The 111,617-nt window shown below is 59.6% G+C and carries 109 protein-coding genes and 2 pseudogenes (2 of these 111 running past the window's edge); 60 read left to right on the plus strand and 51 right to left on the minus strand.

What is annotated here, in order from left to right:
* The 3 genes from L8H52_RS02810 to L8H52_RS02820 all read right to left on the minus strand — a co-directional run.
* Positions 1-2, minus strand: partial view of a ligase-associated DNA damage response exonuclease gene (locus tag L8H52_RS02810; RefSeq protein WP_242204770.1) — a 2-nt sliver only. 1,033 nt of this gene lie to the left of the window's left edge; only 2 of the gene's 1,035 nt are visible here; the start codon is cut by the window's left edge — 2 of its three bases fall inside, at positions 1-2; the stop codon falls past the left edge of the window.
* A gap of 301 nt (positions 3-303) precedes the next feature.
* Entirely contained in the window at positions 304-2,754 is a 2,451-nt protein-coding gene (locus tag L8H52_RS02815) for a penicillin acylase family protein (RefSeq protein ID WP_242204768.1), read from the minus strand.
* Positions 2,755-2,889: 135 nt separating this feature from the next.
* A complete protein-coding gene (locus tag L8H52_RS02820; RefSeq protein ID WP_242204767.1) occupies positions 2,890-3,534 on the minus strand; it encodes a glutathione binding-like protein in 645 nt (214 codons plus the stop codon).
* A 146-nt stretch (positions 3,535-3,680) separates the two neighbouring features.
* On the opposite strand from L8H52_RS02820, the gene L8H52_RS02825 reads away from it, so the two are divergent.
* On the plus strand, positions 3,681-4,238 hold the full coding sequence (locus L8H52_RS02825; RefSeq protein ID WP_242205516.1) for a cysteine hydrolase family protein: 558 nt from the start codon (positions 3,681-3,683) through the stop codon (positions 4,236-4,238).
* 156 nt (positions 4,239-4,394) lie between these two features.
* Here the strand turns inward: L8H52_RS02825 and L8H52_RS02830 are convergent, their stop codons facing one another.
* Genes L8H52_RS02830 through L8H52_RS02845 form a run of 4 tightly spaced genes read right to left on the minus strand, consistent with a single transcriptional unit; the run spans position 4,395 to position 6,110 of the window.
* Positions 4,395-4,598: an SEC-C metal-binding domain-containing protein gene (locus L8H52_RS02830; RefSeq protein WP_034154967.1), complete on the minus strand. Its 204-nt coding sequence runs from the start codon at positions 4,596-4,598 to the stop codon at positions 4,395-4,397.
* Positions 4,595-5,089, minus strand: a complete 495-nt coding sequence (locus L8H52_RS02835) for an LEA type 2 family protein (protein ID WP_242204765.1) — start codon at positions 5,087-5,089, stop codon at positions 4,595-4,597. Before L8H52_RS02835 ends, L8H52_RS02830 begins: the two co-directional genes overlap by 4 nt.
* Positions 5,090-5,131: 42 nt before the next feature.
* Positions 5,132-5,608, minus strand: coding sequence for a YchJ family protein (locus L8H52_RS02840; protein ID WP_242204763.1), 477 nt, complete (start codon positions 5,606-5,608; stop codon positions 5,132-5,134).
* Between the two features lie 4 nt (positions 5,609-5,612).
* Complete coding sequence (locus L8H52_RS02845; protein ID WP_242204761.1) at positions 5,613-6,110, minus strand: DUF6231 family protein; 498 nt, start codon at positions 6,108-6,110, stop codon at positions 5,613-5,615.
* Positions 6,111-6,309: 199 nt separating this feature from the next.
* Here L8H52_RS02845 and L8H52_RS02850 point away from each other — a divergent pair, with 199 nt between their 5' ends.
* The 4 genes from L8H52_RS02850 to L8H52_RS02865 all read left to right on the plus strand — a co-directional run bounded on the left by L8H52_RS02850 (position 6,310) and on the right by L8H52_RS02865 (position 9,013).
* Entirely contained in the window at positions 6,310-7,005 is a 696-nt protein-coding gene (locus L8H52_RS02850; protein WP_064120833.1) for an OmpA family protein, read from the plus strand.
* Between the two features lie 89 nt (positions 7,006-7,094).
* Positions 7,095-7,817, plus strand: coding sequence for an OmpA family protein (locus tag L8H52_RS02855; RefSeq protein ID WP_242204759.1), 723 nt, complete (start codon positions 7,095-7,097; stop codon positions 7,815-7,817).
* 163 nt (positions 7,818-7,980) lie between these two features.
* Positions 7,981-8,262 (plus strand): DUF1145 domain-containing protein, encoded by a 282-nt coding sequence (locus L8H52_RS02860; RefSeq protein ID WP_038358130.1) that lies wholly within the window; start codon positions 7,981-7,983, stop codon positions 8,260-8,262.
* Positions 8,255-9,013 carry a collagen-like protein gene (locus tag L8H52_RS02865; protein WP_242204757.1) on the plus strand — a complete coding sequence of 253 codons (759 nt, stop codon included), beginning with the start codon at positions 8,255-8,257 and terminating at the stop codon, positions 9,011-9,013. Before L8H52_RS02860 ends, L8H52_RS02865 begins: the two co-directional genes overlap by 8 nt.
* 206 nt (positions 9,014-9,219) lie before the next feature.
* Here the strand turns inward: L8H52_RS02865 and L8H52_RS02870 are convergent, their stop codons facing one another.
* Positions 9,220-9,684, minus strand: coding sequence for a DUF2269 family protein (locus L8H52_RS02870; RefSeq protein ID WP_242204755.1), 465 nt, complete (start codon positions 9,682-9,684; stop codon positions 9,220-9,222).
* A gap of 99 nt (positions 9,685-9,783) precedes the next feature.
* Between L8H52_RS02870 and dinG the strand changes: the two genes are divergently transcribed.
* From dinG to pdxH, 5 genes are all read left to right on the plus strand, one after another.
* Positions 9,784-11,928 (plus strand): ATP-dependent DNA helicase DinG, encoded by a 2,145-nt coding sequence (gene dinG / locus L8H52_RS02875; RefSeq protein ID WP_034154974.1) that lies wholly within the window; start codon positions 9,784-9,786, stop codon positions 11,926-11,928.
* A 95-nt stretch (positions 11,929-12,023) separates the two neighbouring features.
* Positions 12,024-14,504: a beta-galactosidase gene (locus tag L8H52_RS02880; protein WP_242204753.1), complete on the plus strand. Its 2,481-nt coding sequence runs from the start codon at positions 12,024-12,026 to the stop codon at positions 14,502-14,504.
* A 221-nt stretch (positions 14,505-14,725) separates the two neighbouring features.
* Positions 14,726-15,871: a serine hydrolase domain-containing protein gene (locus L8H52_RS02885; protein ID WP_242204752.1), complete on the plus strand. Its 1,146-nt coding sequence runs from the start codon at positions 14,726-14,728 to the stop codon at positions 15,869-15,871.
* 113 nt (positions 15,872-15,984) lie between these two features.
* Positions 15,985-17,085 (plus strand): OmpA family protein, encoded by a 1,101-nt coding sequence (locus L8H52_RS02890; RefSeq protein ID WP_242204750.1) that lies wholly within the window; start codon positions 15,985-15,987, stop codon positions 17,083-17,085.
* A 24-nt stretch (positions 17,086-17,109) separates the two neighbouring features.
* Positions 17,110-17,757: a pyridoxamine 5'-phosphate oxidase gene (gene pdxH / locus L8H52_RS02895; RefSeq protein ID WP_242204747.1), complete on the plus strand. Its 648-nt coding sequence runs from the start codon at positions 17,110-17,112 to the stop codon at positions 17,755-17,757.
* Between the two features lie 5 nt (positions 17,758-17,762).
* Here the strand turns inward: pdxH and L8H52_RS02900 are convergent, their stop codons facing one another.
* A complete protein-coding gene (locus L8H52_RS02900) occupies positions 17,763-17,999 on the minus strand; it encodes a hypothetical protein (RefSeq protein WP_093438753.1) in 237 nt (78 codons plus the stop codon).
* Positions 18,000-18,167: 168 nt separating this feature from the next.
* Here L8H52_RS02900 and L8H52_RS02905 point away from each other — a divergent pair, with 168 nt between their 5' ends.
* Entirely contained in the window at positions 18,168-18,632 is a 465-nt protein-coding gene (locus tag L8H52_RS02905) for a glycine zipper 2TM domain-containing protein (RefSeq protein WP_007969461.1), read from the plus strand.
* Positions 18,633-18,695: 63 nt separating this feature from the next.
* Here L8H52_RS02905 and L8H52_RS02910 read toward each other — a convergent pair whose 3' ends face one another.
* From L8H52_RS02910 to nhaA, 7 genes and pseudogenes are all read right to left on the minus strand, one after another.
* Positions 18,696-18,929, minus strand: a complete 234-nt coding sequence (locus L8H52_RS02910; RefSeq protein WP_242204746.1) for a hypothetical protein — start codon at positions 18,927-18,929, stop codon at positions 18,696-18,698.
* 9 nt (positions 18,930-18,938) lie between these two features.
* Positions 18,939-19,193 (minus strand): colicin E3-like toxin immunity protein, encoded by a 255-nt coding sequence (locus tag L8H52_RS02915; RefSeq protein WP_242204744.1) that lies wholly within the window; start codon positions 19,191-19,193, stop codon positions 18,939-18,941.
* An 8-nt stretch (positions 19,194-19,201) separates the two neighbouring features.
* Positions 19,202-19,333: pseudogene (locus L8H52_RS02920) on the minus strand (colicin E3/pyocin S6 family cytotoxin); the annotation flags it as partial.
* 128 nt (positions 19,334-19,461) lie between these two features.
* The gene (locus tag L8H52_RS02925; RefSeq protein ID WP_242204741.1) at positions 19,462-19,713 is read right to left on the minus strand and encodes a pyocin S6 family toxin immunity protein; all 252 of its coding nucleotides are present in this window, start codon (positions 19,711-19,713) and stop codon (positions 19,462-19,464) included.
* 10 nt (positions 19,714-19,723) lie between these two features.
* Complete coding sequence (locus tag L8H52_RS02930) at positions 19,724-20,917, minus strand: S-type pyocin domain-containing protein (RefSeq protein WP_242204739.1); 1,194 nt, start codon at positions 20,915-20,917, stop codon at positions 19,724-19,726.
* A gap of 209 nt (positions 20,918-21,126) precedes the next feature.
* Complete coding sequence (locus tag L8H52_RS02935) at positions 21,127-21,396, minus strand: hypothetical protein (RefSeq protein ID WP_242204737.1); 270 nt, start codon at positions 21,394-21,396, stop codon at positions 21,127-21,129.
* 81 nt (positions 21,397-21,477) lie between these two features.
* A complete protein-coding gene (gene nhaA, locus L8H52_RS02940) occupies positions 21,478-22,665 on the minus strand; it encodes a Na+/H+ antiporter NhaA (protein ID WP_242204736.1) in 1,188 nt (395 codons plus the stop codon).
* A 251-nt stretch (positions 22,666-22,916) separates the two neighbouring features.
* On the opposite strand from nhaA, the gene L8H52_RS02945 reads away from it, so the two are divergent.
* Positions 22,917-24,011 (plus strand): PLP-dependent cysteine synthase family protein, encoded by a 1,095-nt coding sequence (locus tag L8H52_RS02945; protein WP_242204734.1) that lies wholly within the window; start codon positions 22,917-22,919, stop codon positions 24,009-24,011.
* Between the two features lie 131 nt (positions 24,012-24,142).
* Here L8H52_RS02945 and L8H52_RS02950 read toward each other — a convergent pair whose 3' ends face one another.
* The 3 genes from L8H52_RS02950 to L8H52_RS02960 all read right to left on the minus strand — a co-directional run bounded on the left by L8H52_RS02950 (position 24,143) and on the right by L8H52_RS02960 (position 27,166).
* Positions 24,143-25,756, minus strand: a complete 1,614-nt coding sequence (locus L8H52_RS02950; protein ID WP_242204732.1) for an NAD(P)/FAD-dependent oxidoreductase — start codon at positions 25,754-25,756, stop codon at positions 24,143-24,145.
* A gap of 97 nt (positions 25,757-25,853) precedes the next feature.
* Positions 25,854-26,507 (minus strand): hypothetical protein, encoded by a 654-nt coding sequence (locus L8H52_RS02955; RefSeq protein ID WP_242204730.1) that lies wholly within the window; start codon positions 26,505-26,507, stop codon positions 25,854-25,856.
* A 59-nt stretch (positions 26,508-26,566) separates the two neighbouring features.
* Complete coding sequence (locus tag L8H52_RS02960) at positions 26,567-27,166, minus strand: short chain dehydrogenase (RefSeq protein WP_242204728.1); 600 nt, start codon at positions 27,164-27,166, stop codon at positions 26,567-26,569.
* A 104-nt stretch (positions 27,167-27,270) separates the two neighbouring features.
* On the opposite strand from L8H52_RS02960, the gene L8H52_RS02965 reads away from it, so the two are divergent.
* On the plus strand, positions 27,271-28,185 hold the full coding sequence (locus tag L8H52_RS02965) for a LysR family transcriptional regulator (RefSeq protein ID WP_242204725.1): 915 nt from the start codon (positions 27,271-27,273) through the stop codon (positions 28,183-28,185).
* A 111-nt stretch (positions 28,186-28,296) separates the two neighbouring features.
* Here the strand turns inward: L8H52_RS02965 and L8H52_RS02970 are convergent, their stop codons facing one another.
* From L8H52_RS02970 to L8H52_RS02985, 4 genes are read right to left on the minus strand one after another with little or no spacing between them, the layout of a single operon-like run.
* Positions 28,297-28,773: a DoxX family protein gene (locus L8H52_RS02970; protein ID WP_242204723.1), complete on the minus strand. Its 477-nt coding sequence runs from the start codon at positions 28,771-28,773 to the stop codon at positions 28,297-28,299.
* Positions 28,770-29,528 carry a DNA-binding domain-containing protein gene (locus L8H52_RS02975; RefSeq protein WP_242204721.1) on the minus strand — a complete coding sequence of 253 codons (759 nt, stop codon included), beginning with the start codon at positions 29,526-29,528 and terminating at the stop codon, positions 28,770-28,772. The genes L8H52_RS02970 and L8H52_RS02975 overlap by 4 nt, the downstream gene beginning before the upstream one ends.
* Positions 29,525-30,412 (minus strand): DUF692 domain-containing protein, encoded by an 888-nt coding sequence (locus L8H52_RS02980; protein ID WP_242204719.1) that lies wholly within the window; start codon positions 30,410-30,412, stop codon positions 29,525-29,527. Before L8H52_RS02980 ends, L8H52_RS02975 begins: the two co-directional genes overlap by 4 nt.
* Positions 30,413-30,437: 25 nt before the next feature.
* The gene (locus L8H52_RS02985; protein WP_242204717.1) at positions 30,438-30,743 is read right to left on the minus strand and encodes a DUF2282 domain-containing protein; all 306 of its coding nucleotides are present in this window, start codon (positions 30,741-30,743) and stop codon (positions 30,438-30,440) included.
* Between the two features lie 214 nt (positions 30,744-30,957).
* Between L8H52_RS02985 and L8H52_RS02990 the strand changes: the two genes are divergently transcribed.
* Complete coding sequence (locus L8H52_RS02990; RefSeq protein WP_277930213.1) at positions 30,958-32,349, plus strand: DUF2599 domain-containing protein; 1,392 nt, start codon at positions 30,958-30,960, stop codon at positions 32,347-32,349.
* 33 nt (positions 32,350-32,382) lie between these two features.
* A complete protein-coding gene (locus tag L8H52_RS02995) occupies positions 32,383-33,621 on the plus strand; it encodes a DUF2599 domain-containing protein (RefSeq protein WP_242204712.1) in 1,239 nt (412 codons plus the stop codon).
* Positions 33,622-33,809: 188 nt separating this feature from the next.
* On the opposite strand, the gene L8H52_RS03000 is transcribed toward L8H52_RS02995, so the two are convergent.
* From L8H52_RS03000 to L8H52_RS03020, 5 genes are all read right to left on the minus strand, one after another.
* Entirely contained in the window at positions 33,810-34,511 is a 702-nt protein-coding gene (locus L8H52_RS03000) for an ABC transporter ATP-binding protein (protein ID WP_096819507.1), read from the minus strand.
* Entirely contained in the window at positions 34,512-35,279 is a 768-nt protein-coding gene (gene livG, locus L8H52_RS03005; protein ID WP_041478028.1) for a high-affinity branched-chain amino acid ABC transporter ATP-binding protein LivG, read from the minus strand.
* Positions 35,276-36,532 (minus strand): high-affinity branched-chain amino acid ABC transporter permease LivM, encoded by a 1,257-nt coding sequence (locus tag L8H52_RS03010; protein ID WP_242204710.1) that lies wholly within the window; start codon positions 36,530-36,532, stop codon positions 35,276-35,278. The genes livG and L8H52_RS03010 overlap by 4 nt, the downstream gene beginning before the upstream one ends.
* Complete coding sequence (gene livH / locus L8H52_RS03015; protein ID WP_034154997.1) at positions 36,529-37,452, minus strand: high-affinity branched-chain amino acid ABC transporter permease LivH; 924 nt, start codon at positions 37,450-37,452, stop codon at positions 36,529-36,531. The genes L8H52_RS03010 and livH overlap by 4 nt, the downstream gene beginning before the upstream one ends.
* Positions 37,453-37,682: 230 nt before the next feature.
* The gene (locus tag L8H52_RS03020) at positions 37,683-38,810 is read right to left on the minus strand and encodes a branched-chain amino acid ABC transporter substrate-binding protein (RefSeq protein WP_034154998.1); all 1,128 of its coding nucleotides are present in this window, start codon (positions 38,808-38,810) and stop codon (positions 37,683-37,685) included.
* 352 nt (positions 38,811-39,162) lie between these two features.
* On the opposite strand from L8H52_RS03020, the gene L8H52_RS03025 reads away from it, so the two are divergent.
* Positions 39,163-39,483: a DUF2288 domain-containing protein gene (locus L8H52_RS03025; RefSeq protein ID WP_242204708.1), complete on the plus strand. Its 321-nt coding sequence runs from the start codon at positions 39,163-39,165 to the stop codon at positions 39,481-39,483.
* A 281-nt stretch (positions 39,484-39,764) separates the two neighbouring features.
* Here L8H52_RS03025 and L8H52_RS03030 read toward each other — a convergent pair whose 3' ends face one another.
* Positions 39,765-41,963, minus strand: coding sequence for a hypothetical protein (locus L8H52_RS03030; protein WP_242204706.1), 2,199 nt, complete (start codon positions 41,961-41,963; stop codon positions 39,765-39,767).
* 197 nt (positions 41,964-42,160) lie between these two features.
* Here L8H52_RS03030 and L8H52_RS03035 point away from each other — a divergent pair, with 197 nt between their 5' ends.
* Entirely contained in the window at positions 42,161-43,057 is an 897-nt protein-coding gene (locus tag L8H52_RS03035; RefSeq protein WP_242204704.1) for an NAD(P)-dependent oxidoreductase, read from the plus strand.
* On the opposite strand, the gene L8H52_RS03040 is transcribed toward L8H52_RS03035, so the two are convergent.
* A complete protein-coding gene (locus L8H52_RS03040) occupies positions 42,948-45,230 on the minus strand; it encodes a bifunctional diguanylate cyclase/phosphodiesterase (RefSeq protein WP_242204701.1) in 2,283 nt (760 codons plus the stop codon). The two genes, L8H52_RS03035 and L8H52_RS03040, sit on opposite strands and share 110 nt — an antisense overlap.
* 149 nt (positions 45,231-45,379) lie before the next feature.
* Positions 45,380-45,748 carry a YkgJ family cysteine cluster protein gene (locus tag L8H52_RS03045; RefSeq protein WP_053117848.1) on the minus strand — a complete coding sequence of 123 codons (369 nt, stop codon included), beginning with the start codon at positions 45,746-45,748 and terminating at the stop codon, positions 45,380-45,382.
* A 301-nt stretch (positions 45,749-46,049) separates the two neighbouring features.
* Between L8H52_RS03045 and L8H52_RS03050 the strand changes: the two genes are divergently transcribed.
* Complete coding sequence (locus L8H52_RS03050) at positions 46,050-47,399, plus strand: MFS transporter (protein ID WP_242204699.1); 1,350 nt, start codon at positions 46,050-46,052, stop codon at positions 47,397-47,399.
* Between the two features lie 181 nt (positions 47,400-47,580).
* On the opposite strand, the gene rapA is transcribed toward L8H52_RS03050, so the two are convergent.
* Positions 47,581-50,427, minus strand: a complete 2,847-nt coding sequence (gene rapA, locus L8H52_RS03055; protein ID WP_242204697.1) for an RNA polymerase-associated protein RapA — start codon at positions 50,425-50,427, stop codon at positions 47,581-47,583.
* A gap of 252 nt (positions 50,428-50,679) precedes the next feature.
* Between rapA and L8H52_RS03060 the strand changes: the two genes are divergently transcribed.
* The 3 genes from L8H52_RS03060 to ccoM all read left to right on the plus strand — a co-directional run bounded on the left by L8H52_RS03060 (position 50,680) and on the right by ccoM (position 51,539).
* Complete coding sequence (locus L8H52_RS03060) at positions 50,680-51,021, plus strand: hypothetical protein (protein WP_003222394.1); 342 nt, start codon at positions 50,680-50,682, stop codon at positions 51,019-51,021.
* A 97-nt stretch (positions 51,022-51,118) separates the two neighbouring features.
* Positions 51,119-51,280: a hypothetical protein gene (locus L8H52_RS03065; protein ID WP_242204695.1), complete on the plus strand. Its 162-nt coding sequence runs from the start codon at positions 51,119-51,121 to the stop codon at positions 51,278-51,280.
* Positions 51,281-51,425: 145 nt separating this feature from the next.
* Positions 51,426-51,539 (plus strand): cytochrome c oxidase subunit CcoM, encoded by a 114-nt coding sequence (gene ccoM / locus L8H52_RS30410; protein WP_003222396.1) that lies wholly within the window; start codon positions 51,426-51,428, stop codon positions 51,537-51,539.
* Positions 51,540-52,541: 1,002 nt separating this feature from the next.
* Here the strand turns inward: ccoM and L8H52_RS03070 are convergent.
* Both L8H52_RS03070 and L8H52_RS03075 read right to left on the minus strand, forming a co-directional pair.
* Positions 52,542-54,017 carry an inorganic phosphate transporter gene (locus tag L8H52_RS03070; protein ID WP_242204693.1) on the minus strand — a complete coding sequence of 492 codons (1,476 nt, stop codon included), beginning with the start codon at positions 54,015-54,017 and terminating at the stop codon, positions 52,542-52,544.
* A gap of 373 nt (positions 54,018-54,390) precedes the next feature.
* Positions 54,391-54,591, minus strand: a complete 201-nt coding sequence (locus L8H52_RS03075; RefSeq protein ID WP_034153068.1) for a hypothetical protein — start codon at positions 54,589-54,591, stop codon at positions 54,391-54,393.
* A gap of 652 nt (positions 54,592-55,243) precedes the next feature.
* On the opposite strand from L8H52_RS03075, the gene pcaR reads away from it, so the two are divergent.
* The 11 genes from pcaR to pcaC all read left to right on the plus strand — a co-directional run bounded on the left by pcaR (position 55,244) and on the right by pcaC (position 66,271).
* Positions 55,244-56,086, plus strand: a complete 843-nt coding sequence (gene pcaR, locus L8H52_RS03080; protein ID WP_007917109.1) for a pca regulon transcriptional regulator PcaR — start codon at positions 55,244-55,246, stop codon at positions 56,084-56,086.
* A 294-nt stretch (positions 56,087-56,380) separates the two neighbouring features.
* Complete coding sequence (locus L8H52_RS03085; protein ID WP_242204689.1) at positions 56,381-57,727, plus strand: MFS transporter; 1,347 nt, start codon at positions 56,381-56,383, stop codon at positions 57,725-57,727.
* 286 nt (positions 57,728-58,013) lie between these two features.
* The gene (locus L8H52_RS03090) at positions 58,014-58,871 is read left to right on the plus strand and encodes a CoA transferase subunit A (protein ID WP_016982818.1); all 858 of its coding nucleotides are present in this window, start codon (positions 58,014-58,016) and stop codon (positions 58,869-58,871) included.
* Positions 58,871-59,650: a CoA-transferase subunit beta gene (locus tag L8H52_RS03095; RefSeq protein ID WP_242204686.1), complete on the plus strand. Its 780-nt coding sequence runs from the start codon at positions 58,871-58,873 to the stop codon at positions 59,648-59,650. Before L8H52_RS03090 ends, L8H52_RS03095 begins: the two co-directional genes overlap by 1 nt.
* Positions 59,647-60,852 (plus strand): 3-oxoadipyl-CoA thiolase, encoded by a 1,206-nt coding sequence (pcaF, locus tag L8H52_RS03100; protein ID WP_242204684.1) that lies wholly within the window; start codon positions 59,647-59,649, stop codon positions 60,850-60,852. The genes L8H52_RS03095 and pcaF overlap by 4 nt, the downstream gene beginning before the upstream one ends.
* 36 nt (positions 60,853-60,888) lie before the next feature.
* Positions 60,889-61,593: a protocatechuate 3,4-dioxygenase subunit beta gene (gene pcaH, locus L8H52_RS03105; protein ID WP_034153073.1), complete on the plus strand. Its 705-nt coding sequence runs from the start codon at positions 60,889-60,891 to the stop codon at positions 61,591-61,593.
* Position 61,594: 1 nt separating this feature from the next.
* Positions 61,595-62,161, plus strand: coding sequence for a protocatechuate 3,4-dioxygenase subunit alpha (gene pcaG / locus L8H52_RS03110; protein WP_242204682.1), 567 nt, complete (start codon positions 61,595-61,597; stop codon positions 62,159-62,161).
* A 196-nt stretch (positions 62,162-62,357) separates the two neighbouring features.
* Positions 62,358-63,653, plus strand: coding sequence for an MFS family transporter (locus L8H52_RS03115; protein ID WP_242204679.1), 1,296 nt, complete (start codon positions 62,358-62,360; stop codon positions 63,651-63,653).
* Positions 63,654-63,699: 46 nt separating this feature from the next.
* Positions 63,700-65,064: a 3-carboxy-cis,cis-muconate cycloisomerase gene (locus tag L8H52_RS03120; protein WP_242204677.1), complete on the plus strand. Its 1,365-nt coding sequence runs from the start codon at positions 63,700-63,702 to the stop codon at positions 65,062-65,064.
* A gap of 12 nt (positions 65,065-65,076) precedes the next feature.
* Positions 65,077-65,865 carry a 3-oxoadipate enol-lactonase gene (pcaD, locus tag L8H52_RS03125; protein WP_242204675.1) on the plus strand — a complete coding sequence of 263 codons (789 nt, stop codon included), beginning with the start codon at positions 65,077-65,079 and terminating at the stop codon, positions 65,863-65,865.
* Between the two features lie 13 nt (positions 65,866-65,878).
* On the plus strand, positions 65,879-66,271 hold the full coding sequence (gene pcaC, locus L8H52_RS03130; RefSeq protein WP_024011942.1) for a 4-carboxymuconolactone decarboxylase: 393 nt from the start codon (positions 65,879-65,881) through the stop codon (positions 66,269-66,271).
* A 123-nt stretch (positions 66,272-66,394) separates the two neighbouring features.
* On the opposite strand, the gene L8H52_RS03135 is transcribed toward pcaC, so the two are convergent.
* The 5 genes from L8H52_RS03135 to L8H52_RS03155 all read right to left on the minus strand — a co-directional run bounded on the left by L8H52_RS03135 (position 66,395) and on the right by L8H52_RS03155 (position 74,916).
* Positions 66,395-67,198, minus strand: coding sequence for a methyltransferase domain-containing protein (locus tag L8H52_RS03135; protein WP_242204673.1), 804 nt, complete (start codon positions 67,196-67,198; stop codon positions 66,395-66,397).
* A gap of 277 nt (positions 67,199-67,475) precedes the next feature.
* Positions 67,476-68,735: an OprD family porin gene (locus tag L8H52_RS03140; RefSeq protein WP_242204672.1), complete on the minus strand. Its 1,260-nt coding sequence runs from the start codon at positions 68,733-68,735 to the stop codon at positions 67,476-67,478.
* 413 nt (positions 68,736-69,148) lie between these two features.
* Positions 69,149-70,609, minus strand: a complete 1,461-nt coding sequence (gene emhC, locus L8H52_RS03145) for an efflux RND transporter outer membrane subunit EmhC (RefSeq protein ID WP_242204670.1) — start codon at positions 70,607-70,609, stop codon at positions 69,149-69,151.
* Complete coding sequence (emhB, locus tag L8H52_RS03150; protein WP_242204668.1) at positions 70,606-73,755, minus strand: efflux RND transporter permease subunit EmhB; 3,150 nt, start codon at positions 73,753-73,755, stop codon at positions 70,606-70,608. Before emhB ends, emhC begins: the two co-directional genes overlap by 4 nt.
* A gap of 3 nt (positions 73,756-73,758) precedes the next feature.
* Positions 73,759-74,916, minus strand: coding sequence for an efflux RND transporter periplasmic adaptor subunit (locus L8H52_RS03155; protein ID WP_242204666.1), 1,158 nt, complete (start codon positions 74,914-74,916; stop codon positions 73,759-73,761).
* A gap of 266 nt (positions 74,917-75,182) precedes the next feature.
* On the opposite strand from L8H52_RS03155, the gene emhR reads away from it, so the two are divergent.
* Positions 75,183-75,815 carry an efflux system transcriptional repressor EmhR gene (gene emhR, locus L8H52_RS03160; protein ID WP_242204664.1) on the plus strand — a complete coding sequence of 211 codons (633 nt, stop codon included), beginning with the start codon at positions 75,183-75,185 and terminating at the stop codon, positions 75,813-75,815.
* 380 nt (positions 75,816-76,195) lie between these two features.
* Here emhR and L8H52_RS03165 read toward each other — a convergent pair whose 3' ends face one another.
* Genes L8H52_RS03165 through L8H52_RS03175 form a run of 3 tightly spaced genes read right to left on the minus strand, consistent with a single transcriptional unit; the run spans position 76,196 to position 78,777 of the window.
* A complete protein-coding gene (locus tag L8H52_RS03165) occupies positions 76,196-77,245 on the minus strand; it encodes an alkene reductase (RefSeq protein WP_141129405.1) in 1,050 nt (349 codons plus the stop codon).
* A 28-nt stretch (positions 77,246-77,273) separates the two neighbouring features.
* Positions 77,274-78,440: an MFS transporter gene (locus tag L8H52_RS03170; protein WP_242204662.1), complete on the minus strand. Its 1,167-nt coding sequence runs from the start codon at positions 78,438-78,440 to the stop codon at positions 77,274-77,276.
* Between the two features lie 34 nt (positions 78,441-78,474).
* Entirely contained in the window at positions 78,475-78,777 is a 303-nt protein-coding gene (locus tag L8H52_RS03175; protein ID WP_007917068.1) for a metalloregulator ArsR/SmtB family transcription factor, read from the minus strand.
* 170 nt (positions 78,778-78,947) lie between these two features.
* Between L8H52_RS03175 and L8H52_RS03180 the strand changes: the two genes are divergently transcribed.
* Positions 78,948-79,532 (plus strand): ACP phosphodiesterase, encoded by a 585-nt coding sequence (locus tag L8H52_RS03180; RefSeq protein ID WP_242204660.1) that lies wholly within the window; start codon positions 78,948-78,950, stop codon positions 79,530-79,532.
* 106 nt (positions 79,533-79,638) lie between these two features.
* On the opposite strand, the gene L8H52_RS03185 is transcribed toward L8H52_RS03180, so the two are convergent.
* Entirely contained in the window at positions 79,639-80,433 is a 795-nt protein-coding gene (locus tag L8H52_RS03185) for a lysophospholipid acyltransferase family protein (RefSeq protein ID WP_242204658.1), read from the minus strand.
* Entirely contained in the window at positions 80,433-81,188 is a 756-nt protein-coding gene (gene olsB, locus L8H52_RS03190; protein ID WP_007916280.1) for an L-ornithine N(alpha)-acyltransferase, read from the minus strand. The genes L8H52_RS03185 and olsB overlap by 1 nt, the downstream gene beginning before the upstream one ends.
* Positions 81,189-81,341: 153 nt before the next feature.
* Here olsB and L8H52_RS03195 point away from each other — a divergent pair, with 153 nt between their 5' ends.
* The 5 genes from L8H52_RS03195 (at position 81,342) to L8H52_RS03215 (ending at position 85,689) form a co-directional block, all read left to right on the plus strand.
* Complete coding sequence (locus L8H52_RS03195; RefSeq protein WP_242204656.1) at positions 81,342-82,220, plus strand: acyl-CoA dehydrogenase family protein; 879 nt, start codon at positions 81,342-81,344, stop codon at positions 82,218-82,220.
* A 167-nt stretch (positions 82,221-82,387) separates the two neighbouring features.
* Positions 82,388-83,461 (plus strand): serine hydrolase, encoded by a 1,074-nt coding sequence (locus L8H52_RS03200; protein WP_242204654.1) that lies wholly within the window; start codon positions 82,388-82,390, stop codon positions 83,459-83,461.
* On the plus strand, positions 83,458-83,754 hold the full coding sequence (locus L8H52_RS03205) for an amidase (protein WP_180699780.1): 297 nt from the start codon (positions 83,458-83,460) through the stop codon (positions 83,752-83,754). Before L8H52_RS03200 ends, L8H52_RS03205 begins: the two co-directional genes overlap by 4 nt.
* Positions 83,755-83,939: 185 nt before the next feature.
* Positions 83,940-84,530, plus strand: a complete 591-nt coding sequence (locus L8H52_RS03210; protein ID WP_242204652.1) for a YceI family protein — start codon at positions 83,940-83,942, stop codon at positions 84,528-84,530.
* A gap of 1 nt (position 84,531) precedes the next feature.
* Positions 84,532-85,689 carry a phosphatidylserine/phosphatidylglycerophosphate/cardiolipin synthase family protein gene (locus tag L8H52_RS03215; RefSeq protein ID WP_242204650.1) on the plus strand — a complete coding sequence of 386 codons (1,158 nt, stop codon included), beginning with the start codon at positions 84,532-84,534 and terminating at the stop codon, positions 85,687-85,689.
* A gap of 124 nt (positions 85,690-85,813) precedes the next feature.
* On the opposite strand, the gene bglX is transcribed toward L8H52_RS03215, so the two are convergent.
* On the minus strand, positions 85,814-88,105 hold the full coding sequence (gene bglX, locus L8H52_RS03220) for a beta-glucosidase BglX (protein ID WP_242204648.1): 2,292 nt from the start codon (positions 88,103-88,105) through the stop codon (positions 85,814-85,816).
* Positions 88,106-88,367: 262 nt separating this feature from the next.
* Here bglX and L8H52_RS03225 point away from each other — a divergent pair, with 262 nt between their 5' ends.
* The 4 genes from L8H52_RS03225 (at position 88,368) to L8H52_RS03240 (ending at position 91,949) form a co-directional block, all read left to right on the plus strand.
* The gene (locus tag L8H52_RS03225; protein ID WP_093438567.1) at positions 88,368-88,976 is read left to right on the plus strand and encodes a LemA family protein; all 609 of its coding nucleotides are present in this window, start codon (positions 88,368-88,370) and stop codon (positions 88,974-88,976) included.
* Positions 88,977-88,989: 13 nt separating this feature from the next.
* Positions 88,990-89,745: a TPM domain-containing protein gene (locus L8H52_RS03230; protein WP_242204646.1), complete on the plus strand. Its 756-nt coding sequence runs from the start codon at positions 88,990-88,992 to the stop codon at positions 89,743-89,745.
* A 33-nt stretch (positions 89,746-89,778) separates the two neighbouring features.
* Entirely contained in the window at positions 89,779-90,396 is a 618-nt protein-coding gene (locus tag L8H52_RS03235; protein WP_242204644.1) for a TPM domain-containing protein, read from the plus strand.
* 335 nt (positions 90,397-90,731) lie between these two features.
* The gene (locus tag L8H52_RS03240) at positions 90,732-91,949 is read left to right on the plus strand and encodes an SAM-dependent methyltransferase (protein WP_242204642.1); all 1,218 of its coding nucleotides are present in this window, start codon (positions 90,732-90,734) and stop codon (positions 91,947-91,949) included.
* Between the two features lie 66 nt (positions 91,950-92,015).
* On the opposite strand, the gene L8H52_RS03245 is transcribed toward L8H52_RS03240, so the two are convergent.
* A complete protein-coding gene (locus tag L8H52_RS03245; protein ID WP_242204640.1) occupies positions 92,016-92,921 on the minus strand; it encodes a DMT family transporter in 906 nt (301 codons plus the stop codon).
* Between the two features lie 278 nt (positions 92,922-93,199).
* Between L8H52_RS03245 and L8H52_RS03250 the strand changes: the two genes are divergently transcribed.
* The 3 genes from L8H52_RS03250 to L8H52_RS03260 all read left to right on the plus strand — a co-directional run bounded on the left by L8H52_RS03250 (position 93,200) and on the right by L8H52_RS03260 (position 94,617).
* On the plus strand, positions 93,200-93,781 hold the full coding sequence (locus tag L8H52_RS03250) for a DJ-1/PfpI family protein (RefSeq protein WP_242204638.1): 582 nt from the start codon (positions 93,200-93,202) through the stop codon (positions 93,779-93,781).
* Between the two features lie 13 nt (positions 93,782-93,794).
* A complete protein-coding gene (locus tag L8H52_RS03255; protein WP_016982789.1) occupies positions 93,795-94,100 on the plus strand; it encodes a ribbon-helix-helix domain-containing protein in 306 nt (101 codons plus the stop codon).
* A gap of 172 nt (positions 94,101-94,272) precedes the next feature.
* Positions 94,273-94,617 (plus strand): YegP family protein, encoded by a 345-nt coding sequence (locus L8H52_RS03260; protein WP_242204636.1) that lies wholly within the window; start codon positions 94,273-94,275, stop codon positions 94,615-94,617.
* A 142-nt stretch (positions 94,618-94,759) separates the two neighbouring features.
* On the opposite strand, the gene L8H52_RS03265 is transcribed toward L8H52_RS03260, so the two are convergent.
* Positions 94,760-95,641 carry a dihydrodipicolinate synthase family protein gene (locus L8H52_RS03265; protein ID WP_242204634.1) on the minus strand — a complete coding sequence of 294 codons (882 nt, stop codon included), beginning with the start codon at positions 95,639-95,641 and terminating at the stop codon, positions 94,760-94,762.
* A gap of 22 nt (positions 95,642-95,663) precedes the next feature.
* The gene (locus tag L8H52_RS03270) at positions 95,664-96,446 is read right to left on the minus strand and encodes an aldolase (protein WP_242204632.1); all 783 of its coding nucleotides are present in this window, start codon (positions 96,444-96,446) and stop codon (positions 95,664-95,666) included.
* Positions 96,447-96,552: 106 nt separating this feature from the next.
* Here L8H52_RS03270 and L8H52_RS03275 point away from each other — a divergent pair, with 106 nt between their 5' ends.
* Positions 96,553-97,095 carry an XRE family transcriptional regulator gene (locus L8H52_RS03275; RefSeq protein WP_150706184.1) on the plus strand — a complete coding sequence of 181 codons (543 nt, stop codon included), beginning with the start codon at positions 96,553-96,555 and terminating at the stop codon, positions 97,093-97,095.
* Positions 97,096-97,195: 100 nt separating this feature from the next.
* On the opposite strand, the gene L8H52_RS03280 is transcribed toward L8H52_RS03275, so the two are convergent.
* On the minus strand, positions 97,196-98,215 hold the full coding sequence (locus L8H52_RS03280) for a DUF4917 family protein (protein ID WP_242204630.1): 1,020 nt from the start codon (positions 98,213-98,215) through the stop codon (positions 97,196-97,198).
* A 157-nt stretch (positions 98,216-98,372) separates the two neighbouring features.
* On the opposite strand from L8H52_RS03280, the gene yiaY reads away from it, so the two are divergent.
* Entirely contained in the window at positions 98,373-99,521 is a 1,149-nt protein-coding gene (gene yiaY / locus L8H52_RS03285) for an L-threonine dehydrogenase (RefSeq protein WP_242204628.1), read from the plus strand.
* A 48-nt stretch (positions 99,522-99,569) separates the two neighbouring features.
* On the opposite strand, the gene L8H52_RS03290 is transcribed toward yiaY, so the two are convergent.
* Complete coding sequence (locus tag L8H52_RS03290) at positions 99,570-100,163, minus strand: hypothetical protein (protein WP_242204626.1); 594 nt, start codon at positions 100,161-100,163, stop codon at positions 99,570-99,572.
* Positions 100,164-100,382: 219 nt separating this feature from the next.
* Here L8H52_RS03290 and L8H52_RS03295 point away from each other — a divergent pair, with 219 nt between their 5' ends.
* The 6 genes from L8H52_RS03295 to L8H52_RS03320 all read left to right on the plus strand — a co-directional run bounded on the left by L8H52_RS03295 (position 100,383) and on the right by L8H52_RS03320 (position 106,570).
* Positions 100,383-101,129 carry a hypothetical protein gene (locus L8H52_RS03295; RefSeq protein WP_242204624.1) on the plus strand — a complete coding sequence of 249 codons (747 nt, stop codon included), beginning with the start codon at positions 100,383-100,385 and terminating at the stop codon, positions 101,127-101,129.
* Positions 101,130-101,138: 9 nt separating this feature from the next.
* Positions 101,139-101,711 (plus strand): hypothetical protein, encoded by a 573-nt coding sequence (locus tag L8H52_RS03300; protein WP_242204622.1) that lies wholly within the window; start codon positions 101,139-101,141, stop codon positions 101,709-101,711.
* Positions 101,712-101,774: 63 nt separating this feature from the next.
* Positions 101,775-102,686 (plus strand): LysR family transcriptional regulator, encoded by a 912-nt coding sequence (locus tag L8H52_RS03305; RefSeq protein ID WP_242204620.1) that lies wholly within the window; start codon positions 101,775-101,777, stop codon positions 102,684-102,686.
* A 249-nt stretch (positions 102,687-102,935) separates the two neighbouring features.
* Entirely contained in the window at positions 102,936-104,129 is a 1,194-nt protein-coding gene (locus L8H52_RS03310) for a CaiB/BaiF CoA-transferase family protein (RefSeq protein WP_242204618.1), read from the plus strand.
* Complete coding sequence (locus L8H52_RS03315) at positions 104,126-105,052, plus strand: hydroxymethylglutaryl-CoA lyase (RefSeq protein WP_242204616.1); 927 nt, start codon at positions 104,126-104,128, stop codon at positions 105,050-105,052. Before L8H52_RS03310 ends, L8H52_RS03315 begins: the two co-directional genes overlap by 4 nt.
* Positions 105,053-105,238: 186 nt before the next feature.
* Entirely contained in the window at positions 105,239-106,570 is a 1,332-nt protein-coding gene (locus L8H52_RS03320) for an MFS transporter (RefSeq protein WP_242204615.1), read from the plus strand.
* Positions 106,571-106,699: 129 nt separating this feature from the next.
* Here the strand turns inward: L8H52_RS03320 and L8H52_RS03325 are convergent, their stop codons facing one another.
* Positions 106,700-107,188, minus strand: coding sequence for a DMT family transporter (locus tag L8H52_RS03325; protein ID WP_242204613.1), 489 nt, complete (start codon positions 107,186-107,188; stop codon positions 106,700-106,702).
* A gap of 77 nt (positions 107,189-107,265) precedes the next feature.
* Between L8H52_RS03325 and L8H52_RS03330 the strand changes: the two genes are divergently transcribed.
* From L8H52_RS03330 to L8H52_RS03355, 6 genes and pseudogenes are all read left to right on the plus strand, one after another.
* Positions 107,266-108,177 carry a LysR substrate-binding domain-containing protein gene (locus L8H52_RS03330; RefSeq protein ID WP_242204611.1) on the plus strand — a complete coding sequence of 304 codons (912 nt, stop codon included), beginning with the start codon at positions 107,266-107,268 and terminating at the stop codon, positions 108,175-108,177.
* 21 nt (positions 108,178-108,198) lie between these two features.
* A complete protein-coding gene (locus L8H52_RS03335; RefSeq protein ID WP_242204609.1) occupies positions 108,199-108,933 on the plus strand; it encodes a hypothetical protein in 735 nt (244 codons plus the stop codon).
* A gap of 37 nt (positions 108,934-108,970) precedes the next feature.
* Positions 108,971-109,687: a hypothetical protein gene (locus tag L8H52_RS03340; protein ID WP_242204608.1), complete on the plus strand. Its 717-nt coding sequence runs from the start codon at positions 108,971-108,973 to the stop codon at positions 109,685-109,687.
* A 4-nt stretch (positions 109,688-109,691) separates the two neighbouring features.
* Positions 109,692-110,107, plus strand: a pseudogene (gene fos / locus L8H52_RS03345) (fosfomycin resistance glutathione transferase).
* A 59-nt stretch (positions 110,108-110,166) separates the two neighbouring features.
* On the plus strand, positions 110,167-110,805 hold the full coding sequence (locus L8H52_RS03350; protein ID WP_242204606.1) for a LysE family translocator: 639 nt from the start codon (positions 110,167-110,169) through the stop codon (positions 110,803-110,805).
* 76 nt (positions 110,806-110,881) lie between these two features.
* Positions 110,882-111,617, plus strand: partial view of a diguanylate cyclase gene (locus L8H52_RS03355; protein ID WP_242204604.1) — the 5' portion only. Its footprint extends 614 nt past the window's final position; the window shows 736 of its 1,350 coding nt (coding positions 1-736); the start codon lies at positions 110,882-110,884; its stop codon lies beyond the right edge, outside the window.

Below are 111,617 nucleotides of genomic sequence, written 5' to 3' on the forward strand. Positions count from 1 at the left end.
ATGTCGTTACCAGGAATGGGGGGCTTGTTAGCTATGAGGCTGGCGCGTGTCTGGAAGTTCTATCGACTTTGAAAAGCCACCCTCACCCCAGCCCTCTCCCGGAGGGAGAGGGAGCCGACCGAGGTGTCTGGCGAGTGACATCGACCTGAAAAACCGAGTCGATTATGGATTTGGCAGAGCACCAACCGAGTTAACTCCGGATTCGGTACAACACCTTCAGGTCGGCGTAGATCTGCAGCTACCCCCAATCAGTCCCCTCTCCCTCCGGGAGAGGGTTAGGGTGAGGGGCTTTTGATGTTTGCCTTATTTGCCGGGAGTAAGAGTCAGACGGGTCTTGCCATACACCCGATCAAAGTTCTGCGGCTGCATCGGCAAGCCGATGTACTGCCCCTTCAGCCACGCATCAATCCCGTTGAGGTAATTCGGACTCACCGGATTCCCCGATTGCCCCGTACCGTTCTGCCCCATCAGTGGCTCAGCCTGGCCGAAGTCGACGATGAAGCGCATCGACGGCGCGCGCGAGGTTGTGAAGTCCTGACCCCAAGGGAACGCTGCAGTGTTCAACGTCGTGTGATCACCACCCGCTGCCAGTGGGCCGCGCACGGTCTGGCCATTGCTATTCTTCCAGGCATAGCTGTGCAACTTGCCCCATTGCCAGGCCCGGTGGTCAGCGCCCAACTGACTGTCGCCAGCGCTGATCGCTGCGGCAAAGCTGCGGGCGAGAATCACCGCTTTGTCCTCTTTCGACGGCGTGCGGATGTCATCCCAAAACGGACTGTCTTCACGTCCCAACAGATGATCGGCCTGCGCCGCATAGGACAAATCCCCGTTAGCAATAAACGCTTTCCACGCCGGGCTCGATTCCGGGCCGAGTTCGTCGAGGAAGATCTGCTTCATGCTTTCTTGCAGGAACAGTTCGTAAATCGCCGCATCCGCCGAGGTCGGGCTGAGCTTGCCGTCGAATGCCATCAACCGCGTGAACGCTTCACGCGCCTTGCTGCGATCCGCTTCCGGCAGGGCATCGATAGCCTGTTTCAACGGTTGTTTCATGCCCGGCGCCTCGAAGACTTTTTTCAGCTTGGCGGCGAAGGTGGTGGTCTGGTCGTACTGCATGGCGATCACGCTGCGGCTGTCATGCTTGCCGCTGCCGGCCAGTTCCGCCAGACGCTCGCCACGCTCCGGCGCCGCCCATGAATTGGACAGTTGCATGCCATAACCGTGAGGAATCACGCGCTGGTTGGCGGTGCCGAGCCAGCCTTGTGCTGGATCCTGATCGTACGGATGCAGCATCGGGTCGGCGTAACCGTCCCAGTCGTAACGACCTTCCCAGCCCGGCGATGGCAGCAAACCTTCGCCTTCGCGGCGATTGGGGTAGCGCCCGGTGACTTGCCAGCCAATGTTGCTCGCATCGGCGAACACCAGATTCAGGGCGATGGCGCGGATTTCCCGGCTGGCGTCCGACGCTCGTTCCACGGTTTGCGCGCGGGTCAGGTCAAAAAACGCATCCAGCGACTTGTCGTCGGTGAAGCTCGGCGTTTGCAGGGCCAGGCCGAAACCGTTGCCTTGCGCCGCAGCTTGGGCACTGTTGAGCAGCGCGCCGTGGCGGGTTTCATAGACCGCTTCACGAATTGGTCGCTGGCCTTTGACGAAGTAGGTTTCGTTGCGCACGCCCAGCGGCTGCCATTTGCCGTTGACCTCGTAGGTCAAACTGCTGCCCTGGCGACGGATTTTTTCCAGGAACAGGTCCTGGTTGTCGCCGAGCACGCTGGTCATGCTCCACGCGACTTTGCCGTTAAAGCCACCGAGGACCAGCGGTAAACCGGCAACGGTTACGCCCGCCGCCTGATATTTCGGTGCGCGAATCTGCACGAAGCTCCACAACGATGGCGCGGCCAGCGGCCCATGGGCGTCGCTGGCCAACAAGCTCTTACCGCTGCGGCTGCGTTGCGGGGCGATCGCCCAGTTATTCGAAGACGTGGTGCCGAGCAAGTTAAGTGCCGACAGTTGCTGGCTGGCGCCGCTCAGTTCAGTCAGCCCGGGAATCTGCCCGTTGAGCTTGAGGCCTTGCAGTTTGTCGGCTTCGGCCAGCGGCAGGTTTTCGTCGGGCGCGGACGGCGTCAGCCAGGCGAGTTTGTCCGTGGTCACGGTTTGCGCGAGCACCAGCGAGGAAATTTCTTCCGGCAGGTTGGCTGACTGGCTGAAATTCAACAGGGCGAAAATCAGCGCCGAGTCTTCCGGTTTCCAGTATTCAGGCTTGTAACCGCTGGAGGCGAGATCACCCGGCAACTTGTCGGCATAGCGGAACAGGTAGGCGTTGACGCCCCGCGCATAGACTTCGAAGAAGCGCTTGAGGCGTGGCGACGAGGCCTTGTACAGCTCGCCGGCGCTTTTCTTCAGATTGACCGCGCGCATGTAGCGGTCGGCGTCGAGCATCGATGCGCCGGACATTTCCGCCAGACGGCCCTGAGCCAACAGGCGCAGGGTGACCATCTGGTTGATGCGGTCGCTGGCGTGCACATAGCCGAGGCTGAACAGCGCGTCGTGGAAGGTATTGCTCTCGATCAACGGCATGCCCATGGCATTGCGTCGCACCGACACGTTCTGCGCCAGGCCCTTGAGCGGCTGCACGCCGGAGGTCGGTGGGAGGGTGTCCTGAGCGTTCCAGGTCTGGCAACCGGACAGGCCCAAAACACCGGCCACTGTTGCGGCAACGCCGAACCGGGGAAGAAAATGTGTGAGGGCTGGCGAGGCCATGGCAAAGCTCCTGCGGGGGGTAGCGTCAGTAAAGGCGCTACGTTAGAGAGCAGGAGGTGGCCGCGCAAGCGGGGCGAGTGGTTATTTCTTGCCATTGATCGCTCCCACGCTTTGCATGGGAGCGATCCGCTCGGGTCAAGCCTTCGGTGGATTGATTTTCTGCACCAGTGCGTAGGCCTTCACCGTCGCCGGGCGATCCTTGATGTGGTTGAACCAGCGCTGCACATGCGGGAAGTCTTCAAGGTTCTGGCTTTGCCATTTGTGCGAGACGATCCATGGATAGATCGCCATGTCGGCAATGCTGTATTCGCTGCCGGCGACGAATTCGTTATCAGCCAGTTGCTTGTTCAACACGCCATACAAACGTGCGGTCTCGTCGATGTAGCGCTTGATTGCATAGGGGATTTTCTCCGGGGCGAACTGGCTGAAGTGGTGATTCTGTCCGGCCATTGGCCCCAGGCCGCCCATTTGCCAGAACAGCCATTGCAGCGCCGTTTGCCGACCGCGCAGGTCCTTGGGCAGAAACTTCCCGGTCTTCTCCGCCAGATACAAAAGAATCGCCCCGGACTCGAACAGCGACAACGGTTCGCCGCGATCGGCCGGTTCATGATCGACGATGGCCGGGATGCGGTTGTTCGGGGCGATTTTCAGAAAATGCGGCTGAAACTGCTCACCCTGACTGATGTTGATCGGGTGCACGTTGTACGGCAGGCCGGCTTCTTCGAGAAACAGGGAAATCTTGTGGCCGTTGGGGGTGGTCCAGTAATACAGGTCGATCATGGAAAACTCCAAAGCTGAAATGGACGTGCGTGCGGACAGCAAACGCCGGCGTCAGGTCGTCCCGTGTGCGTTCGATAGCTTGCCTAGAAGGAAGAGGTGATGCTGAACTGCGCAGAATTCAATGACCCTGCATGAGAAAAATCGCCATGGAGCTTCAGGCCAACGCTGCACTGATCATCATCGACCAGCAAAAAGGCATCCTGCAGCCGCGTTTGGGTCGAAGGAATAATCCTCTGGCGGAAGCGCGAATCCTTGATCTGCTGGGGCTGTGGCGGCGTAGCGCAAGGCCGGTGATTCATGTGCAGCATCTGTCGCGTGAACCGGATTCGGTGTTTTGGCCGGAGCAGGAAGGGGTGGAGTTTCAGGAGAGGTTTTTGCCGCAGGATGGCGAATGGCTGATTCAGAAACAGGTGCCGGATGCGTTTTGTACCACGGGATTAGAGGCGCGGTTGCGTGAGGCGGGCATCTGGCAATTGATCATTGTCGGTGTGGCGACGAACAACTCAGTGGAGTCAACGGCACGTACGGCGGGCAATCTAGGCTTTGCTGCGTGGGTGGCGGAGGATGCGTGCTTTACCTTCGACAAGGCCGATTATTTCGGCACGTTGCGCACGGCTGAAGAGGTGCACGGGATGTCGCTGGGGAATTTGCAGGGTGAGTATGCGACGGTGGTCAACTCTGCACAGATTTTGGCAGCAGGCTGAAAATGATTCTGTGAATGTGCCGGCCTCTTCGCGAGCAGGCTCGCTCCCACAAGGATCGCGGTGGGCACAAAAGCCCTGACCGGCGCAGATCAAATGTGGGAGCGAGCTTGCTCGCGAAAGCGGCAGGTCAAGCGAAGAGGGTCTTCGCCTAGAGCATCAAGCGCCGTGGCACTTCTTGAATTTCTTGCCGTTGCCGCATGGGCAAGGGTCGTTGCGGCCGACGTCTTTCAGGGCGTTGCGCACCGGTTCCTGGTGGGCGTGGCCGCAGTTCGGGCCGTGCACGTGGCCATGGTCATGCTCGTGATGATGGTCATGATCGTGGTTGCAGTCAGGGCCATGGACATGAGGTTGCTGGGTCATCGGTGTTGCTCCGGAATTAAATCGGCGGGGATTATCACGCCATTGCGCTCAAGGTGCACGTAGTGGGCGATGAATAAACCGGTTTCCATTTCGCCCTGCAAACGATAGGGAATCTGCTGGTTCGGATTTTTCAGCATTTTCACCACGTCTTTTACCTTCGGCCACAGGTTGGTGCGGATTGGTACTTTGAAGTAGGCACTGCGCTTGGGCCCCACGGTGAACCAGTGTTCATGCTCGCCTTCGGCCAGCAGCATGTCGGCCAGATGAATGCGGTATTCGAGGCCGCGCACGGTCAGGTCGCTGTCGTTGGGGTTGTCGATGCGAAAGTGCAGAATGAATTTCTGTTCGAGCAGTTTGGCGCGCACCACTTCGACTTTCACCAGATGCACGGCGGGGTCGACGCTGTCATCGCTGAACCACGACGCGCAGCCGCCGAGGTTCAGGATCAGCATCAGGGTGAAAACCTGGAATGTGCGCCATTGACTGAGCATCGAGTAAAACTCCCTTTGGTCCCAGTCTAGTTGCCGACGAATCTACGCGCCGAAATACCCCGCGCAGCATTTCTTGAACTTCTGCCCGCTGGCGCACGGGCAACTGTCGTTGCGCCCCAGCTTCAATTGCACCGTCGGATCAATGAAATACCAGCGTCCGCTGTTCTGCACGAACGAGGAGCGCTCGCGATGGCTGTGTTCACCCTGATCGTCGTGCCAGCGCGCGGTGAAGGTGACGAAGGCGTGTTCCGGCTGACCGCCGAAGACTTCCGAGCTTTCGACATCCAGGCCGAGCCAGGTGCTTTGCGCGCTCCAGTCGCTGATCGATTGACGATTCAGTCCCGCTTGCTGAGCAGGCAGGGTAGTCGCCACAAGGTAATCGATCAGACCCAGCACATACGCGCTGTAGCGCGAACGCATCAAGGCTTCGGCGCACGGCGCCGGATGGCCGTCGTGATAATGACCGCAGCAGGCATCCAGCAGATTGCCGCTGCCACATGGGCAAATGGCTGTACTCATTGCATTACCACCAGTATTTCCCGAAGTTTTCCGGATTGGCCCAGAATCGCGAGTTGAGCCAGTCGGGGACTTGTTTGTAGTCAAGCAGATCGTAGGTGAACAGGGTCAGCACTTGATCGTCGCGTTGAAAGCGTTCGCTGGCTTGCAACGCCAGCGAATAGAAGTCGGTTTCCTGCCAGCCACTGGCCGACAGATCCGCCAGCACGGCAATGCGGCTGGCATTGAGATTACGAATTCCGCCCAACAGATTCAGGCTATCGCGCTTGGGCAAATGTTCCAGGCAATCGACCACCAGCGCCAGATCGAAACGCTGCGCTGTCAGTTCGGCGGGCAATGCGCCCGGCGCCGCATGGGCGACGATGGTGTCCGGGTGCGCTTCTTTAAAGGCACTCAGGGCGGGAAATTCGCTGGCGCCGATCAGCAGCAGACGCGCCGGGGCGTAGCGATCCAGCAAAGCGGCCAACGCCTGTTGCGGCGTGCGGGAAGAAATGGCGACGTTCATCGAAGCTCCTCAATCAGACCGCCAAGACTAGCCTGCCTGACGATGTCGGCAAAGAGCCCTGTTTCGCCAGTGAGTGGTCATTGCGGCAAAGTCCTGTGAACACGGTCGCAAACAGGCATGGCCTATTGCTGGCGGAGATTAAAACTCCGGTCTTTACTCCCTGAATCGGTTCTAAGCCGATCCCTCAGGAGAAAACCAGATGAGCATAGTTCGGACAGCATTACCTTTGATTCTGCTAACCAGTGTGTTGACGGGTTGTGCAGGTTTGCAGAAAACCGACTGGCCGACCTGTGCGGCGGTCGGTGGTGTGGTGGGTGCCGGTCTCGGCGCGACCGAGAGTTCGGCTTGGGCCGGCTACGGCGCGTTGCTGGTCGGTGGCACGGCAGCGGCCTATTGCTGGGTACACGGTGATGGCGACGAAGACGGCGATGGTGTGCCGGACAGTCGCGACAAGTGCCCGCACACGCCTAAAGGCGTACAGGTCGACGCTGACGGTTGCCCTCCACCAGCGCCTGCACCCGTGGTCGAAGAAGCTGTAGTGGTCAAGGAAGAAACCATTGTCATCCGTGATGTGCACTTCCAGTTCGACAAAGCCACGTTGACCGGCCCTGATAAACAGGTTCTCGACAAGGTCGCCACGCGCCTGAAACAGGAATCCTCGACTGCACAACTGACCGTGACCGGTCATACCGACAGCGTGGGCAGCGATGCCTACAACAAAAAACTGTCGGATCGTCGTGCGCACTCGGTGGTGGAATACCTGATTCAACAGGGTGTGCCACGCGCCAGCTTCGTTTCGGTCTCCGGCCTGGGTGAAAGCCAGCCTGTCGCCGATAACAAAACCGCTGACGGCCGCGCGCAAAACCGTCGTACCGAAATCAAAATCGTCCGCTAGACCTCTCGCATCCGCGGCTTGTGCAGTCGCGGATGCGGGTCTTTACTCCTGTGTAACCGGTATGGGCCGGTGACACAGGAGCTTTCACAATGACTGTTTTCTCAAGGTCCGTCTTGCCGGTGCTGCTGCTAGGCAGCTTGCTCACCGGTTGCGCCACCCACAGCGATGGCACTGCACCCCTCAATCAACGTACGTGGCCGATCTGCAGCCTTATTGGCGGGCTGGTCGGTGGCGGTCTCGGCGCCATTGAAAGTGGCGGCTGGGCCGGTGGCGGCGCAGCGCTGGGGATTCTGACCGGCGGACTGATCTGTTATGCCCAGGACGGCGATGAAGACGGCGACGGCGTGTTCGACCGCCGCGACCGATGCCCGGACACCCCGGCCAATACCCCGGTCGATCACCGTGGTTGCCCGCTGCCGCAATATCCGGTCACGGAAAAAGTGCCGGAGCCAGCGCCGCAAACTGAAGTCATCACCTTGAGCGATGCCGGCAACGTGCTGTTCGATTTCGACAAATCCGACCTGACACCCGCGGCGAAAGCCCAGCTCGATACGCTGATGGACAAGCTGCGCAATGCTGACGTGGTGAGCATCAAGGTCGTTGGTCACACCGACAGCAAAGGGTCGGATGCGTATAACCAGGCCTTGTCGGAGCGGCGTGCGAGCAGTGTCGCGGCGTATCTGCTGAGTCAGGGGCTGGCACCGAACAAACTCACCAGCGAAGGGCGCGGAGAAAGTGAACCGGTGGCCGATAACGCAACCGATGAAGGGCGCGCGCAGAACCGTCGCGTGGAGTTGCACATCAATCGCTAGGACGCCTCTGTAGGACGCAGGCTAGAGCTGCCGGACGATTATAAAAGGCGTTCCGGCAGCCATTTGGCGGCGCAGCGAAGTTTTTTCATTTGTGCCTCTGGCTTATCCCCCGCAGAAGCCGTTACTGTGCGCCCAAAGAATAATTCGCAACACGGGGGAGCGTATGAAAGTGTTCTGGGGGCTGGGGCGGTTGTTGACCCTGCTGTTCTGCTGCGTGGTGCTGGCCAATCAACTGGTGCCTTTCGTACATCCGCTGCATCTGCTGGTCAATCTGGCCGGCGGTCTGCTGTTGCTGATTCATCTGCTCGAAGTGCTGCTGTGCAATCGCAGCCTCAAAGGCCGTCCGCACCCTTGGCGTGACCGTGGTCGCATCCTGCTGTTCGGCGTATTCCACTTGCAATCCATCCCGGCCCCGGCCGCTCCGGAGGCTTCTTCCCATGCGTAAACTTTGCCTGCTCGCTGCATTCATCAGTCCTCTGGCCTGTGCCCAGGTGGTCAGCGTTGAAACCAATTCGCTGATGCGTTTGCCCAACACGGCCAGCACCCTGCAGCTGGAAAAACTCGAAGTGGCCGATTACGGCACGCTGTTGATTCCGGCGAACGTGACCGAGTTGAGTGTCGGTGAACTACGTCTTGGCCATGAAGCACGTATCGCGATCGTTCCGGGCGAGAACGCTTTGGAAATGAAGGTCGTTCGCGCAGAGCTGAGCGATGGCAGCCAGATCACCGCGCGCGGCGCGCCGGGGACGTATGAAAAAGCTGCCCGTGCCGGACGTAATCTGAATCTGCAATTCAAGGCGTTGAACGCGCCGCAGCTGTTGGTCGATGCCCGTGGCGGCACCGGTGCCCCTGGTTTTGTCGGCCTCGATGGCGGTAATGGTGAAGACCCGGGCTGCACTTATGGCTCAGCAGGGCACGGTTTTGATGGCAGCAACGGCAGCGACGGCCAACCGGGCGCACCGGGAGCGCTGGTGCGTCTTGAGGTGCCGCGCGAGTTTCCGGCCGAGCTGATCAAGGTCAATGTCGCGGGCGGTGCGGGCGGACCGGCGGGTGTTGGCGGTAAAGCAGGGAAGGGTGGCAAGTCCAAGGGCTGCCTGGTGTATCGCGCCGATGGTGGCAAGAATGGCAAGGCGGGGGTTGATGGTCAGCCTGGGCCGGTGGGGGCGGCGGGGGCTGTGACTGTGCAGCGCCTGTAAAAGCACACCCTCACCCCAGCCCTCTCCCAGAGGGAGAGGGGGCCGACCGAGGTGACTTACGCTATCCATCGACCTGAAAGATTGAATCGATTATGGATTCGGTAGAGCAGTTTCAGGTCGGTGTAACTCTCCAATATCCCCCATTCAGTCCCCTCTCCCTCCGGGAGAGGGCTAGGGTGAGGGGCTTTTGATCTCAGTCCCCAGTTTCAGAACATCGGCCGAGCCGCAGCAATCGCCACCAGCACCAACCCGACAATCAGATTAAGCCCCACCACCCGGCGAATCCGCCCCAACACCGCCGCACCCGTCGGCCAGTCCTTCGTTTCCACCGCTTTACGCAACTCCGGCAGCATCAAGCCCTGAATCCGGATAAACAGCGCCGTCATCACCACATACAACCCCATCATCACCTGCACATATTTCGGCGCAGTCTCAAAGCCGACCTGCTGCAAATGCAACATGCCCACGCCACTGATCGGCAACAGGATCACCGCAACCCAGACCCAACGGAAAAAACCTTGAAACACTTCCACCCACAAGGTCAGTCGGGCAGGGCCGTCGAGGGCCTTCACAGCCGCCGGGCGCAGGACCATCCAGGCGAAAAACATGCCGCCGACCCACACTAATGCGGACAGCACATGCAGGGGGTAAACGAGGCTAAAAGGTGTCATTGGGGCACTCCGTTCTGCGCGGGATTAATTAGCGGGGTATGATAGCCGCCATCCGAAACCACTGAAAATTTATCCAGCGTTTTTTGCGCCCGAAAATTCATGATCAGCACTGAACTCAAAACCACGATCCAGGGCGCCTACTCGCGTTTTCTAGAGGCCAAGAGCCTCAAGCCGCGTTACGGCCAGCGCCTGATGATCGCTGAAATCGCCAAAGTCCTCGGGGATATCGACACCGATGACGAAGGCCGGCGCAGTGGCGACCCCGCAATTGTTGCGGTGGAAGCTGGTACCGGTACTGGCAAGACAGTGGCCTACAGTATGGCGGCGATCCCTACGGCCAAAGCTGCCGGCAAGCGTCTGGTCATTGCGACTGCGACCGTCGCGCTGCAAGAGCAAATCGTCTACAAGGATTTGCCCGACCTGATGCGCAACAGCGGGCTGAATTTCACCTTCGCGCTGGCCAAGGGTCGTGGCCGCTACATGTGCCTGTCCAAACTCGACATGCTCTTGCAGGAAGGCCACGCGCAAACCGCCACCGCCCAGCTGTTCGAAGAAGAAGGTTTCAAGATCGAGGTCGATGAGGCCAGTCAGAAGCTGTTCACCAGCATGATCGAAAAGCTCGCCGGCAATAAATGGGACGGCGACCGCGACAGCTGGCCGAATGCGCTGGAAGACGCCGACTGGGCGCGCCTGACCACCGATCACAGCCAGTGCACCAACCGTCATTGCCCGAACTTCGGCCAGTGCGCCTTCTACAAGGCCCGCGAAGGCATGGGCAAGGTCGACGTGATCGTCACCAACCACGACATGGTTCTGGCTGACCTGGCATTGGGCGGTGGCGCGGTGCTTCCCGATCCGCGCGATACCATTTACGTGTTCGACGAAGGTCACCACCTGCCGGACAAGGCCATCGGCCACTTCGCCCACTACACGCGCCTGCGTTCCACCGCCGACTGGCTGGAAACCACCGCGAAGAACCTCACTAAACTGCTGGCCCAGCACCCGCTGCCGGGCGACCTCGGCAAATTGATCGAACAGGTGCCGGAGCTGGCGCGGGAGATCAAGGCCCAGCAGCAGTTCATGTTCAGCGCCTGCGAGCAGGTCGCCGACTTCAAACCCGGCGAAGACGTCGAGGGCCGTGAGCGGCCGCGCCATCGTTTCGTCGCCGGGGTGATTCCCGAGCACATGCGCGAAATGGGCATCGAGCTGAAGAAGGGCTTTTCGCGCCTCAACGATCTGTTCACGCGCCTGACCGACCTGCTCAAGGAAGGCATGGACGGCGAGGTCAACATCGGCATCGCCAGCAATCAGGCGGAAGAATGGTATCCGCTGTTCGGCAGCCTGTTGTCCCGCGCTTCCGGCAACTGGGAGCTGTGGACCGCGTTCACCGCCGAAGACCCTGAGGACAGCCCGCCGATGGCGCGCTGGCTGACCCTCGCCGAAAGCGGCTCGCTGTTCGACATCGAGGTCAATGCCAGCCCGATTCTGGCAGCGGAAACCTTGCGCCGCAGCTTGTGGAACGTGGCTTACGGCTGCCTGGTGACCTCGGCAACCCTGACGGCGCTGGGCACCTTCGACCGCTTCCGCATGCGCGCCGGCCTGCCGAAAAAAGCCGTCACCGCCGTGGTGCCGAGCCCGTTCCATCACGCTGACGCCGGTGTGCTGCGGGTGCCGGATCTGAAAGCCGATCCACGCGATGCCGCCGCGCACACGGCAGCGATCATCCGTGAGTTGCCGGATCTGGTCGAAGGCTCGCGCGGCACGCTGGTGCTGTTCTCTTCGCGCAAACAGATGCAGGACGTGTTCGACGGTCTCGACCGCGACTGGCGCAAGCAAGTGTTCATTCAAGGCAACCTGTCGAAACAGGAAACCCTGAACAAGCACAAGGCGCGGGTCGATGGCGGTGATTCCAGTGTGCTGTTCGGTCTCGCCAGTTTTGCCGAAGGGGTGGACTTGCCGGGTGCCTACTGCGAGCACGTGGTGATCGCCAAGATCCCGTTCTCGGTGCCGGATGATCCGGTCGAAGCGGCGCTGTCGGAGTGGATCGAGGCCCGTGGCGGCAATCCGTTCATGGAAATCTCCGTCCCCGATGCCTCGCTGAAGCTGGTGCAGGCCTGCGGGCGTCTGCTGCGTACCGAAGAAGACCGCGGCACCATCACTTTGCTCGATCGGCGCCTGGTCACCCAGCGCTACGGCAAGGCGATCCTCAATGCGTTGCCGCCTTTCCGTCGTGAAATATCCTGAGACAACGGTGGGCAGTTTTGCCCACCGTGTTGTCTATCTCTCTGCCATCGCTTTTCCATTGGCCATTGTTGGTCGTTAGGGAGAACTCCGTTCTTATGATCCGCCGTTCGTTGCCTGCCGTATTCGCTTTGATCTTCGCCACGCCGCTGTTCGCGGCGCCTGCGGGTCAGCAGACCCTGTTCAACTTTGTCCGTCCTGCCGACGTGGTGAAAATCGCCACCGAAAACGCTGATCTGCCGCAAGCCAACGCCGAGCAAACGCCTGAAGGCGAAGTGCTGCGCCGGGTGACGTTCAACCCGGTGGCGCGCCCGACCTTGCGTCTGACGCCGCAGACCGGTGCGTGGGACTGGTCGCAGTCCGGCATGATGACCCTGCGTTTGCAGAGCGCAATGGACTGGGCTGTGACGGTCTACGTGCAAATCCAGAGCAATGACGGCCGCACACTGGTTAGTCGCGTCGACTTGCCGGCCGGCCCTGCGCAGACCTTGCTGGTGCCGCTGGTCGCGTCGACGCCGCTGAGTCAGGGCATGAAAGCCGGACCGCCAATGCCCATGACCGTCGATGGTCAGCGGATCCTGCTGGCCAGCAGCAGCGGCGAGATTGATCGCAGCCAAGTGGTCTCGGTGAGCCTGTCGATGGATCAGCCGAAAGTCGCCCAGAGCTTGCTGCTCGAGCGTTTCGGCGTGCAGGACGGTGATTCGGTTACCCAAGCGGTGTACGGCAATCTGGTCGATGCTTATGGGCAATCGACCCGCAGCAAGTGGCCGGAAAAAATCGCCAATGACGAACAACTGAAATCCGCCGCCGCCAAGGAACAGCAACAGCTGAAAACCTGGCTGGCCGAGCGCGAGAAGTCCTCGCTGGACAAGTTCGGTGGCTGGAACAAAGGCCCGGCGTTCAAGGCCAGTGGTTTCTTCCGCACCGAAAAACGTGATGGCCGCTGGTATCTGGTCACGCCTGAAGGGCATCCGTTTTACTCGCTGGGCGTGAACACCGTCAGCCCGCAGGTCAACCAGACCTACGTGGCCGGTCGTGAGTACATGTTCGAATCCTTGCCTAAACCTGAAGACCCGTTGGCCAAGCACTTTGGCGAGGGTGACAACCGTGGCGGCAACGGTGTTGATCAGGGCCGTGGTTATGGCAACGGGCGCTGGTACGACTTCTATGGCGCCAACTTGCAGCGCGTGTACGGTGAGCCGTGCAAAGCCGACAGTGAAAGCAAGTCCGGGGTAGCGGAAGCGGCGAAGTCTGCAGCCGCTGAAACGGCCGCCGTCCAAGCCGCCGAGCCTGCCCCAGTACCTGCCGAGCCGAAGTCCGGCGTCGCTGAAGCGGCCAAAACCGAAACCGTACAAGCGACAACAGAAAAAGCTGCCGAACCGTGCAAGGCCACCATCGATGAGCAACAGTGGGCCAGCCACACCCTCGATCGCCTGCAAGCCTGGGGCTTCAACACGGTCGGTAACTGGAGTGCCGATTCGCTGAGTGATGCAGATCGTGTGCCGTACACCTTGCCGTTGTCGATCGTTGGCGACTACACCAGCATCAGCACCGGCAGCGACTGGTGGGGCGGCATGCCAGATCCGTTCGATCCGCGTTTTGCCATGGCTACCGAGCGCGCCGTCGCTATCGCTGCCCGCGATCACCGCGACGATCCGTGGCTGATCGGCTACTACGCCGACAATGAACTGGCGTGGGCCGGTCCCGGTGACGATCCGAAATCCCGTTACGCGCTGGCTTACGGCACGCTGAAAATGACCACCGATGTACCGGCCAAGCGTGCCTTCCTCAAACAGTTGCGCGACAAGTACCGCAATCAGGCCGGGCTGTCGAAGGCTTGGGGCATCGAGCTGTCGGCGTGGGAATTGATGGAAGACCCGGGTTTCGTGCCGCCGCTGCCGAACCCGGAGCATCCGGAAATCGAGGCGGACTTCAAATACTTCCAGAAGGTTTTCGCCGATACCTACTTCAAAACCATTTCCGATTCGCTGAAATGGCATGCGCCGAACCAGTTGCTGCTTGGCGGCCGTTTTGCCATCAGTACCCCGGAAGCCGTGGCGTCCTGCGCGCAGTATTGCGATGTGCTGAGCTTCAATATGTACACGCTGAAACCGCAGGATGGTTATGACTTTGCTGCGTTGGGAGCTTTGGACAAACCGGTAATGATCACCGAATTCAACTTTGGCTCAGCGGATCGTGGCCCGTTCTGGGGCGGCGTCACGCAAGTGGCCAAGGAAGAAGATCGCGGCCCGGCTTACGCCAACTTCCTCAAACAGGCCTTGAGCGAACCGTCGATTGTCGGTGTGCATTGGTTCCAGTATCTGGATCAACCGGTGACCGGGCGTCTGCTCGATGGCGAGAATGGTCACTTCGGGTTGGTCGGGGTGACGGATCTGCCGTATCAGGGTTTTGTCGAGACAGTGCGCAAGAGCAATTTGCAGGCGATTGAGCAGCTTGGCAAAGAGGCTGAAAAAGCGGCCGCAGCGGCGGGGCATGAGGCTGAGGGTGGCCGCAAGGGCGAGGCCGGCAAAGGGCCGGGGGCAGGGCATGCCGGTGGGCATTCCGGCAATGGTCACTGAGTCCTGAGGCACCGCGTCATCGTTCTTCGCGAGCAGGCTCGCTCCCACAAAGATCTTCCGTGATACACCGATCCAGTGTGGGAGCGAGCCTGCTCGCGAAGGCGTCAGCCGCCTCAGCGAGATTTCTGAAATAACCGTCTGGCCCGCAGCTGTTCCCAAATCCCTCAAGGGCTGGAACAATGCGGGCCACTTTGTAGAGCGTTTTCGCGGGGGAGTTGCGGGTGCAGATTCAGGGACATTACGAGCTTCAATTCGAAGCGGTGCGCGAGGCTTTCGCGGCACTGTTCGACGATCCCCAGGAACGCGGCGCAGCCCTGTGCATTCAGGTCGGTGGAGAAACCGTCCTCGACCTCTGGTCCGGTACTGCCGACAAGGACGGCGCCGAAGCCTGGCACAGCGACACCATCGCCAACCTGTTCTCCTGCACCAAAACCTTCACCGCTGTCACCGCGCTGCAACTGGTCGCCGAGGGCAAGTTGCAACTGGACGCTCCCGTCGCCCGCTACTGGCCGGAATTCGCTGCTGCCGGCAAAGAATCCGTCACTCTGCGCCAATTGCTCTGCCACCAGGCCGGTCTGCCGGCGCTGCGCGAGCTGCTGGCGCCGGAAGCGCTGTATGACTGGCAAACCATGGTCGATGCCCTCGCGGCAGAAGCACCATGGTGGACGCCGGGTACTGGCCACGGTTATGCCGCGATCACTTATGGCTGGCTGATCGGCGAATTGCTGCGCCGCGCTGACGGTCGTGGGCCGGGGGAATCCATCGTTGCCCGCGTGGCCAAGCCGTTGGGCCTGGATTTTCACGTCGGTCTGGCTGACGAAGAATTCCACCGCGTCGCGCACATCGCTCGCGGCAAGGGCAATGTTGGCGATGCCGCCGCGCAACGTCTGCTGCAAGTGACCCTGCGCGAACCGACTGCCATGACCACCCGCGCTTTTACCAACCCACCTTCAGTGCTCACCAGCACCAACAAACCGGAATGGCGGCGCATGCAGCAACCGGCGGCCAACGGCCACGGCAATGCGCGCAGTCTGGCCGGTTTCTACGCGGGTCTGCTCGACGGCAGCCTGCTCGAAAGCGACATGCTCGAAGAGCTGACCCGCGAACACAGCCTCGGCGAAGACAAGACACTGTTGACCCGGACCCGTTTCGGTCTGGGCTGCATGCTCGATCAACCGGACGTGCCTAATGCCACTTATGGCCTCGGCCCCAAGGCGTTTGGCCATCCGGGCGCGGGCGGCTCCATCGGTTTCGCTGATCCTGAGCATGATGTTGCCTTCGGTTTTGTGACAAATACCCTTGGGCCGTACGTCTTGATGGATCCGCGCGCGCAGAAGCTCGCGCGGGTGCTTGCCACTTGTCTGTAAAGTTTCATCCGAGGTCCCAGGGTCGGAACCTCAAGCGGTTTTTCGTTTCAAAACGGCTGTTTATCCGGGCGAAAATGCTCTGATTTTTCATTACTTCATTTTGTGGATTTTCAATGTCATCTAAAAAGACCCTCGCCCTGGCCCTGTGTGTAGCGATCACCGGTTGTGCACAGACCCCAAAAAACGATGCGGGCGGCGGCAGCTGGTGGCCGTTCGGCTCTTCCGACAAAGTGGCAGCCAAGGAGCCGGCTCCGGCGCCTTTGAAGCCAGCGGCGACTGCACCGGTTGCCAAAACTGAAAGCAGCAACCCTTGGTACTGGCCGTTCGGTTCCGATGATGAAGCCGCCAAGGCTGACATGAAGGCAGAAGTAGCGCCTGAAGCCAGGAAACCGGTCGCCGTGGCCAAGGCTGATGCCGACACCGGCAGCAAATGGTGGTGGCCGTTCGGCGGCAAGGATCAGCCGACCACTAAAGCGGTACCGATGCCCGATCCGAAAGTCACGCAAGCCTGGCTTGACGACTACGAGCCGCGCCTGCGTGAAGCGGTCAAGGACAGCAACCTGCAACTCGAACGCCGTGAAAACGTGCTGGTCGTGACCGCGCCGGTTGAAGGCTCGTTCAACCCGGACCGTCCTGCCATGTTGCTGCCGGTTACCCTCGGGCCGTTCACCCGCGTGGCGAAAATTCTCGAAGCCGACCCGAAAACTGCCGTCCTGGTTTTGGGCCACAGCGACTCCAGTGGTGCCGCGCCCGCCAACATCAAGCTGAGTCAGGAGCGTGCCCAGGCCATCGCGGCAATCTTCCGTCTCAGCGGTTTGCAGCGTGATCGTCTGATGTTGCGCGGCATGGGTTCGGAAGCGCCGCGCGCCGCCAACGACAGCGTTGAAGGTCGTGCCCTGAACCGTCGTGTCGAACTGCTGGTCACTCCGCAGAACACCATGGTTGCCCTGTTGAGCAAATACAACATGCCAGCGCCGAAGCCGGTGACCATGGTCGCGGCGCAGGACGTCAAGCCAGCCGCCAAACCGGTAACCCCGGCTCCTGCGGCGAAAAAAGCCGCTGTGCCGGCAACCAAAAAGGCTCCGGCCAAGAAAGCCGCTGCCAAAGCACCAGCTAAAAAGGCCCCGGCCAAGGCTCCAGCGAAGAAAACCACACCAGCCAAAGCCGCCGCGACCGACAAGAAAGTCGCCGCGACCGATACCACCAAGAAGTGATCCGCTAACGAAAAGGAATGCGCCATGACCCAGGCTCTGGCAGATATGCGTCGTGATTACACCCGGGATGGTCTGACCGAGGCGCAAGCTCCGGCCGAGCCGTTTGCGTTGTTCCACCAGTGGTTCGCCGACGCGGTGAAAACCGAACAGGCGCCGGTGGAAGCCAACGCCATGACCCTGGCTACGGTCGACAAGGATGGGCGCCCGCACTGCCGCATTCTGCTGCTCAAGGGCCTGGACGAGCAGGGCTTCACCTTCTTCACCAACTACGACAGCGCCAAGGGCCAGCATCTGGCGGCCAACCCGTTCGCCGCCATGACCTTCTTCTGGCCAACCCTCGAACGCCAGGTGCGCATCGAAGGGCGGGTGGTGAAGGTCACGCCTGCGGAGTCCGATGCGTATTATCAGGTGCGTCCGCTGGGCAGCCGTCTCGGTGCCTGGGCATCACCGCAGAGCCGGGTGATCAACGGGCGCGGTGAACTGGAAGATTTGCTCAAGGCCACAGAACAGCGTTTCTCCGACACGCAACCCGACTGCCCTGAACACTGGGGCGGTTATCGCTTGCTGCCGGAGCGTATCGAATTCTGGCAGGGCCGTCCGAGCCGTCTACACGATCGCCTCAACTACCGCTCACAGGGCGCCGACTGGATTCTTGAACGTCTGGCACCTTAAGCAGTCTACCGAGCGGGATAGCCTGCCGCAGCGGCCTCCAGCCACTTCGGCAGATCCCGGCGCTTGATCTTCTGCATCTGAGCATTCGCTAACTGTTCGAGCATGAAGGCGCGTTTGCCTTCATCCTTGCCCGCCAGTGACAACGCCAGGTCGCGATCCATCCAGCGTTTGATCCGCACGTACAACCACCAATGGAAGTACAGACCGGCGGCCGTGGTGACGACGATGATGAAGTAATCCATGAAAATCCTTGGTGTCCGTGGCGCAGAATCGGTAATTTGGCGCTACTGTTGGGAAACCTTGCAGGCGTCTGTACCGCGCCTGAATGAAAGCCAATTTATCCGGGCGGCGTCGTGACAGGCGTCAAGCCACGGAGTTTAATGAATATATGTTCCTTTGGAGTTGATGCTATGCGTAAGTCTGTTCTGCTGGTTGCTTCCTTTTCCACGATGGCGATGTTGCTTACCGGCTGCCAATCGAGCCTGACCGGTGACTCCTACTCCCGTGACGAAGCGCGTCGCGTGCAGACGATTCGCATGGGCACCATCGAATCCTTGCGCCCGGTGAAAATCGAAGGCACCAAAACCCCGATCGGCGGCGCCGCAGGTGCGGTGGTCGGCGGCGTCGGCGGCAGCGCCATCGGCGGCGGCAAGGGCAGCATCGTTGCTGCGGTCATTGGTGCGGTGGCGGGTGGTCTGATCGGCTCTGCGACCGAAGAAGGTCTGACCCGTACCCAAGGTGTGGAAATCACCGTACGTGAAGATGACGGCAGCATGCGTGCCTATGTGCAGCAGGTTCAGGAGAATGAAGTGTTCCGCGTTGGCGAACGCGTGCGCATCTCCACCGTTGGCGGGACCAGCCGCGTTTCGCACTAAGCGGAATGCAGGGTAAAGAAAACCCCGATCAGGTGACTGGTCGGGGTTTTTCTTTATTGTGTTTCAACGTCCATTACACGTCAGTTGGAAAGTGTACTTCGAATCGACGACATTCTTCCCGATCAGCTTCTCCAATGAGGCAAGCTGATCATTTGAGAGGTCGTAACCCTCCCAGCCCTGCTGCTTGGAAGACCAGTTCATGATAGCTGCCAGATTCTCATCACATCCTGGAGGCAATTCCTCTTCAAAAACGAGAAACTCTGTTTTCCTATCGAATGCTTCAATCCTATAAATCATAAGAGACCGTCACCAGACATCGCTGTAGTCAAAAGAGATCTGATAATCGTAAGTTTTGAAGACGATGCCATGTTGAAAATACGGCTGTATGATTGGAATCCATTCTTCGGAAACATTGAAACCGCCATTGTTTATGTTGTTTTCCACCGGTATTCCCAAGGCATTCAAAACGCCCTCATCATCGCCTAAATCCTTGGAATACTCTTCGCCTTCACACAGATCAGTTTGCTTGTCGTACCACTCTAGCCTCAGTTTTAATCCCATCATCAACCTCACAAATATTTTTTTCTGATGCTTCTTTCATCTTTCGCATCTTCGCGTCGCTCTCCTGTAAAAGGGTCAAACGCGCCTAGGTGAGTTCCGTCACTTGCTCGGTAAACCTCCAACTCTCCGTGCATCGTGTTTCGCGTTGGTGAGCACGTACGCTTTCCCGCCGTTGGCGGAACCAGCCGAATTTCGCACTAAGCGGGAACGAGCGATAAAAAATAACCCCGATCAAGTTACTGGTCGGGGTTGTCTTTTTTACTTCAAGTCAGTAATCAGCACATGTGCCCATAAAAAATTCTAAACCCTTCGGGAAGTTAACGTTTAGAAGGGTTTCCAGCGCAGCTACTTGATCTTTGCTCAATAACAACTCCCCAGGTTCCAGTTCGCTGAGGGGCTTGGACTCGATGAGCTGAGCGACTTTTTCATTTAACTCGCTTCCGGTGATATCCAGCTCGAACTGCAAAGAGTTATCTTGAGCGTCATCAGGGTAAAAACCGGTTATCGAAAGGTAGCGCATGTATCAATCCTTAATTTCTGGAGGTTTTTCTGTCCGGTACTGCAGGCCCGGTTTGTTCACCCGTCAGGTGATTGAATTCGCCCAAATGAGTTGTTCCCAATTTGTCGTATTTTTCCACAGCGTTACTTTTGTAATCCCATTCATAGATTCGACCTTTGCGATCTACCCACCGTGCTCGCTGCTTTCCACCACCTTTGACCGATGATTTCGACTTTACTCTAACCGCGTCAGGGAAGGCCGGTAGTGTCTTTGGGTGGCCGTAGTAAACATGATCGCGAGCCCGGCTTAAAACGATGTAAACTGGCCGAACCCCGGAGTTCGGGGGAAACACCAGTATGAAATCTTTGTACTCCGGCGGATAAACCGGATTCACCAGCATCCCATCCGCCGCTTTCGTCGGCGGATAAACCCAGATGTGCGGTGCCTGCGGTGCAGCCTCCAGCGCAGGAATGCCGAGGATGTCCGAGCCATCCACAGCAGGCGTCCAGATCAGCTCTACGCCTTCACCCAAGTCAGCAATGAACTGGCTGCCACGCAACTTGAACTGCACGACATCAACCATTTCCCAATCGCGATTCTTGCCGGTGTAGAAGCCATAGCCCTTCAGGCTGCCGTCGGCCTGCTGTTCGACCCTCAGCCGAACACGCGTTCGCGCCTGTTCAAGTCCACGCAGTTGCTCGTCGGTATAGAGTGCGCTGTCACCAAGGTTCGAGGGCATGAGCAGCGCTACCAGGGTCACCAATGGCGTGACCACTGCGGTGGATATAACTGTGGGCAGTGCTTTGAAAGCCGAACCCGTCAACGCAAAACTGCCGAAGCCTGCCGGGATGGCCGTTGCGCCGATTTTCTTGAGCGGAACTGCGCCGCTTTCATCGGCCTCACGCTCGCCCAGCAGAATCAGATCGCCGTAATCCTTCAGGCTGTCAGTCGGCACCATGCCCGAAGGACTGGAGTAATCGATAATCGCATCCGGCAATTTGCAGGACTTGGCAAATACGCAACCGGCACGCACGGGCTCGGCTTTTTTGACCGCAACTTCACGGCTGCGCTCGAAAGCCTCCTGCCGTGCCAGCATGGTGTCGTAAGCGTTTTGTCTGGCGTCGCGCTCGGCCAATTCCGTGGCCGTCATGTAGCGGTAGGTAACGTGATGCCCGTCGCCTTGCGGTGGGTTTTGAACCCGGGGGATGTCCTTGTTGCCAGCCACTGATCGTCCTTTCGTTCATCCGTCGACAGCCCTTCGCAAAGGGTTGCGCAACGTTAACGAAGCAGGAAAATGATGGCTGTAGGACGCGTCTCTAACGACGTGGGGATTAGTCGCTATGTATCAATTTCCAAGCAAACGTGGGGGAATTTGTTGATTGAAGTCTTTTTTCTGAGTCGTTCGGCCTGCGACTATCCATATTCTCGGTGTGCTCAACAAGTAACCTGTTTCAAGGATTTGTTGATGTGCAGGCGAGTTCCACGTTTCAGGTTTCCGTAATCACCGAGTGCGCGCATAGCAACAGAACTCTCGGCTGTCACTTCAAACAGGTGACCACCTTTGGCCACGAGGACTGCAGCGCCATTGGCGAGCGCAATCTTATAAGCGTTGCTGAATGCCTTCCGAGCGATCTCAGGAATCCGCGATTCCTGAACTGAAATCTGATCGTCCGTCAGTGGGTGCTTTTCTGCTTTACGTGACATAGGTGACTCCGGAAACGGTGCTGAGAAGGTTCAGAGCCAAGCCCCTCTATAGAGAAGGGCTTTGATTTTCTAGGAAGCGTTTCAGACGTTTTGCAGAGTGCTCCGGCGACTCGCCGCCGCCGTCACCGCATAACCAATCAACGCCGCCAGAATCGACCCAGTCAAAATGCCCATCCGGTCCATCCCTGCGTAATCGCTTACGCCCGGTTCAAACGCCAGCGAACCGACGAACAGGCTCATGGTGAAGCCGATACCGCAAAGGATCGCTACGCCCATGACCTGGCCCCAGTTGGCGCCTTGGGGCAGGGTGGCGATGCCAATCTTCACGGCCAGCCAGGTCAGGCCGAATACACCGACGGTCTTGCCCAGCAGCAGGCCTACCGCGATGCCCATTGGCACGTGGTGAGTGAAGCTTTCGACAGTGACACCGCTCAGCGACAGGCCGGCGTTGGCGAAGGCGAACAGCGGCAGAATGCCGTAGGCCACCCACGGGTGCAGCGCATGTTCGAGGGTCAGCAACGGCGACGGCTCGGCATTTTTCGTGCGCAATGGAATGCAGAAGGCCAGAGTTACGCCCGCCAGCGTGGCGTGGACACCGCTCTTGAGGACGCAGACCCAGAGAATCAAACCGATGATCATGTACGGCCCAAGCTTGACCACCCCGAGCCGGTTCATCGCCACCAGCGCCGCGATGCACGCAGCCGCCAGACCCAGCGAGAGCGTCGAGAGTTCGCCGGAGTAGAAGATCGCAATGATCACGATGGCGCCGAGGTCATCGATGATCGCCAGGGTCATCAGGAACAGCTTCAGCGACACCGGCACGCGCTTGCCGAGCAATGCCAGCACGCCGAGGGCGAAGGCGATATCGGTGGCAGTGGGGATCGCCCAGCCGTCGAGGGCTGCCGGATTGTCGCGGTTGAGGAACCAGTAGATCAGCGCCGGCACCAGCATGCCGCCGATCGCGGCCGCACCGGGCAGGACGATCTGTGAAGGCTTCGACAGTTGGCCGTCGAGGACCTCGCGTTTCACTTCCAGGCCGATGAGCAGGAAGAACATTGCCATCAGACCGTCGTTGATCCACAGCAGCAGTGGTTTAGCGATTTTCAACGCACCGATCTGCGCCACCACCGGGGTGTCGAGCAGGCCGGTGTACAGCCACGACAGTGGCGAGTTGTTGATAATCAGGGCGAGGACAGCAGCGGCGATCAATAACAGACCGCTGGCAGCTTCCAACTGAAAGAAACGCGTGAAAGTGCTACGCAGAGGCAAGGTCGCTCTCCATCGAATTCGTGAAAAAGGTGGGACACCCTAACCCGTACTGTTAGTTGTTAAAACAAAAGTTATATTCTTTTTTGTTATATGTCGTTACAAGGTGTCTGGCTCAAGCCACGCTGAGCCTAGCAGTTGCCTGACATATTGAGACTCAGCTGTATCTGTGCGCGGTATCGGAATTTTCCTAAGCTGATGAGTGAGCCTTTCGAACAGCTTCATCTCCTGCCGATTCAATGAGAACCATCACCATGAGCGACAACCGACAGTGGGCCCGCGAAGCGATCCGTATCATCGAAGCGGATTTTCAGCGCAGCGCCGACACCCACCTGATCCCTTTGCCGCTGCCAGGTTTTGCGGGCATCGAGTTGTACTTCAAGGATGAGTCCAGCCACCCGACTGGCAGTCTCAAACATCGCTTGGCCCGCTCGCTGTTTCTTTATGCTCTGTGTAACGGCTGGTTGAAGCCCGGCGCGCCGGTGATCGAGGCGTCCAGCGGTTCAACGGCGATTTCCGAGGCGTATTTCGCGCGAATGCTCGGTTTGCCGTTCATAGCCGTGATGCCGGCGACCACCTCCAAAGAAAAGATCGCGCAGATCGCGTTCTACGGAGGCCAAAGCCATCTGGTGAAAGATCCGACGCAGATCTACGCCGAATCCGAACGTCTGGCCCGGGAACATGGCGGCCACTTCATCGACCAGTTCACCTACGCCGAACGTGCTACTGACTGGCGCGCTAACAACAACATTGCCGAATCGATCTTCCAACAGATGCGCTACGAAAAGCACCCGGAGCCGAGCTGGCTGATTTCCAGCCCCGGCACCGGCGGCACCACCGCGACCTTGGGTCGTTACGTGCGCTATCGCCAGCATTGCACTCGCGTGTTGTGTGCCGATGCCGAACGTTCGGTGTTCTTCGATTACTACCAGACCGGCGACGCCGATTTGCGCCTCGATTGCGGTTCGCGCATTGAAGGTATTGGCCGGCCGCGCGTTGAGGCGTCGTTCCTGCCCAAGGTGATCGATGCGATGGTCAAAGTGCCGGACGCCTTGTCGCTGGCCGCCATGCATTATCTGGCGCAACGTCTGGGACGGCATGTTGGCGGCTCGAGCGGGACCAATCTGATCGGCGCCTTGATGGCGGCACAGCAGATGAAAGCGGCGGGGGAGTCGGGGTCGATCGTGGCGATTCTGTGTGATGGCGGCGAGCGGTATGCCGACACGTATTACGATCAGGATTGGTTGCAGGCGCAGGGGTATGAGCTGGCCGGGTTGATCGACGCGGTGGCGGCGAGTGCCGAGCGCGGCGAGCCGCTGCCTGACTCAGTCCTGCGCGCCAATATCTAAAGAAACACACAAAACAAATGTGGGAGCGAGCCTGCTCGCGAAGGGGTCATCTCATTCAACATCATCGTTGACTGAGATGACCCCTTCGCGAGCAGGCTCGCTCCCACATGGATTTGTTTTACTTCAGATGATTAGTCAGTCAGGCCGAGAATATCGCGCGCCACGGCTTCTGCGATGCGAATCCCGTCCACACCCGCCGACAGAATCCCGCCCGCATAACCCGCGCCTTCACCGGCCGGGAACAAGCCCTTCACGTTCATGCTCTGCAAAGATTCGTTACGCGTGATGCGCAGCGGCGATGAAGTACGCGTCTCGATCCCGGTCAATACGGCATCGTGCAGCGAGTAGCCGCGAATCTGCTTCTCGAACGCCGGCAAGGCTTCACGAATCGCCTCAATGGCAAAGTCCGGCAGCGCCAGGGCCAGATCACCCAGCGCCACACCCGGCTTGTACGACGGCTCGACTTCGCCCAGTTCGGTCGAAGGAATGTCGTTGATGAAGTCGCCCACCAGTTGCGCAGGGGCCTTGTAATCGCTGCCGCCCAGAATGAACGCGTGGGATTCCAGGCGTTCCTGCAACTCGATGCCTGCCAGCGGGCCGCCCGGGTAATCGACTTCCGGGGTGATGCCGACGACGATGCCGGAGTTGGCATTGCGCTCGTTACGCGAGTACTGGCTCATGCCGTTGGTGACCACGCGATTCGGCTCGGAAGTCGCCGCGACCACCGTGCCGCCCGGGCACATGCAGAAGCTGTAGACCGAACGGCCGTTCTTGGCGTGGTGCACCAGTTTGTAGTCGGCAGCACCCAGCTTCGGGTGGCCGGCGTACTTGCCCAGACGCGCACGGTCGATCAGCGATTGCGGGTGTTCGATGCGGAAACCCACCGAGAACGGTTTGGCTTCCATGAACACGCCACGGCTGTGGAGCATGCGGAAAGTGTCGCGGGCGCTGTGGCCGAGGGCCAGAACCACGTGTTTGGAATGCAGGGTTTCGCCGCTGGCCAGTTCGACGCCGACCAGTTGGCCGTCTTCGATCAGCACATCAGTGACGCGTTCCTGGAAGCGCACTTCGCCGCCCAGTTCGCGGATCTGCTCGCGCATGTTTTCAACCATGCCGGTCAGACGGAACGTACCGATATGCGGTTTGCTGACGTAGAGGATTTCTTCCGGCGCACCGGCCTTGACGAACTCGTGCAGGACTTTGCGGCCGAGGAACTTCGGGTCCTTGATCTGGCTGTACAGCTTGCCGTCGGAGAACGTGCCCGCGCCACCTTCGCCGAACTGCACGTTGGATTCCGGGTTGAGTACGCTTTTGCGCCACAGGCCCCAGGTGTCTTTGGTGCGTTGACGGACTTCGGTGCCACGCTCGAGGACGATCGGCTTGAAGCCCATTTGTGCTAGCAGCAGGCCGGCGAAGATTCCGCACGGGCCGAAACCGACGACGATCGGGCGCTGGCTCAGGTCGCTCGGCGCCTGACCGACGAATTTGTAGCTGACATCCGGCGCCACGTTGACGTTACGGTCGTCGACGAACTTGCCCAACACTTTCGCCTCGTCGCGCACTTCGAGGTCGATGGTGTAGATGAAGCACAGTTCGGAGGACTTTTTGCGCGCGTCGTAGCTGCGCTTGAACAAGGTGAAATCGAGCAAGTCATCGCTGGCGATGCCCAGGCGCTGCACGATGGCAGGGCGCAGGTCTTCTTCGGGATGGTCGATTGGCAGCTTGAGTTCAGTGATTCGTAACATGGCGAGGATCCGGGTTCGCGGGGCGCACAACTGCGCCAGGGCGTTTGAAGGCCGCGATTATAAGCCGCAAAGACCGGATCCGGTGAGGCTAAAACGCTCAGTCGTTGCGCGATCCGCCGAAATACCCGCAACCGCGCTGCACCTGGCCGTCGATGCGCAACTCGGCGCTCATGTGCTGCACGCTGCCGGTGCTGCTGTCGACGCAGCGTTGCGGCGCGACCCATAACTCGATGCGCTGGTTGTTGGCCTCGCTGCTCAGGTTGAAGCGGCCGTCGCCCAGTTGTTCTTCAACATACGGCACGGCAAGTGGCGGCTGGCCGTCGCGGTCGATGACCATGCCTTTGCCGCTGACTTTGACGTTCCATTCCGGGCCATGGCCGGCCGCGCGCAGGATCAGTTGTTTGAAGTTGGGATCATCGCAAGCCGTGCCCGAGCGCTCGACGCGGTACAGCTGAGTCAGGTCGAGTCGATCGCCGGCAACTTTGCCGCGAACATCGGCAAACAGTTTGCCTTGCTCATCAGCCAGCGTCGCGGCTTCTTGCAGAATGCTGGTGCCACCAATGTCATTGACCACCAGTTGACGCTGCTCCTGGCACGGCTGGAACACCAGTTTGCCGTCGGCAACGGTCAGTTGCCCCTGCATCCGCGTCTGCCCGACGTGCGAGGCACTTTCTCGCTGGCCATCGAACAACTGGCAAGCGGCAAACAAGGGCAGCAGGGCAACAACGGCTAACGAACGGGCAACACGCATCTTCGCTTCTCCAGACAAGTGCCGCCACGTTACGCAGCCTGACCGTTCATCACAAGGGCTTAGCCCACGTGAAACGTCTGACCTGTCTGCAAGCCTTCGACACTTTTAGCGTAGGCCAACGCCACATCCGCCGCAGGAACCGGCTTGTAGCCTCGGAAATACGGGGCGTAGCTGCCCATCGCTTCGAGCAGAACGGTAGGACTGATCGAGTTCACGCGCAGACCGCGCGGCAATTCGATGGCGGCGGCGCGGACGAAGCTGTCGAGAGCGCCGTTGACCAGCGCTGCCGAGGCGCCGCTACGGATCGGATCGTGGCTGAGTACGCCGGTGGTGAAGGTGAACGATGCACCGTCGTTGGCGAACTCACGGCCGATCAGCAATAGATTCACCTGGCCCATCAGTTTGTCTTTGAGGCCGAGGGCGAAGCTGTCTTCCGTCATTTCACCCAACGGTGCGAAGGTCACGTTGCCCGCCGCGCACACCAGTGCATCGAACTTGCCAGTCTGTTCGAACAGCTTGCGGATCGATGCGCTGTCACTGATATCGACATTGAAATCGCCGCTGTTGCGACCGATACGAATGACGTCGTGGCGTTGCGAGAGTTCTTTGTCCACGGCCGAACCAATGGTGCCACCCGCGCCTATCAACAGAATCTTCATCGAGCTGTACCTCAAGTGATTGAACGAGGTTTCAGTCTAGAGTGGTTTTTTCTGCGGATAAGCGCACTAATAGGCAACCTTTGGTTTTCAATTGGAAACAATCCATGAGCGAAATGGACGATCTGGCGGCGTTCGCGGTGTTGATCGAAGCCGGCAGTTTTACTCTGGCCGCGCAGCAATTGGGCTGTAGCAAAGGGCAGTTGTCCAAGCGCATCAGCCAGCTCGAAGCACAGTTTTCCGTGGTGTTGCTGCAACGCACCACTCGACGCTTGAGCCTGACCGCCGCCGGCGCTGCATTGTTACCGCAAGCCCAGGCGCTGGTCGTCCAGGTGGAAAGAGCGCGTCAGGCATTAGCGCGATTGAAGGACGATATGGCTGGACCGGTACGAATGACGGTGCCGGTGTCGTTGGGGGAAACCTTCTTTGATGGTCTGCTGATGGAGTTTTCGCACAAATACCCCGAGGTGCAGATCGAGCTTGAGTTGAACAACAGCTACCGCGATCTGTCACGGGACGGCTTTGATCTGGGGATCCGCAGTGAGGTGGCCAATGACGATCGACTGGTGGCCAAACCGTTGCTGGCCTGGCAGGAAATGACCTGCGCGAGTCCGTCTTATCTTGAGCGCTTCGGTGAACCGCTGACGCCACAGGCACTGGCCGAGCATCGCTGCTTGCTCAACAGCCACTACAGCGGACGGGAAGAATGGCTGTATCACCAGCAGCACGAATTGTTGCGGGTGCGGGTATCGGGGCCGTTTGCCAGCAATCATTACAACTTGCTGAAGAAAGCCGCGCTCAGTGGCGCCGGGATTGCGCGGTTGCCTTCGTATCTGCTGCAAGCGGAATTGGCTGACGGCCGATTGCGCTGGCTCCTGCGCGATTTTCAGACCCGGCGCATGCCGATGTACCTGGTGCATCCGTATCAGGGCGGATTGCCGAAACGCACGCAGGTGCTCGCGGACTATTTGATCGGCTGGTTCAAACGCAGCGGTGAAGCGCTGGATCGACTTCAGCGCTGACTTCATTCTCCTGTGGGAGCGAGCCTGCTCGCGAAAGCGGTTTCACAGACACTTCATGTGTTGACTGAACTAACGCATTCGCGAGCAGGCTCGCTCCCACAAGGATTTTGTTTATTTTGCGAAATGGCGGGCGATCAGATGATCAATCGACAACTTGCCCGGCCCCGTCGCCATCAGGTACAGCAACACCGCCGCCCAGGTGCCGTGGGTCGGATAGGCATCGGGATACACAAACAGTTGAATGGTCAGGGTCATCCCCAACAGGGCCAACGCCGAAAAACGCGTAGCGAAGCCGATCAGGATCAGCAGCGGAAAAAAGTGCTCGGCAAAAGCGGCCATGTGCGCGGCAATCTCTGGCGACAGCAGCGGCACGTGGTACTCGCTTTTGAACAGCGGAATGGTCGAGTCGGCCAAGCGCGGCCAGCCAAGTTGAAAGGTGCCGTCGATCAGGTCGATGGCCAGTCCTTCGACCTTGGTCTGCCCGGACTTCCAGAACACCGCTGCAATCGAGAAACGTGCAATGAAGGCGATCAGGCTGTGGGGGATTTTCTCCAACAGCGCGATGGCGCGGGTGATGAGGTTGTTCATGGCAGTTCCTTGTTGTTCAGGAGAGTGATGACGTTGCGAGCGATCAGCAAGCCGAGGGTTTGGCCGAGATCGAATTCCGGGCTGTTTTCCGCTGCTGCCAACAAGGGCTGGCCAGCAATCAGGTGACGAATAAACACGCTGGCGCCGGGTTCCAGGGCAAATATCTCGACCTCCAGACCGTTGCGCAGCACCAGAGCGTGCTGCCCGTGGTTGACGTCGATGTGCTCCAGCGTTACGTCCCGCTGATGAGCGGCCCAGATCGCAACCACGGCGTAGGCTGAGTCGAGCAGATGCAGAGAGGGGTGAAGTTGCAGGCGCAGGTCAATCAAGGCCTGAGGGGCGGTCAGTGCGGCAGTGATGTGCTCCGGCCGCACCGCAGTGGCGTCAGCGGCGTGATAGGCGCAAGTGCGCAGGTGTTCAAGGCGTGCCACGTCCGCCAGATATGGCACGCTGGCGGCCGGTTCAAACGCGGCAATGAAGTCCGCGAACGCTTCGCCATAACGGTTCATCAACGGATTTTGTGGCGGTTGTTCCTGTACGAAAACGGCGGCCATGGCACGGAAAAACTCCTCGCCTGTCAATTGCACAACCACCGGGTAACTGTCCGCCAGCGCATTGATCAGTGAGCCCTGCACGTTGTTGCGATACACCGAAAAACGGCTCCCGGGATCTGCACCGTTGGGGCTGCAGAGGCCATCGGGGCAGGGTAGTCGCACATCGAGCAGCGCAGCGCTGAACGCTGCTTGAGTACTCATGACTGACTCCCGGCGCACATCAGCAACTCATCGGCGTGCTGGGCTTCGGCCAGCAGCACCGCAAACGCCGGCACCTGATTGTCGCGTTCGATCAGCGTCGCTATCGGGCCGATGCGCTGCAGTACTTGCCGGTACAAACTCCAGACGGCTTGATCGATGGGCGCGCCATGATCATCGATCAGCAAACGGTCGCCGAGGCTGTCGCAATCTTCGGCAAACCCGGCCAGATGAATTTCGCCCACCGCGTGTAGCGGCAGGGCATCGAGATACGCCAACGGATCACGCTGATGATTCACGCAAGAAACGTAGACATTATTGACGTCCAGCAGCAAACCGCAGCCGCTGCGGCGGACGACCTCGGCGATGAATTCAGGCTCATCGATAGTCGAGTGCTGAAACGCCAGATAGGTTGCCGGATTCTCCAGCAGCATGGGGCGCTTGAGGCTGGTTTGCACCTGGTCGATATGCTCACAGACGCGGTTCAGCGTCGGCGTGTCATAGGCCAGCGGCAGCAGATCATTGAGAAACACCGGGCCATGGCTCGACCAGGCCAGGTGTTCGGAAAAAGAGTGTGGTTGATAGCGTTCGATCAACTCGGCAAGGCGCTTGAGATGCTGCTGATCCAGCGGCCCTTCAGCGCCGATGGACAAGCCGACACCGTGTAGCGATAGCGGATACTGCTCGCGGATCAAACCGAGAAAATGATGAAACGGACCGCCGTCGACCATGTAGTTTTCGGCGTGGACTTCGAAGAAACCGATGTCCGGATGTGAACCGAGCACTTCACGGAAGTGCCCGGTCTTGAGCCCCAGCCCGGCACGGGGCGCAAGCCCGGTGAGGGCTGCCTGAGTGCAGGAGGGGGCATGGTCATTGATTGTGAGCATGATCGTCACTCAGGCAGATCGCGGATCAGGACTTGGCTTTGAACGCTTCCATCTGGCCGAAACCGGTCGGCGAGGTTTTGCTTTCAGTGGTGGCGCAGGTGCCTTTCGGAACGAGTTTCCAGGCGTTGGCCTGATAGTCCATTTTCGCCGTGCCGGCACAGGTAGTGCCTGCACCTGCGGCGCAATCGTTGTGACCTTTCATGGCCACGCCGAAGCATTTCTCCATGTCGGCGTCAGCGGCATGGGCGGTGGACACGGCGGCGATGCTCAAGGCCGAGCCGAGGGCCAGAACCAGGGCGGTGGCGGACAGGGTGCGGGTGGTAGCAGTCATGATGTTTCTCCAGTCTTGTTCAGGGTTTTTACAAGCGGTTTGTGCTTGCTTACCCCACTAGAGAAAGCTCATGGCGATGCGTTACAGCCCCGCCAAATCTTTTTCAGAAAAAACGCACATCAGCTCCTGCACAGTTTCATGCGTGCTGGCGGGCGTGTTCTATAGTCAACTCGAAGGCCCCTTTGCCCGGGCTGATTTACCAGGACGGTATCTCATGAAAAAGGATCGCTCGATTTCAGCTGTGCTATCGCACCGGATATCATTGTTTGCCCTGGCCTGCACGTTCCCCTTGTGGTTCGGATCGGTGTCGGCCCAGACAGTCTCCGACCCGCAGGACACCCTCAAACGCATCAACCTCAACTACAACACTCTCAAGGATGCTTGCGAGGAGCCCGACACCGGTGCTGCACGCGGCCTCTACTATTGCAGTGGCGTGACCTTGCGCATGGTCAACGACGGGCCCTTCAATCCTTGGGATTACAGCCCTTACGCGATCAGGATTGGCGCGACCTCGTACTCGTGGATCCGCAAGGATCTGAGCACGCGAATCCTCATTCATCCGGCCGGTTTCATCCTGCGTACCCCCACCGATGCGGCGGCCTTGAGCTTGCCGGTCAAGGAGCAGGGCTTCACCTGCATCTACGCCTTCGATGGCGGCACCGGGCCTGAGCGTAAATGGTATGGCTGCGGCTTTTTCGACAGCCGCGAACCGCCGCGTGCGGCTCAGGGCACGATGAACAACCGCAATGCCGCGCTGGCCTATGGCACCTGCGCCGAAGCCGGGGTCAGCACCGCCGAGCAGTGGACACAGAAATACACCGGTCTGATGAAAGGGCCGATCCAGTACGGTCAGTGCTCATGGAATGCGGAAAAAACCAGCGACTGGAAGGCGATGATCCGCGTCCACGAGTCGCGGCCAAACACCACCAACAAAGACCCTTTTGCCTTCAGTGCCCAGGTCAACGAGTTCATGTTGAAGAACGCCACAGCGACCAACGATGGCAGCGAAAACATGAAATACATCGATGCCTTCATCTACAACGTCAACAGCACGCAGAACTTCGCCACGCGCGGTGATCAGGCCCCGCCGAAACCGGAAAACGGCCTGAACAGCGCACGCAACTTCCAGAAAAAACTCCACGCGCAAGGTTACAGCGTGCCGATCCTGCGACTGGATTTCACCAAGCCGCCCGAGCAGCGTTTCAGCTACGTTGCGGCTGATCAGGTGATCGAGCCAATGATGGTCGGCGGCGTACAGCCGACGCCCGTTGTGCCGGCACCCAACTACATCGCCTCGGCCAATTGGATCAAGCGTTACGACCCCGGCACGCGCAAGGATGAGTGGAGCTTGAGCGTGGTGCCCACAGCGGCAGGTCGAGCATTGCCCAACGAGCAACTCGGGGCTTTGTACGATCAGTTGTTCGCCCTCAAAGGGGCCGACAGCAACTGGCGTGACAATGAAAAATCCGTCGGCAGCATGCGTCAGCAATTGAGCTGCGTCCTGGTCAATTACCGCACCAAGACGCCATGGAATCTCGAGCCGTTTCGCCCGGCGGTGTCGGCCAGCGAGACTCGGGCAGCGGGGTGCAATCCCGTCCCGCGTTGAAGGTGTGTTTGGCTAATCAAGGAGATGCAAGCCATGAGAAAACGGTTGAACAGGATCGCCCCATTGCTGCTGTTGCCACTGCTGGTACAGGCCACCTGGGCTTATGCGGAGTCATGTGACGAGACGCTGAAAAAGGTCGAAACGTTGTACAACAAGACTGTCGATAGTTGCGGGCAGGATCCCGCATCCGACTGTTCCGGGTTGCTGGTGCGCGGTACGCACCGGGCGGATCCGGCCAAAGGGCAGAAATGGGATGTATGGAATCCCAGTCCGAAAGCCGTGGAACTGGGGACGTTTGCCGCTTCATTCATGCGCGCCGACGGCATCAGTTATGAAGATCCCGGCATGAGCACGCAGAACGGTTACCTGATTACGCCAAGGGATCTGGTGCGTGATCCCGAGACGCCGGTGCATGTCTATTGCGCCTTTCCCAATGACGCTTGGACCGACTATCGCAATGACCGGGGTTGTGGCGACAACAAAAACACTGCGCCGGCCGAAGCCGTTTGCCAGGCGATGAAACCACCGATTGCCAGCCCGAATGCCTGGGTTGCGCACTTCACCCAATTCAACAACAACCGGCAGCAGGATCAGTTGCAGTGCGGCTTCAATATGCGCAATCCGATGAGCAGCAAGGAGCGGGTCGATGCTTTTCGCAACTTCATGGGCGCGCGCAAAGTCATCAACAGTCGCGAGTTTCAAACCCAGACCGAGCTGCGGTTAGGCAATCCGAAAACCGATGAACTGCCGATTCTGGCGTTTTTCTACAGTGACCAGCGCGGTTTGAACGATGCCATGGCCAATCAGCGCGACTACAAGGCCAAGACTGGCAAGGATCGCAACATCATCAAGATCGACTTCCCGAAAACCCCGGTCGCCAAGGCCAGCTTCTCGTGCATCCAGACCGCGACGCCAGCGGCGCCGCAGTTCTGTGAGAAGTACATCGAATCGAGCACCTGGGTACAACGCCCCGATCCGAAACTGGGGCCGAACACCTGGTCGCTTTCGGTGGTGCCGACCGCTTGCGGACGCGCGATCAAGGATGACCAGACCGACCGGATGTTTGCCGAGTTGTACAACAAGCACAAAGACGATCAGCAGTGGCGGCAGTACAGCGTCAATGGTGGGTCGTTGCGGCGGCAGATGGTCTGCCACCTCGCGGCTACCTATGACGGTAAGCCTGTGCGCAACAAGCCGGAGTGGAACCTTGAGCCGGCGCGTCCGTATGTCGATCAGGCTACAGCGGTAGCACAGCACTGCAACCCGTACTAAGCGGTCGCTACAACTCTCCATTGTGGGAGCGAGCCTGCTCGCGAAAGCGGTGTGTCATTCAGCAAATGTGCTGACTGATACTCCCTCTTCGCGAGCAGGCTCGCTCCCACAGGGGAATTGTGGTGAATCCAGGATTGGCGGAGGAAAAAAAACGGCCCGCAGGCCGTTTTGTTGTTCAGCGACACACATCAACCACCGAGGTACGCCTCGCGTACTTTCGGGTCGGTCAGCAGTGCTTCACCGGTGCCTTGCATGACTACGCGGCCGTTTTCCAGAACGTAGGCGCGGTCGGCGATTTTCAGCGCCTGGTTGGCGTTCTGCTCGACCAGGAACACCGTCACCCCGTCCTTGCGCAGCTGTTCGATGATATCGAAGATCTGCTGGATGATGATCGGTGCCAGGCCCAGCGACGGCTCGTCGAGCAGCAGCAGTTTCGGCTTGCTCATCAGCGCCCGGCCGATGGCGAGCATTTGCTGTTCGCCGCCGGACATGGTGCCGCCGCGCTGGTTGAAGCGTTCTTTCAGGCGCGGGAACAGGCCGAGAACCTTGTCCATTTGCTCCTGATAATCGCCCTTGTCGGTGAAGAAACCGCCCATGGACAGATTTTCCTCAACGGTCAGACGGGCGAACACCCGACGACCTTCCGGCACCACCGCGATGCTTTTGCGCATGATCTGCGACGACTCCTGGCCGACCAGTTCCTCACCCATGTAGCGGATGCTGCCGCTATGCGCTTGCGGCGAACCGCAGAGCGTCATCAGCAGCGTCGACTTGCCGGCACCGTTGGCGCCGATCAGGGTCACGATCTCGCCCTGACGGACTTCGACGTTGACGCTGTGCAGGGCCTGGATCTTGCCGTAGAAGGTGGAAACGTTTTCGAACTGCAGCATTTACGCTTCCCCCAGGTAGGCTTTGATCACTTCAGGATTGTCGCGGATCTGTTCCGGCGTGCCGTCGGCCAGTGGCGTGCCCTGGTTGATCACGACGATGTGGTCGGAAATACTCATGACCAGTTTCATGTCGTGCTCGATCAGCAGCACGGTGACGTTGTGCTCTTCACGCAGCACGCCGATCAGCGCCTTGAGGTCTTCGGTTTCTTTCGGGTTCAGGCCGGCGGCCGGTTCGTCGAGCATGAGGATCCGTGGACGGGTCATCATGCAGCGAGCGATTTCCAGACGTCGTTGCTGACCGTAAGCCAGGGTGCCGGCGGTACGGTTGGCGAACTCTTTCAGGTTGACCTTTTCCAGCCAGTACTCGGCAAACTCCATGGCCTCGCGCTCGCTTTTGCGGAACGCCGGGGTCTTGAACAGGCCGGCCAGGAAGTTCGTGTTCAAGTGACGGTGCTGGGCGATCAACAGGTTCTCGACCGCCGTCATGTCCTTGAACAAACGCACGTTCTGGAAGGTGCGCACCACGCCTTTGAGGGCGATCTTGTGGCCCGGCAGGCCTTGAATCGGCTCGCCGTCCAAAAGAATGCTACCGCCGGTTGGCTGATAGAAACCGGTCAGGCAGTTGAACACGGTGGTCTTGCCGGCGCCGTTGGGCCCGATCAGTGCAACCACTTGCTTCTCTTTGACGGTCAGGGCCACGCCGTTGACTGCGAGCAAGCCGCCGAAGCGCATGCTCAGGTTCTCAACTTTCAAGATCTCGCGGCTCATTTTCGCAACTCCATGTGTGGGCGTTGCATCGGCAGCAGACCTTGTGGACGCCAAATCATCATCAATACCATCAGGGCACCGAACATCAACATGCGGTACTCGCTGAACTCACGCATCATTTCCGGCAGCAGGATCATTACCACAGCGGCCAGAATCACACCCAACTGCGAGCCCATGCCACCCAATACGACGATGGCGAGGATGATCGCCGACTCGATGAAGGTGAACGACTCCGGTGTCACCAGACCCTGACGGGCGGCGAAGAAGCTACCGGCGAAACCGGCGAACGCAGCGCCGAGGGTGAACGCGGACAGCTTGATGATCGTCGGATTCAGACCCAGAGCACGGCAGGCAATTTCATCCTCACGCAGCGCTTCCCACGCACGGCCGATCGGCATGCGCAGCAGGCGGTTGATGACGAACAGTGCTGCCAGCGCCAGCAACAGGGCCACGAGGTAGAGGAAAATCACCTTGTTGATCGAGTTGTATTGCAGGCCGAAGTATTCGTGAAAGGTCTGCATGCCTTCCGCTGCCTTACGTTCGAAAGTCAGGCCGAAGAACGTCGGTTTCTCGATGTTGCTGATGCCGTTCGGACCGCCAGTGATGTCGGTCAGGTTACGCAGGAACAGACGGATGATCTCGCCGAAGCCGAGGGTCACGATCGCCAGATAGTCACCGCGCAAACGCAACACCGGGAAGCCCAGCAGGAAGCCGAACGTCGCCGCCATCAGGCCGGCAATCGGCAGGCATATCCAGAAGCTCAAGCCGTAGTAGTGCGACAGCAGCGCGTAGCTGTAGGCGCCGACGGCGTAGAAGCCGACGTAACCGAGGTCGAGCAGACCGGCCAGACCGACGACGATGTTCAGACCGAGGCCGAGCATCACGTAGATCAGGATCAGCGTGGCGATGTCCACCGCGCCCCGCGAGCCGAAGAACGGCCACACCAGCGCACCAATGATCAGCGCAATGATGAAGTAGCGTTGCGTGGTCGGCAGGGTCAGGAAGTTACTGGCCTTGGCCGGAATCAACGGCAGGCCCGGCGAGGATTTCCACGCCTTGCTGATCTGCTGGTTGAACAGCACCCGCAGGAACATCAGCACCGAGCAGATGGCGATGGTCGCCAGAATCATCGGGCTGGTGTTGTGCACTTCAAGATTGATGCCGACGATGGTCAGTTTCAGTCCGAGCACAGGATACGCAACTGCCCAAACCAAGAGCGCACTGAAGAGTGCCTGTTTAAGATTCCTAGTCATACTTTCTCAACCTCCGGACGGCCCAGAATGCCGGTCGGACGGAACAACAGCACCAGAACCAACAAGCCGAAAGCCACGACGTCCTTGTACTGGTCGCCGAAGATATCGGCACCAAACGCTTCCGCCACCCCCAGCACCAACCCGCCGAGCATGGCGCCGGGGATGCTGCCGATGCCGCCGAGTACCGCAGCGGTGAAGGCTTTGAGGCCGACGAGGAAACCGGCGTTCGGGTTGATCACGCCGTATTGCATGCTCAGCAGCACGGCCGCGATGGCCGCCAGCGCAGCACCAATGACGAAGGTCAGGGCGATGATGTTGTTGGTGTTGATGCCGAGCAGGTTGGCCATCTTGATGTCTTCGGCGCAGGCGCGGCAGGCGCGACCCAGGCGAGAGCGAGAGATGAACAGCGTCAGGCCGAGCATGGCGACCAGGGTCACCACGAACACCACGATTTGCATGTAGGAAATCAGCACTTCATGTGCGCCACCTGGCCCGAAGGAAATGTTCCCGGGGATCAGGTTGGGGATGGATTTGTCCTTGGAGTCTTGCGCCAGCAGAACCGTGTTCTGCAGGAAGATCGACATGCCGATGGCGGAAATCAGTGGAATCAGACGGTTGCTGCCGCGCAAGGGGCGGTAGGCGATCCGTTCGATGCTGTACCCGTATGAACTGGTGACGACGATGCTCGCGATGAAGGCGGCGGTCATCAACAGCGGGACGTTATCGATTCCCATCATGGCCAGCCCGGCGATGGCGATGAACGCCACGTAGGAACCGATCATGTACACCTCGCCGTGGGCGAAGTTGATCATTCCAATGATGCCGTAAACCATCGTATAGCCGATGGCAATCAGGGCATACGTGCTGCCAATGGTCAGACCATTAACCAGCTGCTGGAAGAAGTGATAGAGGTCAGGCATTACAACGCTCCTAAAAACCTGATACGCATTTCACTGGTGGAGTCATTTTCCCGCCCGGCCCCGTGGATCTATATCCACTTCGAATCCGGGTTTTGCCAGCGAACCGCTGATGACGGTTTTGAGATTTTCAGGTGGGGAGACTGGCGGATCACGCCAGCGCGGCCCATACATTCGTAAAACAAAGCCCACGGCACGCCGTGGGCTTTATTGGCAGTCAGTCAGGCAGCGCCTTACTGTGGGGATACTTCAGTTTTCGGTTTGCCGAAGTGCCACTCGTAAACCACAAATTTGAAGTCCTTCAGGTCGCCCTTGGCGTCGAAGCTCAGGTCGCCGGTAGGGGTTTTGAAGGTGCCAGCGTGAATGGCTTCGGCCACTTTGGCCGGGTCTTCGGATTTGGCCGCGGTGATACCGCCGGCAATCACTTCAACCGCCGAGTAGGAAGGGAACACGAACGGGCCGCTCGGATCTTCTTTCTTCGCCTTGAATGCATCCGCCAGGGCGATGTTGGCCGGATCCTGGTCGAAGGATTTCGGCAGGGTTACCAGCAGACCTTCGGAAGCGTCTTTGGCGATCTGCGAAATCGAGTCGTTACCCACGCCTTCCGGACCCATGAACTTGGCTTTCAGGCCTTTTTCGGCCGACTGACGCAGGATCAGGCCCAGCTCCGGGTGGTAGCCGCCGTAGTAAACGAAGTCGACGTTGGCTTGCTTGAGTTTGGCGATGATCGAGGAGAAGTCCTTGTCGCCGGCGTTGACGCCTTCGAACACGGCAACTTTGGTGCCTTTCTTCTCGAGGGTCGCTTTAACGGCGGTGGCGATGCCTTCACCGTATTGTTGCTTGTCGTGCAGGACGGCAACGATTTTCGGTTTCACGTGATCGGCAATGTAGTTACCGGCGGCAGGGCCCTGGGCGCTGTCCAGACCGATGGTGCGGAAGACCATTTTGTAACCACGGGCGGTGATGTCCGGGCTGGTGGCAGCCGGGGTGATCATGATCACGCCTTCGTCTTCGTAAATGTCCGAAGCCGGTTGAGTGGAGCTGGAGCACAGGTGACCGACGACGAACTTGACGCCGTCGTTGACGACCTTGTTCGCGACCGCTACCGCTTGTTTCGGATCGCAGGCATCGTCGTATTCAACGGCTTCGAGTTTCTTGCCGTCGACGCCGCCCTTGGCGTTGATTTGCTCAATGGCCATTTTCGCGCCGCTGAACTGCATGTCGCCGTACTGGGCTACTGGACCGGTTTTAGGACCGGCGATACCGATTTTGATGGTGTCAGCTGCGAACGAATGGCTGGCAACCCCGGCCAGAACCATAGCGGCAAACAGTTTGGAAATCTGCTTAGTAGCCTTAGTCATAGTGCTCCACTCTTACTGTTGTAATTTTTTTGAGTTCTGGCGCCGTAGCAGCAGAACCGGGTCAGATATCTTTGCGATACCCTCCGGAAATGCCCCCGGCAACTGTACCGGTACAGTGTAGAGCGCCGGTTGTCAGCCTGGGAAGCGGGCGCCGAGGGGCAAAACTTCGGGGTGTCGCATTTTTGAATGAAAAAGACAGAATTGCGGCGGGGCGTTCGTGGGCATATATCCCAATCAGCAGCATTCCTTGGCGTTCCTGCTCTTTTCGTTCGGTACAGCCATTTGCAACCGGGTTTTGCTGGCGGACCACCAACGTTATTATTCGCGTCGATTTCTTTTCCGGACAGCACCCATGAATCAAGAACCTAGCACCCTCTATGCCAAGCTGCTTGGTGAAACCGCATCGATTACCTGGAAAGAGTTGGAGCCGTTCTTCGCCAAGGGTGCCCTATTGTGGGTCGACCCGAGCCTTGATTTGATCGCCGCCGCCGAGGCCGTGGCGTCGGATGAGGGCGAGAAAGTGGCTGCCTGGCTGGCTGAAGACAAAGTCGCCAAGCTGTCTGAGACGCGGGCGCTGGATCTTTTCGAACGCGATCCGCAGCTCTGGGCGGTGGTGGTTTCGCCGTGGATTCTGATCCAGGAAAGGGCAGGCGCTTCTGGTGCTGCACCTTGATGGTGCGGACGGACGTCAGCGAAAAGTGTGTAGCCGAGTAGCGTGATGGCACGTTGCCGTAGAGAAACACCACAAGCGTAGGTGGGCTCACGGTGACGTAAACGTAACGGGAACAGTTTAGTAAGCAGCCTAACGGCTGCTTAATTGTTTCTGGATATTGGAAAGGTTGAAATCTTCAGTGAATGTGCCGGCCCCTTCGCGAGCAAGCTCGCTCCCACAGGGGGAACGCATTCCAAATGTGGGAGCGAGCTTGCTCGCGAAAGGGGCGACTCGGTCTTCGGTCAGACCGTGAACGACTTCCCGGTATGGTTATTCAGCGAAATAACCTTGGTCTTGCCAATCCGGTGACGGTAAATCTCGCGCAGATACTTGATCGACTTCTTCACGCAATCGCGCGACAAACGAATGTCGTTGATCGAGACAAACTTCTCTTTGTCGTTGATCAGCTCGCGGTACTTCTTCTCGTACATCGGTTTGATCGCGTACCAGTTGGTATCAAGGATCTTCGCCGGGTTCTCGAACTCGTTGAGCAGGTCGTCGATACGGTCTTCGTCGAACTCTTCGTTGATGATGAAATCGAGGATCGAGTTGTCCAGGGTCTCGTCGAAACGGTACGGGTTCTTCGCGAAGCAGCGCTTGATGAACGCCACGATCAAAGTCAGGAAGTCGTCCGACAGGCACGGGCTCTTGGCGATCAGGGTGGTCAGCGACAGGTTGGCCGATGCGCCGATCACCAGCGCATAGCGCTTGAGCGTGGTGTTGGGGAACAGGCTGTTGAGGTGAGTCTTCAACCGGTTCAGGTCCATGTACGACAGCTTGTAGTCTTTCGGCAGCGAGACGATCGACACCACCGATGAGCAGTTCTTGAAGAAGTGCAGGTCGTGCAGCGCGGCGGCGTCGTAGCCGGAATTCTTGTACTGCTCAAGCGAAGCGCGATAGCGCTTGGACTCGATCGGCAACAGGCTGATCCCTTCGATCGCCTGCGTCACTTTGTTGAAGTGCGGCAGATCGATTGAGCGGAAGAACAGGTCATCAATGTTCAGACGCTGTGGCTCTTTGTCGAACACCTTGAATTTGTCGCTGCTCGGCGGCGGGGTTTCCGGCACCACCGATTCGGCGTAGGCAATTGCCACCGGGCCGGCGAGGCTCATGAACAGGTCGTTGGCGTCGAGGCGGATGGTCTCGCCGATGTCGATGCCGGCGCGGCGGAAGTAGTTCTGGTCGTAGTCAGTGGTGACTGCCTGCGCCGTCAGAATGTTGAAGATCTGCTGGGAGATGTACTGGTTGGCGTGCTTTTCCATCGCATTGACATCAATGTTCTGGATGTTGCCGTCATCGCTCTCTTCGGCGTAACGCATGATGTCGTTGGAGATCAACATCATCGCGTTCCATGGGCGGATACGCCCCATGACGCTGGCTTCGCTGCTGTCTTCGTTAGCGAAGTTGTAAGAGAAATCCCATTCTTCCGAAAGGTATTTGCACAGCAGGCGACCGGCGTTGATGTGCAGCGCCTCGGACATTTCGCTGCGGTGATCGGAAATGTTCGGCAGTACGCAGATGCCGCTGGTGAAGATCGGCTCGAACACAAACGAATGACCGCTCTTGCCGTCATGCTCGTCCATCGGCTTGGTGTCGAACGTTTTGTTCATGTACGAGTGCTGCTGGGCCAGGCCGAATTCCGAGGCCATGCCGGAACCGGTACCGCCGCCGGCACTGAAGATCGAGAAGTACAGGCGCGACTGGTTGGCTTTGATGCCGCAGCTGTCGATCAGGTACGAGTGGATCATTTTCCAGTCAGGGCTGGAGAAACGCTGGGTGTCCTTGTTGAGGATGATCTTCGCCAGGTACTGGCCGAGGATCGGCGCGTTACCGGCGCCACCGGCGTGGACTTCGGACAAGTCCATGATCTTCATTTTGCTGTAGTCGCGCAGGAAGCCGCTTTTCTCGCCTTTGCGCGAGAAACGGATGCGCCCGGCGATGTCCTTGTCGAGGTCGCCGAGCATCACTAGCGGTTCGACCAGAAACACTGGTTTGGTCGATTTGTTCGGGCCGATGCGCAGGTTGTTCTTGATCCACTGCGCCGGGCTGTAACCCTTGTCGGCCAGTCGGCGATCTGCCGCACGGTCTTCGTTGTTGAATTCGTTGAGGTAGAACTTGCGCGCGTTGTACACCAGTTCCGCGACATCGAGGGCGATGTTCGAGCCGCAGCGACCGAGGCCGATCAGGCACACCGAGGGGAATTCCTGATCGTTGTGCTGTTCGTTGTCGCCTTCCAGGTGCGGCGGGCGCGGGAACACCAGATCACGCAGGCCGTCGAGGTTGTCGAGGATGCGGTCGGTGTTGGTTTCGGTGAAGTACAGGTATTGCTGAGTCGACAGCGGGCGCGACGGGAGCAATGGCTTCGGCGATGACGGGCTGTTGGCGGCGGGGCTCAAAGTCAGATCGGATACCGCAGTGGCGGGATTGTTTTTAGAAGTCATTGTGCGCCATATACCTGGACTGGGTTGGCTCGCGGGCCAATGCCTGCGAACCTCACGGAATAAGATCTCGCGTCTTTTATTTGCGCGTATTGAGCCCGAGCGCCAGGGTTTTGGCCTGACTGTCGCTGGGGGGAATCCTTTCCTGATCGTTGATGAATCGGCCATTATTCGGCGATCTTTAATCGAAAAGAGGCAAAATGATGTCAACGCTACCTTCGTTGGGGTTCGCCGGAATCGGTCTGATGGGCCTGCCCATGTGCCGGCGTCTGTTGGCGGCGGGTTACCCGCTGACGGTGTGGAATCGCAACCCGGCCAAGTGCGCGCCACTGGTCGAAGCCGGTGCCCGGCAGGTAGCGAGCCCCGCTGAACTGTGCGAACACGCCGATGTGCTGATGTTGTGTCTGGCCGATACGACGGTGGTGCGCGAAGTCGTGTTCGGTCCGGCCGGTGTCGCCGACGGGGCGAAAAAAGGCCAGTTGCTGGTGGATTTTTCCAGCCTTGAACCGACGGCCACTCGCGAGATGGCGGCGCAACTGCTGGAGAAAACCGGCATGTCCTGGCTGGATTCACCCGTGTCCGGCGGTGTGGTCGGCGCCGAGGCCGGTAGTCTGGCAATCATGGTCGGCGGCGCTGCGGCAGATCTTGAACGCGTGCGCCCGGTGCTACTCAGCCTCGGTCAGCGGGTCACGCACATGGGCGGCATCGGTGCCGGTCAGGTGACCAAGGCCTGCAATCAGATGATCGTTGCCTGCAATGCGCTGGTGATCGCCGAAGTGGTGGCGCTGGCCGAGCAGGCCGGCGTCGATGCCAGCCTGATCGCCGAAGCGTTGGCCGGCGGTTTCGCCGATTCGAAACCGTTGCAGATTCTGGCGCCGCAAATGGCCGAAAGCCGTTTCGAACCGATCAAGTGGCACGTGCGCACCTTGCTCAAGGATCTCGACACCGCCGTGAAATTCTCCCGCGAACAAGGCTCGGCGACACCAATCAGCGGATTGGCCGCACAACTGATGCGCCTGCATGGGGCGCAAGGCTATTTGGCGAAGGATCCAGCGACACTGGTGCAAATGTACCGCGCGCCAGAATCAACGGATTGACCGCATGTGAATGTTTGCGCTGATTGATTTCTGCCAGCACCGGGCGTAGTTCGTCCAGCGGTACGGGGCGGCTGAGCAGGTAACCCTGAATGAAGTCGCAGCCCGAGCGTTCAAGAAACTCGTATTGCTCCAGGCTTTCCACGCCTTCGGTGACCACCTGCAAATGCAGGGTGTGCGCCATGACGATGATCGCCTGGACGATCTCCATGTCCGCCGTGGCCGTGGGAATGTCGAGGATGAACGAGCGGTCGATTTTCAGCGTGTTCAGAGGCAGGCGCTTGAGATAGGCCAGCGAAGAATAACCGGTGCCGAAATCATCAATCGACAGTGATACACCGAGGGCACGGATCTGCCGCAGCAGTACCAGGGTGTTGGCGATGTTGCCCATCAGCGCATTTTCGGTGACTTCCAGTTCCAGACGTTCCGGTGCGACCCCGGCGGTGCGCAACGCACCTTCGATTTCGATGGCCAGTTCTTCCCGGGCGAGGTTGAGCGGCGAGCAGTTCCAGGCGATTTTCAGTTCTTCGCAGCCATGCCGTGACAACTCTCCCAGATCCTTGCAGGCACGACGCAGCACCCAGTTGTCCAGTTCGGCGATCAGGCCGTTGTTTTCGGCAATGGCAATAAAGCGGTCCGGGGTCAGCAAACCATGCAGCGGATGCTGCCAGCGAATCAGCGCCTCAAGTTTGGTCACCCGCCCGGTCTTGAGTTCGAAGATTGGCTGGTAATACAGCATCAGGCCGTTTTCTTCGCGCAAGGCGTGGCGCAGCTCTTCTTCGAGTTGCAGTTCCAGGGTCGCGCGGTTTTTCAGGTTGGAATTGAAAAAGTGCAGGCCGTTGCGTCCGGCGCCTTTGGATTGATACAGCGCCAGATCGGCGTGCTTGAGCAGTTCTTCGCAGGTGGTGCCGTCTTCCGGGAACAGGCTGATGCCAATGCTGGTGGTCATCACCATGCGCCGCCCGGCCAGTTCGATCGGCTCTTTCATCTTGAGCATGATGCGCTGGGCCATGTTGCGGGCTTCCTCGCGGTCATGCAGGCTGATGAGGATGCAGAACTCGTCGCCGCCGAAGCGCGCGACCACGTCTTCATGGCTGCGCACCGAGCTTTTGATGTGCTGGGCGATGACCTTGAGCAGTTCGTCACCGGCGTCGTGGCCGAGGCTGTCATTGATACGTTTGAAGTGGTCGATGTCGAGAAACATCACCGCGAGCATGCCGCCTTCGCTGGTTTTCTGACTAAGTTTTTCGGCGAAGATCTGGTTGAACCCGCGTCGGTTGATCAAGTTAGTCAGTGCATCGTAGTTGGCCACTTGTTGCAGCGACATGCGCGCCTGATCGAGCTGGCTGAGCAGGGCATTGACCCGGCGCAGGTCGTGTTCCTTGTTTTGCAGTTTCTTGTCGGCCAGTGCCGCGCTGATTGCACTGCCAAGGATCAGCAAGATAATCAGCGCGACCGTAAGGCCCAATTGCAGGTGGCTGGTTTCGGTGGCAATCGACGGCAGGCTGTTTGCCGGCAGGACCAGTTTCAGCGCCGCCATCCCGGTGAAGTGCATGCTGAAGATGCCGGCACCGAGGATCAGGGCGGCGCTGTACTTGAGCATCTGATGGACCAGGCCGCTGCCTTCACGCAGATAACCGGCCACCCACAGGGCGGCGAAACTGGCGCCGATGGCGATGGCGATCGACAGCACGAACAGCGTCGGTTGGTAATAAGCGGTGGCGCTCGACTCCATCGCCGCCATGCCGACGTAATGCATGCCGGCAATGCCCAGACCAATAACGATGGCGGTTTTCAGGTAGTGCACCAGGTTTGGCTGCGCTTCGCTCAGTGTGTGCATGGCCAGCCACGAGGCGAGCAGGGCGATCAGCAGGGAAAACAGGGTGATGGGCAGGTCGTAGTGGATCTCGATCGGCGCCTGGAACGCCAGCATGCCGATGAAGTGCATGGCCCAGATGCCGCCGGCCAGGCAGGTCGCGCCGATCCAGCGCCACAGCCGTTGCGAGTGCTGATCTTCGGCATGGCCGACCCGCTCGGCCATATCGAGTGTGGCAAAACTCGCGGCGCAGGCAACCAGATAGGCGACCAGCACCAGCAAGGGATTATGTGTGCAATCTAAAATGACCTGCCCGCTCTCCGGCAGCTCGGTAACAAACTGCAAACCAAGCCACTCCATAGCATGCCCCGTCTCTGAAGTCGTCCTGACTGCGCGGTGAACGCAGGCGAATGACTGGAGTATAGAGGCGGTTTTTGCCGTGCAAGGGGTAGTGGCACATTGGCGCTAATGATTTCGGCATTAGCGTCATAGCGATTGGCGCTAACGGCTCAGGCGATCTGTTCGAAAGGGATTTGCGCCCAGTCCGGTTGCAGCGGCGGCAAGCCGAAACGCGCGCGAGCCTTGTCGCAATCGACATTCTGTTCGCCGTTTTCCCATGACGATTCGAATTCGCGGCAGGGGCTGGAGCGCAATTCATAAATCGAGCACTTCACCTCGCTGCCGACTTCGCCTTCCAACGCCGTGCAGCGTGGCGATTTGCAGTCGGTGCCGTTCATCGCCACCCGGCTCGGACTGATCTGCGTGACCAGTTCATCAGGCACGGTGCCGCCGGAGGAAGCGCACTCACCCCAGAAAAAAGACACACGGAAATGGGAACAACAGGCACCGCAATTCAGACACGGACTGACTTCGGACATGGACGGGGGTATCAAAGGGATTGATCGGGAGATCCGGACGGATCCGGCGGCTATTCTAGGCTTCGCCACGGCGTTGGGAAGGGGGGCGTGAAACTATTTTTTTGTGGCAAGGTTTTGCCGCAAAAGCCCCGGTTTTCGGGGGATTCAAGCGTTATCAAGGGCTTACGTTTCGTTACAGTGCCATGGCCCGATATCAGGCAGACGAATGATCACAGACAGCCCCGTCATGGCTGACTAGATTGCAGGTTCCGGGCTCGGATGCGTTGGCAGTGAAGCCCTATAACAATAAAGAGACGGACCCATGCAGAACTCGACCCAAGCGGCGAATGCCTGGCGCATTCTGTTCCTGCTGTTCCTTGCCAACCTGTTCAACTTCTTCGACCGCACCATTCCGGCGATCATCATCGAGCCGATCCGCATGGAATGGCACCTCAGCGACTTTCAACTGGGGATCGTCGGCACCGCCTTCACCATTGTTTACGCCATCGCCGGATTGCCGCTGGGGCGGATGGCCGATACCGGTTCGCGCAGCAAACTGATGGGCTGGGGCCTGGCGACGTGGAGCGCGCTGACGGCGGTTAACGGTCTGGTCGGCAGTTTCTGGAGTTTCCTGATCGTGCGCATGGGCATCGGTATCGGCGAAGCCAGTTATGCGCCAGCGGCCAACTCGCTGATTGGTGACCTGTTTCCAGCACACCGCCGGGCGCGGGCCATGGGGATTTTCATGCTCGGTCTGCCGCTGGGGCTGTTGCTGGCGTTCTTCACCATCGGCGCCATGGTCAAGGCGTTTGATAGCTGGCGTGCGCCATTCTTCATTGCGGCGGTACCGGGGCTGATCCTCGCGATCTTCATGTTCTTCATTAAGGAACCGAAGCGTGGCGCGGCGGAAACCGTGCAAGTCTCCCAAGAAAAAGTCGACAGACCGATCCGGCGGATTCTGGCAGTGCCGACCTTTCTCTGGCTGGTGCTGGCTGGGCTGTGCTTCAACTTCGCGACCTATGCCTGCAACTCGTTTCTGGTGCCGATGCTGCAGCGCTATTTCCTAATGCCGTTGCAGGAAGCGGCGGTGGCCACCGGCATGATCGTTGGCGTGACCGGGCTGGTTGGGTTGACGCTGGGTGGCTGGATTGCTGACAAGATTCACCAGCGTGTGGCCAATGGGCGGCTGTTGTTCGCGGCGTTCAGCCTGATTATCTCGACCTTGTGCACGGCATGGGCGCTGCATTCGGGGCGGATCGAGATTGGCGTGTTTGTCGCGGTGTTCAGCGTCGGCTGGCTGTTTGCCTACAACTTCTACACCTGCGTTTATACGGCGATTCAAGACGTGGTCGAACCGCGTTTGCGGGCGACGGCGATGGCGTTGTTCTTTGCCGGGTTGTATTTGCTCGGCGGTGGTTTGGGACCGGTGGTGGTCGGTGGCCTGTCGGATCATTTTGCGCACACGGCGATGCTGGCGGCGGGGGCTGAGCAGATGACCGAGGCGTTCAAGGCTGTCGGGCTGCACGATGCTATGTACCTGATTCCGGTGGCGCTGTTTTTGACCATGGTGTTTCTGTTTCTGGCGGCGCGGTGTTTTGTGCGCGATGCGCAGCGGATGAAGGAGGGGTTGGTGGCGGTGGTTGAGCCAGAGGTTGCGGTAGCGACGGCATGATGATCGTTCCCACGCTCTGCGTGGGAATGCAGCCCGGGACGCTCTGCGTCCCTTTCCGGAGCTGGAACGCGGAGCGTCCCCTGAAGCATTCCCACGCAGAGCGTGGGAACGATCTGCGGCAAACAAAAAGGCCCGCATCGCTGCGGGCCTTCTTGTTTTCAGCGCTGGGGAGCAGGGCGGTTTAGCCCGCCACCAACACCCGAATCGCTTCCAGACGCAACGCAGCCTTGTCCAGCATCGCCAGACCCTGCTCACGTTGCGTGCGCAACGCATCCAGTTCGCTGTCACGCACGGTCGGGTTGACCGCCTGCAACGCAGTCAGGCGCGCCAGTTCTTCGTCGGTGTCGGCCGCCAGACGGCGACGGGCCTCGGCCACGCGCTCGGCGTGACGTGGGGCGATCTTGTCTTCACCGGCGTTGATCCGTGGCGTCAGCTGATCGCGCTGGGCCTGGATGAACTTGTTGGCGCTGGCACGTGGCACGCTTTCCAGCTGGTCGTTCAGGGTTTCAAACGAGACGCGAGCCGACAGGTCGTTGCCGTTGGCATCGAGCAGGCAGCGCAGGGCGGCCGGCGGCAGGTAACGGCCCAGTTGCAGCGAACGCGGTGCAACCACTTCGCTGACATACAGCAGTTCCAGCAAAACGGTGCCCGGCTTCAACGCCTTGTTCTTGATCAGTGCGACAGCGGTGTTGCCCATCGAACCGGACAGCACCAGGTCCATGCCACCCTGCACCATCGGGTGTTCCCAGGTGATGAACTGCATGTCTTCGCGCGACAGCGCCTGATTGCGGTCGTAAGTGATGGTCACGCCTTCGTCGTCGCCCAGCGGGAAACTGGCGTCGAGCATCTTCTCGCTCGGCTTGAGGATCAGGGCGTTTTCCGAATGGTCTTCGCTGTCGATGCCGAATGCGTCGAACAGGGTTTCCATGTAGATCGGCAGGGCGAACTGATCGTCTTGCTCAAGAATGTCCTCGACCAGCGCTTCACCTTCGCCCGCGCCGCCGGAGTTGAGCTCCAGCAGGCGGTCACGGCCGGTGTGCAGCTCGGCTTCCAGACGCTCGCGCTCGGTGCGCGCTTCGTCGATCAGCGCTTGCCACTCGCCGTCGTCAGCCTCTTCGAGCAGCGGCAGCAGGCGCGGGCCGAACTGATGCTGCAAGGCGTTGCCGGTCGGGCAAGTGTTGAGGAACGCGTTCAGCGCTTCGTGGTACCACTGGAACAGGCGCTCTTGCGGGCTGGTTTCCAGGTACGGCACATGCAGTTCGATGATGTGCTTCTGGCCGATTCGGTCGAGTCGACCGATACGCTGCTCGAGCAGGTCCGGGTGCGACGGCAGATCGAACAGCACCAGGTGATGAGCGAACTGGAAGTTGCGACCTTCACTGCCGATTTCCGAGCAGATCAGCACTTGTGCGCCAAACTCTTCATCCGCGAAGTAGGCGGCGGCGCGGTCACGCTCAAGGATGTTCATGCCTTCATGGAACACCGTCGCCGGGATGCCGGAACGCACGCGCAGGGCGTCCTCTAGATCCATCGCGGTTTCGGCGTGGGCGCAGATCACCAGCACTTTGGTGCGTTTGAGCATTTTCAGCTGATCGATCAGCCACTCGACGCGCGGGTCGAATTTCCACCAGCGTTCTTCTTCGCTGGCGTCCGGCTGCGCCTGGAAGCTGACTTCCGGGTACAGCTCGGTGTGTTCGCCGAGCGGCAGTTCGAGGTATTCGTCCGGGCACGGCAGCGGGTACGGGTGCAGTTTGCGCTCCGGGAAACCCTGCACGGCGGCGCGGGTGTTACGGAACAGCACGCGGCCGGTGCCGTGGCGATCGAGCAGTTCGCGCACGAGGCGGGCACTGGCTTCGGTGTCTCCATCGTTGACCGCAGTGAGCAAGGCTTCGCCTTCGTTGCCGAGGAAACCCTGAATGGTCTTGTGTGCCTTGGCCGAGAGACGGCCCTTGTCGAGCAGTTCCTGCACGGCTTCGGCTACCGGGCGATAGTTTTCGCTCTCGGCGCGGAACGCAGCCAGGTCGTGGAAACGGTTTGGATCGAGCAGGCGCAGACGGGCGAAGTGGCTGTCCTGACCGAGCTGTTCCGGTGTCGCGGTGAGCAGCAACACGCCCGGGATGGTTTCCGCCAGTTGCTCGACCAGGGTGTATTCCGGGCTGGCCTTTTCTTCGTGCCAGACCAGGTGGTGCGCTTCGTCGACCACCAGCAGATCCCAGCCGGCAGCGAACAGTGCGTCCTGCGCCTTCTCGTCGTCGACCAGCCATTCCAGCGCTACCAGCGCCAGTTGGGTGTCTTCGAACGGGTTGCTGGCATCGCTTTCGATAAAGCGTTCTTCGTCGAACAGCGCGACCTGCAGGTTGAAGCGGCGGCGCATTTCCACCAGCCACTGGTGCTGAAGGTTTTCCGGGACGAGGATCAGCACGCGGCTGGCGCGGCCCGAGAGCAGTTGGCGATGGATCACCAGACCGGCTTCGATGGTTTTACCCAGACCCACTTCGTCCGCCAGCAATACACGTGGCGCGATACGGTCGGCGACTTCACGGGCGATGTGCAATTGATGCGCGATCGGTTGCGCACGCACACCACCCAGGCCCCAGAGCGAAGATTGCAGCTGGCGGCTGGTGTGTTCGAGGGTGTTGTAACGCAGCGAGAACCACGCCAGCGGGTCGATCTGCCCGGCGAACAGACGGTCGCTGGCCAGACGGAACTGAATGAAGTTCGACAGCTGGGTTTCCGGCAGGGTGACGGCTTCGTTCTGCCCGTTGAGACCGTGATAGACCATCAGCCCATCGACATCGTCGACTTGCTGCACGGTCATCTTCCAGCCTTCGAAGTGGGTGATGCTGTCACCCGGCGAGAACCGCACGCGGGTCAGGGGCGCATTCCGTAGCGCGTACTGGCGGGTTTCGCCAGTGGCCGGGTAAAGCACGGTCAACAAGCGGCCGTCCTGTGCCAGAACGGTGCCTAAACCAAGCTCTGCTTCGCTGTCACTGATCCAGCGTTGCCCCGGTTGATACTGCTGCGCCATGCTGCCTGACTCCCACCTTGAAAAAGCGGGCTATCTTAACGGAATGAGGGCTTCAGGGCCAAAGATTACTGGGTAGGAGCTGCCGAAGGCTGCGATCTTTTGATCTTTGAGAACCCTTGAGGTTTGAGCTGTCTGATAAAGATCGCAGCCTGCGGCAGCTCATGCAGGCTGCCAAATGCGTCACAGATTTACGACGGATGGCTCAAGGCGCCTTTGCCGCAGCCGATAGCCTGCAGACAGGAGACCCTTTATATGTTGCCACCGATGCTCCCCCTGAGCGCTGTGCCGATCACTTCCCAGCAGGATCCGATCCGCCAGCGGCCGGACATTCCTCCGGTGGTGCCGGTGCAGGAAAGCTCCAACGAAAGCACGATCGATCTGCAAAAGCGCGATCCGGAAGAGGACCGATTGCTGGCGCGCGAAGAACAGCGTCGCCAGCAAGAGCGTGATCGCCGCCGCCGTGAGGCTGACGAAGACCCCGAAGAGCATCTGGCCGTGCCGGGCACCGAACTCAACGCCGACAATACTGTGCCGGTGGTGCCGCTGATGGAAGATCAGCCGCGTCAGGGCTTGTGGGTCGATATCGAGATCTGATCTTCGGCTGGTCAGCGCTGGTGTGACGTTGCATTATTGACGCGGTCCTGCCGGTGATGTGGCAGTTGTGATCCTTTACTGCGATGTACTGAATGCCATGAGCCAAGACGACAAACTGATCGACCTCAGCACTGAGCGCGCGAAGCGGGTGCATGACATAAAAGAGAAGCGCCTGAACGAAGTGCGCCAGGCCTTCGAGCAGGCGATGCCGCTGGGAAAAACCAGGAAAAAGTCGAAGAACAAGCCGAAAAAGCGTTGATCTGCCCCTGCATCCTTTGATGCAGGTCATTTAATTCCCCTCCTTTATCTCCCTTCCTTGCTGGTATTGATCCCGGTCAATTTGTGCGTCTGTGTGTTTGGTAACTTAGGTCCATCGCAGCAGAGCAGGGGCCAGGAGGCCAGTCATGTTTTTCGATAACGTGGTGTTTGCCGGGGTCCTGACTGTAGGGCTGATGGTTCTGTTTTTTGCAGGGTTTGGATTTTTTATCTGGAAGGATGCGAATAAGCGCAAGAAGTGATTCTTCTGGATTGATGAGCACGCAAGGCATTTTGGGGCGACTTCGGTTGCCCCTTTTTTTTGCCTTGGCGGCCTGTGGGCCGACCATGTTGTGGGTGTGCTTTGTGAATATCCGTTGCTGCGGTAACGGCTGCTTAGGGTTCCGCCCTTACGGCGGGTCACCTTTTCCAAACGCCGAAAAGGTAACCCAAAAGGCTTGCTCCTGCGTTCGGCCCGCTCGCTGGGGCTCGGGGTTCCTTCGCTCCGGGATCGATCCGGGCGCAGCGCCTACGGTTTGCTGCGCTGCACCTCCTCTCGCTGTGTTTGGCTGCGCCAAACGGTCGCTGCGCTCCCACGCCCGGATCAATCCCTCCGCTCAGCCTGCCGATGTCGCCCGTGGATCAAGATCAAGATCAAGAGCAGGCGAGCTGACACTCGGCCTATTGAGTGGTGAAGAGCGCGGGTGTTCGGCTTTTGATTTGCGTTGTTGCTGCCCCTCACCCCGGCCCTCTCCCGAGGGAGAGGGAGCCGATTTGTGAGCCTTTCAGAATCTGAGTTCAACGCGATATCGCACGTCGGCGTACCTCTCCCAAACACCTAGATCAGTCCCCTCTCCCTCCGGGAGAGGGCTAGGGTGAGGGGCTTTGATCTGGCTTTTGATCTTGCTTCGGCTTTTGATTTTTCGCCCCATCGGCAGGCCGAGCGTAGGTGTCCATCCGGGGGTAGGCGCGCAGCGCCGTGCGGCGCAGCCGCATTCATCGAGAGGAGGTGCAGCGAAGCAAACCGTAGGCGATGCCCCCGGATGGACACCGTAGCGAGGGAACACTGAGCCTCAGCGAAGTGCCGTACGCCGGGGGAAGCCTTTTTGGTTACTTTTTCGGCGTTTGGAAAAAGTGACCCGTCGTAAGGGCGGAACCCTAATCAGCCGTTACCGCAGCAACGGATATGCCCACAAACCCAAACCCCAAAAAACAAAAAAGGCGCGATCCTCTCGAATCGCGCCTTTCTCATGTGCCGCTATCTATCAACTACCCAGCGCCTTCGAAGCCAGCCAGAACAACCCGGCCGACAGCGCAACAGTCGCCGGCAAGGTCAACACCCACGCCAGCAGAATGGTACGAACGGTGCCGCCTTGCAGGCCGCTTTTGTTGGCGACCATGGTGCCAGCCACACCCGAGGACAGAACGTGAGTGGTGGACACTGGCAGGCTGAAGATGTTGGCCAGGCCAATCATGGTGGCAGCAGTGATCTGAGCCGACATGCCTTGGGCATAGGTCATGCCTTGCTTGCCGATCTTCTCGCCGATCGTCAGTACCACACGTTTCCAGCCGACCATGGTGCCCAGACCCAAGGCCAGTGCCACCGCCAGAATCACCCAGAACGGGGCGTATTCGGTGGTGGTGGTCAGGTCTTTGCGCAGCTTGTCCAGGTCAGCCTTTTCGCGGGACTCAAGGCCCGGCAGCTTGGCGACTTTCTTCGCGGTGTCGTCCAGACACAGCAGGTAGCGACGAACTTCGATGCGGCTTTCAGACGGCAGCGAGTGGTAGTCCGTTACCCCTTTAAGGGTGTGCAGCAAGGCAGCGATGGTCGGTTCGGTCTGCTGCGGGTTGCAGCTGAATTTTTCCGGCAGGTCGCCTTCGACACTTTTGCCCAATGCCAGGAACTCGCCGAGGGTGGCGGAGTTACGCTGGTAGAACTGGCTCAGGTGCAGCGTCGCATCGCGAGTACGTTCGATCTGGTAGGTGGTGCTGTTCAGGTCGAGCACGAACTGTGCGGGCACGATACCGATCAGCACGAGCATGATCAGGCCGATACCTTTCTGACCGTCGTTGGATCCGTGCACGAAGCTCATGGCCATGGCGGACATGATCAACATCAGGCGGTTCCAGAATGGAGGGTGCTTCTTGTCGTCGATCTTGCGACGCTGTTCCGGCGTCTTGTGCATCTTCGACAGCGGGCGCCACCATTTAAGGCCGATCAGCACCAGTGCCGCGACCAGGAAACCCGCCATCGGCGAGAACACCAGCGAGGCGCCGATATCGATCGCTTTCTGCCAGTTCACGCCATCGGCCAACGGAATATCGTTGATCAAGGCGTTGGCCAGGCCGACACCGAGGATCGAGCCGATCAAGGTGTGCGAGCTGGAAGCCGGGATACCGAAGTACCAGGTGCCCAGGTTCCAGGCGATTGCCGCGGCGAGCAACGAGAACACCATCGCCAGACCATGGCCGGTGTTCACATTGATCAGCAGTTCAACCGGGAGCAAATGGACGATGGCATACGCCACGCCAACGCCACCCAGCAGCACGCCGAGGAAATTGAACACACCGGAAAAGAACACCGCCAGGTGGGGCGGCATGGCTTTGGTGTAGATAACAGTGGCTACCGCGTTAGCGGTGTCATGAAATCCATTGATGAACTCGAAGGCGAGGACAAACGTCAGGGCGAGCAAGAGGCTCACAAGCACCCAAGCATCCAGTTCGCTGAATAAATCGATCATGAAGGTTTTCTGACCCGGTCGTAAGGGGGCGCGATTATGCCAGAAAAGACTGGAAATCGATCCCCTACCTGCTCATCGGTTACACACTTCTTCGATTTAATTTGTTGCAGCGCATGAAAACCAAGCGTTGTGCAGGGTTTTTCAAGTGGTTGATTTACTTGATAAAACACTGAATTTACAGATGATTTAAGCGAGGCAACAAGGTCTCAAACGCTTGTCTGAAATATCTGTGAAACCTGTAGGACGCCCGTTCTCAGTCGGCCAGACCGGGTCATGGCCGCTGCCCGCGGGTAGCGGGCGCGCAAGGCATCGTCGTTCCACCGCGCTTGTAACCGGTGTGGACGCAAACCTTCAAAAGATCGAGAACCGAGGCTCAAGGCTCTTCGGGTTTCAGTTCTTCTTCCATCTTTTTAAGTTCTTGCTGGAAAACCTGATCCTGAACGGTCGGGCGTTTGCGCCACGCTTTGCGTTCCGGTTCGGGCTGAGCGGCGTAGGTGGTGACTTCCCCGCCGTAAACTTCCTTGTAACGTTGTTCCTGGCGCTCAAGTTCCGCGCGCAGTTCGTCTTTCGTCACAGTGCTACCTGTATGAGTTGAGTTAAGTGTCTGGTGAAACGCACTGCAACGAATCGATTGAACGAACCCACCGAGCATCCAACACCCGGACAGGCATTGGTGTAATCGGTGGGGCGATCAAGACTTCCGTGTTACAGGCGGCTACGGCACCAGATAAAAACTGACGCAGCATCAGTTTCCTGTTTCAGCGAGCGCAGGCGTTGCATGAGTAATGAGCGTCAGGCGCTGGCCGGGCTGTTGGTGATGGACATCACCTCAGCAGGTGGCGACCTCAGCGATTAAAAACGAGGTGCCACTGAGGTGCATTATAGCGGTCGATTCAGGAATGACTATCTTTGCCAAGTTAAAAACGGTTCTGGATGTGTGATTGTTTTGTGACTCGCAACTTTTGTCGCTAGTTGCAGTGCGTAATGGCCGTTATTGGGCGAGCGATCGGTTTTTGGCGCCATTTAGTCGAACAACTAAGGCCGTGATTCGGATAACGGGAGAAGTTGAGTAAACCCCGAAAGAAGCATGAAACGGCCGTAACCGTTGATTGCGATTATCGGTCGACGGTTCGATAATCGCCCAATGTTGCAGGTCTGATGCTTGTGCATTTGTCGGCAAGCCGCTTGTATAGCCCATTGATCCGTGCGGGATAAAAGGACAAGAAATGAACGATCAAATGCGCAATTCCTTCACCTCTGTGGCGCCGCCGATCGTCGCCTCGCCGGCCAAACGCATCCAGGCGCTGACCGGTGATCCGGACTTCATGACCTCGCTGGCCCGGGGCCTGGCGGTGGTGCAGGCGTTTCAGGAGCGCAAGCGTCATCTGACCATCGCCCAGATCAGCCACCGCACGGAAATTCCCCGCGCCGCCGTGCGTCGTTGCCTGCATACGCTGATCAAGCTCGGTTATGCGACCACCGACGGGCGCACCTATTCATTGTTGCCGAAAGTCCTGACCCTCGGTCACGCGTATCTGTCGTCGACGCCATTGGCGGTATCCGCCCAGCCTTATCTGGACCGGATGAGCGAGCAACTGCACGAAGCCTGCAACATGGCCACACTGGAGGGTGATGACATCCTCTATATCGCGCGTTCGGCGACGACTCAGCGGTTGATTTCGGTGGACCTGTCAGTGGGTGGGCGCTTGCCAGCGTATTGCACGTCGATGGGGCGGATTCTGCTGGCGGCACTTGATGACACGTCGCTGCGCGAATACCTCGATCACGCCGAACTGGTGGCCAAGACCAGTCGCACGATCCATACGCCAGACGCTTTGCTCGAATGCCTGCAAGAAGTGCGGCAGCAGGGCTGGTGCATCGTCGATCAGGAACTGGAACAGGGTCTGCGCTCGATTGCCGTGCCGGTCTACGACGCTTCCGGCCAGGTTGTTGCAGCGCTCAACGTCAGTACCCACGCCGGTCGCGTCAGCCGTACCGAGCTGGAACAACGCTTTCTGCCGGGCCTGCTCAGCGCCAGTCGCGACCTCAGTGCGCAGCTGTTCGCCTGATGAAGCTGTTCGATAAACGCACAGTGTTGCGTTTATCGAATTGACGCTAAAACCCCCGGATCATTAATGTCGCGGCAGCGTCATCCGGCGCTGATGTGAATGAGCCCGCCGGACTGCCGACTCCCATAATAATGACAAGAGGCAACTCACCATGCGCACGCTCCCCGACTGTCTCCGCTCCAACCGCTGTTGTCGGGTTCACCGCAACGCCTGATTCCAACCTTCTATTCTTGTAGCTGTGCCGCTCTCTGGCCGGCCGCCGTTCGACTGCGTTTTTTGCGTGGAATAAAAATAATGAACCAGCCTCAGTCCGCTGTGGGTAACTGCCTCGACGTGCAGACCTTCATCAATGCCCAACCGATCTCGCGCTATCAGTGGCGGGTGGTGATCCTGTGTTTCCTGATTGTCTTCCTCGATGGCCTCGACACCGCCGCGATGGGCTTCATTGCCCCGGCGCTGTCGCAGGACTGGGGCATCGACCGCGCCAGCCTCGGCCCGGTGATGAGTGCGGCGTTGATCGGCATGGTTTTCGGCGCACTGGGTTCCGGCCCTTTGGCTGACCGCTTCGGGCGCAAAGTGGTACTCGTTGGCGCGGTGGTTCTGTTCGGTGCTTTCAGCCTGGCGTCAGCGTACAGCACCAATGTTGAACAACTGCTGGTGCTGCGCTTCCTCACTGGCCTTGGCTTGGGCGCAGGGATGCCGAATGCCACAACTCTGCTCTCGGAATACACCCCGGAGCGCAAGAAGTCGCTGCTGGTGACCAGCATGTTCTGCGGTTTCAACCTCGGCATGGCCGGTGGCGGGTTTATTTCCGCCAAGCTGATACCCGCGTTCGGCTGGCACAGCCTGTTGTTGATCGGTGGGATTTTGCCGCTGATCCTCGCGGTGGTGCTGCTGTTCTGGTTGCCGGAATCGGCGCGCTATCTGGTCGTGCGCAATCGTGGCACCGACAAAATCCGCAAGACCCTGGCGCCGATTGATCCAGTCACTGTCGCCCAAGCCTCGAGTTTCAGTGTGCCGGAACAGAAAACCGTCAAGGCGCGTAACGTGTTCGCAGTGATCTTCTCCGGCACATACAGCACTGGCACCTTGCTGCTGTGGCTGACTTATTTCATGGGCCTGGTGATTGTCTATCTGCTGACCAGTTGGCTGCCGACGTTGATGCGTGACAGCGGCGCGAGCATGGAGCAAGCCGCATTCATCGGTGCGTTGTTCCAGTTCGGCGGGGTGTTGAGCGCTGTCGGTGTGGGATGGGCGATGGATCGCTTCAATCCGCACAAGGTCATCGGCACTTTTTACCTGCTGGCCGGGGTGTTTGCCTACGCGGTGGGGCAGAGCCTGGGCAACATTACCTTGCTGGCGACCTTGGTGCTGGTGGCAGGGATGTGCGTGAACGGCGCGCAATCGGCGATGCCGTCGCTGGCGGCGCGGTTTTATCCGACTCAGGGGCGGGCGACCGGGGTCTCGTGGATGCTGGGGATTGGCCGGTTCGGCGCGATTCTCGGGGCGTGGATGGGCGCGACGTTGTTGGGCCTGGGCTGGAATTTCGAGCAGGTGTTGACGGCGTTGGTGATTCCGGCGGCATTGGCCACCACGGCGGTGGTGATCAAAGGCATGGTCAGTCATGCGGATGCGACTTGAGTATCAGCGCATGATCGTTCCCACGCTCTGCGTGGGAACGCCTCAATAGACGCTCTGCGTCTGCTTTAGGACGCGGAGCGTCCCGGGCTGCATTCCCACGCGGAGCGTGGGAACGATCAAGGCAACACGGAACGATAGGCTGATAACAATCTGTTCGATAAACGAACACTCAGTCGATTATCGGATTGTTTGGTGATTTTCCCAGGCTTAATCTGCAGTGACTCCGGCGCTGAACCTCGCGCCTTTTTATCACTGGCGATTCATTACAAAAACAGGAGCCCGCTCCATGGCTGAGATCCTTTCGCTGCACGACGCGGTGAAGCAATTCGTCAACGACGGTGACACCGTCGCGCTCGAAGGCTTCACTCACCTGATCCCTACAGCAGCGGGTCATGAAATCATTCGTCAGGGCAAGAAAGATCTGACGCTGGTGCGGATGACACCTGACCTGATCTACGACCAACTGATCGGTGCAGGTTGCGCACGTAAACTGATTTTCTCCTGGGGCGGCAACCCGGGCGTCGGTTCGCTGCACCGTCTGCGCGACGCGGTCGAGAAGCAATGGCCGCACGCTCTCGAAATCGAAGAGCACAGCCACGCCGACCTGGCGAATGCCTACGTCGCCGGTGCATCTGGCCTACCGTTCGCGGTGCTGCGAGCCTACGCCGGTTCCGACCTGCCGAAGGTCAACCCGCTGATCAAAACCGTGACCTGCCCGTTCACCGGTGAAGTACTGGCGGCGGTGCCGTCGGTGCGTCCGGACGTGACCGTGATCCACGCACAGAAAGCCGACCGCCAGGGCAACGTGCTGCTGTGGGGTATTCTCGGTGTGCAGAAAGAAGCCGCTCTGGCCGCCAAGCGCTGCATCGTCACCGTTGAAGAAATCGTCGACAACCTCAACGCGCCGATGAACTCTTGCGTATTGCCGACCTGGGCCTTGAGCGCGGTTTGCCACGTACCCGGTGGTGCACATCCGTCCTACGCCCACGGTTACAACGAGCGCGACAATCGTTTCTATCAGGCGTGGGATCCGATCGCCCGCGACCGTGAGACGTTTACCGCGTGGATCAACGAATACATCCATGGCTGTGCTGACTTCAGCGCGTTTCAGGCCAAGTTGGCCGCTGCTTCGGAGGCCAAGTAATGACTTACACCACCAATGAAATGATGACCGTCGCCGCAGCCCGTCGCTTGAAGAACGGCTCGGTGTGCTTCGTCGGTATCGGCCTGCCGTCGAAAGCCGCCAACCTCGCGCGCCTGACTTCTTCGCCGGACGTGGTGCTGATCTACGAATCGGGTCCGATTGGCGCCAAGCCGAGCGTGTTGCCACTGTCGATCGGTGACGGCGAGCTGGCGGAAACCGCTGACACTGTCGTACCGACCGGTGAGATTTTTCGCTATTGGCTGCAGGGCGGGCGCATCGACGTCGGTTTTCTCGGCGCTGCGCAGGTCGACCGTTTCGGCAACATCAACACCACCGTGGTCGGCGATTACTTCTCGCCGAAAGTCCGTTTGCCGGGTGCCGGTGGTGCGCCGGAGATTGCCGGTTCGGCGAAAAGCGTATTGATCATCCTTAAACAGTCGGCGCGTTCGTTTGTCGACAAGCTCGATTTCATCACCTCGGTCGGTCACGGCGAGGGCGGCGATTCGCGCAAACGTCTGGGCCTGCCGGGCGCTGGTCCGGTGGGGATCATCACCGACCTGTGCATCATGGAACCGGAAGCGGGCACCCACGAATTTGTGGTCACCGCATTGCACCCGGGCGTGACCCGCGAGCAAGTGGTTGCGGCCACCGGTTGGGCGATTCGTTTTGCTGACAGCGTTGAAACCACCGCTGAACCGACCGACGTCGAACTGACCGCGCTGCGCAATCTCGAAGCGCGCACCGCCGCCGCCCACGGCCAGGCACCGGGAGAAGCATGATGCGTGACGTTTATATCTGCGACGCGATTCGCACGCCGATCGGCCGTTTCGGCGGCGGACTGTCCGCGGTTCGCGCCGATGACCTGGCCGCTGTGCCGATCAAAGCCCTGATGGAGCGCAATCCCTCGGTGGACTGGAACGCCATCGACGAAGTGTTCCTCGGCTGCGCCAACCAGGCCGGTGAAGACAACCGCAATGTTGCGCGCATGGCACTGCTACTGGCCGGTCTGCCGGAAAGCGTGCCGGGCGTGACCCTCAATCGTCTTTGCGCCTCGGGCATGGACGCCATCGGCACCGCATTCCGTGCGATTGCCAGTGGCGAGATGGAGCTGGCGATTGCCGGTGGCGTCGAGTCGATGTCGCGCGCGCCGTTCGTGATGGGCAAGGCTGACGCGGCGTTCTCGCGCAATATGAAGCTGGAAGACACCACCATCGGCTGGCGCTTCATCAACCCGTTGATGAAGGCGCAGTACGGCGTCGACGCGATGCCGCAGACCGCCGACAACGTTGCCGACGACTATAAAGTCTCGCGGGTCGATCAGGACGCGTTTGCCCTGCGCAGTCAGCAACGTACCGCCGCCGCGCAGGCTGCCGGTTACTTCGCCGAAGAAATTGTTGAAGTACGGATTGCCCACAAGAAGGGCGAAACCGTGGTCAGCCAGGACGAACATCCGCGCGCCGATACCACGATTGAAGCGTTGACCAAGTTGAAACCGCTCAACGGCCCAGACAAAACCGTCACCGCCGGCAATGCTTCTGGCGTCAACGACGGTGCCGCCGCGCTGATTCTGGCTTCCGCCGAAGCGGTGAAAAAACACGGTCTGACCGCCCGCGCCAAAGTGCTCGGCATGGCCAGCGCCGGAGTCGCACCTCGGGTGATGGGCATCGGCCCGGTGCCAGCGGTACGCAAGTTGATCGAACGCCTCGGCGTAGCCGTCAGCGATTTCGACGTGATCGAACTCAACGAAGCGTTTGCCAGCCAAGGCCTGGCGGTGCTGCGTGAACTGGGTCTGGCCGATGACGCCGCGCAGGTCAACCCGAACGGTGGAGCGATTGCCCTCGGCCACCCGTTGGGCATGAGCGGTGCGCGACTGGTGCTGACCGCCCTGCATCAGTTGGAAAAGACCGGTGGCAAGAAAGGTCTGGCGACCATGTGCGTCGGTGTCGGCCAAGGTCTGGCCCTGGCCATCGAACGCGTCTGACGCAAGCCGTGACGAAAAAGAACAGAGGAAAGCGACATGTCTGACAAGCCTGGTTACCGTCGTCCGCAGGAAGGCACTCAGCCTGAATACCTGCACCCGACCTATCAATCCACCAACCTGCGCTCGCCGTCGAAGCCGTTGGTGTTTCTGCCGCATTCGCTGTCGGAAATCACCGGGCCGACCATCGGCGCCGAACGTGTGGGCGACACCGATAACGATTTGACTGCGCAACACAGCGGCGAGCCACAGGGCGAACGCATCATCATTCACGGCCGTGTACTCGATGAAAACGGTCTGCCAGTGCCGGGGATTCTCGTGGAAATCTGGCAGGCCAACGCCGCCGGCCGCTACAACCACAAGCGCGACCTGCACGACGCGCCGCTGGACCCGAACTTCACCGGCACCGGCCGCACCGTCACCGATGCTGACGGCTGGTATCAGTTCCAGACCATCAAGCCCGGCGCCTACCCGTGGGGCAACCACCACAACGCCTGGCGTCCGGCGCACATCCACTTTTCGCTGTTTGGGCCGAGCATTCTTACCCGCCTGGTCACACAAATGTATTTCCCGGGCGACCCGCTGCTAGCGTACGACCCGATCTACAACTGTGTGCCGGACACTTCGGCCAAGGAACGCCTGATCGCCAGTTTCGATCTGGAAAAAACCATTCCGTCCTACGCCCTCGGTTATCGTTGGGACATCGTGCTGCGCGGGCGTGAAGCCACGCCGATGGAGAAATAAGATGACGCTGACTGCGACCACGTCCCACACCGTCGGGCCGTATTACCACATCGGCCTGACCTGGCTGAACCGCGAAAACCTTACCGTCGAGCAAACCCTCGGCGAGCGCGTGGCGATCACCGGGCAGGTGGTGGACGGCAATGGTGATGTCGTCAACGACGCCATGCTCGAAGTCTGGCAGGCGAATGCTGCCGGCAAGTACGACCACCCGGAAGACGAGCAGAACAAACCGCTCGACCCTAATTTTGAAGGCTTTGGCCGGGTGCCGGTGGATGCTGAAGGGCGCTTCCGTTTCACCACGATCAAACCGGGCACGGTTGAAGGGCTGAAGGGCTCGACTCAGGCACCGCATCTGGTGGTGCTGGTGTTTGCCCGTGGCTTGGTCAAGCATTTGCTGACGCGGATCTACTTTGAAGGTGAGCCGGCGAACGTCGATGATCCGTTGCTTGAGTGCGTGCCGGCTGAGCGTCGTGCCACCTTGCTGGCGAAGAAGGACGCATCGGGTGTTTACCAGTGGAATGTGATTCTGCAGGGCACCGATGCCGAGACGGTGTTCTTCGATTATTGATAGATCACCACCATCCCCTGTGGGAGCGAGCCTGCTCGCGAAAGCGGTGGGTCAGCCAACATAAATGTCGTCTGACACTCCCTCTTCGCGAGCAGGCTCGCTCCCACAGGGGAGAACTGTGTTGCAGATGGAACTGTGGAACGGGACTGTTGCAAAGTATGTCTAGACTCTCACTGTCCCTATCGAGTGAAAAACAATGACAACCACCACCTCCCATTACACCGGTGAAGAGCGCAGCAAGCGCATCTTTGCCATTGTCGGCGCCTCGTCCGGCAACCTCGTCGAATGGTTCGACTTCTACGTCTACGCCTTTTGCGCGATCTATTTCGCCCCGGCGTTTTTCCCCTCCGACAACCCCACGGTGCAACTGGTCAACACGGCTGGCGTGTTCGCTGCCGGCTTCCTGATGCGTCCGATCGGTGGCTGGATTTTCGGTCGGGTTGCCGATAAGCACGGGCGCAAGAACTCGATGCTCATCTCGATTCTGATGATGTGCTTCGGTTCGTTGCTGATCGCCTGTCTGCCGACTTACAAGGACATCGGCGTCTGGGCGCCGGTCCTGCTGTTGTTTGCACGCTTGCTGCAAGGCCTGTCGGTCGGCGGCGAGTACGGCACCACCGCCACGTACATGAGCGAAGTTGCCCTCAAGGGCCAGCGCGGATTTTTCGCCTCGTTCCAGTACGTGACGCTGATCGGCGGGCAACTGCTGGCGGTGTCGCTGGTGGTGATCCTGCAGCAGTTCCTAACCGAAGACGATCTGCGTGCCTACGGCTGGCGGATTCCGTTTGTGGTCGGTGCGGTAGCGGCGCTGATTTCGCTATTCCTGCGTCGCAGCCTGAAAGAAACCACCAACAAGGAAACCCGCGCACACAAAGACGCCGGCAGCATCGCCGCGCTGTTCCGCGATCACAAAGCCGCGTTCATCACCGTGCTCGGTTACACCGCCGGTGGTTCGTTGATTTTCTACACCTTCACCACCTACATGCAGAAGTACCTGGTGAACACCGCCGGCATGCACGCCAAGACCGCCAGCTACATCATGACCGGCGCGCTGTTCCTGTATATGTGCATGCAGCCGCTGTTTGGCATGCTCGCCGACAAGATCGGCCGACGTAACTCGATGCTCTGGTTCGGCGCGCTCGGTACGCTGTTCACCGTGCCGATTCTGTTGAGCCTGAAAAGCGTCAGCAGCCCGTTCCTCGCGTTTGTGCTGATCACCGTGGCGCTGGCGATTGTCAGCTTCTACACCTCGATCAGTGGCCTGGTGAAGGCCGAAATGTTCCCGCCGGAAGTCCGCGCCCTCGGTGTCGGTCTGGCCTATGCGGTGGCGAACGCGATCTTCGGCGGTTCGGCGGAATTCGTCGCGCTGAGCCTGAAAAACATCGGCATGGAAAACTCCTTCTACTGGTACGTGACGGCCATGATGGCGATCGCCTTCCTGTTCAGCCTGCGCCTGCCGAAACAGGCGGCGTACTTGCACCACGATCTCTAACCCGAAGCGCGCGGGCCGCCATGGCCCGCGCCGGCAAGGACTGTTTATGACTCAGCGACCGGGCAATCAATTGTTCGATGCCTATTTCACTGCCCGCGATATGCGTGAAGTGTTTTGCGATCAGGGCCGCGTGCAGGCCATGCTCAATTTTGAAGCGGCGCTGGCCCGGGCCGAGGCGCGGGTTGGTTTGATTCCTTCCTCTGCGGTGGCACCGATTGCGACGGCTTGCAGTGCCGGTCTGTATGACTTTGCGGCGCTGGGCGAGGCGATTGCCACGGCCGGCAATTCGGCGATTCCTCTGGTCAAGGCGTTGGGTAAACAGATTGCTGCGACCGATGCGCAAGCTGAGCGTTATGTGCATTTGGGCGCGACCAGTCAGGACGTGATGGATTCCGGGCTGGTGCTGCAATTGCGGCAGGCGCTGGCGTTGATCGAGGACAATCTGACGCAACTGGCTGACTCTCTTGCTGTTCAAGCACAACGTCATGCTGCAACGCCGCTGGCCGGACGCACTTGGCTGCAACACGCGACACCAGTGACCCTGGGCATGAAAATCGCCGGATGGCTGGGCGCTGTCACTCGTAGCCGCCAACGTCTGCGCGAACTCAAGCCGCGTCTGCTGGTGCTGCAGTTCGGCGGTGCCTCCGGGACCCTCGCCGCGTTGGGCGAACAGGCCTTGCCGATTGCCCAAGCGTTGGCCGAAGAACTGCAACTGACCTTGCCCGAGCAACCGTGGCACACCCAGCGTGATCGCGTGGTCGAGTTCGGTGCGGTGCTCGGTTTGATCGCCGGCAGCCTCGGCAAATTCGGTCGCGACATCAGCCTGTTGATGCAGACCGAAGCCGCCGAAGTGTTTGAGCCATCGGCGCCGGGCAAGGGCGGTTCGTCGACCATGCCGCACAAACGCAATCCGGTCGGCGCGGCAGTGTTGATCGGCGCCGCGACGCGGGTGCCGGGTCTGGTCTCGACGCTGTTCAGCGCGATGCCGCAGGAGCACGAACGCAGTCTGGGTCTGTGGCATGCCGAATGGGAAACCCTGCCGGAAATCTGCTGCCTGGTTTCGGGTTCGCTGCAACAGGCGCGCTTGTTGGCCGACGGTCTGGAAGTCGACGCCGCACGCATGGCCCGCAACCTGGAACTGACTCAGGGGCTGGTGCTGGCTGAAGCCGTCAGCATCGTCCTCGCGCAACGGGTCGGCCGTGACACCGCGCATCACTTGCTCGAACAATGCTGCAAACGCGCGGTGGCCGAGCAGCGCCATTTGCGCGCCGTACTGGGTGACGAACCCAGGGTCACCACCGAGTTGAGCAGCGCCGAACTCGATCATCTTTTGAACCCCGCCCATTACCTCGGTCAGGCGAAAACCTGGGTCGAGCGCGCGGTGGCCGAACACAACGCATTGTCTGACTGAAAGGAGAGGGCTGTGGCTTTCGTTCAACTCGCCGATGGCGAACTGCACTATGAAATAGAGGGCCCGGTCGATGCGCCGGTGCTGGTGCTGTCCAACTCATTGGGCACTGATCTGCACATGTGGGATGCGCAGATGCCGGCATTTACCGAACATTTTCGGGTGCTGCGTTTTGACACCCGTGGTCACGGCCAATCGCTGGTGACGCCGGGGCCGTACAGCATCGAGCAGCTCGGTCATGACGTGCTCGGTTTACTGGATGCACTGCACATCGAGCGCGCGCATTTCTGTGGACTCTCGATGGGCGGACTGATCGGCCAGTGGCTGGGGATCAACGCCGGTCATCGTCTGTACAAGCTGATCGTCTGCAACACGGCGGCAAAAATCGGCGATCCGTCGGTGTGGAATCCACGCATCGACACCGTCCTGCGCGATGGTGCGGCGGCGATGGTTGCGCTGCGAGATGCATCGATTGCCCGTTGGTTTACCCCGGACTTTTCGGCGGCGCATCCGGCGGCGGCCAAGCAGATTACTGACATGCTTGCGGCCACTTCGCCTGAGGGTTATGCGGCCAACTGCGCGGCGGTGCGTGATGCCGATTTCCGCGAGCAACTGGCTTCGATCACCGTGCCGTTGCTGGTGATTGCCGGCACCGAAGATGCGGTGACGCCGCCGGCCGGTGGGCATTTCATTCAGGAGCATGTACGCGGTGCCGAGTACGCCGAGTTCTATGCGGCGCATCTGTCCAACGTGCAGGCTGGCGCGGATTTCAGTGATCGTGTTCTGGCGTTTCTGAACGCTTGATAAGGGGACTTTCGTGGACGAGAAACAACGTTACGACGAGGGCATGCAAGTGCGCCGCGCGGTGCTCGGTGATGCGCATGTCGATCGCAGCCTGACCACGCTGACCGAGTTCAACTCGGAGTTTCAGGAGATGATCACCCGGCATGCTTGGGGCGATATCTGGACGCGTCCGGGCTTGCCTCGGCACACGCGAAGTCTGATCACTATCGCCATGTTGATCGGCATGAACCGCGAGGGTGAGCTGAAACTGCATTTGCGTGCGGCGGCCAATAATGGTGTGAGCCGGGGCGAGATCAAGGAAGTGATCATGCAGAGTGCGATTTATTGCGGGATCCCGGCGGCGAATGCGACGTTTCATCTGGCCGAGTCGGTTTGGGATGAGCTAGGAGTCGAATCCCGGGATTGATGGCGCCAGAAATTACGCCTTCGCGAGCAAGCTCGCTCCCACAGGGAAATGCATTCCAATGTGGGAGCGAGCTTGCTCGCGAAGGGGGGCAGACGCCGTTGCGCATCAATCAGCACAACTCATTCAAACCGTGGCAACGATGAATATCCGCTTGAACGCAAACAACGTATGCCCATTCGCCTCCTGCGGATACTGCGCATGCACGCGCATCAGATAGCGATAGATAAACCGCGCCTGCTCCGCTGAATCCAGCGCCTGCATCACCGGCCGCAGCGCCGAGACCTTCACCCAGTCATAAATCGGCGATTTGCCGTCGACCACCTGCAACTGCTCGGTTTCCCAGATATCCAGCGACGTGGTCATGGGCGCGAGCAAGCGGTAGTAATCTTCGAGTGACAACAACGGCCGCGCCGCCATGCGCTGGCGCAGTTGCGCTGTGCCCAATGGCGCACCGCCGGGGCCGCCGTCTTCGAGGGTGTCGAGCATCAGCCGATACCACAACGCATCGCGCCAGTCGGGCATGTGCGCCGCCAGGCAACCGCCCGGGTTGAGCTGGCCGAGCAGGCGCGGCAACAGCGTTTCATGGCCGTCGATAAAGTGCAGTACGGCGGCGGCGAACAGCAAATCTGCCGAATGCTCAGGTTGCCAGTCGAGCAGGTCGCACTGTTTCCACAAGGCCTTGATCGGCAGGCACCGCGCTTCTTCAAGCATCTGCGCGGAGCTGTCGATTCCTTGCAACTGCGCGCGCGGCCAGCGTTTGGCCAACAACTGCGTGGCAATGCCGGTGCCGCAGCCGAGGTCGTAAATGCGTTGAGGGTTTTGTAATTCGACGCGCTCGAGCAATTCATTGACCGGCCGTTGCCTGAGACGGCAAAACTGCTGGTACGCCTTGGCGTCCCAGTCGGGCGTTGCGAGACGAGAGATCATTGAGGTGGTCCTCCGGTGATCGTTGGTGTCTTCCGATGACAACCTGGCGCCCAGCTTGAGGACCGACTACGACGACGGAAGCGCAAAGGTGAAGCACCTGAGTCCTTCAGGTTTTGTCACTTTACCTGCCGCCCGACGAAGTGCCATTTCTCCCGACAAGTGGCACAAATCTCCTGTAGGAGTGAGCCTGCTCGCGATAGCGGTTTATCAGTGACATTTAAAGTGACTGACACACCGCTATCGCGAGCAGGCTCACTCCTACAGTTTTAAAGCGGTGTTAGAGGAGGCTGATCGGGTAACTGACGATCAAGCGGTTCTCATCGAATTCGTTATTGCTGAAATCCCGGCGCATGGTCGAGTTGCGCCATCTGAAGTTGAGATCCTTGAGCGCACCGCTCTGCACGGTGTAGCCCAGTTCCGATTCGCGGCCCCACTCCTTGCCGTCGGTGATCGTCCCGGTGTGCACGTTGTCGCCGCTGATGTAGCGGTTCATCAGGGTCAGGCCGGGCACGCCCATGGCGGCGAAGTTGTAGTCGTGGCGCAACTGCCAGGAGCGTTCCTGCGCGTTGTCGTAGCTGGCGTTGTAGCTGTCGTTGGCCAGGGTGCCGCCGCTGGTGCCGTTGACACGCATCCACGCGCTGTCGCCGGTGAGTTTCTGCAGGCCGACGTAGAAGGTGTTGCCGCCGTACTTTGCCGAGAACATCCCCGACCAGGTTTTGTTGTCGAGATCGCCGGCGCGGGCGCTGCCATCGTCCTTGCCGTAGAAGAAGCCGAGGTTGGCGCCCAGAGTCCAGTCGCCCAGTGGCTGGCTGTGGATCAGGTTGACGTATTGCTGGCTGTAGATGTCTTTGAGTTCGGCGTTCCACAGGCCGATCTGTGTGCGTTTTTCGTTGAAAACGTATTCACCGCCCTGGAAGTTGAAGCGATCGGAGGTGAACGCCGCTTTGCCGGTCATCGACATGTCGCTCATGCTGCTGTCGTCGCGCGGGCTGTTGGCGCGGAACTGGCCGCCGTAGAGGGTCAGGCCGTCGATTTCCTTCGAGGTGATCTGCCCGCCACGGAAGGTCTGTGGCAGCGAGCGGCCATCGTCCGAACGCAGGATCGGCAGCACCGGCATCCACTCGCCGACTTTCACTTCGGTCTGCGAAAGTCTGGCTTTGAAGGCGACGTTGGTGCGACCGAAGTTGTCCGCCGGGCGGCCGTCGTGATCCAGCGGCAGCAACTGCGTGCCACCCGTGCCTTTGCCGCCATCGAGCTTCACCGAATACAGACCGAGCACATCCATGCCGAAGCCGACGGTGCCCTGAGTGAAGCCGGACTTGGCGTCGAGGATGAAGTTCTGTGTCCACTCTTCAGCCTTGCCCTGCGCTTTGGTCGGGTTGGTGAAGTTGCGGTTGATGTAGAAGTTGCGCAGGTTCAGGTTGACCTTGGCCCCTTCGATGAAACCGGCCTCTTCAGCCGCAGCGGGCATCGCCGCGCCGGCCAGGGCCAGGGCGATCAGACCGGGAAATGCGTAAGGCGCAGGGGAGGTTGTCATAGCTGGGGTCTCTCTTGTTTTTTTAAGGCGAACGGGGGCGCTGCCACCGGTTTTCGGGGGTACAGACATGAAAAGTGTTCAGGGGTAAAACGACGGCAATCAGCCGGACGGGGCAGGGCGCGGGAGCATGGTATCGAACCTGTTGTTATTGGTTTTGTGGAGCGAATGGTGCGGGGCGCGGATGTTTTGATTCAATTGGTAAAAGCGGGTTTTGGGCGATTATCGAACGCAAGATTAAGTTGGATTTTATGGTGTCTGTGAGGGCCTCTTCGCGAGCAGGCTCGCTCCCACATTTGGAATGCGATCCCCTGTGGGAGCGAGCCTGCTCGCGAAGGGGCAACCCAGACGACATACCTTTCTGACAGACAACAAAAAGCCCACCAATCGGTGGGCTCCTTGTATTCAGCCGATGATCAGAACAACTTCATCTTCGGCGCTTCTTCTTTCAGCGGTTCGTTCTGCGCGGTTTGCGCATTCCAGCCACCGCCCAGAGCCTTGTACAGGTTGACCGCACTGGTCAGTTGCGCGAGGCGGTCGGTGATCAGCGCTTGTTGCGCGCTGAACAGCTGACGCTGGGCATCGAGGAAGGTCAGGTTGCTGTCGACGCCGATGCGGTAACGACGTTCGGCCAGACGGTAGTAATCCTGGTTGGCCTGCACGAAGTCACGCTGCGCTTGCAGCTGCTCGGTGTAGGTCTGGCGCGCGGCCAGGCCGTCGGCGACTTCCTGGAAGGCCGTTTGAATGGACTTCTCGTAGTTCGCCACGCCAATGTCCTTCTGGATCTTGGCGGCGTCGAGGCTGGCGCGCAGGCTGCCGGCGTTGAAGATCGGGAGGTTGATCTGCGGCTGGAACAACCACGTCCCCGAACCACCCTTGAACAGGCCGGACAGATCCGGGCTCAGGCTGCCCGCGTTGGCGGTCAGGCTGATGCTCGGGAAGAACGCGGCACGGGCCGCGCCGATGTTGGCGTTGGCCGCTTTCAGGTTGTACTCGGCTTGCAGAATGTCCGGACGACGTTGCAGCAGGTCCGAAGGCAGACCGGCCGGTACGTCGCTGAGCAGGTCATCCGACAGCGGTTTGGCCGCTTGCAGATTGGCCGGGATACCGGTGCCGAGCAGCAGGGTCAGGCTGTTTTCGTCCTGTGCCACCTGGCGGGTGTAACGCGCCAGTTGGGCACGAGCGTTTTCGACCGAAGTGCGCGACTGCGCCAGGTCCAGTGCCGAAGCCACACCGACTTCGTTGCTGCGGCTGGTCAGCTTGTAGCTTTCTTCGAAGGCACCGAGGGTGTCTTGAGTCAGCTTGAGCAGTTCCTTGTCCGCTTGCCAGGTCAGGTAGGCGTTGGCGACGCTGGCGACCAGACTGATCTGGGTGCTGCGACGCGCTTCTTCGGTAGCGAAGTACTGTTGCAACGCTTGTTCGCTCAGGCTGCGAACGCGACCGAACAGGTCGAGTTCGTAGGCGCTGATGCCGACGGTGGCCGAGTACGAACTGGTGATGGTCGAATCACCAGTCTGTGAGGCTCGGGCCGGAACCCGCTGACGGCTGCCGCTGGCATTGGCCGATACCGCCGGGAACAGATCGGCACGCTGGATGCGGTATTGAGCCGCGTAAGCGTCGATGTTCAGCGCCGCGACACGCAAGTCGCGGTTGTTTTCCAGGGAGACCTGGATCAGCTGTTGCAGCGCAGGGTCATGGAAAAACTGCTTCCAGCCCTGCTCGGCAGCGGCCTGCGCCGGTGCCTGGGCCGGCGAGTACGCCGGCCCCTGCGGGAACTGACCTGCGACCGGAGCCTCAGGCTGCTGATAGTCAGGTATCAGCGAGCAACCGCTCAGCACGAAGGCGGCGACTGCGATGGAGAGTAGCGACTTGCTCATTGGCCAGCCTCTTTAGGAGTTTCAGTCGTTTCATCCTCGTCAGCGATTTTACGCTGGCCCAGGGACGAAACCGTAACGAAGAACAGTGGGACCCAGAAGATCGCCAGGATCGTGGCCGTGAGCATACCGCCAATCACACCCGTACCGATCGCATGTTGACTGCCTGAACCGGCGCCGGTGGAGATCGCCAACGGTACAACACCGAGAACGAAGGCCAGCGAGGTCATGATGATCGGTCGCAGACGCATGCGGCAGGCTTCGATCGCCGCATCGCGCAGGCTGCGCCCCTGTTCATGCAGTTCCTTGGCGAACTCGACGATCAGAATGGCGTTTTTAGCCGCCAGACCGATGGTCGTCAACAGACCCACCTGGAAGTACACGTCGTTGGACAGACCGCGCAGGCTGGTGGCCAGCAGCGCACCGATGATCCCCAGCGGCACCACGAGCATAACCGCGATCGGAATCGACCAGCTCTCGTACAACGCCGCCAGACACAGGAACACCATCAGCAGCGACAGAGCGTACAGCGCTGGCGCTTGCGAACCCGACAGACGCTCCTCATAGGACAGACCGGTCCAGGAGATACCGACACCGGCCGGCAGCTTCTTGGCAATCGCTTCGACTTCGGCCATCGCTTCACCGGTGGAGTAACCCGGCGCCGGAGAACCGAGGATCTCCATCGCTTCTACACCGTTGTAACGTGCCAGTTTCGGCGAGCCGTAGATCCACTCGCCCTTGGCGAACGCGGAGAACGGCACCATGGTTCCGGCGCTGTTGCGCACGTACCACTTCTTCAAGTCTTCAGGGCTCATGCGAGCGCCGGCCTGACCTTGCACGTACACCTTCTTCACCCGACCACGGTCGATGAAGTCGTTGACGTAGCTACTACCGAAGGAGATCGACAGCGTGCTGTTGATATCGGCAATGCTCACGCCCAGCGCCTGGGCTTTCTGATCGTCGATTTCCAGGTGGTATTGCGGCTCGTCGTTCAAGCCGTTCGGACGCACCTGATAGAGCACCTTGCTCTGCGCCGCCAGACCGAGGAACTGGTTACGCGCTTCCATCAGTTTTTCGTGACCGATACCGGCACGATCCTGCAGGAACACGTCGAAACCGGTGGCGTTACCCAATTCCAGTACCGCTGGCGGGGCGAAAGCAAACACCATCGCGTCGCGGAAGCTGAAGAAGTGTTGCTGCGCACGTTGGGCGAGGGCGAACACGCTGTTGCTCGCGTCACGCTCATCCCATGGTTTGAGCATGATGAACGCCAGACCCGAACTCTGACCGCGACCGGCAAAGTTGAAGCCGTTGACGGTGAACACCGAGGCTACCGCGCCGGATTCTTTCTCCAGCAGGTAGGAACGCATTTCGTCGATCACGACTTGCGTACGTTCGGCACTGGAACCGGCCGGGGTTTGCACTTGGGCGAACAGTACGCCTTGGTCTTCTTCCGGCAGGAACGCGGTTGGAATGCGTGTGAACAGCCAGATCATGCCAACCACGATCAGCACATAGGCCAGCAGATACGGGGCTTTACGCGAGAGCATGTTGCCGACGCCGCGCTCGTAGCTTCTGACGCCACGATCGAAACTGCGGTTGAACCAACCGAAGAAACCGGTTTTCGGTGTGCCGTGCTCGCCTTTCGGAATCGCTTTGAGCATGGTGGCGCAGAGTGCCGGGGTGAAGATCAGCGCGACCAGTACCGACAGGGCCATGGCCGAAACGATGGTGATCGAGAACTGCTTGTAGATCACACCGGTGGAACCGCTGAAGAACGCCATCGGCAGCAATACTGCCGACAGCACCAGCGCGATACCGACCAGAGCGCCCTGGATCTGGCCCATGGACTTCTTGGTCGCTTCCTTCGGTGACAAGCCTTCTTCGCTCATCACCCGCTCGACGTTTTCCACCACGACGATGGCGTCGTCCACCAGCAAGCCGATGGCCAGCACCATACCGAACATGGTCAGGGTGTTGATGCTGAAACCGAACGCGGCGAGGATGCCGAACGTACCGAGCAATACCACTGGCACGGTCATCGTGGTGATGACGGTGGCGCGGAAGTTCTGCAGGAACAGGAACATCACCAGGAACACCAGCACGATCGCTTCGACCAGGGTTTCAACCACACCCTTGATCGATTCGGTCACCACCGGGGTGGTGTCGTACGGGAACACCACTTCCATGCCTTCCGGGAAGAACGGCTTGAGCTCGTCAATCGTCTTGCGCAGGGCTTTGGCGGTGTCGAGGGCGTTGGCGCCGTTGGCCAGTTTTACCGCCAGACCGGAAGACGGTTTGCCGTTGAACTGTGCCGAAATGGTCGAGTTCTCACCACCCAGACCTACATCGGCAACATCACCGACGCGCACTTGCGAGCCGTCCTGGTTAACCTTCAGCAGAATCGCCTTGAACTGCTCGGCAGTCTGCAGACGGGTCTTGCCAATGATCGTGGCGTTCAACTGCTGGCCAGGCAATGCCGGCAAGCCGCCGAGCTGACCGGACGACACCTGGACGTTCTGTGCCGAGATCGCGGTGCTGACATCGCCCGGGGTCAGGTTGTACTTGTTCAGTTTGGCCGGATCGAGCCAGATGCGCATCGCGTACTGGGCACCGAAGACCTGGAAGTCACCGACACCGGCGGTCCGCGAGATCGGATCCTGCATGTTCGACACGATGTAGTTGGACAAGTCGTCCTTGGTCATGCTGCCGTCACGCGATACCACGCCGATAACCAAGAGGAAGTTTTTCACTGCCTTGGTCACGCGGATACCTTGTTGCTGCACTTCCTGCGGCAACAGCGGGGTAGCGAGGTTCAGCTTGTTCTGAACCTGTACCTGCGCGGTGTCGGAGTTGGTGCCTTGCTCGAAGGTCGCGGTGATGGTCATGCTGCCGTCGGAGTTACTTTCCGAGGACACATAACGCAGGTTGTCGATACCGTTGAGCTGCTGCTCGATCACCTGGACCACGGTGTCCTGCACGGTTTGCGCCGAAGCGCCCGGGTAGGTCACGGAGATCGCAATGGCCGGCGGGGCAATGCTCGGGTATTGGTTGATCGGCAATTTCAGGATCGAAAGTGCCCCGACCAGCATGATCACCAGGGCAATTACCCAGGCGAAAATCGGACGGTCGATGAAGAATTTTGACATGAGTTACTCCCCTTTGCCGCCGTAGGCTTTATCAGCTGCCTGAGCGGGTGCCGGGTTCTTTTTGCCAACGTTGGTCGCTTCGGTCGGATTGACCTGAACACCTGGACGCACGTATTGCAGCCCTTCGGTGATCAGACGATCGCCGGCCTTCAGGCCGTCTTCGATCAGCCACTGGCTGCCGACGGTGCGGCTGGCCTTGAGCTGACGCAATTCGACCTTGTTGTCGGCGCCGACGACCAGTGCGGTCGGGGTGCCTTTGAGGTCGCGGGTGACGCCTTGTTGCGGCGCCAGAATGGCCGCAGCGTTGACCCCGGCCTGCAACTGGGCGCGAACGAACATGCCTGGCAGCAGAGTGTGATCCGGGTTCGGGAATACTGCGCGCAGGGTCACCGAACCGGTAGTCGGGTCGACCGTGACTTCGGAGAATTCCAGCTTACCGTCGAGCTTGTACTGGCTGCCGTCTTCCAGGGTCAGTTTGACCGCTGCGGCGGTATCCCCGGACTTCTGCAGGCGACCGCTTTCCAGCTCACGACGCAGTTCCAGCAGCTCAACCGAGGACTGGGTGACGTCGACGTAGATCGGGTCCAGTTGCTGGATCGTTGCCATCGCGTCGGTCTGGCCATTGCTGACCAGTGCGCCTTCGGTGACCGAAGAGCGGCCGATGCGACCGGAGATCGGCGCGTACACCTTGGTGTAACGCACATTGATCTGCGCGCTCTGCAGCGACGCTTCCGATTCCATGCGGTTGGAGACTGCAGTGTCGTATTCCTGACGGCTGACGGCCTGCTCATCGACCAGTTGCTTGTAGCGGTCGGAGATCGACTTGGTCGAACGCAGGTTGGCTTCGGCGCTTTTCAGTGTCGCTTCATAGACCGACGGATCGATCTGATACAGCTGCTGGCCGGCTTTGACATCGCCGCCTTCCTTGAACAGACGCTTGAGAATGATGCCGTTGACCTGCGGGCGAACTTCCGCGATGCGGAACGCACTGGTGCGCCCCGGCAGTTCCGACGTGAGGGTAAAGGCTTGTGGTTGCAGGGTGACGACGCCGACCTGAGGCGGTGGAGCGGCCGGGGCCGCTTCTTCCTTTTTACATCCGCTGAGCAGCGATGCCAGGGCAACGGCAGTGACCAGAGCGGTAACAGCTGGCTTGAATTGCATGAAGATCCTCGGGTCAGGCGCGCGAAAAGCGCACAAGAAGTGTGGAAGGGTAAAAAAATGATGCCGGGTGGATAAGTAGCTTGCTAAGGAATATACTTACGTTCATGGTTGTTTGTAAATACCTTGGCGTCGTACCCACCCTGTTACAAAATTCGTCGCAAGGTTTGAAATTGTAGGCCGGGGAGCCGATTCATGAGAGATCGCCCCCTCTTTATTCAGCGGATATTCAGCCATCCCTGAAACATCCTGTTTGAGGTTTTACTGCCATGGTCCGTCGTACCAAAGAGGAAGCTCAGGAAACCCGCAGCCAGATTCTGGAAGCGGCAGAGAAAGCCTTTTATGAAAGGGGCGTTGCGCGCACGACCCTGGCGGATATCGCGGCCCTGGCCGGCGTCACGCGCGGTGCCATTTACTGGCATTTCAGCAACAAGGCCGATCTGGTGCAGGCGATGCTCGACTCGTTGCGTGAGCCGCTGGATGAACTGGCCAGAGCCAGCGAAAGTGAAGACGAACTCGATCCGCTGGGCTGCATGCGCCAACTGCTGATTCATTTGTTTCATCAAGTTGCGCTGGACCCGAAAACCCGGCGTATCAACGAAATTCTGTTTCATAAGTGCGAGTTCACCGATGAAATGTGCGATTTGCGCCAGCAGCGCCGGGACGTCAGCCTCGATTGCAATGAGCGCATCGCTCTGACGTTGCGTAATGCGGTAAATCGCGGCCAGTTGCCGGAAGATCTCGACACTGCCCGTGCGGCCATCAGCATTCACGCTTACATCGATGGCCTTCTGTATGGATGGCTTCTGGCGCCGGACAGCTTTGAGCTGCATGCCGAGGCCGAGCGTTGGGTCGATACAGGGTTGGATATGCTGCGCCTGAGCCCCAGCCTGCGCAAATGAAACAAAATGCGTAATTGGCACAGCTTATGTCAATTGGCCTGCCTTTATATACGTTTGCGGCGGGGAGTTTATACGTAGCGAGCTACGCATTTTGTAGGGAATTTGTGTCTTCTGTGTGAATGAGTGTGAGCCGCTTGCCCTCACCCTAGCCCTCTCCCAGAGGTAGAGGGGACCGACCGAGGTGGTCTTGCGAGATACGCCGACCTGAGATATCCCGCCGAACTCAGGTTTCGAACATCCCCCGATCGGCTCCCTCTCCCTCGGGAGAGGGCTGGGGTGAGGGGCTGCGTACTAAAAAGCGCAATCAATCTCCCGGCGAACACAAAAAAAGCCCCCAACTCTCACAAGTCGGGGGCTTTTGCGTTTCTGCGTGTTGCCTGTTACAGCGCTGGATAGTCGATATAACCGACCGGCCCTTTACCGTAGAACAACTCCGGACGCGCCTCATTCAACGGCGCATCCGCCTTCAAACGCGCCGGCAGATCCGGGTTGGCAATGAACGGCACACCAAACGCCACAGCGTCAGCCTTGCCACTCGCCAGCCACTCGTTGGCGCTGTCCTTGGTAAAGCGTTCGTTGGCAATGTACGGCCCACCGAACGCTTCTTTCAGTTGCGGGCCGAGGCTGTCGGCGCCTTCTTTCTCACGGGAGCAGATGAACGCGATGCCGCGTTTGCCCAGCTCACGTGCGACGTAGGTGAAGGTTTCCGCCAGGTTGTCGTCGCCCATGTCATGGGAGTCCGCGCGCGGTGCCAAGTGCACACCAACGCGACCAGCGCCCCAGACTTCGATCGCCGCGTCAGTCACTTCCAGCAGCAGGCGCGCACGGTTTTCCAGCGAGCCACCGTAATTGTCGGTGCGCTGGTTGGTGCTGCTTTGCAGGAACTGGTCGAGCAGGTAACCGTTGGCGCCGTGGATTTCCACGCCGTCGAAACCGGCGGCCTTGGCGTTTTCGGCACCGGTGCGGTAAGCGTCGACGATGTCGGCGATTTCAGCGGTTTCCAGGGCGCGTGGGGTTGGGTAGTCGGCCAGTGGGCGCACCAGGCTGACGTGACCTTTCGGCTGGATCGCGCTCGGAGCGACGGGTGCTTCGCCGTTGAGGTACGACGGGTGGGAAACCCGGCCGACGTGCCACAGTTGCAGGAAGATCTTGCCGCCAGCGCCGTGAATCGCTTTGGTCACGTTGGCCCAGCCGCGCACTTGATCGTTGGACCAGATGCCCGGGGTGTCCGGGTAGCCAACGCCCATTGGCGTCACCGAAGTGGCCTCGCTGAGGATCAGGCCGGCGGACGCACGTTGTACGTAGTATTCGGCCATCAGCGCGTTCGGTACGCGGCCTTCGTCGGCGCGGCAGCGGGTCAGCGGGGCCATGATGATGCGGTTGGCCAGCTCGATGTCGCCGAGTTTGATCGGATCGAAAATAGTTGCCATGTCTACAACCCTCGTAAGTGAAAGTTAATCAGTGAGTAGCCGGGGCCAGATCGGCATTGCCGTTCTGACGGAAAGTAATCAGCGTCACCAGCAGCGCGAGCACGGCCAGGGCGGCGGCTGCGAGCGGTACGCTGGTCAGGCCGAAGCCGTGGGCGATGACGCTGCCGCCAACCCAGGCGCCGAGCGCGTTACCGACGTTGAAGGCGCCGATGTTCAGGGTCGAAACCAGATTCGGTGCGGCTTTGCCGAATGTCACCACGTTGACTTGCAGCGCCGGTACGGCGGCGAAACACGCGGTGGCCCAGAGGAACAGGGTGATTTCAGTCGGGATCAGCGCAACGCTGGTCCAGGTCAGTACGGTGGAAACCACGGCCATGGCGATGAACACGCCGATCAACGTGGCGACCATGCCCTTGTCGGCGAGTTTGCCGCCGATGATGTTGCCGACGGTCAGGCCCAGGCCGATCAGCATCAGCGTCCAGGTCACGCCACGCGGCGATACACCAGTGACTTCGCCGAGCAGTGGGGCGACGTAGGTGAACAGAGTGAAGACGGATGCGGCGAAGAGTGCAGTCATGCTCAGCGACAGCCAGATCCCGGCACCTTTGAGGGCGGCGAGTTCGGCGCGCATGTCGAGTTTTTCTTCGTCACGCTTGGCCGGCAGGAAGCGGATCAGGCCGATCAGCGCAATCACACCGATGACGGTCACCGCCCAGAAGGTCGAGCGCCAGCCGTATTGCTGACCCAGCGCAGTGCCCAGCGGCACGCCGAGCACGTTGGCCAGGGTCAAACCGGTGAACATCAACGCCACCGCCGACGCACGCTTGTTGGCCGGCACCAGATTGGCCGCCACCACCGAGCCGATGCCGAAGAACGCACCGTGACACAGCGCGGTGATCACCCGGGCAAACATCAGCACGTTGTAATCACTGGCAATCGCACAGAGCAGGTTGCCGACAATAAAAATGCCCATCAACGCGACCAGTGCTGCTTTACGCGGCAGTTTGGCCGTGGCCATCGCCATGAACGGCGCACCGATGGCCACGCCGAGGGCGTAACCGGTCACCAGCCAGCCGGCGCCGGGGATCGACACACCGAGGTCGGCCGCCACATCGGGCAGCAGGCCCATGATGACGAACTCGGTGGTGCCGATGGCGAAGGCGCTCAAGGCGAGTATGAGGAGCGAGAGGGGCATGCAGGTTTCCTTGTCGGCTGGCTGACGTTAAGGGTCAGAGCTCTTTACTGAGGGTGCTGAGGAACGCCTGGATCACGTCCTCGTTACGTTTGAAAAAGTGCCATTGCCCGGCCTTCTGGCTGCTGATCAGACCGGCGCGTTGCAACGTCGCGAGGTGTGCCGAAACGGTCGACTGCGACAGCCCGCAGCGTTGATCGATCTGCCCGGCGCAGATGCCGTATTCGTGGTTGTGCAGCTGTTCCGGAAATTCGTTCTTCGGGTCTTTCAGCCAGTTGAGGATGTCTCGCCGTACTGGGTGCGCCAGGGCTTTTATTATTTCGTCGAGGTCGAGGTTCATGGCAGGGTGCTCACAATGTGTACAACGCTATATCGCGATGTGGCGAAATATAAATCGTTAGATCGCGATACACCAATATGATTTTGATCTGAAATCAGCATAAATTGGTATATCGCGTTATAACGATACGTGGATGTATGGAGGGCGAGCCGCAGTGCTAAGCTGCGCCCATGAACTATCTCGCACATTTACACCTCGGTGGCCAGCGCCCCGGGCAACTGCTCGGCAGTCTGTATGGCGATTTCGTCAAAGGTCGGCTGCAAGGGCAGTTTGCGCCGGAGGTGGAAGCGGCCATTCAACTGCATCGCCGGATTGACGTATTCACCGATCGCCATCCGCTGGTGGACATTGCCTTGGGGCGATTTTCCGATACCCGCCGGCGTTATGCCGGGATCGTGCTCGATGTGTTTTTCGATCATTGCCTGGCGCGGGACTGGCGGCTGTATGCCGATCAGCCACTGGAGGTTTTCACCGCTGATGTGTATCGGGTGCTGACCCACGAACGGCAACTGCCCGAGCGCCTGGCGAAGATCGCCCCGCACATGGTTGCCAATGACTGGTTGGGTTCGTATCAGGAGTTTGAAGTGCTGGAGCAGGTGTTGCGCGGGATCTCGCGGCGGCTGACCCGGCCGGAGGAATTGGCGGGGGCGATGGAGGAATTGCGGCGGTTGTATGAGCCGCTGAGTGAAGATTTCGCTTTGTTCTACCCACAACTCCAGGACTTCGCCCAAAACCCCCAGACACCGCAGATCTAATGTAGGAGTGAGCCTGCTCGCGAAGGCGGCGTGTCATTCAGCATCTATGTTGGCTGAGACACCGCTTTCGCGAGCAGGCTCGCTCCCACAGGGGAGAGGTGTGTTTTCAGGCGGCTATCAGGTCGCTTGCGCGACGCGGTTCGGCCGGTTTCACCACTTCGCCAAACAACGCTTTCTGCACCGCCTGCTGCGCTTCGAACGCCAATGCCGCACGCTCACGCCCCTGACAGGCAATCGGCTTGAGCAGGTGCACTTCGACATCGCCGCAATCATTACTGAACAGGCGCATCAGGTGCGAGAGCAGATCGTCATCGCCTATGAACGGCGCCAGCGCGTCGATTTCGCCGTCACGCAGATAACGGATCGCCACCGGTTGCAGCATCACCTCGGAATCAATCGCCGCCGCCAGCAAGCGACCATGAAAGGTGCGCAAAGAACGGCCGTCGGTGGTGGTGCCTTCCGGGAACATCAGTAATGCATGCTCGGTTTGCAGGTGACGGGTCATCTGCTTGCGGATCAACTGGCTGTCGCCCGAACCGCGACGGATGAACAGGCTGCCGGCCTTCGCCGCGAGCCAACCGGCCACCGGCCAGGTGCGCACTTCGGCCTTGGACAGAAACGACAGCGGCGTGAGCATGCCAAGCAACGGAATATCCGTCCATGAAACATGATTGCTGACCCACAGCATCGGCTGTTTCGGCAGCTCACCGTGCACCGTCACGCGAAAGGGCAGGGCGTTGCTCAAACGCGCCATGAAAAAGCGCGACCAGCGCTGACGCCGCTCCATCGAATGCGCCCGGCCGATGCGTTCAAACACGCCGAAGACGCTGGCCATGGTCAAGCCCAGCGAGACCACCAACAGCACCCGCGCGATCCGCGCGTACACCCGCAGCCGGCTCATTACACAGCCGCCTTGAAGTGCTTGGCGTAGCGCGGGCAGAGTTCGTCGCGCTTGAGCAGGATGAACACGTCGGCGACCTGAAAATCTTCGTCCCAGCATGGCTCACCGCAGATCTTCGCGCCCAGACGCATATACGCCTTGAGCAGCGGCGGCATTTCGGCGATCACGTTCGATGGAATATCCAGCGTCGGCAGCGGATTTTTCGGCTCGGCGCGCAGGTGTTCGGTGCACAGATAACGCTCGCGCAAACGCTGCATGATCGCGTGGGCCTGAATGCCGCCGTCCTGCATCGGAATGCTCGCGCAACCCATCAGATAGCTGTAGCCGCCCTGATTCAATACTTCGGCCAACTCGCCCCACAACACCGCGATGGTGCCGCCGTTGCGGTACGCCGGGTCGACGCAGGTGCGGCCGATTTCGAGGATCGGGCCTTGCAGATGCGCGAGGCCGTGCAGGCTGAACTCTTCTTCACTGTAGAACTTGCCCAGGCTGCTCGCAGCGGTGTGATCGAGCAAACGCGTGGTCGCGACCAAGCGGCCGGTATTCAGATCACGCACGCCGATGTGGCTGCAGTGAACATCATAATCATCCATGTCCAGACCCAGTTCCGCGCCTTTCAGCTTGGCGTTGAACTCGCCGCTGAAGACGTTGAAGCGCAGGGCCTGAGCTTGCTGCAAGGCCTCGGCGCCGATCAGGCGTTCGGCTTGCAGGCGGCGTTCATTGCCGGTGTCGCTGATGCGGGCGATCTGAGTCATGTGAATCTCCGTACGGGCCTTTAACCCGTCGTGGGTTGCAGCCGATCGACTTTCTTTATGCAGCCGTGTTGTGCAAAGTCAGGCTATGTAGCCCCGGTGTCATCGCCATGAACGTTCGGTGATGCTTATATGACAGCCCACAAGGAGCCTCTTATGCCCTGGCCAGATCTGCTGCAAAGCTGTGACCGATTGCCCGCCGTTGCTGACCTGGCCGAGGGTTTTGCGACGTTGTTGCATCAGTTGGGCAATGTCACACCGTTCGAATTGGCGGTCGCGGGCGGGCGGCGGATGGCAACACCGGGGCTTGCGTTTCTGGTCGGTTATCAGGCGGCATTGCGTATGTTGTGGCCGAGTGCGCCGCTGAGCCTTGGCGCTTTGTGTGCGACCGAACAGCGCAGTTTGCGTCCGGCGGACATGCAGACGCGGCTGAGTGAATTGCGCCTGAGCGGGCGCAAGGATTTCGTCACCGCTGGCGATGCGGCGGACTGGCTGTTGATCGCTGCGCGCAGTGAAGAACCGGGTGAAACGCCGCGGTTAAGTCTGGCCGTGGTCTATCCCGGCGAGCCCGGTGTGACCGTGGAGAAACTGCCCGCGCTGCCGTTGATGCCGGACATCAGTCATGGCCGGTTGGAGCTTGATGGCGCGTTGTGTGAGTTGCTGGCGGGGGATGGTTGGGATGCTTACGTCAAACCGTTTCGCACGCTGGAAGATGTCTATGTGCTGAGCGCGATGACTGCGTGGCTGTACGGCGTCGGGCAAGACAGCGACTGGCCGCAAGCGCTGCAATTGCGTTTGCTGGCGCTGTTGGCCGGGTGTGCCGAGGCGAGTCGGCAGCCACCGAACAATCCGGCCGGGCATGTGTTGCTGGGTGGGTTGTTTGCACAGTTTGAAGCGCTGGAGGGGGAGGTGAGTCAGGCGTTGGCTGAAGGTCCGGCAGAGTGGGCGCAGATGTGGCAGCGCGATCAAGGCGTGATGCAGTTGGCGGCGGGGGCTCGGGCCAAGCGTCTGGCCAAGGCTTTGGTGGTGTCTTGACTGGCGCCTTCGCGAGCAAGCTCGCTCCCACATTTTGATCGCATTTCAATTGAAGAAACGCGGTCCCCTGTGGGAGCGAGCTTGCTCGCGAAGGCGGCCTCAACATCCCCACACATCTGTCATAAACCCCGACTAGTCTCAGCAGGTTCATTCCCAGAGCCCTCACCATGTGCAAAGGCCTGTCGCTGTTTCTGCTGCTGATCACCTTCACCGTTCACGCCGAACAATGGCCCGGCGAGCAGTGGCCAATCGGCACGACGATCGCCGATACCGGGGCGCTGGAAAATTACGCCTTCCCACCCCGCGACGACGCCACCCGCCAAGGCATCCGCACCGATGCCCTGCTGATCATCCGCGACGGCCAGATCATCTACGAACGCTACGCCGGCCCGAGCACGGAACAAACCCCGCACCTGACCTGGTCGATCAGCAAAAGCCTGATGGCCACCGTCCTCGGTGTGGCCTACGGCGAAGGCCTGTTCAGGCTCGACGATCCGGCCGCGAAGTTTTACCCGCCACTGACCAAACACCCGGCGATAAAAATCGCCGATCTGCTGCACTGGGCCTCCGGTATCGACTGGCAGGAAGACTATGAATACGCCCCGCTGAAATCCTCGGTGGTGGCGATGCTCTACACCCGTGGCCATCGCGACATGGCTGCATTTACCGCTGAGCACGACACCTACGCCGAATCGGGGCAGGCCTTCCGTTATTCCAGTGGCGACAGCAACTTGCTCGCGGCAGCGTTAAAAAATATCGTCGGCCCTCAGCGTTATGCGGATTACCCGTGGACGGCGTTGTTCGAGCCGTTAGGCATCCAGCACGCCGTGTGGGAAACCGATGCCAGCGGCACGTTTGTCGCGTCTTCTTATGCCTATCTCACCGCGCGGGATCTGGCGCGGGTCGGTTTGTTGATGGCCCGCGACGGGCGCTGGAATGATCGGCAACTGTTGCCCAAAGATTGGCTCGCGTTCAACCTTAAACCCTTCGCAGGTTACAAGGCTCATCAGGACGAAGCGGTCCCGGGCGGTCAGTGGTGGCTCAATCGCCCCGTCGATGGCGCGGCATCACCGTGGCCCGATGCACCGCCGGACACCTTCGCGGCCCTGGGCCATTGGGGTCAGGCGTTGTACGTGATTCCCAGCGAGAAACTGCTGATCGTGCGTTACGCCGATGATCGCGATGGCAGCTACCGCCATAACGAACTGCTCAAACACGTGCTGAAGGCGGTGCGGCCATGAAGCGCTTTTTGCTGTTACTGCTTGTTTTGCTGCTCGGCTGGGTCGTCTACGAGCGCGAAAATCTGTGGGCCTTCCCCGACATCATCAGCGCTTACACCGCCAAGGAATATTGTTCCTGCCGCTATGTGATGAACAACGATGCCGAGTATTGCCGTGGCTATGTAAAACAATGGCTGCCGACCAGCCAATTCACCGATGACAGCGCCAGCAAAACCATCACCGTCAGCGGCATGGGCCGCAGCAACCGCGCCCAGTGGCAAAGCGAACGTCAGGGTTGCCGCCTGAATCCCTGAAAACATCCGATTGCTTTTTTGTGGGAGCGAGCCTGCTCGCGAATGCAATAGTAGGCGCACCTACTCTGTTGAGGCAGATGACGTCTTCGCGAGCAGGCTCGCTCCCGCCGGGTGTGATCTTCAGTTTGCAATAACCGCGTGGGCGGTTAAGGTTCGTGCAGGTTTATCGGCCCCACGAGTGTTCAATGTTCAACCGCTCCCTCTGTGCAACCCTGTCCAGCCTGCTGCTCGCCGCCGTCGCGTTGCCGGCGCAGGCCAATTGGTATCTGGACGGCGAGTCGTCGCGGCTGTCGTTCGTCAGCACGAAAAACGCCAGCATTTCTGAAGTGCAGCGCTTTCTGGTGCTGCATGGCAAGGTCGATCCCAATGGTCGTGCCGAAGTCGAAATCGAGCTGGACTCGATCAACAGCGGCATCCCGCTGCGCGACGAGCGTATGCGCAAGGAGCTGTTCCAGATCGAGCAATTCCCCGAAGCGACCATCACCACCCAGATCGATCTGCGCCCGATCAACGACCTGGCCCCCGGTGCGCAACTGGAATTGCGTCTGCCGCTGACTGTCAGCCTGCACGGCAAGCAACACGAATACCCCGCTGAGCTGCTGGCGACGCGCCTCGATGACCGGCGTTTTCAAGTGGTCACCCTGGAACCGCTGGTGATCAACGCCGAGGATTTCGATCTCGCGCCTGGGCTGGAAAGCCTGCGCAAACTTGCCGACCTGTCGGCCATCAGTCTGTCGGTACCGGTGGGTGCGGTACTGATTTTCACGGCGCGCTGACATGCGCGGCGCGGTGTTCCCGTGGCGGGACGGCAACCGGTTCGAGCTGTTGATCGACGGCCCGCAATTCTTCCCGCGCATGCTTGAGCAGATTGCCGGCGCGCAGGAGCAGATCGAGCTGGAGCTGTATCTGGTCGAGGCGGGCGCCTGTGCCGAAACCATTGTGCAAGCGCTGGTGCTGGCGGCCGAGCGAGGCGTGCGTGTGCGCTGCCTGTTCGATGATTACGGCAGCCTGGCGTTTACCCTCAATCTGCGCCAGCGCCTGACCCATGCCGGGGTTGAGCTGCGCTTTTACAATCGGCTGAACTGGCGGCGCTGGGTCGGCAACTTCTATCGGGATCACCGCAAGTTGCTGCTGGTTGATCAGCGTCTGGCGGTGGTCGGCGGTACTGGCGTCACTGACGAGTTCTGGACGCCGGGCCATGACACCAGCGAGTGGCACGAAGTGATGGTCGAGATCAGCGGCCCACTGGTGATCGATTGGCAATTGCTGTTCGACCGCCAATGGATCGCCAACCGCTATCGTCGCGCTTGGCGCCCCGCCGCGCATTTTGGCCTGCCACGGTTGCCGCGCGTGCCGGACAAGGGCGAGGGCATGGGCCGCGTGGCGTATGCCGACGCCCGTCAGCACCGCGACATTCTGCAGTCGCTGTTCCGTGCGCTGAATAGTGGGCAAAAGCGTATCTGGATGGCGACGCCGTACTTCCTGCCGACCTGGAAAGTCCGCCGCTCCCTGCGCAAGGCAGCGGCGCGTGGTGTCGATGTGCGGCTGTTGCTGACCGGGCCGCGCACCGATCACCCGTCAGTGCGTTACGCCGGGCATCGTTATTACCCGCGACTGCTCAAGGCCGGGGTGCAGATCTTCGAATACCAGCCGTGTTTTCTGCACCTGAAAATGGTGCTGGTGGACGATTGGGTGAGCATCGGTTCATGCAACTTCGACCACTGGAACCTGCGCTTCAATCTGGAGGCGAATCTCGAGGCACTGGATCCGTCGTTGACGGCAGCGGTGCAGGCGAGTTTTGTAAAGGACTTCGGGCTGAGTCAGCAGGTGAGTCTGGAAGAGTGGCAGCGCCGGCCGTTGTGGCGGCGGGTGAAGCAGCGGGTGTGGGGCTGGGTGGATCGGGTGGTGGTTAACATCCTCGATCGCCGCGGATAAACCCGATTCTGAATACGCCCTAAATCCAATGTGGGAGCGAGCCTGCTCTCGAAGGCGGTGTGTCAGTCAGCAATTGTTTAGCTGAATGACCGCTTTCGCGAGCAGGCTCGCTCCCACAGGGTTTTTACAGCAATTCAAAGCTCTGCTGCGTCACGTCCTGCGAATCCAGGCCGATCTGCACGTTGAACTTGCCGGGCTCCGCCGCGTACTTGAGCTGGGCGTTGTAGAACTTCAGGTCATCCTCAGTGATGGTGAAGTGCACGACTTTCTGTTCGCCGGCCTTGAGCATGATTTTCTGAAAGTTCTTCAGTTCTTTCACCGGGCGGATCATCGAGCCGGTGACATCCTGAATGTACAACTGCACCACGGTTTCGCCGTCACGCTTGCCGGTGTTTTTCACCATGACGCTGGCGTCGAGTTTGCCGGTGGCGTTCAGGGTGGTCGACGACAGCGCCATGTCGCTGAGGGCGAAGCTGGTGTAGCTCAAACCATAACCGAACGGGAACAGCGGCCCGGTCGTGTCATCGAAATACTGCGAGGTGTAATTGCCCGGTTTGCCCGGCGTGAACGGCCGGCCAATGCTCAGGTGGTTGTAGTAGGTCGGGATCTGGCCCACGGAGCGCGGGAAGGTCACCGGCAATTTGCCCGACGGGTTGTAGTCGCCGAACAGTACGTCAGCGATGGCGTTACCGCCCTCGGTGCCGCTGAACCAGGTTTCCAGAATCGCGTCAGCCGACTGGTTCTCTTCGAGAATCGTCAGTGGGCGGCCGTTCATCAACACCAGTACCAGCGGTTTGCCGGTGGCTTTCAGGGCACGGATCAGCTCGCGCTGGTTTTCCGGGATGTTCAGGTCGGTGCGGCTGGAGGATTCGTGGGACATGCCACGGGACTCGCCCACCGCAGCCACGATCACGTCAGCGTCCTTGGCGGCTTTTACCGCTTCGTCGATCAGCACGTTGGCCGGGCGCGGGTCATCGACTACTTCCGGCGCATCGAAGTTGAGGAAGTTCAGGTAGTCGAGGACCTTCTTGTCGCTGGTGATGTTGGCGCCACGGGCGTAGATCAGGTTCGCCTTGTCGCCGATCACCGAGCTCATGCCATCGAACAGGGTCACCGATTGCGCCGGTTTACCGGCTGCTGCCCAACTGCCCATCATGTCGATCGGTGCTTTGGCCAATGGGCCGACCAGCATGACTTTTGCGTCTTTCTTCAGCGGCAGGGTTTCGTTCTGGTTCTTCAGCAGCACCAGGCTGCGACGCGCGACCTCTCGGGCCTCGGCGCGGTGCAGACGGCTTTCGGCGTAGGTGTCGGCCGGATCGTCTTCAGCCTTGCCGATACGCAGGTACGGGTCCTTGAACAGGCCCATATCGTACTTGGCCGCGAGCACTTCACGCACGGCGTTGTCGATGTCTTTCTGTTCGATCTCGCCGGACTTGAGCAGCCCCGGCAGCTCTTTGCCGTACAGGGTGTCGTTCATGCTCATGTCGATGCCGGCCTTGATCGCCAGCTTCGCCGCTTCACGACCGTCGCGAGCGACGCCGTGCTTGATCAGTTCGAAGATCGCGCCGTGGTCGCTGACCGCCAGGCCTTTGAAGCCCCAGTCGCGGCGCAGCAGATCGTTCATCAGCCAGGTGTTGGCCGTGGCCGGAATGCCGTTGATCGAGTTCAACGCGACCATCACACCGCCGGCGCCAGCATCAATCGCGGCGCGGTACGGTGGCAGGTAGTCCTGGTACATCTTCACCGGGCTCATGTCGACGGTGTTGTAGTCGCGACCACCTTCAACGGCGCCATAGAGGGCGAAGTGCTTGACGCTGGCCATGATGCTGTCGGCGGCGCTCGGGGTGGCACCCTGATAGGCGCGCACCATGACGCCGGCGATGCGCGAGGTCAGGTAGGTGTCTTCACCGAAACCTTCGGAGCTGCGGCCCCAGCGCGGGTCGCGGGAGATGTCGACCATCGGCGCGAAGGTGATGTCCAGGCTGTCGGCGGCGGCTTCTTTGGCGGCAACACGGCCGGACTGGCCGATGGCGTCCATGTCCCAGCTTGAGGCGAGGGCCAGCGGAATCGGGAAAATCGTACGGTGACCGTGGATCACGTCGTACGCGAAAAACATCGGAATCTTCAGGCGACTGCGCATGGCAGCGTCCTGCATCGGACGGTTTTCCGGACGGGTGATCGAGTTGAACGTGCCGCCGATGTTGCCGGCAGCGATCTCTTTGCGGATCAACTCGCGAGGCATTTCCGGGCCGATGCTGATCAGGCGCAACTGGCCGATCTTTTCATCGAGGGTCATCTGGTTCATCAGATTGCTGATGAACGCGTCCTTGTTTTCCAGGGGTACCGGGGTCGTGGCGGCCAATACTTGATGACTGGCCAGGCTGACGAACAGACCCAGCAAACACAGCTTCTTCATGAATATTTTTCTCAAGGGCCCAAACGGCGAGGTAACGCCGGCCAGCCAAAATTTAGGGAGCGACTATTGTTGTTCGGGTGCAGGCTCAAAAAAGCAGAGCCAAAAACGACAGCCGACACTGCGGCAGCGTGATCGCGCAGGGCACTTTTTAGCCCATTGGCGCGTCGTAATCCAGCGGCGCGGCCGATTATGCCCCAAGAGCCGGCGGAGAATGTTTCGCGCTCGGTTTTTATAATGAAATGTGCCAAGGAGCATCACTGCGATGAATGTAAGCCCAACCAATCGCTCGCGTTTGCAGGTCGCCACACTGCTGGTGCTGGCCACGCTGTTGACCGCGTGCGGCATCAACAATATCCCGACCCTCGACGAACAGGCCAAAGCCGCGTGGGGCCAGGTGCAGAACCAGTACCAGCGCCGCGCCGACCTGATCCCCAACCTGGTGGAAACGGTAAAGGGTTACGCCAAGCATGAAGAGGAAACCCTGACCGCAGTGATCGAGGCGCGGGCGAAAGCCACGTCGATCCAGGTGGATGCCAGCACCCTCGACAATCCCGAGAAACTCAAGCAATTCCAGCAGGCGCAGGACCAACTGACCGGCGCATTGAGCCGCCTGATGGTGGTGTCCGAGCGCTATCCGGATCTGAAGGCCAACCAGAACTTCCTCGCCCTGCAATCGCAACTTGAGGGCACGGAAAACCGCATCGCCGTGGCGCGCCGCGATTTCATTCTGGCGGTGCAGAAGTACAACACCGAAATCCGCACCTTCCCCGGTCGCCTCTGGCACAGCGTGATGTACAGCGATCTGCCGATCCGCGAAACCTTCGAAGCCACCACGCCCGGCGCGGAAAAGGCCCCGGAAGTGAAATTCTGATTCGAGGTTGTCCATGCGCGTGTTGAAGATGGGCCTGGTGCTGATGCTGTTGCTGTTCGCCATCAGCGCCCGGGCCGAGCTGACGTTCCCGGCGCTGAGCGGCCGGGTGGTGGATGAAGCGCAGATGATCGAGCCGTCGGTGCGCGCGCAACTGAGCCAGCAATTGCAGGCCCACGAGCAGGCGATCGGCGAGCAATTGGTCGTCGTCACCGTGCCGGATTTGCAAGGCACAACCATTGAGGACTTCGGCGTCCAGCTCGGCCGCCATTGGGCCATCGGCCAGAAGGACAAGAACAACGGCGCGCTGCTGATCGTCGCCCGTGACGAACGCAAACTGCGCATTGAAGTCGGTTATGGCCTGGAAGACCGGCTGACTGACGCGCAGACTTCGGTGATCATCCATCAAGTCATCACGCCCGCGTTCAAGAGCGGAAATTTCAGCAAAGGCATCAGCGACGGCGTTGCGGCAATGCTGGTGGTGCTGGGCGGCAATCCGCTGGATGAGCCATCGACGGTGTATGAATCCAGCGGTGACCCGTCCGATGATTTCATCTCGCGGCACCCGGCATTGTTCGTGTTTTTGGTGATGTTGTTCATCCTGACGGTGTTTGTCTGCCAGATGCTCGGTATCCTGCCTGCCGGCCGGGGCGGCTCCGGAGGAGGGGGCGGCTTTGGCGGTGGTGGTGGATTTGGCGGCGGCGGTGGAGGCGGGGGCTTCAGCGGCGGCGGGGGCAGTTTCGGCGGCGGCGGTTCGTCCGGCGGCTGGTGAGATCAGAAGAATAATGAGCAGGCACTTTTCAACATGGCACTACTGACCGAACACGAACAACGCAAAGTCGCCGAGGCGATTGCCCGGGTCGAGCGCGACACCGACGCCGAACTGGTGACGGTACTGGCCGCCCGCGCTGATGACTACGCGTACATCCCGCTGTTGTGGGCGAGCCTTTTGGCGCTGGTGGTGCCGGGCGTCGTGCACTACCTGACCGGGTGGTTGACCATGCACAGTTTGCTGCTGGTGCAGTGGGGGGCGTTTATCGTGCTGTGCCTGCTGTTTCGTTTGCCGAAAATCACCACGCATTTGATACCGCGCCGCGTGCGTCATTGGCGCGCGTCGAACCTGGCACGCCGGCAGTTCCTCGAGCAGAACCTGCACCACACGGTGGGCAGTACCGGCATGCTGATTTTTGTCTGTGAGGCGGAGCGGTATGTGGAGATTCTGGTGGATGAAGGGATTTCCAAACGACTGGACGATAAATCCTGGGATGCAATTGTCGCGGCGTTTACCGAGCAGGTGCGGCAGGGGCGCACGCTGGAAGGGTTTGTCACGTGTATCGAGGCGTGTGGGGAATTGCTGAAAGTGCATGTGCCGGTGACGCAGGTGAGGAATGAGTTGCCGAATCGGTTGGTGGTGTTGGCCTGATGGCCTAAAAGCCAAAGCCCCTCACCCCAACCCTCTCCCGGAGGGAGAGGGGGCCGACCGAGGTGTCTTGCGTTCGACATCGACCTGAAAAACCGAGTCGATTATGGATTAACAGATGATCGTTTGATTTGATGCTGTTAATACCTGAGTTCGGCCCGGTTTTTCAGGTCGGTGTAACTCGTGAAAACACCTCGGTCGGTCCCCTCTACCTCTGGGAGAGGGCTAGGGTGAGGGCGCTTCTAACAACCGTTGGGTAAATAAGAGCGTGTCCCCAACCCCCATCCCCCCTAAAATACCCGCCATTCCCGATTTCGCCCGTCCGAGGCCGCTTTTCCATGTCCGCTACTGCTCCTGCCACCAAACCCGCGCCCGATCACCACGCCCAGTTCATCGAGCTGCTGCAAACCAGCCTCGAACAGAACGGTTTCATCAAACTGGTGTTGGCCAAGTACGTCGGCGAAGAGGCGGATCTGCAGCGGGTCATCATCAAAGCGGTGACGGTCAAGGCGCAGCCGAATCTGTCGTTCGTCTATCGCTACAAAACCCGCGACATCACCAAAAACCTGCCATTGGTTGAGGGTGTGGCGGCGATTGCCGAGCTGCTGCCGGCCTCGTTCAAAAATGCCCATTTACTCGCGGTGACTGACGAAGCCCAGCTCGAATACAGCAAAAAGGGCAAGTCTTCGCTGTTCAAGAGCAAACCTCAGCAATTGCGCGAAGCACCGTCCGCCGAACACAACCGTGAGAAAAACCGTTATCTCGAACTGAGCCGACCGTTCCTCAAAGACCTGGGCGTGACCAACGCGCAACATGAGCTGATCCCGGCGATGTCGCGCAAGTGGAAGCAGATCAACAAGTTCATCGAAGTGTTCAGCCATGCTCTGACCTCGTCGCCGCTGGCGCTGGACCAACCGGTACGTGTGGCGGATTTCGGTTCGGGCAAGGGCTATCTGACGTTCGCGATTCACGATTACCTGCGCAACACCTTGCAGGCCGAGGGCGAGGTCACTGGCGTCGAGTTGCGTGAGGAAATGGTCAACCTGTGCAACGCCGCAGCGGCAAAACTCGATCATCCGGGGCTGGTGTTCAAGTGCGGTGACGTGCGCAGCGTGGCGCCGAGCGAGCTGGATGTGATGATCGCCCTGCATGCCTGCGACATCGCCACTGACTACGCGATCCACACCGGCATCCGTTCGGGCGCGTCGATCATCATGTGCTCGCCGTGCTGCCACAAACAGATCCGCTTGCAGATCCAGAGCCCGGCGCTGCTCAAGCCGATGCTGCAATACGGTTTGCACCTGGGCCAGCAGGCGGAAATGGTCACTGACAGTCTGCGCGCATTGTTCCTCGAGGCCTGCGGGTATGAGACCAAGGTGTTCGAGTTCATCTCGCTGGAACACACCAACAAGAACAAGATGATTCTGGCGGTGAAGCGCGCCGAGCCGGTCGACCCGGCTCAGCTGTTGGTGAAGATCGAAGAGTTGAAAGCCTTCTACAACATCAGCGAGCACTGCCTGGAAACCCTGCTGCGCGCCGACGGCTACCTGGCCTGACACAAAACCCTGTGGGAGCGAGCTTGCTCGCGAAAGCGGACTGACAGGCAACGATGATGTCGCCTGTTACGGCCCTTTCGCGAGCAAGCTCGCTCCCACATTTGATTTCACCGCAGTTTTGCGACCGAGCATGACGGTCGCAATCACGCCACACGCAAACACCCAGGTAATCGGTTCGACATGTTCACCAAAGAACAGCGCCGAAAACGCAATGGTGAAGAAAATCTGCAACAACTGGATCTGACTGACCCGGGCAATCCCGCCCATGGCCAGCCCGGCGTACCACGCAAAGAAACCGAGAAACTGCGAGAACAACGCGACGTAGCCAAACGCCCACCAGGTCTTGGCCGACACCGCGCCTTGATGCTGCAGCGCCAGATACAGCACCGGCCCGATCAACAACGGCGTCGACAGCACCAGCGCCCAGCAGATCACTTGCCAGCCGCCCATCTCCTTGGCCAAACGACCACCTTCGGCGTAGCCCAGACCACCGACCGCAATCGCGCCGAGCATCAACAGATCACCCGCCTGAATGCTGCCCGCTCCGGTATACAGCGCATAACCGAGCACCAACGCACTGCCCAGCGCCGCGCAGGCCCAGAAGGCTTTTGACGGGCGCTCGTGTGACAACCACGCGGCATACAGCGCCACGCACAGCGGTTGCAGGCCGTTGACCAGCGCACCGTGGGACGCCGGCAGCGTTTGCATGGCCCACGCCGACAACACCGGGAAACCCAGAATTACCCCGACGATCACCAGACTCAGACCTTTGACCTGCTGCCACGTCGGCCATTTCTCGCGGCGCCACAACAACAGCAGCGCTGCCGGAATCGCCGCGAACAACGCGCGGCCCAAACCGTTGAGCAGCGGATGCAGTTCCTGCACCACGATGCGGGTGAAGGGCAGGGTAAGGCTGAAAATCACCACGCCGAGCAGGCCGAGGGCCATGCCGGTGTTTTCGCGCGAGGACATGATGGGGGACCGGAATTGAAGGTGGCAGGGAATGCCCTTCATAAAGCCATAAACCGGGGGCTTGTGACTGTTACAGCTAGGCACGGACTTAGGCGTACAGTTTCAGGGCCCCTTCGCGAGCAAGCTCGCTCCCACAGGAGAATGCATTCCAAATGTGGGAGCGAGCTTGCTCGCGAAGAACGATGACACGGTCTCAGGTAGTAGCCCGTTGTTACCCGTCACTCTCGAATAGGTCTACCTTCAATACTCCCAAGCATTCCCCCAGAGGAGTCCTCCCCATGGCCGCGAAAAAGATCCTGATGCTGGTCGGCGATTACGTCGAAGACTACGAAGTAATGGTGCCGTTCCAGGCCCTGCAAATGGTCGGTCACACCGTCCACGCCGTGTGCCCGGACAAGCTATCCGGCAACACCGTGCGCACCGCGATCCATGATTTCGAAGGCGATCAGACCTACAGCGAAAAGCCCGGTCACCTGTTCGCCCTCAACTTCGACTTCGCCAAAGTCAGCGAAGCCGACTACGACGCGCTATTGATTCCCGGCGGTCGTGCCCCGGAATATCTGCGCCTCAACGAAAAAGTCCTCGATCTGGTGCGCGCCTTCGACAAGGCCGGCAAACCGATTGCCGCAGTCTGCCACGGCGCGCAGCTGCTAGCGGCAGCAGGCATTCTGGAAGGTCGCGAATGCAGCGCCTATCCGGCCTGCGCCCCGGAAGTGCGACTGGCGGGCGGTACATACATCGACATCCCCGTGACGGACGGCCACGTTCAAGGCAATCTGGCCACTGCTCCGGCATGGCCGGCGCACCCGAACTGGCTGGCCGGTTTCCTTGGCTTGCTCGGCACTAAAATCACCCTGTAACGAGGAATCGCCGATGTGCGAGCTCTACGTTAAAGCTGACCCGATTCTCTACGAATCGCGCTCGCGTTCACTACGCATCTGCGGCGTGGTGACGACGTTGCGCCTGGAGAATCAGTTCTGGGACATCCTCAGCGAAATCGCCGAGGTCGACGGTATGACCACCAATCAATTGATCGCCAAACTGTATGAAGAGGTGATGGATTATCGCGGGGAGGTGGTGAATTTTGCCTCGTTCTTGCGGGTGAGTTGTACGCGGTATCTGAGTCAGCGGCGGGTGAGTGCGCCGGAGTTGTCAGTGGTGCGGGCGGTGGTGAAATAGCCAGCACCGGGTTGCCTCATTCGCGAGCAGGCTCGCTCCCACATGTCCTTGGAGAACTCGGTCGAAAGTGGGGGCGAGCCTGCTCGCGAAGAGGCCGGTACAGGCGACAGATGTTCCGGACTGGTCTTTACTCTGAAGCGCGAAATCTCTCAATCGCCAAGGAGAAACGAGCATGTCCGGATGGTACGAACTCAGTAAAAGCAGCAACGGCCAGTTCAGGTTTGTGCTGAAAGCGGCGAATGCCGAAACGATTCTGACCAGCGAGCTGTACACCACTCGCGCGGCAGCAGAAGGCGGCATCGCTTCGGTGCAAAGCAACAGCCCGCTGGATGAACGCTATGAGAAGAAGTCGACGAAGGACGGCCATCCGTACTTCAACCTGAAAGCGGCCAATCATCAGATTATCGGCAGCAGCGAAGCGTATTCCTCGGAGGCGGCGTGCGACAAAGGTATTGCCAGCGTTAAAACGAATGGGCCGACGAAAGTGATCAAGGACAAGACGCTGCCGGTGCTCTGACCTCACTTTCAAATCCATTAAAACCCCCCTGTGGGAGCGAGCTTGCTCGCGAAAGCGGTCGTTTACTCAACATCAATGTTGACTGAGCTGACGCCTTCGCGAGCAAGCTCGCTCCCACAGGTTTTTGTATATTGCAGTGAGATCAGCGCAGGGTCTTGAGGATCGTTTGCAACTGGGTTTGGCCCGCTTCATTCAACGGGAATACCGGCAAACGTGGATCACCCACCTCAAGCCCGGTCTGCCGCAACCCGGCCTTGATCGTCGCCGGCAAGCCACCCTTGAGAATGAAATCCAGCAGCGGCAGCTGGCGATAGAACAAATCCCGCGCGCGATCCAGATCGCCGGCCATGGCCGCGTCATAAAGGTCCAGGTTCAGCTGCGGGATCAGGTTCGGCGCCGCTGTGCACCAGCCTTTCGCCCCGGCGGCAAACGCTTCCAGTGCCAGCGGATTGCAGCCGTTGTAGAACGGTACCTGACCTTCGCCGAGCAGTTGCAGCTTGTGCATGCGCTGAATATCGCCGGTGCTCTCTTTGACCATGGTTACGTTTTCCACGCCGTTGACGATGCGCAGAATCAAATCAACCGACATGTCGGTGCCGCTGGTGGCCGGGTTGTTGTAGAGCATGATCGGCACGCCGATGCTCTCGCCGATGGCACGGTAGTGGGCGAGGATTTCTGCCTCTGTGAGCTTCCAGTACGAGGCCGGCAGCACCATCACCACATCGGCGCCGTGGGCTTCAGCGAAACGCGCGCGGCGTACGGCTTTGGCGGTGGTCAGGTCAGACACGCTGACGATGGTCGGCACACGTTTGGCCACGTGCTTGATGCTGAATTCGGCAACCTGATCCCACTCCGCATCGCTCAGATAAGCGCCTTCGCCGGTGCTGCCCAGTGGCGCGATGGCGTGGACGCCGCTGTCGATCAAGCGATCGATCGATTGGCCGAGCGCGGGCAGATCCAGCCCTTCGCCATTGGCGCCGAACGGGGTGATGGTGTAACCGATAATGCCGTGAATAGTGGACATGGGAATCTCTCCGTAACAGGGTTCAGTTCAGGCAATCGGCGTGTTGGCGCAGGTTCTGCCGAGCGTAATAGTTGAAGGCGGCGGCGTGGCGTTTTGGCTTGGCGATCCAGTCATGAGCTTCGCGGCCCAGCTCGGGAATGATCGGTTTGATCGTGCCGGCGGCCATCGCCAGCAGTTGCAACCTGGCTGCACGCTCGATCAATTGGGCAATGACACACGCCTCTTCGATCGTCGTGCCGGTCGACAGCTGACCGTGGTGCGAAAGCAGGATCGCGCGTTTGTCGCCCAGTGCACCGGCAATCAACTCGCCCTCTTCGTTACCGACCGGCACGCCCGGCCAGCCTTCGAGAAATGCGCAGTCGTCGTACAGCGGGCACAGATCCATGTGGGAAATCTGCAGTGGTACTTCCAGCATCGACAGCGCGGCCACGTGGGTCGGGTGAGTGTGGATGATGCAGTTCACATCCGGACGGGCGCGGTACACCCAGCTGTGGAAACGGTTGGCCGGATTGGCCATGCCGTGACCTTCGAGGACTTCCAGATCCTCGTTGACCAGCAACAGATTGCTCGCAGTGATTTCGTCGAAACCCAGACCCAGTTGCTGAGTGTAATAGGTGCCGGGCTGCGGGCCACGAGCGGTGATTTGTCCGGCCAGACCTGAGTCGTGACCGTTCTCGAAAAGAATCCGACAGGTCAGGGCCAGCTTTTGCCGGTCTGTCCACGTATTATCCGCCAGGCTTTTTTGCATCTGGGTCAGCGCTTGCTTGACCAGTTGGTCTTTGGGTAGTGCTAATGTCTTGGCCATGTCTGTGTCCTTTGGGTGATTGCAAATGACACTAAAGAGGCTATATGACACAAAGTGTCATTGGCAAGCACAAATCGTCGCTTCCTTGCTGGAATAACCGCTGCGCATGTCTATCCGTTTGAAATTATTGAGAAAAAAACTTGGCGTAACCCTTGAGGCACTGGCCGAAAAATCCGGCATGACCAAGAGTTATCTGTCGAAAGTCGAGCGCGGGCTGAACACCCCGTCGATTGCGGCCGCGTTGAAGCTGGCGAAAGCGCTGAATGTGAAAGTCGAGGAATTGTTCTCCGAAGACAACGTCAGCCTCGACAGCTACAGCCTGGTGCGCAGCCACGAGCGTCAGTCACTGGCGGCGAATGACCAGAGCCCGGGGTATGCGGTGCTGGCGCATCAGGTCAGCGAGCGCAACCTGCTGCCGTTCATCATCTACCCGCCAAAAGAGTTCAGCGACAAGACCTTCAAGGAGCATTTGGGCGAGGAGTTTCTGTTCGTTCACGAAGGGCAGGTCGAGGTGGATTTCATGAACGAGAAGGTTTTGTTGGAGCGCGGTGATGCGCTGCACTTCAATGCGCAAAAGCCGCACCGGATCCGGTCAGTGGGGGATGTGCAGGCGCAGTTGCTGGTGGTGGTGCACAGCAGCGAAGACTGAGGTGCCCCCAAAAGCTTCGCGAGCAGGCTCGCTCCCACAGGTTGAATGCATTCCAAAAGTGGGAGCGAGCCAGCTCGCGAAGGCGTCAGACCGGTTTACATCAAACCTCGACCGGCACCGACAACTTCGGATTCCCCAACGCATGGCTCTTCGCATCAAAAAACCGCAACGCAATCCCCGTCCCCTCAAACACCTTCGCGTAATGCCGCTTCTGATGCTGAACAAACGCCGCACTGCGCGGATAAATCGAGATCGCCACCGTCGCAGGTTTCGCCAGGCGCAGCGCGCGCACGATGTGCGCATCCTGCTCGCCCAAGGCATGACCAAAGATGCACAAACCGCCGTCATGCCCCAACAACTGCTCATAACAAAACGACAGATAGTCCGAACTGCGAATGGTCTTGAGCTTGTCCGCACTCGGCCCTTCGGTGACGAACAGCGGTACGTCATCCAGCGTCTTGATCGTGTTGTTGATCGCGAAACTGCCGAGCAGCGTGCCTTCGGTTGAGGTCAGTTTGCGCGCGGTGCCGTCCTGATTGCGCACCAGGTGCAGACCTCCGTGCAGATACAGCAAACGCGGTTTGTCAGTGCTGCTTTCGCTCAGGTCGAAACTCGCGTTCGGGCCATTGAACAGGTCGTCGATGGCGTCGCTTTGGTGTTGCAGCGCCCAGTAGTTGAGCAGGTCGTAATTGGTGGTAAACACCGTGCGATAACGCGCCAGTTCTTCATTCAAAACCGTCAGCGTCGAAGGCTTCACCAGTCGCCACGGAATGTGTACCGCGTGCACGGTGTTGATCAGCGCTTCCTTGATCGCGTAGTAGCGATTGCGCGGCGCCGCCGAGCTGACGGCCAGCGCCTTGTTGACCCGGCTGGTGGTTTTCAGCGCGCCAAGCACCTGCTCGAAGCTGCGCGTCTGCATCGCGTCAAATACGGCAAGTTCCGAGGCGCTCAGCGGTTTTTCTTCGACGGTGCGGGCGTTTTCGAACAGCGAGTCATAGCCGAAATCGTCCCACACCGCGCGGCTGGCGCCATTGCCCACCAGCAAACCGTTGAACTCGGTCGCGGCGCGCAGGGTGTTCCAGTCTTCGAGGGTGGCGTCGACATCGAGAAAATCGGTCATTGCGTAGGAAGTCTCAAAACAAAGGGGCTGATGGGCGGCGACTTTATCACGAGCGGGCATTGAGCCAGATCAACATCGCGCGTGACCGATCGGTCGATGCTGTGTCTATCCGTCGAACCGGAGCAGTCGATTCGGCCCCCTGTCAGGAGACGCGCGCATGACCAGTACCTTTTTCATTCCGGCGGTAAACATCATGGGCAACGGCTGCCTCGACGAAGCCATGGTCGCGATCCGCAACTATGGTTTTCGCAAGGCGCTGATCGTCACCGATGCGGGGCTGGCCAAGGCTGGCGTGGCGACGATGGTCGCCGAGAAGCTGGCGATGCAGGACATCGATTCGGTGATTTTCGACGGCGCCAAGCCAAACCCGAGCATCGCCAATGTCGAGTCCGGGCTGGAACTGCTCAAGGAAAGCCGCTGCGATTTCGTCGTGTCGCTGGGCGGCGGTTCGCCCCACGATTGCGCCAAGGGCATCGCCCTGTGTGCGACCAACGGCGGACAGATCGCTGATTACGAAGGCGTCGATCAATCGAGCAAGCCGCAACTGCCGCTGATCGCGATCAACACCACTGCCGGCACCGCCAGCGAGATGACCCGCTTCTGCATCATCACCGACGAATCGCGTCACGTGAAAATGGCCATTGTCGATCGCAATGTCACGCCGCTGCTGTCGGTCAATGACCCGGAACTGATGGTCGCCATGCCCAAAGGTCTGACCGCCGCCACTGGCATGGACGCGCTGACCCACGCCATCGAAGCCTATGTTTCGACCGCTGCCAACCCGATCACCGATGCCTGCGCATTGAAGGCGATGACCCTGATCAGCAACAACCTGCGCCTGGCCGTGCGCGACGGCCGCGACCTCGCCGCACGGGAAAACATGGCATACGCGCAGTTCCTCGCCGGCATGGCCTTCAACAATGCCTCGCTCGGTTACGTGCATGCGATGGCGCATCAATTGGGCGGTTTCTACGACCTGCCCCATGGCGTGTGCAACGCCGTGCTGCTGCCCCATGTGCAGACGTTCAATGCGCTGGTGTGTGCCGATCGGCTGACCGATGTGGCCCACGCCATGGGTGCGGATATTCGCGGTTTCAGCGCGGAAGAGGGCGCCCAGGCGGCGATCACTGCGATCCGTTGCCTGGCCAAAGATGTCGAGATTCCGGGTGGCCTGCGCGAACTCGGCGCCAGGCTCAGCGACATTCCGGTGCTCGCCGCCAATGCGCTGAAAGACGCCTGCGGTTTGACGAATCCTCGGGCGGCGGATCAGCGCCAGATCGAGGAGGTTTTTCGTAACGCGTTTTGAGACGCCATGACGGGCTCAATGGCTTGACTGCTATGTTTCGCCCTTGCCCTAAGTGGTCACCGTAAACGTTCGGACACGGCCCCAATCTGACAATTCTCCATTGATATTGTGAACGGCGGATATTCGATACCTGCCTTCCGGTAAGGGGTGCGTAACTTGTGTATGCCATTGCTTTTCGCTGTCGACGCCGGCTCTGGCAATCTCCAGGTCGGTGTCCAGATCGATAATGCTAACGATGCCAATGGGCTTTGTGACATCTCCACGAAAAACCGGAACGGCATCTACCTTGGCTTCTTCCTCCGGTTCCTTAACTACTGGAATGTTGATGGGGGGGAACAAGAACGCCTCGTATTTGCGCTCCTCACTCCAATCTGACATGACGCCTTCCACCTCCTGGCGGGCCTTGATCCTATGCTCTCCCGTAAACTGGGCACCGCTGAAGCTAAACGCCCATCGTCCCTTCGCGCTGACCTGTCCTCCACCCAGCGAATGCGACTCTTCAGCGTTCCAAACCTGCACCAGCGCACCCGGTATACCGCTGCCGAGAAAAAGTGTTGCAACCCCCGTTTTCTTGCCCTCTTCGGGGTACGTGATGGTCGGGGGCGGGACAGGTTGCGTATTGGGCTTGTCGGTAGTGGTCATTGTTCTTCTCGTTTCAAGCTGACTTGAATCGAGAGGTTGGCATGACACGTTTCATTTCGAACCTGTAAGAACTACCAGTTTTTTAGCTTGTTTTGGTCGAACCTTAATTTCGTCTTTTTCTAAAAAACTGTCATTTCTGTCAGTTGTATCGCTTGGGTGCTTCGGATCGAATGCTCTGAACAACGGGATCTACTTCGATCTTTTGAGGAGCACACGAACATGCCGAAAGCCACAGCACCCAAAGTATCGAAAGCCCGCAAAACAGCAAAAGCACAGTCAGCGGGAGATCTGGATGATCGCTTTGGCCTGCGCACGATGAAGTTTCCCGCAGCGAGCAAAACCATTGGCCATGGGGTGGCGATAACCCCGACAGGGCAGATCATGGTCAGCGCAACCGTTGAGGTATCGGGCCTTTCGTATTACGGGCTGGTGCGTCTGGATGCCAATGGCGATCCAGATCCGGACTTTGGTAAGGCCGGCTATCTTCGCGGCCAATTTGGCACGGGTCTGCTCTCGCAAGGCGGACAGTTGCTCGTTGCTGCAAACGGTCGGATCTATCTGTGCGGTGTGATCGGCGTGATCAAAGGCACGGCCATCGACTACCAACAGGTCATCGCCCGCTTTCTGCCCGATGGCTCGCCGGATACCGGCTTCGGCGACGACAAGAGCGGCTATCGGATTGTGCCCACGCGTATTCCTCTCCTGACAGGTGCCACGGGTGGGCGTCTGATTCTAGCGAAATCCACGCCTCAGGCAGCCGAGCCGGACCGACTGCTTTTCGTGACCTCGCAAAAGGGCAGCGGCTTGCTGACGCGGTTCCATCTCGATGGCTCGGACGACTCATCGTTCGCTAGCAACGGCTGGATCGTCCTGACCCTGTCTGGGGTGGGGATTTCGTTGCCGGGAATCATCCAGCTCGACGATGGGCTGATTCTCGTGCATGGCAAGACAGAGGTAATGAACTAGGGACTGGCCATGGCGTTCGACAGTGCCGGAAAAGTCGCAGACACCTTTGGCGACAAGGGAATATTGCTGTTGAACCTTGAAAAGGAAGGCAAGCCGCTCGAAAGCGCGGTGGAGCACATCGTTGTGCAAACGGCGGCGCGCTTGCTCGTGCTCGGTTCGGCGGTCGAAGCACTGGAAGGCAGGAAATTTCAGCATGCGTTCATCAAGGGGTTCACTTCCACCGGCAAGGAAGATGAAACGTTCAATGGCAAAAATCCTGTTTTTACGTTGACCACAGAGGAAAAGGATCTCAGGCGTTGGAAAGCAGGATTCGCGCTGGATGACATTGCCGGCAAAAGAATTGTCACGGTCGGACAAACGTCGGGCGGCACACGAGGTTTGTTGACGGGGGGCTTTTTGGTCGATGGTGCTGTGGATCAATCGTTTAATGTCGAGGGCGCGAAGGATATTGCGTGGACCGCCATCGATGCCTGTCCGCAGAGTTCTGCGATCCTTGTGCTGGGAAGGAGCGACAACGGCGCGCAGTTGATCCGCTTGCTGACCGCACCTGTGATTAAACGCGGTAACAGCCCCGGCCATTGATCAGTTGCAGATAAATCCGGGCTATCCTGCCGACTCGGAACAACCCCAGTCAGCGAGCCCACCATGCTGCAAAAGAGCCTGATCCGCCGCCTCGACCTGATCACCCTGCAACTGTTCGTCGCCGTCCATGAAGAGGGCACGCTGACCCGTGCGGCCTCGCGTGAAGCCATCGCAGTCTCGGCGGCGAGCAAGCGCCTGATGGAGCTGGAAGAGGCGCTCGGGATCAGCTTGTTCGTGCGTCAGGCCAAGGGCATGACGCTGACGCCCGCCGGTGAAACGCTGCTGCACCATGCGCGGCAGATGCTGTTCAACGTCGAGAAAATGGGCCTGGAACTCGGCGAGCACAGCCACGGTGTGCGCGGTTATGTGCGCATGCTGGCGAACCTGTCGGCGATCATTCAGTTTCTTCCCGAGGACCTTCGCGACTTCTCCGCGCAGCACCCGCAGGTCAAGACTGACCTCGAAGAACGGCCCAGCGCTGGGGTGATTCAAGGTGTGCTCGATGGCGTGGCGGATCTCGGCATTTGCTCCAACGACAGCGACACCAAAGGTCTGCGCAGCGTGTTGTACCGCGAGGACAAACTGGTAGTGGTCATGCTGCCAGAACATCCCTTGGCCGCGCGTGAATCGCTGGCGTTCGATGAGACGCTGGACAGCGATTACGTCGGTTTGCACGCCGCCAGCTCGATCAATATGCGCACCCACGCGGCAGCGCGTCAGGCTGGCAAGGTTTTGCGCATTCGCATTCATGTGCCGGGCTTCGACGCGGTGTGCCGGATGGTCCAGGCCAACATGGGCATTGGCATTTTGCCGCAGCGTGCCTATGAACTGTTTGGTCAGGCATTGGGGTTGCACGCGGTGCCGTTGACGGATGACTGGTCGGATCGCGCGTTGATTGTGGTGGTGCGGGACGAGGCGCAGTTGTCGCCGGTGAGTCGGTTGTTGTTTGAGCATTTGCGTGGGCAGGGCGCATAGATCTTCAGTGAATGTTCCGGCCTCTTCGCGAGCAGGCTCGCTCCCACAGTGGATGTGTGTTGAACACAGAATCTGCAGCCGCCACGAAACCCCGTGGGAGCGAGCCTGCTCGCGAAGACTGACCTGAGTTCGCTACATCCCCCGAGCGTTCGCATTTCGCGAACGCCCATTGCCAAGAGACGGCTGGATTACCCGATCATCGTTCCTCTAGCCTTGGTCACCTATTCCAAGAACAAGAGGTACCCCGCGATGACTGCCCCTTTGAGTGCGATCAAAGTGATCGAGATCGGCACGCTGATCGCCGCGCCGTTTGCCGCGCGCATGCTCGCCGAGTTTGGCGCCGAGGTGATCAAGATCGAAGCCATGGGTCAGGGCGACCCTTTGCGCAAATGGCGCAAGTTGCACGAAGGCACGTCGCTGTGGTGGTACCTGCAATCACGCAACAAGAAATCCCTGGCGCTCAACCTCAAATCTGCCGAAGGCATTGAACTGGTCAAGCAACTGGCCAGCGATGCCGACGTCATCATCGAAAACCTGCGCCCCGGTGCGCTGGAGAAACTTGGCCTCGGCTGGGATGTACTTCACGCGCCGAACCCCAATCTCACCCTTGTGCGTATTTCCGGCTACGGCCAGACCGGCCCGTACCGCGATCGCCCGGGCTTCGGCGCGATCGGCGAAGCGATGGGCGGCATTCGTTACACCACTGGCACCCCCGGTTCGCCACCGGCGCGGGTCGGCGTCAGCCTCGGCGATTCGCTGGCCTCGCTGCATGCGGTGATCGGCGCGCTGATGGCGCTGTTGCGGGTCAAGACCGGGCAGGGCGGCGGGCAGATCGTCGACGTGTCGCTGGCCGAAAGTGTGTTCAATGTCATGGAAAGTCTGGTGCCGGAGTACGACATGCTTGGACATGTTCGTGAGCGCAGCGGCGGCGCTTTGCCCGGCATCGCGCCGTCCAATACCTACCTCACGGCCGATGGCGCTTATGTGGTGATCGCCGGCAACAGTGACCCGATTTACAAACGGCTGATGCACACCATTGGCCGCGATGATCTGGCCGACGCCGAAGAATTCGCTCACAACGACGGGCGGGCGGCCAAAAGCGGTTTGCTCGACGCCGCCATCACTCACTGGACCAGCAGTCTGCCGATCGACGACGTGCTCGCCGCGCTCGAAGCCGCTGAAGTGCCTGCCGGGCGAATCTATTCGGTGGCCGACATTGTGGCCGATCCGCACTACCAGGCGCGGGGCATGCTGCTCAACGCCGAACTGCCCGGCGGCGCGACGGTGAAGATGCCCGGAATTGTCCCCAAGCTCTCGGAAACACCTGGCGGGGTGAACTGGTCGGGGCCGAAACTTGGCCAGCACACTGACGGCATTCTGGCTGGCCTGGGACTGACTGAACTCGATATCGAACGCCTGAAAAGCCAAGGGGTGGTGCAATGATCACCGACTATTCGCAAAGCTTGATCGTCCAGGAAGTCTCGCCGCGCGATGGCTTGCAGATCGAGCCGACGTGGGTGGAAACCGCTGACAAGATCGCCCTGATCGATCAACTGTCGCTGGCCGGTTTCAGCCGTATCGAAGCTGGCTCGTTCGTCTCACCGAAAGCCATTCCGGCACTGCGCGATGGCGAGCAAGTTTTCACCGGCATTCATCGCCAGCCGGGGGTTATTTACGTCGCGCTGATTCCCAACCTAAAAGGTGCGCAGCGTGCATTGGCGGCGGGTGCCGATGAACTGAATCTGGTGATGTCCGCCAGCCAGACGCACAACCTGGCCAACATGCGCATGCGCTGCGAGGATTCGCTGGCGGCGTTTGCAGAGATTGTCGCGTTTGCCAGCGGCTCCGGCGTGCGCCTCAATGGCAGTATCGCGACGACGTTCGGTTGCCCGTTCGAAGGCCAGATCGACGAGGATCGCGTGCTGCAAATCGTCGATGCTTATCAGGAACTGGGGATTGAGGGCATCACCCTGGCCGACACCACTGGCATGGCCAATCCGCGTCAGGTGGATCGTTTGGTGCGGAGGGTGCTGCAGCGGGTTTCGCCGGCGGATCTGACCCTGCATTTCCACAACACCCGTGGTCTGGGATTGTGCAATGTACTGGCGGCTTATGAGGCCGGGGCGCGGCGTTTCGATGCGGCGCTCGGTGGCCTCGGCGGCTGCCCGTTTGCGCCGGGCGCGTCGGGCAATATCTGCACCGAGGATCTGGTGAACCTGTGCGCTGAGATCGGTATTCACACCGGCATCGATTTGCCGCTGTTGCTGAAACTCTCGCGCGGCTTGCCGGATCTGTTGGGCCACGAAGTACCCGGCCAACTGGCCAAGGCCGGGCGCAACTGCGACCTGCACCCGATCCCCACCTGAATATACAAATCCCCCTGTGGGAGCGAGCTTGCTCGCGAAGACGGTGTGTCATTCACATTTGATTTTGACTGACTCGACGCCTTCGCGAGCAAGCTCACTCCCACAAAAAAACGCTCCACAGTGAGCGTTATGACCAGACAACAAAAACAATCGGACGCCCACCGGCAGTCCGTCTGGAGAAAAGCTATGAGCCTCAATGTAATGGAGGCGGGCGCCCGTCCGTCCGTCGATCACGACGCTGAAAAAGCCTTGGTCAGCAAGGTCGCCTGGCGCCTGATGCCGCTGATCATGGTCTGCTACCTGTTCGCCTTCTTCGACCGCATCAACATCAGCTTCGCCAAGTTCCAGTTGCAGACCGACCTGAGCCTGAGCGACACCGCGTACGGCCTCGGCGCCGGGCTGTTCGTGGTCGGTTACGTGCTGTTCGAAGTGCCGAGCAACATGATGCTGTACAAGGTCGGCGCACGCCGCTGGATCGCGCGGATCATGATGTCGTGGGGTGTGGCGACAGCGGCGATGGTGTTCGTCAACAGCGAATGGCAGTTCTACGCGCTGCGCTTTGTGATTGGCGCAATGGAAGCCGGATTCGCCCCGGGCGTGCTGTATTACCTGACGCTGTGGTTCCCGCAGCACTTCCGTGGGCGCATCACCTCGATGCTGTTTCTCGCCTCGGCATTTGCCGGGCTGGTCGGCGCGCCGTTCTCCGGGCTGGTGCTGGAGCACCTCGACGGCGTGCTGCAAATGCGCGGCTGGCACTGGCTATTCCTGCTTGGCGGCGTGCCGTGCATCGGCCTCGGTTTTCTGGTGCTGACGCTGCTCAAGGATCGCATCGAGGATGCGCACTGGCTGACGGCTGACGAGAAGAAACTGCTCTCCAGTCGCATCGCCCAGCATGAGCCGCACAAGAGTGGCGGTTCGTTGCTCGCGGCGTTGAAGATTCCCGGATTTCTGACCTTGGGCCTGATCTATTTTCTGATCCAGGTCGCTTCCTACGGCTTGAACTTCTGGGCGCCGCAGTTGATCCGCAGCGCCGGCACCGAGAGCCCGGTGATGATCGGTCTGCTGACGGCCATTCCGTACATTTGCGGGGCGATCAGCATGGTGGTGATCGGGCGTTTGTCGGATGCCACCGGTGAGCGGCGCAAGTTTGTCGCCGGGCTGGTCGTCGTCGGTGCGATCGGCTTTTTCAGTGCGGGGATTTTCGCCAGTCACACCACGTTTTTGATCGTTGCTCTTGGCTTGCTTGGCGCCGGGATCATCGCCTCGATTCCGAGCTTCTGGACACTGCCACCGAAGTTGTTGGCCGGGGCGGGCGCTGGTGCGGCGGGCGGGATTGCGGTGATCAACACTCTTGGGCAATTCGGCGGAATTGTCAGCCCGGTGATGGTCGGACGGATCAAGGACCTGACCGGCAGCACCACACCGGCGCTCTACGTGATCGGTGTGGCGGCGCTGATTGCGGCGGCATTGCTGTTGTGGGGCTTGCCGCAGAAATTGCGCACGCTCGACAAGTTCTGAGATTTGCGGCGCCTGCAATGACGCCTTCGCGAGCAAGCTCGCTCCCACAGTTGAAATGCATTCCCCTGTGGGAGCGAGCCTGCTCGCGAAGACTGACTTCCGGACACTGAAAATCATCGATTCAAACGATCATCCAGCAGCCACTGCATTTCTCTCAAGCACCCCGCCAAACTGAATCAACACCACCCCGGCAATCAACAACACCGCCCCAAAAATTCGCGAGACAGTCAGCTGTTTCTCCACCAACCCAAACAACCCGAAGTGATCCAGCACCATTGATGCAATCACCTGCCCAGCCAACGCCAGCGCTACAAACCCGGAAGCGCCAAGTTTGGGCAGCAACACCACCGCCAACGCCACAAAACACACACCAAACGCACCACCGGCCCACATCCACAACGGCGCCTTGCTGATGAACGTCAACGACGGCAACGGCAAACGCAACGCCAGAATCACCGGCAGCAACACCAACACACTCACCAGCAACGAAGCCAACGTTGCCCACAACGGATGTCCCAGCCCCCGCGCCAGATTGCTGTTGATCGCACTCTGAAACGGCACCACCGCTCCGGCGAACGCGGCCAGTACCAACAAGCCGGCCCACTGCAACGTACTCATCTCGATTCTCCAACAGGTTTTGCTGGACTCTAGAGTATTCGTCGCGCAGATTTAAATTCCGTTTCCTCATCCAGAACATGCATCAGATGAATGATCTGCGCCGTATCGACCTCAACCTGCTGGTGATCCTCGACGCCTTGCTCAGCGAGCAGCACGTCACCCGTGCCGCCGAGCGTCTGCACCTCAGTCAACCGGCAGTCAGCCATGCGCTGGCACGCTTGCGCGATCTGCTCGGCGATCCGTTGCTGGTGCGCGCCGGCTCAACCCTGGTGCCCACCGCACGAGCGCTGGAACTGGTCGCACCGCTGGCCGAAGCGCTGGCACAGGTGCAATCGCTGCTGGCGCCGAACACCTTCGATCCGGCCAGTGCGCGTCGGACCTTTCGTGTGGCGATGTCGGACTACGGCGCGGCAATCATTCTGCCTACGTTGATCCGCACCCTGCGCCGGGAAGCGCCGGGCATCGACCTGCAAATCAGCCATGCCAGCCGCGAAGGCATGTTGGAGGGCGTGCTCAATGGCGATATCGACGTGGCCGCCGGCGTCTTCCCGGAAATGCCCCACGAACTGCGCAGCTCGGTGCTGTTTGAAGAGCGCTATGTCTGCCTGCTGGATCGCCAGACGCTGCCGGCCAGCGGTGTGCTGGACTTGCCGACTTACCTGTCTTGTCCGCACGTCCTGCTGGAAATGCGCGGCAGCGGCACACCGGAAATCGAGCGCGCATTGACGTCTCTGCGAGAGCGCCGCCGCGTCGCCATCAGCCTGCCGCACTGGAACGTCGCGCCGCAGTTCATCAGTGGCACGGATCTGATTCTTACGGTGTCTTCGCGCAGCGTGCGCGAGATCGATCAGGGTGAACTGATCGTGGTGCCGCCGCCGTTTGAAATACCGTCGTTTACGTTTGTACTGGCGTGGCACAAGCGGCGGGGTGGGGATCAGGCGTTGAACTGGTTGAATCGGACGATTGAGCAGGGGATAGTGCGCGGCTGAAACGTTATCAAGGAGCGGGAAGTGACAGTGAAGTCTGGCTGGATCGGGTGTGCGGCATTGTGCGGGTGGTTACTGGCGGGGCAGGCATTGGCCGATTGCACGCCACCAGCGGTGTCGGGAAACAGGGACTTTGGCCAGTGCAAGGATTGGCCTGCTTATCCAGGGCTGACCATCTCTTCGCTATTGAAGTTTGAGCCGGATCCAGTTGACACCAATGGCGATAAGATTGGCTCTTACGATTTGAGTTTATCCGTGTTGTCAACAGACGACCCAACCCCCATCGCCACGTACCATCAACCTGCTGCATTTTTTTCTGATGCGTTCGCGCTGGATAGCGTGCAGATCGACACCGCGCGCTACAAACTCACGCCTGAACTTCGTGCTTTTGGTATTCGGGCAAATTTCAAAGGCTCGTCTCGCGTTAATCCATTGGATGAAACCGTGCTGTCGCTCTATGTGAAAGAGGGAAGCAAACTGCGTCCTGTGTTGGATCGATTAGTGGTTTACCGCTTCAGTGGTGAATGGGACGGCAATTGCGCGGGAGAACGCGCGACCACTGTTCGCACCATCGAAATGGGTAAAACCAGCTCTCATGGTTTTGCCGACCTTGTCGTTAAATCAGTCACCACCGGTCTCGTCGGAGAAGGATCGCCTGACAATTGCGAAATGAAGACTACGACCGACAAGCCCGTGCTGACCACGCTGCGCTACGACGGAAAAGCTTACGTCTTGCCGCAAAGCTTCAAAGGCTTGTAACCGGCCTGCTCAACACGACTTTTATCAAGGAAGAACAATGCTCACTCCAACCAGACTTCTGATTTCCCTTGGTTTGTTGGTCATCACGACCCAAACCCAAGCCGCTTGCACTACACAGGGTTTTGACGGCAAATCCATGTCGCGTTGCAATGTCTGGCCGGCCTTCCCGAGTCAGGCGATTTCGGTGAAGTCCACCTACCTGGCTGATGCCGGCGGGGACGATGCCGGAGCCTTCGATCTGGATCTGGCAATCCTCAATGCCAGCGACGCCAGACCCATAGCTACTTACCGTAAGCCGGGCGCCTACAACTCCGATGCCGTGCGTCTGGAGGATGTGCGCATTGATACGGCTCGCTACCGTTTGACGCCGGACGTCCGGGCCTTTGGTCTGCGCTCAAAGTTTTCCCACAGTTCCCACGCTATTCCTTATGAGAAAACCGACTTGGCGTTGTACGTTCGCGAAGGCAGTCAGTTGCGTCCGGTGCTGGAGGGCTTGGTGGTTGCCAAGAGCAATGGCGAGTTTATGAATGATTGTGAAGGTTATACGAAGACCATTCGCCGAACCGTCGAGATCGGCTCTTCCAGCCATCATGGTCTGGCCGATTTGATCGTCACCACCAACGGCAGCAAAATGAAAAATACGCAGTCGGGTAAAGAGTGTCTTTCCAAGACCACCCGCCTGAAGCAAAAGCAGATCACCCTGACCTACGACGGCCAACAATACATCGTCCCCGAAGACCTCAGAGGTTACTGACCCGATGCTCACCGGCCCAACCACCTGACCCTCGCGGTCAGCGATGTGCAGCGCAGCCTGGCGTTCTATCGCGATGTGTTGCAGTTGCGCGTCGAAGCCACGTGGGATGCCGGTGCTTACCTGTCGCTGCCGGGACTGTGGTTGTGTCTGTCGTTTGATCCGCTGCGTTCGAGTGAACCGTGCGTCGATTACACCCATTACGCGTTCAGCCTCAACGCGGCGGATTTCTCCACCTTCGTAGCAAGTCTAAAAGCGGCGAACGTGCAGGAATGGCGCGACAACCGCAGCGAAGGCGCGTCGTTCTACTTCCTCGATCCCGATGGCCACAAGCTCGAAGCCCATGTCGGCGATCTCGCTTCACGACTGGCAGCGTGTCGGCAAAAACCGTACGCCGGCATGCGTTTTTACGACGAGTCATGATCAGACACATTTGTCTGTTATAGACTGGCGGTCACGTGTTCTGGCGCTGCAGGTTTTCCATGACTCCATCGTTGCTAATGGCCGTGCTGGCCTCGGGTTTCATTTACGGCATTACGCCAGGGCCGGGTGTGCTAGCGGTGTTCGGCATCGGTGCAGCCCACGGGCGGCGGGCTGGGGCGGGGTTTCTTTGCGGGCATCTGCTCGGCGATGTGGTCTGGTGCAGCACCGCGCTGATCGCGATTGTCGGCGCCCGGGAAATCGGCAGCACCGCGTTTGATGTGCTCGGTGTACTCAGTGGCCTGTATCTGTTCTGGCTCGGCTGGCGCGCGGTGCGAGCGCAGCGTCGCAATGGTGACGAACCCCAGGGCGCGGCGCGCAAGCCGTTCTGGCACGGCATTCTGTTCGGTCTGACCAATCCAAAGGCGTATCCGGTGGCGGTCGCAACGTTCACCGCGTTGCTGTCGAGCCGCGCCGAACTGCTTAATTGGTCGATGCTGCCGACACTGATCGTGTTGAGTTTCCTCGGCGGTCTGCTGGCCTACGCTATTCTGATTGGCGTGGTCGGCGCGCAGCGGGTACGCACGCTGTATCAGCGTCATGAATTGTTGATTACCCGCCTGTGTGGCGTGATGTTCATCGGTTTTGCCATCAACGCGCTGATGCATGCGCTGCCGGGTTTGATGCCGAACAAGGCTTGAGATTGTGTGCACGGATGCAGGAAAAGGTCAGGGATGGTTGATCAGTGCTGCATTGCCCGGACGCCCACGCTGAACCATGGAAAGCCGAAACTCCGCGCCGTTGGCGAGTTACATCGACCTGTTGCTGGACGCCGTTTGCGCGGTGGACAAGCAGGGGCGCTTCGTTTTTGTCAGCGCGGCCTGCGAGCGCATTTTTGGCTACACGCCTGACGAGTTGATCGGCCGACACATGATCGAACTGGTGCACCCGGCGGATCGTCAGCGCACGCTCGCGGCGGCCAGCGAGATCATGGGCGGCGAGCCCAAGCTCAACTTCGAAAACCGTTACCTGCGCAAGGACGGCAGCGCGGTGCATATCCTCTGGTCGGCGCGCTGGTCGGAAGTCGATCAACTGCGCATCGCCGTGGCGCGTGACATCACCGAGCGCAAACAGGCTGAATCGCGCCAGGCTGCACTCTATGCGATTTCCGAAGCGGCGCATGTGGCGGAGGATCTGCTGGCGCTGTTCAAGTGCATTCACCTGATCATCGGCGAATGGTTGCCGGCGATGAATTTCTCCGTGGCGTTGTACGACGAGCACTGCGCACAACTGAATTTCCCCTATCACGTCGACGATCACGAACTGCAGCCCGAGCAACCGGGCACCGTCACCGGACGCCTGTGCACGGAAGTCATTCGTAGCGGCCAGCCGATTCTTCTGACCCCGGACAGCCCGGATTCCCCAGCCGGTTTCGCCGAACTGGTGGCAGGGCAGAATTCACCTTGCTGGCTCGGCGTGCCGTTGAACTCGAAAAACGGCACCATTGGTGCCT

This window comes from Pseudomonas sp. CROZ-RG-20F-R04-15, from assembly GCF_022662375.1.
In the GTDB taxonomy this organism is placed as follows: domain Bacteria; phylum Pseudomonadota; class Gammaproteobacteria; order Pseudomonadales; family Pseudomonadaceae; genus Aquipseudomonas.

Coding starts and splice junctions, on each gene's coding strand:
- L8H52_RS02815 (WP_242204768.1), bottom strand. CDS start 2,754: ATGGCCTCGCCAGCCCTCACACATTTTCTTCCCCGGTTCGGCGTTGCC.
- L8H52_RS02820 (WP_242204767.1), bottom strand. CDS start 3,534: ATGATCGACCTGTATTACTGGACCACCCCCAACGGCCACAAGATTTCC.
- L8H52_RS02825 (WP_242205516.1), top strand. CDS start 3,681: ATGGAGCTTCAGGCCAACGCTGCACTGATCATCATCGACCAGCAAAAA.
- L8H52_RS02830 (WP_034154967.1), bottom strand. CDS start 4,598: ATGACCCAGCAACCTCATGTCCATGGCCCTGACTGCAACCACGATCAT.
- L8H52_RS02835 (WP_242204765.1), bottom strand. CDS start 5,089: ATGCTCAGTCAATGGCGCACATTCCAGGTTTTCACCCTGATGCTGATC.
- L8H52_RS02840 (WP_242204763.1), bottom strand. CDS start 5,608: ATGAGTACAGCCATTTGCCCATGTGGCAGCGGCAATCTGCTGGATGCC.
- L8H52_RS02845 (WP_242204761.1), bottom strand. CDS start 6,110: ATGAACGTCGCCATTTCTTCCCGCACGCCGCAACAGGCGTTGGCCGCT.
- L8H52_RS02850 (WP_064120833.1), top strand. CDS start 6,310: ATGAGCATAGTTCGGACAGCATTACCTTTGATTCTGCTAACCAGTGTG.
- L8H52_RS02855 (WP_242204759.1), top strand. CDS start 7,095: ATGACTGTTTTCTCAAGGTCCGTCTTGCCGGTGCTGCTGCTAGGCAGC.
- L8H52_RS02860 (WP_038358130.1), top strand. CDS start 7,981: ATGAAAGTGTTCTGGGGGCTGGGGCGGTTGTTGACCCTGCTGTTCTGC.
- L8H52_RS02865 (WP_242204757.1), top strand. CDS start 8,255: ATGCGTAAACTTTGCCTGCTCGCTGCATTCATCAGTCCTCTGGCCTGT.
- L8H52_RS02870 (WP_242204755.1), bottom strand. CDS start 9,684: ATGACACCTTTTAGCCTCGTTTACCCCCTGCATGTGCTGTCCGCATTA.
- dinG (WP_034154974.1), top strand. CDS start 9,784: ATGATCAGCACTGAACTCAAAACCACGATCCAGGGCGCCTACTCGCGT.
- L8H52_RS02880 (WP_242204753.1), top strand. CDS start 12,024: ATGATCCGCCGTTCGTTGCCTGCCGTATTCGCTTTGATCTTCGCCACG.
- L8H52_RS02890 (WP_242204750.1), top strand. CDS start 15,985: ATGTCATCTAAAAAGACCCTCGCCCTGGCCCTGTGTGTAGCGATCACC.
- pdxH (WP_242204747.1), top strand. CDS start 17,110: ATGACCCAGGCTCTGGCAGATATGCGTCGTGATTACACCCGGGATGGT.
- L8H52_RS02900 (WP_093438753.1), bottom strand. CDS start 17,999: ATGGATTACTTCATCATCGTCGTCACCACGGCCGCCGGTCTGTACTTC.
- L8H52_RS02905 (WP_007969461.1), top strand. CDS start 18,168: ATGCGTAAGTCTGTTCTGCTGGTTGCTTCCTTTTCCACGATGGCGATG.
- L8H52_RS02910 (WP_242204746.1), bottom strand. CDS start 18,929: ATGATTTATAGGATTGAAGCATTCGATAGGAAAACAGAGTTTCTCGTT.
- L8H52_RS02915 (WP_242204744.1), bottom strand. CDS start 19,193: ATGGGATTAAAACTGAGGCTAGAGTGGTACGACAAGCAAACTGATCTG.
- L8H52_RS02925 (WP_242204741.1), bottom strand. CDS start 19,713: ATGCGCTACCTTTCGATAACCGGTTTTTACCCTGATGACGCTCAAGAT.
- L8H52_RS02935 (WP_242204737.1), bottom strand. CDS start 21,396: ATGTCACGTAAAGCAGAAAAGCACCCACTGACGGACGATCAGATTTCA.
- L8H52_RS02945 (WP_242204734.1), top strand. CDS start 22,917: ATGAGCGACAACCGACAGTGGGCCCGCGAAGCGATCCGTATCATCGAA.
- L8H52_RS02950 (WP_242204732.1), bottom strand. CDS start 25,756: ATGTTACGAATCACTGAACTCAAGCTGCCAATCGACCATCCCGAAGAA.
- L8H52_RS02955 (WP_242204730.1), bottom strand. CDS start 26,507: ATGCGTGTTGCCCGTTCGTTAGCCGTTGTTGCCCTGCTGCCCTTGTTT.
- L8H52_RS02960 (WP_242204728.1), bottom strand. CDS start 27,166: ATGAAGATTCTGTTGATAGGCGCGGGTGGCACCATTGGTTCGGCCGTG.
- L8H52_RS02965 (WP_242204725.1), top strand. CDS start 27,271: ATGAGCGAAATGGACGATCTGGCGGCGTTCGCGGTGTTGATCGAAGCC.
- L8H52_RS02970 (WP_242204723.1), bottom strand. CDS start 28,773: ATGAACAACCTCATCACCCGCGCCATCGCGCTGTTGGAGAAAATCCCC.
- L8H52_RS02975 (WP_242204721.1), bottom strand. CDS start 29,528: ATGAGTACTCAAGCAGCGTTCAGCGCTGCGCTGCTCGATGTGCGACTA.
- L8H52_RS02980 (WP_242204719.1), bottom strand. CDS start 30,412: ATGCTCACAATCAATGACCATGCCCCCTCCTGCACTCAGGCAGCCCTC.
- L8H52_RS02985 (WP_242204717.1), bottom strand. CDS start 30,743: ATGACTGCTACCACCCGCACCCTGTCCGCCACCGCCCTGGTTCTGGCC.
- L8H52_RS02990 (WP_277930213.1), top strand. CDS start 30,958: ATGAAAAAGGATCGCTCGATTTCAGCTGTGCTATCGCACCGGATATCA.
- L8H52_RS02995 (WP_242204712.1), top strand. CDS start 32,383: ATGAGAAAACGGTTGAACAGGATCGCCCCATTGCTGCTGTTGCCACTG.
- L8H52_RS03000 (WP_096819507.1), bottom strand. CDS start 34,511: ATGCTGCAGTTCGAAAACGTTTCCACCTTCTACGGCAAGATCCAGGCC.
- livG (WP_041478028.1), bottom strand. CDS start 35,279: ATGAGCCGCGAGATCTTGAAAGTTGAGAACCTGAGCATGCGCTTCGGC.
- L8H52_RS03010 (WP_242204710.1), bottom strand. CDS start 36,532: ATGACTAGGAATCTTAAACAGGCACTCTTCAGTGCGCTCTTGGTTTGG.
- livH (WP_034154997.1), bottom strand. CDS start 37,452: ATGCCTGACCTCTATCACTTCTTCCAGCAGCTGGTTAATGGTCTGACC.
- L8H52_RS03020 (WP_034154998.1), bottom strand. CDS start 38,810: ATGACTAAGGCTACTAAGCAGATTTCCAAACTGTTTGCCGCTATGGTT.
- L8H52_RS03025 (WP_242204708.1), top strand. CDS start 39,163: ATGAATCAAGAACCTAGCACCCTCTATGCCAAGCTGCTTGGTGAAACC.
- L8H52_RS03030 (WP_242204706.1), bottom strand. CDS start 41,963: ATGACTTCTAAAAACAATCCCGCCACTGCGGTATCCGATCTGACTTTG.
- L8H52_RS03035 (WP_242204704.1), top strand. CDS start 42,161: ATGATGTCAACGCTACCTTCGTTGGGGTTCGCCGGAATCGGTCTGATG.
- L8H52_RS03040 (WP_242204701.1), bottom strand. CDS start 45,230: ATGGAGTGGCTTGGTTTGCAGTTTGTTACCGAGCTGCCGGAGAGCGGG.
- L8H52_RS03045 (WP_053117848.1), bottom strand. CDS start 45,748: ATGTCCGAAGTCAGTCCGTGTCTGAATTGCGGTGCCTGTTGTTCCCAT.
- L8H52_RS03050 (WP_242204699.1), top strand. CDS start 46,050: ATGCAGAACTCGACCCAAGCGGCGAATGCCTGGCGCATTCTGTTCCTG.
- rapA (WP_242204697.1), bottom strand. CDS start 50,427: ATGGCGCAGCAGTATCAACCGGGGCAACGCTGGATCAGTGACAGCGAA.
- L8H52_RS03060 (WP_003222394.1), top strand. CDS start 50,680: ATGTTGCCACCGATGCTCCCCCTGAGCGCTGTGCCGATCACTTCCCAG.
- L8H52_RS03065 (WP_242204695.1), top strand. CDS start 51,119: ATGAGCCAAGACGACAAACTGATCGACCTCAGCACTGAGCGCGCGAAG.
- ccoM (WP_003222396.1), top strand. CDS start 51,426: ATGTTTTTCGATAACGTGGTGTTTGCCGGGGTCCTGACTGTAGGGCTG.
- L8H52_RS03070 (WP_242204693.1), bottom strand. CDS start 54,017: ATGATCGATTTATTCAGCGAACTGGATGCTTGGGTGCTTGTGAGCCTC.
- pcaR (WP_007917109.1), top strand. CDS start 55,244: ATGAACGATCAAATGCGCAATTCCTTCACCTCTGTGGCGCCGCCGATC.
- L8H52_RS03085 (WP_242204689.1), top strand. CDS start 56,381: ATGAACCAGCCTCAGTCCGCTGTGGGTAACTGCCTCGACGTGCAGACC.
- L8H52_RS03090 (WP_016982818.1), top strand. CDS start 58,014: ATGGCTGAGATCCTTTCGCTGCACGACGCGGTGAAGCAATTCGTCAAC.
- L8H52_RS03095 (WP_242204686.1), top strand. CDS start 58,871: ATGACTTACACCACCAATGAAATGATGACCGTCGCCGCAGCCCGTCGC.
- pcaF (WP_242204684.1), top strand. CDS start 59,647: ATGATGCGTGACGTTTATATCTGCGACGCGATTCGCACGCCGATCGGC.
- pcaH (WP_034153073.1), top strand. CDS start 60,889: ATGTCTGACAAGCCTGGTTACCGTCGTCCGCAGGAAGGCACTCAGCCT.
- pcaG (WP_242204682.1), top strand. CDS start 61,595: ATGACGCTGACTGCGACCACGTCCCACACCGTCGGGCCGTATTACCAC.
- L8H52_RS03115 (WP_242204679.1), top strand. CDS start 62,358: ATGACAACCACCACCTCCCATTACACCGGTGAAGAGCGCAGCAAGCGC.
- L8H52_RS03120 (WP_242204677.1), top strand. CDS start 63,700: ATGACTCAGCGACCGGGCAATCAATTGTTCGATGCCTATTTCACTGCC.
- L8H52_RS03135 (WP_242204673.1), bottom strand. CDS start 67,198: ATGATCTCTCGTCTCGCAACGCCCGACTGGGACGCCAAGGCGTACCAG.
- L8H52_RS03140 (WP_242204672.1), bottom strand. CDS start 68,735: ATGACAACCTCCCCTGCGCCTTACGCATTTCCCGGTCTGATCGCCCTG.
- emhC (WP_242204670.1), bottom strand. CDS start 70,609: ATGAGCAAGTCGCTACTCTCCATCGCAGTCGCCGCCTTCGTGCTGAGC.
- emhB (WP_242204668.1), bottom strand. CDS start 73,755: ATGTCAAAATTCTTCATCGACCGTCCGATTTTCGCCTGGGTAATTGCC.
- L8H52_RS03155 (WP_242204666.1), bottom strand. CDS start 74,916: ATGCAATTCAAGCCAGCTGTTACCGCTCTGGTCACTGCCGTTGCCCTG.
- emhR (WP_242204664.1), top strand. CDS start 75,183: ATGGTCCGTCGTACCAAAGAGGAAGCTCAGGAAACCCGCAGCCAGATT.
- L8H52_RS03165 (WP_141129405.1), bottom strand. CDS start 77,245: ATGGCAACTATTTTCGATCCGATCAAACTCGGCGACATCGAGCTGGCC.
- L8H52_RS03170 (WP_242204662.1), bottom strand. CDS start 78,440: ATGCCCCTCTCGCTCCTCATACTCGCCTTGAGCGCCTTCGCCATCGGC.
- L8H52_RS03175 (WP_007917068.1), bottom strand. CDS start 78,777: ATGAACCTCGACCTCGACGAAATAATAAAAGCCCTGGCGCACCCAGTA.
- L8H52_RS03180 (WP_242204660.1), top strand. CDS start 78,948: ATGAACTATCTCGCACATTTACACCTCGGTGGCCAGCGCCCCGGGCAA.
- L8H52_RS03185 (WP_242204658.1), bottom strand. CDS start 80,433: ATGAGCCGGCTGCGGGTGTACGCGCGGATCGCGCGGGTGCTGTTGGTG.
- olsB (WP_007916280.1), bottom strand. CDS start 81,188: ATGACTCAGATCGCCCGCATCAGCGACACCGGCAATGAACGCCGCCTG.
- L8H52_RS03195 (WP_242204656.1), top strand. CDS start 81,342: ATGCCCTGGCCAGATCTGCTGCAAAGCTGTGACCGATTGCCCGCCGTT.
- L8H52_RS03200 (WP_242204654.1), top strand. CDS start 82,388: ATGTGCAAAGGCCTGTCGCTGTTTCTGCTGCTGATCACCTTCACCGTT.
- L8H52_RS03205 (WP_180699780.1), top strand. CDS start 83,458: ATGAAGCGCTTTTTGCTGTTACTGCTTGTTTTGCTGCTCGGCTGGGTC.
- L8H52_RS03210 (WP_242204652.1), top strand. CDS start 83,940: ATGTTCAACCGCTCCCTCTGTGCAACCCTGTCCAGCCTGCTGCTCGCC.
- L8H52_RS03215 (WP_242204650.1), top strand. CDS start 84,532: ATGCGCGGCGCGGTGTTCCCGTGGCGGGACGGCAACCGGTTCGAGCTG.
- bglX (WP_242204648.1), bottom strand. CDS start 88,105: ATGAAGAAGCTGTGTTTGCTGGGTCTGTTCGTCAGCCTGGCCAGTCAT.
- L8H52_RS03225 (WP_093438567.1), top strand. CDS start 88,368: ATGAATGTAAGCCCAACCAATCGCTCGCGTTTGCAGGTCGCCACACTG.
- L8H52_RS03230 (WP_242204646.1), top strand. CDS start 88,990: ATGCGCGTGTTGAAGATGGGCCTGGTGCTGATGCTGTTGCTGTTCGCC.
- L8H52_RS03235 (WP_242204644.1), top strand. CDS start 89,779: ATGGCACTACTGACCGAACACGAACAACGCAAAGTCGCCGAGGCGATT.
- L8H52_RS03240 (WP_242204642.1), top strand. CDS start 90,732: ATGTCCGCTACTGCTCCTGCCACCAAACCCGCGCCCGATCACCACGCC.
- L8H52_RS03245 (WP_242204640.1), bottom strand. CDS start 92,921: ATGTCCTCGCGCGAAAACACCGGCATGGCCCTCGGCCTGCTCGGCGTG.
- L8H52_RS03250 (WP_242204638.1), top strand. CDS start 93,200: ATGGCCGCGAAAAAGATCCTGATGCTGGTCGGCGATTACGTCGAAGAC.
- L8H52_RS03255 (WP_016982789.1), top strand. CDS start 93,795: ATGTGCGAGCTCTACGTTAAAGCTGACCCGATTCTCTACGAATCGCGC.
- L8H52_RS03260 (WP_242204636.1), top strand. CDS start 94,273: ATGTCCGGATGGTACGAACTCAGTAAAAGCAGCAACGGCCAGTTCAGG.
- L8H52_RS03265 (WP_242204634.1), bottom strand. CDS start 95,641: ATGTCCACTATTCACGGCATTATCGGTTACACCATCACCCCGTTCGGC.
- L8H52_RS03270 (WP_242204632.1), bottom strand. CDS start 96,446: ATGGCCAAGACATTAGCACTACCCAAAGACCAACTGGTCAAGCAAGCG.
- L8H52_RS03275 (WP_150706184.1), top strand. CDS start 96,553: ATGTCTATCCGTTTGAAATTATTGAGAAAAAAACTTGGCGTAACCCTT.
- L8H52_RS03280 (WP_242204630.1), bottom strand. CDS start 98,215: ATGACCGATTTTCTCGATGTCGACGCCACCCTCGAAGACTGGAACACC.
- yiaY (WP_242204628.1), top strand. CDS start 98,373: ATGACCAGTACCTTTTTCATTCCGGCGGTAAACATCATGGGCAACGGC.
- L8H52_RS03290 (WP_242204626.1), bottom strand. CDS start 100,163: ATGACCACTACCGACAAGCCCAATACGCAACCTGTCCCGCCCCCGACC.
- L8H52_RS03295 (WP_242204624.1), top strand. CDS start 100,383: ATGCCGAAAGCCACAGCACCCAAAGTATCGAAAGCCCGCAAAACAGCA.
- L8H52_RS03300 (WP_242204622.1), top strand. CDS start 101,139: ATGGCGTTCGACAGTGCCGGAAAAGTCGCAGACACCTTTGGCGACAAG.
- L8H52_RS03305 (WP_242204620.1), top strand. CDS start 101,775: ATGCTGCAAAAGAGCCTGATCCGCCGCCTCGACCTGATCACCCTGCAA.
- L8H52_RS03310 (WP_242204618.1), top strand. CDS start 102,936: ATGACTGCCCCTTTGAGTGCGATCAAAGTGATCGAGATCGGCACGCTG.
- L8H52_RS03315 (WP_242204616.1), top strand. CDS start 104,126: ATGATCACCGACTATTCGCAAAGCTTGATCGTCCAGGAAGTCTCGCCG.
- L8H52_RS03320 (WP_242204615.1), top strand. CDS start 105,239: ATGAGCCTCAATGTAATGGAGGCGGGCGCCCGTCCGTCCGTCGATCAC.
- L8H52_RS03325 (WP_242204613.1), bottom strand. CDS start 107,188: ATGAGTACGTTGCAGTGGGCCGGCTTGTTGGTACTGGCCGCGTTCGCC.
- L8H52_RS03330 (WP_242204611.1), top strand. CDS start 107,266: ATGCATCAGATGAATGATCTGCGCCGTATCGACCTCAACCTGCTGGTG.
- L8H52_RS03340 (WP_242204608.1), top strand. CDS start 108,971: ATGCTCACTCCAACCAGACTTCTGATTTCCCTTGGTTTGTTGGTCATC.
- L8H52_RS03350 (WP_242204606.1), top strand. CDS start 110,167: ATGACTCCATCGTTGCTAATGGCCGTGCTGGCCTCGGGTTTCATTTAC.